Annotated in this window: 107 protein-coding genes, 4 tRNA genes and 1 pseudogene (1 of these 112 running past the window's edge); 64 read left to right on the top strand and 48 right to left on the bottom strand. The window is 73.4% G+C overall.

All coding sequences use genetic code 11. From position 1 onward, the window contains the following. Positions 1 to 62: the 5' end (the start) of a hypothetical protein gene (locus WBQ80_RS14605; protein ID WP_336572819.1), read on the bottom strand. It extends 304 nt beyond the left edge of the window; only the first 62 of its 366 coding nucleotides appear in the window; the start codon lies at positions 60 to 62; its stop codon lies off the left edge, out of view. A gap of 80 nt (positions 63 to 142) precedes the next feature. Here WBQ80_RS14605 and WBQ80_RS14600 point away from each other — a divergent pair, with 80 nt between their 5' ends. The 3 genes from WBQ80_RS14600 (at position 143) to WBQ80_RS14590 (ending at position 4907) form a co-directional block, all read left to right on the top strand. Then, a complete protein-coding gene (locus WBQ80_RS14600) occupies positions 143 to 1063 on the top strand; it encodes an AEC family transporter (protein ID WP_336572820.1) in 921 nt (306 codons plus the stop codon). Between the two features lie 178 nt (positions 1064 to 1241). Beyond that, the gene (locus tag WBQ80_RS14595) at positions 1242 to 1991 is read left to right on the top strand and encodes a DUF1353 domain-containing protein (RefSeq protein ID WP_336572821.1); all 750 of its coding nucleotides are present in this window, start codon (positions 1242 to 1244) and stop codon (positions 1989 to 1991) included. A 258-nt stretch (positions 1992 to 2249) separates the two neighbouring features. Next, complete coding sequence (locus WBQ80_RS14590; RefSeq protein WP_336572822.1) at positions 2250 to 4907, top strand: DEAD/DEAH box helicase; 2658 nt, start codon at positions 2250 to 2252, stop codon at positions 4905 to 4907. A 26-nt stretch (positions 4908 to 4933) separates the two neighbouring features. On the opposite strand, the gene WBQ80_RS14585 is transcribed toward WBQ80_RS14590, so the two are convergent. After that, positions 4934 to 5887, bottom strand: coding sequence for an EamA family transporter (locus WBQ80_RS14585; protein ID WP_336573565.1), 954 nt, complete (start codon positions 5885 to 5887; stop codon positions 4934 to 4936). Between the two features lie 241 nt (positions 5888 to 6128). Here WBQ80_RS14585 and WBQ80_RS14580 point away from each other — a divergent pair, with 241 nt between their 5' ends. The 4 genes from WBQ80_RS14580 (at position 6129) to WBQ80_RS14565 (ending at position 10389) form a co-directional block, all read left to right on the top strand. Further along, positions 6129 to 8132, top strand: a complete 2004-nt coding sequence (locus WBQ80_RS14580; protein WP_336573566.1) for a bifunctional metallophosphatase/5'-nucleotidase — start codon at positions 6129 to 6131, stop codon at positions 8130 to 8132. A 90-nt stretch (positions 8133 to 8222) separates the two neighbouring features. After that, positions 8223 to 8852: a hypothetical protein gene (locus tag WBQ80_RS14575; protein ID WP_336571810.1), complete on the top strand. Its 630-nt coding sequence runs from the start codon at positions 8223 to 8225 to the stop codon at positions 8850 to 8852. A gap of 96 nt (positions 8853 to 8948) precedes the next feature. After that, entirely contained in the window at positions 8949 to 9683 is a 735-nt protein-coding gene (locus tag WBQ80_RS14570; RefSeq protein WP_336571811.1) for a YcnI family copper-binding membrane protein, read from the top strand. 1 nt (position 9684) lies between these two features. Continuing rightward, positions 9685 to 10389, top strand: a complete 705-nt coding sequence (locus tag WBQ80_RS14565) for a copper resistance CopC family protein (protein WP_336571812.1) — start codon at positions 9685 to 9687, stop codon at positions 10387 to 10389. 25 nt (positions 10390 to 10414) lie between these two features. Here the strand turns inward: WBQ80_RS14565 and WBQ80_RS14560 are convergent, their stop codons facing one another. Continuing rightward, entirely contained in the window at positions 10415 to 11116 is a 702-nt protein-coding gene (locus tag WBQ80_RS14560) for an SDR family NAD(P)-dependent oxidoreductase (RefSeq protein ID WP_336571813.1), read from the bottom strand. 315 nt (positions 11117 to 11431) lie between these two features. Here WBQ80_RS14560 and recQ point away from each other — a divergent pair, with 315 nt between their 5' ends. The 3 genes from recQ to WBQ80_RS14545 all read left to right on the top strand — a co-directional run bounded on the left by recQ (position 11432) and on the right by WBQ80_RS14545 (position 16242). Beyond that, complete coding sequence (gene recQ / locus WBQ80_RS14555) at positions 11432 to 13306, top strand: DNA helicase RecQ (RefSeq protein ID WP_336571881.1); 1875 nt, start codon at positions 11432 to 11434, stop codon at positions 13304 to 13306. A gap of 178 nt (positions 13307 to 13484) precedes the next feature. Next, the gene (locus tag WBQ80_RS14550) at positions 13485 to 13916 is read left to right on the top strand and encodes a hypothetical protein (protein ID WP_336571814.1); all 432 of its coding nucleotides are present in this window, start codon (positions 13485 to 13487) and stop codon (positions 13914 to 13916) included. Between the two features lie 205 nt (positions 13917 to 14121). Next, positions 14122 to 16242 carry an acyl-CoA dehydrogenase family protein gene (locus WBQ80_RS14545; RefSeq protein WP_336571815.1) on the top strand — a complete coding sequence of 707 codons (2121 nt, stop codon included), beginning with the start codon at positions 14122 to 14124 and terminating at the stop codon, positions 16240 to 16242. Positions 16243 to 16302: 60 nt separating this feature from the next. On the opposite strand, the gene WBQ80_RS14540 is transcribed toward WBQ80_RS14545, so the two are convergent. From WBQ80_RS14540 to WBQ80_RS14530, 3 genes are read right to left on the bottom strand one after another with little or no spacing between them, the layout of a single operon-like run. Further along, positions 16303 to 16500: an HPP family protein gene (locus WBQ80_RS14540; protein ID WP_337282590.1), complete on the bottom strand. Its 198-nt coding sequence runs from the start codon at positions 16498 to 16500 to the stop codon at positions 16303 to 16305. Between the two features lie 42 nt (positions 16501 to 16542). After that, positions 16543 to 17556, bottom strand: coding sequence for a malate dehydrogenase (locus WBQ80_RS14535; RefSeq protein ID WP_336571816.1), 1014 nt, complete (start codon positions 17554 to 17556; stop codon positions 16543 to 16545). Between the two features lie 47 nt (positions 17557 to 17603). Beyond that, on the bottom strand, positions 17604 to 18098 hold the full coding sequence (locus tag WBQ80_RS14530) for a DUF427 domain-containing protein (protein ID WP_336571817.1): 495 nt from the start codon (positions 18096 to 18098) through the stop codon (positions 17604 to 17606). 123 nt (positions 18099 to 18221) lie between these two features. On the opposite strand from WBQ80_RS14530, the pseudogene pip reads away from it, so the two are divergent. The 3 genes and pseudogenes from pip to WBQ80_RS14515 form a co-directional block, all read left to right on the top strand. Next, positions 18222 to 19175 (top strand): annotated as a pseudogene (pip, locus tag WBQ80_RS14525) (prolyl aminopeptidase); the annotation flags it as partial. A gap of 378 nt (positions 19176 to 19553) precedes the next feature. Then, positions 19554 to 20432, top strand: coding sequence for a KPN_02809 family neutral zinc metallopeptidase (gene ypfJ, locus WBQ80_RS14520; RefSeq protein ID WP_336571818.1), 879 nt, complete (start codon positions 19554 to 19556; stop codon positions 20430 to 20432). Continuing rightward, positions 20429 to 21196, top strand: a complete 768-nt coding sequence (locus WBQ80_RS14515) for an alpha/beta hydrolase (protein ID WP_336571819.1) — start codon at positions 20429 to 20431, stop codon at positions 21194 to 21196. Before ypfJ ends, WBQ80_RS14515 begins: the two co-directional genes overlap by 4 nt. Positions 21197 to 21213: 17 nt before the next feature. Here the strand turns inward: WBQ80_RS14515 and WBQ80_RS14510 are convergent, their stop codons facing one another. Both WBQ80_RS14510 and WBQ80_RS14505 read right to left on the bottom strand, forming a co-directional pair. Continuing rightward, positions 21214 to 21912, bottom strand: coding sequence for an alpha/beta fold hydrolase (locus WBQ80_RS14510; RefSeq protein WP_336571820.1), 699 nt, complete (start codon positions 21910 to 21912; stop codon positions 21214 to 21216). Positions 21913 to 21921: 9 nt separating this feature from the next. Next, positions 21922 to 22908 carry an EamA family transporter gene (locus tag WBQ80_RS14505; protein WP_336571821.1) on the bottom strand — a complete coding sequence of 329 codons (987 nt, stop codon included), beginning with the start codon at positions 22906 to 22908 and terminating at the stop codon, positions 21922 to 21924. 251 nt (positions 22909 to 23159) lie between these two features. On the opposite strand from WBQ80_RS14505, the gene WBQ80_RS14500 reads away from it, so the two are divergent. Next, entirely contained in the window at positions 23160 to 24203 is a 1044-nt protein-coding gene (locus WBQ80_RS14500) for a zinc-dependent alcohol dehydrogenase family protein (protein WP_336571822.1), read from the top strand. 3 nt (positions 24204 to 24206) lie between these two features. On the opposite strand, the gene WBQ80_RS14495 is transcribed toward WBQ80_RS14500, so the two are convergent. Beyond that, positions 24207 to 25190, bottom strand: coding sequence for a LacI family DNA-binding transcriptional regulator (locus WBQ80_RS14495; RefSeq protein WP_336571823.1), 984 nt, complete (start codon positions 25188 to 25190; stop codon positions 24207 to 24209). A gap of 244 nt (positions 25191 to 25434) precedes the next feature. Between WBQ80_RS14495 and WBQ80_RS14490 the strand changes: the two genes are divergently transcribed. Continuing rightward, positions 25435 to 26391, top strand: coding sequence for a helix-turn-helix transcriptional regulator (locus WBQ80_RS14490; protein ID WP_336571824.1), 957 nt, complete (start codon positions 25435 to 25437; stop codon positions 26389 to 26391). A 37-nt stretch (positions 26392 to 26428) separates the two neighbouring features. Here WBQ80_RS14490 and WBQ80_RS14485 read toward each other — a convergent pair whose 3' ends face one another. From WBQ80_RS14485 to WBQ80_RS14460, 6 genes are all read right to left on the bottom strand, one after another. Then, positions 26429 to 27517: an ABC transporter ATP-binding protein gene (locus tag WBQ80_RS14485; protein WP_336571825.1), complete on the bottom strand. Its 1089-nt coding sequence runs from the start codon at positions 27515 to 27517 to the stop codon at positions 26429 to 26431. 14 nt (positions 27518 to 27531) lie between these two features. Continuing rightward, positions 27532 to 28206: a molybdate ABC transporter permease subunit gene (gene modB, locus WBQ80_RS14480; protein ID WP_336571826.1), complete on the bottom strand. Its 675-nt coding sequence runs from the start codon at positions 28204 to 28206 to the stop codon at positions 27532 to 27534. A 1-nt stretch (position 28207) separates the two neighbouring features. Continuing rightward, a complete protein-coding gene (modA, locus tag WBQ80_RS14475) occupies positions 28208 to 29029 on the bottom strand; it encodes a molybdate ABC transporter substrate-binding protein (protein ID WP_336571827.1) in 822 nt (273 codons plus the stop codon). Positions 29030 to 29040: 11 nt separating this feature from the next. After that, positions 29041 to 29445, bottom strand: a complete 405-nt coding sequence (locus WBQ80_RS14470; protein ID WP_336571828.1) for a TOBE domain-containing protein — start codon at positions 29443 to 29445, stop codon at positions 29041 to 29043. Positions 29446 to 29514: 69 nt separating this feature from the next. Continuing rightward, positions 29515 to 29811: a hypothetical protein gene (locus WBQ80_RS14465; protein WP_336571829.1), complete on the bottom strand. Its 297-nt coding sequence runs from the start codon at positions 29809 to 29811 to the stop codon at positions 29515 to 29517. 33 nt (positions 29812 to 29844) lie between these two features. Next, positions 29845 to 30249, bottom strand: coding sequence for a DUF7882 family protein (locus WBQ80_RS14460; protein WP_336571830.1), 405 nt, complete (start codon positions 30247 to 30249; stop codon positions 29845 to 29847). 161 nt (positions 30250 to 30410) lie between these two features. Between WBQ80_RS14460 and WBQ80_RS14455 the strand changes: the two genes are divergently transcribed. Beyond that, a complete protein-coding gene (locus WBQ80_RS14455; RefSeq protein WP_336571831.1) occupies positions 30411 to 30737 on the top strand; it encodes a hypothetical protein in 327 nt (108 codons plus the stop codon). A gap of 28 nt (positions 30738 to 30765) precedes the next feature. Here the strand turns inward: WBQ80_RS14455 and WBQ80_RS14450 are convergent, their stop codons facing one another. From WBQ80_RS14450 to WBQ80_RS14435, 4 genes are all read right to left on the bottom strand, one after another. Further along, positions 30766 to 31056 carry a hypothetical protein gene (locus tag WBQ80_RS14450; RefSeq protein WP_336571832.1) on the bottom strand — a complete coding sequence of 97 codons (291 nt, stop codon included), beginning with the start codon at positions 31054 to 31056 and terminating at the stop codon, positions 30766 to 30768. A 136-nt stretch (positions 31057 to 31192) separates the two neighbouring features. Continuing rightward, a tRNA-Phe gene (locus tag WBQ80_RS14445) sits at positions 31193 to 31265 on the bottom strand. A gap of 86 nt (positions 31266 to 31351) precedes the next feature. After that, a tRNA-Asp gene (locus tag WBQ80_RS14440) sits at positions 31352 to 31425 on the bottom strand. A 38-nt stretch (positions 31426 to 31463) separates the two neighbouring features. Beyond that, a tRNA-Glu gene (locus WBQ80_RS14435) sits at positions 31464 to 31536 on the bottom strand. 196 nt (positions 31537 to 31732) lie between these two features. Between WBQ80_RS14435 and WBQ80_RS14430 the strand changes: the two genes are divergently transcribed. Continuing rightward, on the top strand, positions 31733 to 33058 hold the full coding sequence (locus WBQ80_RS14430) for a M23 family metallopeptidase (protein WP_336571833.1): 1326 nt from the start codon (positions 31733 to 31735) through the stop codon (positions 33056 to 33058). A 54-nt stretch (positions 33059 to 33112) separates the two neighbouring features. On the opposite strand, the gene WBQ80_RS14425 is transcribed toward WBQ80_RS14430, so the two are convergent. The 5 genes from WBQ80_RS14425 to WBQ80_RS14405 all read right to left on the bottom strand — a co-directional run bounded on the left by WBQ80_RS14425 (position 33113) and on the right by WBQ80_RS14405 (position 37896). Next, the gene (locus WBQ80_RS14425) at positions 33113 to 33484 is read right to left on the bottom strand and encodes a cupin domain-containing protein (protein ID WP_336571834.1); all 372 of its coding nucleotides are present in this window, start codon (positions 33482 to 33484) and stop codon (positions 33113 to 33115) included. Between the two features lie 32 nt (positions 33485 to 33516). Further along, complete coding sequence (locus tag WBQ80_RS14420) at positions 33517 to 34419, bottom strand: alpha/beta fold hydrolase (RefSeq protein ID WP_336571835.1); 903 nt, start codon at positions 34417 to 34419, stop codon at positions 33517 to 33519. Between the two features lie 29 nt (positions 34420 to 34448). Further along, on the bottom strand, positions 34449 to 34817 hold the full coding sequence (locus WBQ80_RS14415; protein WP_336571836.1) for a RidA family protein: 369 nt from the start codon (positions 34815 to 34817) through the stop codon (positions 34449 to 34451). A gap of 40 nt (positions 34818 to 34857) precedes the next feature. Beyond that, the gene (locus WBQ80_RS14410; RefSeq protein WP_336571837.1) at positions 34858 to 35592 is read right to left on the bottom strand and encodes an alpha/beta fold hydrolase; all 735 of its coding nucleotides are present in this window, start codon (positions 35590 to 35592) and stop codon (positions 34858 to 34860) included. 150 nt (positions 35593 to 35742) lie between these two features. Beyond that, a complete protein-coding gene (locus WBQ80_RS14405; protein ID WP_336571838.1) occupies positions 35743 to 37896 on the bottom strand; it encodes a sensor histidine kinase in 2154 nt (717 codons plus the stop codon). A gap of 71 nt (positions 37897 to 37967) precedes the next feature. Here WBQ80_RS14405 and WBQ80_RS14400 point away from each other — a divergent pair, with 71 nt between their 5' ends. Beyond that, the gene (locus WBQ80_RS14400) at positions 37968 to 38645 is read left to right on the top strand and encodes a response regulator transcription factor (protein ID WP_336571839.1); all 678 of its coding nucleotides are present in this window, start codon (positions 37968 to 37970) and stop codon (positions 38643 to 38645) included. Between the two features lie 75 nt (positions 38646 to 38720). On the opposite strand, the gene ppa is transcribed toward WBQ80_RS14400, so the two are convergent. Next, positions 38721 to 39206, bottom strand: coding sequence for an inorganic diphosphatase (ppa, locus tag WBQ80_RS14395; RefSeq protein WP_336571840.1), 486 nt, complete (start codon positions 39204 to 39206; stop codon positions 38721 to 38723). A 63-nt stretch (positions 39207 to 39269) separates the two neighbouring features. Between ppa and tilS the strand changes: the two genes are divergently transcribed. From tilS to WBQ80_RS14290, 21 genes are all read left to right on the top strand, one after another. Then, a complete protein-coding gene (gene tilS / locus WBQ80_RS14390; protein ID WP_336571841.1) occupies positions 39270 to 40346 on the top strand; it encodes a tRNA lysidine(34) synthetase TilS in 1077 nt (358 codons plus the stop codon). Positions 40347 to 40398: 52 nt separating this feature from the next. Further along, positions 40399 to 40950, top strand: coding sequence for a hypoxanthine phosphoribosyltransferase (hpt, locus tag WBQ80_RS14385; protein WP_336571842.1), 552 nt, complete (start codon positions 40399 to 40401; stop codon positions 40948 to 40950). A 27-nt stretch (positions 40951 to 40977) separates the two neighbouring features. Beyond that, positions 40978 to 42669: an MFS transporter gene (locus WBQ80_RS14380; RefSeq protein ID WP_336571843.1), complete on the top strand. Its 1692-nt coding sequence runs from the start codon at positions 40978 to 40980 to the stop codon at positions 42667 to 42669. Between the two features lie 83 nt (positions 42670 to 42752). Beyond that, on the top strand, positions 42753 to 44768 hold the full coding sequence (ftsH, locus tag WBQ80_RS14375) for an ATP-dependent zinc metalloprotease FtsH (RefSeq protein ID WP_337282589.1): 2016 nt from the start codon (positions 42753 to 42755) through the stop codon (positions 44766 to 44768). 27 nt (positions 44769 to 44795) lie between these two features. Beyond that, positions 44796 to 45392, top strand: coding sequence for a GTP cyclohydrolase I FolE (folE, locus tag WBQ80_RS14370; protein WP_336571846.1), 597 nt, complete (start codon positions 44796 to 44798; stop codon positions 45390 to 45392). Between the two features lie 10 nt (positions 45393 to 45402). Continuing rightward, a complete protein-coding gene (gene folP, locus WBQ80_RS14365) occupies positions 45403 to 46194 on the top strand; it encodes a dihydropteroate synthase (RefSeq protein WP_336571882.1) in 792 nt (263 codons plus the stop codon). Beyond that, positions 46187 to 46558, top strand: a complete 372-nt coding sequence (gene folB / locus WBQ80_RS14360) for a dihydroneopterin aldolase (RefSeq protein ID WP_336571847.1) — start codon at positions 46187 to 46189, stop codon at positions 46556 to 46558. Before folP ends, folB begins: the two co-directional genes overlap by 8 nt. Further along, positions 46555 to 47040, top strand: a complete 486-nt coding sequence (gene folK / locus WBQ80_RS14355; RefSeq protein ID WP_336571848.1) for a 2-amino-4-hydroxy-6-hydroxymethyldihydropteridine diphosphokinase — start codon at positions 46555 to 46557, stop codon at positions 47038 to 47040. The genes folB and folK overlap by 4 nt, the downstream gene beginning before the upstream one ends. After that, a complete protein-coding gene (locus WBQ80_RS14350) occupies positions 47037 to 47504 on the top strand; it encodes a DUF3180 domain-containing protein (protein ID WP_336571849.1) in 468 nt (155 codons plus the stop codon). Before folK ends, WBQ80_RS14350 begins: the two co-directional genes overlap by 4 nt. A 139-nt stretch (positions 47505 to 47643) precedes the next feature. Continuing rightward, positions 47644 to 48129 carry a PH domain-containing protein gene (locus WBQ80_RS14345; RefSeq protein ID WP_442892692.1) on the top strand — a complete coding sequence of 162 codons (486 nt, stop codon included), beginning with the start codon at positions 47644 to 47646 and terminating at the stop codon, positions 48127 to 48129. Then, positions 48126 to 49751, top strand: coding sequence for a PH domain-containing protein (locus tag WBQ80_RS14340; protein ID WP_336571851.1), 1626 nt, complete (start codon positions 48126 to 48128; stop codon positions 49749 to 49751). The genes WBQ80_RS14345 and WBQ80_RS14340 overlap by 4 nt, the downstream gene beginning before the upstream one ends. Continuing rightward, positions 49741 to 50505, top strand: a complete 765-nt coding sequence (locus WBQ80_RS14335; protein WP_336571852.1) for a Rossmann-like and DUF2520 domain-containing protein — start codon at positions 49741 to 49743, stop codon at positions 50503 to 50505. The genes WBQ80_RS14340 and WBQ80_RS14335 overlap by 11 nt, the downstream gene beginning before the upstream one ends. Positions 50506 to 50552: 47 nt before the next feature. Further along, on the top strand, positions 50553 to 51410 hold the full coding sequence (gene panC / locus WBQ80_RS14330; RefSeq protein ID WP_336571883.1) for a pantoate--beta-alanine ligase: 858 nt from the start codon (positions 50553 to 50555) through the stop codon (positions 51408 to 51410). 118 nt (positions 51411 to 51528) lie between these two features. Next, a complete protein-coding gene (gene lysS / locus WBQ80_RS14325) occupies positions 51529 to 53037 on the top strand; it encodes a lysine--tRNA ligase (RefSeq protein ID WP_336571853.1) in 1509 nt (502 codons plus the stop codon). 22 nt (positions 53038 to 53059) lie between these two features. Beyond that, positions 53060 to 53209, top strand: a complete 150-nt coding sequence (locus WBQ80_RS14320; protein ID WP_336571854.1) for a hypothetical protein — start codon at positions 53060 to 53062, stop codon at positions 53207 to 53209. An 83-nt stretch (positions 53210 to 53292) separates the two neighbouring features. After that, the gene (locus WBQ80_RS14315; RefSeq protein WP_336571855.1) at positions 53293 to 53469 is read left to right on the top strand and encodes a hypothetical protein; all 177 of its coding nucleotides are present in this window, start codon (positions 53293 to 53295) and stop codon (positions 53467 to 53469) included. A 6-nt stretch (positions 53470 to 53475) separates the two neighbouring features. Next, the gene (gene cls, locus WBQ80_RS14310) at positions 53476 to 54942 is read left to right on the top strand and encodes a cardiolipin synthase (protein WP_336571856.1); all 1467 of its coding nucleotides are present in this window, start codon (positions 53476 to 53478) and stop codon (positions 54940 to 54942) included. A gap of 139 nt (positions 54943 to 55081) precedes the next feature. Further along, complete coding sequence (locus WBQ80_RS14305; protein ID WP_336571857.1) at positions 55082 to 57667, top strand: M14 family zinc carboxypeptidase; 2586 nt, start codon at positions 55082 to 55084, stop codon at positions 57665 to 57667. Positions 57668 to 57850: 183 nt separating this feature from the next. Then, positions 57851 to 58639: a DeoR/GlpR family DNA-binding transcription regulator gene (locus tag WBQ80_RS14300; protein ID WP_336571858.1), complete on the top strand. Its 789-nt coding sequence runs from the start codon at positions 57851 to 57853 to the stop codon at positions 58637 to 58639. Next, entirely contained in the window at positions 58636 to 59607 is a 972-nt protein-coding gene (locus WBQ80_RS14295) for a 1-phosphofructokinase family hexose kinase (protein WP_336571859.1), read from the top strand. Before WBQ80_RS14300 ends, WBQ80_RS14295 begins: the two co-directional genes overlap by 4 nt. An 11-nt stretch (positions 59608 to 59618) precedes the next feature. Next, entirely contained in the window at positions 59619 to 61691 is a 2073-nt protein-coding gene (locus tag WBQ80_RS14290) for a PTS fructose transporter subunit IIABC (protein ID WP_336571860.1), read from the top strand. A gap of 104 nt (positions 61692 to 61795) precedes the next feature. On the opposite strand, the gene WBQ80_RS14285 is transcribed toward WBQ80_RS14290, so the two are convergent. Beyond that, on the bottom strand, positions 61796 to 62824 hold the full coding sequence (locus WBQ80_RS14285; RefSeq protein ID WP_336571861.1) for a pirin family protein: 1029 nt from the start codon (positions 62822 to 62824) through the stop codon (positions 61796 to 61798). Positions 62825 to 62919: 95 nt separating this feature from the next. On the opposite strand from WBQ80_RS14285, the gene WBQ80_RS14280 reads away from it, so the two are divergent. After that, positions 62920 to 63423, top strand: a complete 504-nt coding sequence (locus WBQ80_RS14280; protein WP_336571862.1) for a hypothetical protein — start codon at positions 62920 to 62922, stop codon at positions 63421 to 63423. Positions 63424 to 63443: 20 nt separating this feature from the next. Here WBQ80_RS14280 and WBQ80_RS14275 read toward each other — a convergent pair whose 3' ends face one another. The 3 genes from WBQ80_RS14275 to WBQ80_RS14265 are packed head-to-tail and all read right to left on the bottom strand — an operon-like array spanning position 63444 to position 64899. Then, entirely contained in the window at positions 63444 to 63962 is a 519-nt protein-coding gene (locus WBQ80_RS14275) for a glycine cleavage system protein R (RefSeq protein ID WP_336571863.1), read from the bottom strand. A gap of 41 nt (positions 63963 to 64003) precedes the next feature. Further along, positions 64004 to 64282 carry a helix-turn-helix domain-containing protein gene (locus WBQ80_RS14270; protein WP_336571864.1) on the bottom strand — a complete coding sequence of 93 codons (279 nt, stop codon included), beginning with the start codon at positions 64280 to 64282 and terminating at the stop codon, positions 64004 to 64006. Next, on the bottom strand, positions 64282 to 64899 hold the full coding sequence (locus tag WBQ80_RS14265; RefSeq protein WP_336571865.1) for a hypothetical protein: 618 nt from the start codon (positions 64897 to 64899) through the stop codon (positions 64282 to 64284). The genes WBQ80_RS14270 and WBQ80_RS14265 overlap by 1 nt, the downstream gene beginning before the upstream one ends. 248 nt (positions 64900 to 65147) lie before the next feature. On the opposite strand from WBQ80_RS14265, the gene WBQ80_RS14260 reads away from it, so the two are divergent. The 3 genes from WBQ80_RS14260 (at position 65148) to WBQ80_RS14250 (ending at position 69054) form a co-directional block, all read left to right on the top strand. Then, entirely contained in the window at positions 65148 to 67670 is a 2523-nt protein-coding gene (locus tag WBQ80_RS14260) for an ATP-dependent Clp protease ATP-binding subunit (protein ID WP_067946611.1), read from the top strand. Between the two features lie 131 nt (positions 67671 to 67801). Beyond that, positions 67802 to 68311, top strand: a complete 510-nt coding sequence (locus tag WBQ80_RS14255) for an amino-acid N-acetyltransferase (RefSeq protein ID WP_336571866.1) — start codon at positions 67802 to 67804, stop codon at positions 68309 to 68311. 74 nt (positions 68312 to 68385) lie between these two features. Beyond that, positions 68386 to 69054 (top strand): hypothetical protein, encoded by a 669-nt coding sequence (locus WBQ80_RS14250; RefSeq protein WP_336571867.1) that lies wholly within the window; start codon positions 68386 to 68388, stop codon positions 69052 to 69054. Between the two features lie 60 nt (positions 69055 to 69114). Here the strand turns inward: WBQ80_RS14250 and WBQ80_RS14245 are convergent, their stop codons facing one another. Continuing rightward, positions 69115 to 69291, bottom strand: coding sequence for a YegP family protein (locus tag WBQ80_RS14245; protein WP_336571868.1), 177 nt, complete (start codon positions 69289 to 69291; stop codon positions 69115 to 69117). 154 nt (positions 69292 to 69445) lie between these two features. Here WBQ80_RS14245 and WBQ80_RS14240 point away from each other — a divergent pair, with 154 nt between their 5' ends. Then, a complete protein-coding gene (locus WBQ80_RS14240) occupies positions 69446 to 69853 on the top strand; it encodes a dehydrogenase (RefSeq protein ID WP_336571869.1) in 408 nt (135 codons plus the stop codon). A gap of 45 nt (positions 69854 to 69898) precedes the next feature. Here the strand turns inward: WBQ80_RS14240 and radA are convergent, their stop codons facing one another. Further along, positions 69899 to 71263 (bottom strand): DNA repair protein RadA, encoded by a 1365-nt coding sequence (gene radA / locus WBQ80_RS14235; protein WP_336571870.1) that lies wholly within the window; start codon positions 71261 to 71263, stop codon positions 69899 to 69901. A 9-nt stretch (positions 71264 to 71272) separates the two neighbouring features. Continuing rightward, positions 71273 to 72103, bottom strand: a complete 831-nt coding sequence (locus WBQ80_RS14230; RefSeq protein ID WP_336571871.1) for an SGNH/GDSL hydrolase family protein — start codon at positions 72101 to 72103, stop codon at positions 71273 to 71275. A gap of 140 nt (positions 72104 to 72243) precedes the next feature. Between WBQ80_RS14230 and WBQ80_RS14225 the strand changes: the two genes are divergently transcribed. Further along, positions 72244 to 72333 (top strand) — tRNA-Ser (locus WBQ80_RS14225). A gap of 44 nt (positions 72334 to 72377) precedes the next feature. Here the strand turns inward: WBQ80_RS14225 and WBQ80_RS14220 are convergent. Continuing rightward, positions 72378 to 73451, bottom strand: a complete 1074-nt coding sequence (locus WBQ80_RS14220) for a DNA polymerase IV (RefSeq protein ID WP_336571872.1) — start codon at positions 73449 to 73451, stop codon at positions 72378 to 72380. A 129-nt stretch (positions 73452 to 73580) separates the two neighbouring features. Beyond that, positions 73581 to 73868, bottom strand: coding sequence for a hypothetical protein (locus WBQ80_RS14215; protein WP_336571873.1), 288 nt, complete (start codon positions 73866 to 73868; stop codon positions 73581 to 73583). Between the two features lie 330 nt (positions 73869 to 74198). Between WBQ80_RS14215 and WBQ80_RS14210 the strand changes: the two genes are divergently transcribed. Then, positions 74199 to 74465, top strand: a complete 267-nt coding sequence (locus WBQ80_RS14210) for a GlsB/YeaQ/YmgE family stress response membrane protein (RefSeq protein WP_336571874.1) — start codon at positions 74199 to 74201, stop codon at positions 74463 to 74465. A gap of 91 nt (positions 74466 to 74556) precedes the next feature. On the opposite strand, the gene WBQ80_RS14205 is transcribed toward WBQ80_RS14210, so the two are convergent. After that, complete coding sequence (locus WBQ80_RS14205; RefSeq protein ID WP_336571875.1) at positions 74557 to 75291, bottom strand: glutamine amidotransferase; 735 nt, start codon at positions 75289 to 75291, stop codon at positions 74557 to 74559. After that, positions 75288 to 75974, bottom strand: coding sequence for a LysR family substrate-binding domain-containing protein (locus WBQ80_RS14200; protein WP_336571876.1), 687 nt, complete (start codon positions 75972 to 75974; stop codon positions 75288 to 75290). The genes WBQ80_RS14205 and WBQ80_RS14200 overlap by 4 nt, the downstream gene beginning before the upstream one ends. A gap of 117 nt (positions 75975 to 76091) precedes the next feature. On the opposite strand from WBQ80_RS14200, the gene WBQ80_RS14195 reads away from it, so the two are divergent. After that, entirely contained in the window at positions 76092 to 76487 is a 396-nt protein-coding gene (locus WBQ80_RS14195; RefSeq protein WP_336571884.1) for a DUF5997 family protein, read from the top strand. A gap of 8 nt (positions 76488 to 76495) precedes the next feature. On the opposite strand, the gene WBQ80_RS14190 is transcribed toward WBQ80_RS14195, so the two are convergent. Next, positions 76496 to 77131, bottom strand: coding sequence for an alpha/beta hydrolase (locus WBQ80_RS14190; protein WP_336571877.1), 636 nt, complete (start codon positions 77129 to 77131; stop codon positions 76496 to 76498). A gap of 164 nt (positions 77132 to 77295) precedes the next feature. On the opposite strand from WBQ80_RS14190, the gene WBQ80_RS14185 reads away from it, so the two are divergent. Next, the gene (locus WBQ80_RS14185) at positions 77296 to 77877 is read left to right on the top strand and encodes an NUDIX hydrolase family protein (RefSeq protein ID WP_336571878.1); all 582 of its coding nucleotides are present in this window, start codon (positions 77296 to 77298) and stop codon (positions 77875 to 77877) included. 51 nt (positions 77878 to 77928) lie between these two features. On the opposite strand, the gene WBQ80_RS14180 is transcribed toward WBQ80_RS14185, so the two are convergent. Further along, positions 77929 to 78432, bottom strand: a complete 504-nt coding sequence (locus WBQ80_RS14180; protein ID WP_336571879.1) for a GNAT family N-acetyltransferase — start codon at positions 78430 to 78432, stop codon at positions 77929 to 77931. 135 nt (positions 78433 to 78567) lie between these two features. Between WBQ80_RS14180 and WBQ80_RS14175 the strand changes: the two genes are divergently transcribed. After that, positions 78568 to 78909 (top strand): hypothetical protein, encoded by a 342-nt coding sequence (locus WBQ80_RS14175; RefSeq protein WP_336571880.1) that lies wholly within the window; start codon positions 78568 to 78570, stop codon positions 78907 to 78909. Positions 78910 to 78962: 53 nt separating this feature from the next. Here WBQ80_RS14175 and WBQ80_RS14170 read toward each other — a convergent pair whose 3' ends face one another. From WBQ80_RS14170 to WBQ80_RS14160, 3 genes are all read right to left on the bottom strand, one after another. Beyond that, entirely contained in the window at positions 78963 to 80507 is a 1545-nt protein-coding gene (locus WBQ80_RS14170; RefSeq protein ID WP_336573279.1) for a DEAD/DEAH box helicase, read from the bottom strand. A 273-nt stretch (positions 80508 to 80780) separates the two neighbouring features. Further along, positions 80781 to 81410 (bottom strand): DUF1684 domain-containing protein, encoded by a 630-nt coding sequence (locus WBQ80_RS14165; RefSeq protein ID WP_336573278.1) that lies wholly within the window; start codon positions 81408 to 81410, stop codon positions 80781 to 80783. Then, complete coding sequence (locus tag WBQ80_RS14160) at positions 81407 to 81943, bottom strand: hypothetical protein (protein ID WP_336573277.1); 537 nt, start codon at positions 81941 to 81943, stop codon at positions 81407 to 81409. Before WBQ80_RS14160 ends, WBQ80_RS14165 begins: the two co-directional genes overlap by 4 nt. A 122-nt stretch (positions 81944 to 82065) precedes the next feature. Here WBQ80_RS14160 and WBQ80_RS14155 point away from each other — a divergent pair, with 122 nt between their 5' ends. Further along, positions 82066 to 83328 (top strand): hypothetical protein, encoded by a 1263-nt coding sequence (locus WBQ80_RS14155; RefSeq protein ID WP_336573276.1) that lies wholly within the window; start codon positions 82066 to 82068, stop codon positions 83326 to 83328. Between the two features lie 67 nt (positions 83329 to 83395). Here the strand turns inward: WBQ80_RS14155 and WBQ80_RS14150 are convergent, their stop codons facing one another. Then, positions 83396 to 84160 (bottom strand): SDR family NAD(P)-dependent oxidoreductase, encoded by a 765-nt coding sequence (locus tag WBQ80_RS14150; protein WP_336573275.1) that lies wholly within the window; start codon positions 84158 to 84160, stop codon positions 83396 to 83398. Between the two features lie 41 nt (positions 84161 to 84201). On the opposite strand from WBQ80_RS14150, the gene WBQ80_RS14145 reads away from it, so the two are divergent. Next, positions 84202 to 84786 (top strand): hypothetical protein, encoded by a 585-nt coding sequence (locus tag WBQ80_RS14145; RefSeq protein WP_336573274.1) that lies wholly within the window; start codon positions 84202 to 84204, stop codon positions 84784 to 84786. Here the strand turns inward: WBQ80_RS14145 and WBQ80_RS14140 are convergent. From WBQ80_RS14140 to WBQ80_RS14130, 3 genes are all read right to left on the bottom strand, one after another. Then, positions 84783 to 85397: a CGNR zinc finger domain-containing protein gene (locus WBQ80_RS14140; RefSeq protein WP_336573273.1), complete on the bottom strand. Its 615-nt coding sequence runs from the start codon at positions 85395 to 85397 to the stop codon at positions 84783 to 84785. The genes WBQ80_RS14145 and WBQ80_RS14140 overlap by 4 nt on opposite strands. Before the next feature lie 106 nt (positions 85398 to 85503). Next, positions 85504 to 86001 carry a SprT-like domain-containing protein gene (locus WBQ80_RS14135; RefSeq protein WP_336573272.1) on the bottom strand — a complete coding sequence of 166 codons (498 nt, stop codon included), beginning with the start codon at positions 85999 to 86001 and terminating at the stop codon, positions 85504 to 85506. A gap of 67 nt (positions 86002 to 86068) precedes the next feature. Further along, positions 86069 to 87208 (bottom strand): PQQ-dependent sugar dehydrogenase, encoded by a 1140-nt coding sequence (locus WBQ80_RS14130; RefSeq protein WP_336573271.1) that lies wholly within the window; start codon positions 87206 to 87208, stop codon positions 86069 to 86071. Between the two features lie 47 nt (positions 87209 to 87255). Here WBQ80_RS14130 and WBQ80_RS14125 point away from each other — a divergent pair, with 47 nt between their 5' ends. The 3 genes from WBQ80_RS14125 to WBQ80_RS14115 are packed head-to-tail and all read left to right on the top strand — an operon-like array spanning position 87256 to position 89527. Further along, entirely contained in the window at positions 87256 to 88017 is a 762-nt protein-coding gene (locus WBQ80_RS14125) for a LamB/YcsF family protein (RefSeq protein WP_336573270.1), read from the top strand. Continuing rightward, the gene (locus WBQ80_RS14120; RefSeq protein ID WP_336573269.1) at positions 88014 to 88667 is read left to right on the top strand and encodes a 5-oxoprolinase subunit B family protein; all 654 of its coding nucleotides are present in this window, start codon (positions 88014 to 88016) and stop codon (positions 88665 to 88667) included. The genes WBQ80_RS14125 and WBQ80_RS14120 overlap by 4 nt, the downstream gene beginning before the upstream one ends. Next, entirely contained in the window at positions 88664 to 89527 is an 864-nt protein-coding gene (locus WBQ80_RS14115; protein WP_336573268.1) for a biotin-dependent carboxyltransferase family protein, read from the top strand. The genes WBQ80_RS14120 and WBQ80_RS14115 overlap by 4 nt, the downstream gene beginning before the upstream one ends. Positions 89528 to 89536: 9 nt before the next feature. Here the strand turns inward: WBQ80_RS14115 and WBQ80_RS14110 are convergent, their stop codons facing one another. Beyond that, positions 89537 to 90391, bottom strand: coding sequence for a spermidine synthase (locus tag WBQ80_RS14110; RefSeq protein ID WP_336573267.1), 855 nt, complete (start codon positions 90389 to 90391; stop codon positions 89537 to 89539). Between the two features lie 24 nt (positions 90392 to 90415). Continuing rightward, positions 90416 to 91174 carry a spermidine synthase gene (locus WBQ80_RS14105; RefSeq protein ID WP_336573266.1) on the bottom strand — a complete coding sequence of 253 codons (759 nt, stop codon included), beginning with the start codon at positions 91172 to 91174 and terminating at the stop codon, positions 90416 to 90418. 113 nt (positions 91175 to 91287) lie between these two features. Here WBQ80_RS14105 and WBQ80_RS14100 point away from each other — a divergent pair, with 113 nt between their 5' ends. Further along, a complete protein-coding gene (locus WBQ80_RS14100; RefSeq protein ID WP_336573265.1) occupies positions 91288 to 91644 on the top strand; it encodes a group I truncated hemoglobin in 357 nt (118 codons plus the stop codon). A 24-nt stretch (positions 91645 to 91668) separates the two neighbouring features. Here the strand turns inward: WBQ80_RS14100 and WBQ80_RS14095 are convergent, their stop codons facing one another. Next, positions 91669 to 94335, bottom strand: coding sequence for a helix-turn-helix transcriptional regulator (locus tag WBQ80_RS14095; RefSeq protein ID WP_336573264.1), 2667 nt, complete (start codon positions 94333 to 94335; stop codon positions 91669 to 91671). Between the two features lie 358 nt (positions 94336 to 94693). Here WBQ80_RS14095 and WBQ80_RS14090 point away from each other — a divergent pair, with 358 nt between their 5' ends. The 9 genes from WBQ80_RS14090 (at position 94694) to WBQ80_RS14050 (ending at position 111519) form a co-directional block, all read left to right on the top strand. Next, positions 94694 to 95074 (top strand): hypothetical protein, encoded by a 381-nt coding sequence (locus WBQ80_RS14090; RefSeq protein WP_337282588.1) that lies wholly within the window; start codon positions 94694 to 94696, stop codon positions 95072 to 95074. Position 95075: 1 nt separating this feature from the next. Then, on the top strand, positions 95076 to 95477 hold the full coding sequence (locus WBQ80_RS14085; RefSeq protein ID WP_336573262.1) for a hypothetical protein: 402 nt from the start codon (positions 95076 to 95078) through the stop codon (positions 95475 to 95477). Positions 95478 to 95833: 356 nt separating this feature from the next. After that, positions 95834 to 99325, top strand: coding sequence for a DNA-directed RNA polymerase subunit beta (gene rpoB / locus WBQ80_RS14080; protein WP_336573261.1), 3492 nt, complete (start codon positions 95834 to 95836; stop codon positions 99323 to 99325). Between the two features lie 41 nt (positions 99326 to 99366). After that, positions 99367 to 103269 carry a DNA-directed RNA polymerase subunit beta' gene (gene rpoC / locus WBQ80_RS14075; RefSeq protein WP_337282587.1) on the top strand — a complete coding sequence of 1301 codons (3903 nt, stop codon included), beginning with the start codon at positions 99367 to 99369 and terminating at the stop codon, positions 103267 to 103269. A 175-nt stretch (positions 103270 to 103444) separates the two neighbouring features. Further along, complete coding sequence (locus WBQ80_RS14070; protein WP_336573528.1) at positions 103445 to 104122, top strand: hypothetical protein; 678 nt, start codon at positions 103445 to 103447, stop codon at positions 104120 to 104122. 95 nt (positions 104123 to 104217) lie between these two features. Next, positions 104218 to 105357 (top strand): hypothetical protein, encoded by a 1140-nt coding sequence (locus tag WBQ80_RS14065; protein ID WP_336573527.1) that lies wholly within the window; start codon positions 104218 to 104220, stop codon positions 105355 to 105357. A 127-nt stretch (positions 105358 to 105484) separates the two neighbouring features. Then, on the top strand, positions 105485 to 106642 hold the full coding sequence (locus tag WBQ80_RS14060) for an RDD family protein (protein ID WP_336573526.1): 1158 nt from the start codon (positions 105485 to 105487) through the stop codon (positions 106640 to 106642). Further along, positions 106639 to 111120: an FtsK/SpoIIIE domain-containing protein gene (locus tag WBQ80_RS14055; protein WP_336573525.1), complete on the top strand. Its 4482-nt coding sequence runs from the start codon at positions 106639 to 106641 to the stop codon at positions 111118 to 111120. Before WBQ80_RS14060 ends, WBQ80_RS14055 begins: the two co-directional genes overlap by 4 nt. Positions 111121 to 111228: 108 nt before the next feature. After that, the gene (locus WBQ80_RS14050) at positions 111229 to 111519 is read left to right on the top strand and encodes a WXG100 family type VII secretion target (protein WP_336573524.1); all 291 of its coding nucleotides are present in this window, start codon (positions 111229 to 111231) and stop codon (positions 111517 to 111519) included. The last annotated feature ends 95 nt before the right edge of the window (positions 111520 to 111614 follow it).

Genomic DNA, 111614 nt, shown 5'->3' with positions numbered 1-111614 from the left:
CATCCCGCGAGGCCGAGCACGCTCGCGCACGCGATCGCGAGGACGGACCGGAGCCGGCGCATGGGAACACCGTAATGCGCCGCGCCGGCGCCGGAGGAGCCCGCCGACGGGCGGACGGGACCCGAGACCGGACGCCCGCCCCGTGATCGAGATCCTCACGGGATTCGCCGTCATCTCGCTCGCCATCCTCGTCGGCTGGATCGCGGCACGGACGGGCGTGCTGCGCCCGGAGGCCCGGACGGTGCTCGCCCGGCTGAACTTCAGCGTGCTCGCGCCGTTCCTGCTCTTCTCGGTGCTGGCGACGGCGGATGTCGGCCGCCTCTTCTCGTCGCTCCTGCCCGTGTCGGCGATCGCCGCCGTCACGATGATGCTCGCCTTCGCCGTCGTCTCCGTCGCGCTGCTGCGACGCGGCGTCGCCCGGACCACGATCGGCGCGCTCGCATCGGGGTACGTGAACAGCAACAACATCGGCATCCCGATCGCGCTCTACCTGCTCGGCGACGCCGCCTACTCCGCGCCGGTCGTGCTGCTGCAGCTGCTCGTGTTCGCGCCGATCGCGCTCGCCGTGCTCGGCGCATCGGCCGAGGGGCGCACCTCGGTGCGCGGCATCCTGCGGTCGACCACCACCAACCCGATCATCGTCGGCTCGCTGCTCGGCGTGCTCGTGGCCCTGTCGGGCATCGAGCTCCCGGCGATCGTGATGGACCCCGTGCAGCTCATCGGCCAGGCGGCCGTGCCGCTCATGCTCATCGCCTACGGGCTCTCGCTGCACGGGCAGCGCATGTTCGAGCCGGGGTCGGGCCTGCGCGACGTGCTGCTCGCCTCGGCCCTCAAGCTCCTCGCGATGCCGGCGGTGGCGTGGGCGGTCGGCGCGTTCGCCTTCGGCCTCGAGGGGCGCGAGCTGTACGCCGTCACCGTGCTGGCGGCGCTGCCGACGGCGCAGAACGTGTTCGTCTTCGCGCAGCGGTACGAGACCGCCGAGGTCATGGCGCGCGACACCGTGTTCCTCACGACGTTGGGCTCGGTCCCCGTGCTGTTCGCGGTGTCGCTGCTGCTCGGTTGAGGCCGGGGCGGCCGGCTGACGCGGGCCTCGGGCCGGGAGTTCGCAGGATGGGACGCGCGGCGCAGCCGCATGCGGGCCCCTGCCACCTCCGGTCCTGCGAACGCGACCCGCCCGGGGCCGCGGACCGCCGGCCGACGCCGGGGCACGGCAGGATGGGCGGTGACCCGAAGGAGGCCGCATGCCCTTCCTGCGCGACGACGGCGCCCCGCTCGACGAGCTGCTGCTCGCCCAGCGACCCGCCGACGGGTACCGCTTCGAGGTGCGGGACGCCGTCGTCTACGTCGATCCCGTGTCGGGACGCCGGTATCGGGCGCCGGCGGCGGGGGAGGGCCCGGCGCCCGCGGGCGTCACCGACCTCGCCTCGGTGCCGAGTCCCCTGTGGGGATTCATCGCGAGCTACGGCCGCCAGTCGGCGCCGGCCGTGCTGCACGACGCGCAGTCGCTCGCGGCCGACGCGCTCGGCGACCCCCGGCGCGCCCTGCTGCAGCGCCGCGACGACGACCTCGTCTTCCGCCGGGCCCTCCTCGAGCAGGGCGTGCCCCGAATGCGGGCGTGGCTCATGTGGGCCTGGGTCTCGGCGGATCGCGAGCGGGCGTACGCGGGTGCGGCGGGCCTGATGCTGCTCGGCCAGGTCGGCCTCGGGGTGCTCGTGGTGGCGGCATCCGTCGTGCTCGCGGTGCTGGCCGGGCCGTGGTGGCTCGCACTCGCGCTCGTGCCGGCGGTCGCCGCCCTGCCGTGGCGCGGCCTCGCGCCCCTCGTGCTCGTGCTGACGTACCCGCTCGCCGCATTCGGCCCGCTGCTCCTCGCGCACGTCGTCGCGCTCGTGCCGTTCCGGCTCGTCGAGGCCGCGGTCGAGGTGTTCACGGGGGGCGACCCGGGGTCCGTCGTGCGCCCCACCGTCGCGCGGCCCCGCACGGAACGGCCGTGATTCAGGGTTGACCCTGAGGCAACCGGAGCCCGGCATCCGTACCGTTGACCTCGGTCGCGCACCACGGACTGCAGGGGGAACTGTCACCGTGGGCCCGACCGGAGAGCCGGCCAGCGCAGGGCCGACCCGAACCGGCAGCGCCGGCCGGCTCCCCCCGTACCGGCCGGGAGCGGCGGGCGTCTTGGGGGAGGCGCCCGCCGCCCCGGCGTCTCGGGCTCCCGTTCGCCGCGCGAGGTCGCATGGGGCAGACTCGGACGGATGACCCCCACCCTGCTCGACGTCGCCCCGCGCCCGTACGACGCCGACGCCATGTACGACGCGTTCGTGACGTGGGCCGAGCGCCGCGGCTTCGCGCTGTACCCCGCGCAGGACGAGGCGGTCATCGAACTCGTGTCCGGGGCGAACGTGATCCTCTCGACCCCGACCGGGACGGGCAAGTCGCTCGTCGCGGTCGCCGCGCACGCGGCATCCGTCGCCCGCACCGCCGCCGACCGCGACGCGGGACGCCCGTGGGGCCGCACGTACTACACGGCGCCGATCAAGGCGCTCGTGAGCGAGAAGTTCTTCCAGCTCGTCGACGTCTTCGGCGCGCAGAACGTCGGCATGGTCACGGGCGACAGCTCGGTCAACCACGACGCGCCCATCATCTGCTGCACGGCCGAGATCCTCGCGAACCTCGCGTTGCGGCAGGGCGCCGACGCCCCCGTCGACCAGGTCGTCATGGACGAGTTCCACTACTACGGCGACGGCGATCGCGGCTGGGCGTGGCAGGTGCCGCTCATCACGCTGCCGCACGCGCAGTTCGTGCTCATGTCGGCCACGCTCGGCGACGTCACGGCGATCGCCGACGACCTCACGCGCCGCACCGGACGGGAGACCGCGCGGGTCACGGGAGTCGAGCGCCCGGTGCCGCTGCACTTCTCGTACGCGCGCACGCCCGTGCAGGAGACCGTCGAGGAGTTGATCGGCACTCGACAGGCGCCGGTGTACATCGTGCACTTCTCGCAGGCCGCCGCGATGGAGCGCGCGCAGGCGCTCTCGTCGATCCGCGTGGTCTCGCGCGAACAGCGCGACGAGATCGCCGACGCGATCGGCGGGTTCCGCTTCACGACCGGATTCGGCAAGACGCTGTCCCGCCTCGTGCGCGCCGGCATCGGCGTGCACCACGCGGGCATGCTGCCGCGCTATCGCCGACTCGTCGAGACGCTCGCCCAGCGCGGACTGCTCCGCGTGATCTGCGGCACCGACACGCTCGGCGTCGGCATCAACGTGCCCATCCGGTCCGTGCTCATCACGGCGCTGTCGAAGTACGACGGGCAGCGGATGCGGCAGCTGAGCGCCCGCGAGTTCCACCAGATCGCCGGCCGGGCGGGCCGCGCCGGGTACGACACCGCGGGCACCGTCGTCGTGCTCGCGCCCGACCACGAGATCGAGAACGAGACCGCGATCCGCAAGGCCGGCGACGACCCGAAGAAACTCAAGAAGGTCGTGCGCAAGAAGCCGCCGGCTGGTTTCGTCACGTGGGGCGAGGGGTCGTACGAGCGGCTCATCGCCGCCGAGCCCGAGCCGCTGCAGCCCCAGCTGAAGTTGAGCGCGGCGATGCTGATCAACGTGATCGGCCGCGGCGGCGACGTCGCCCGCGGCATCCGCTCGCTCGTCTTCGACAACCACGAGTCGCGGTCGCGCCGGTACGAGCTCGCGCGGCGCGCCCTCGACATCCTCCGCACGCTGCGCGACGCGGGCGTGGTCGAGTTGGTCTCGACGGATGGCGCGCGTTCCGCGTCGCCGAGTGATCCCGGTGCCGCCGAGGGATATCGCGGCAGCGCCAACACTCGACGGGACGGGTATCACTCGGCGCCGATCGACGGCGGTGCGCTCGGCGTCGCGCTCCGGCTCACGGTCGACCTGCAGCCGAACTTCGCGCTGAACCAGCCGCTGTCGCCGTTCGCGCTCGCCGCGATCGAGCTGCTCGACCCCGAGACGAGCGAGCAGGGCACCGGCCACTACTCGCTCGACGTGGTCTCGATCATCGAGTCGACGCTCGACGACCCGCGCCCGATCCTGTCGCAGCAGCAGTACAAGGCCCGGGGCGAGGCCGTCGCGGCGATGAAGCGCGACGGCATCGAGTACGACGAGCGGATGGCGCTGCTCGAGGAGGTCACGTGGCCGAAGCCGCTCGACGAGCTGCTCGCGCACGCGTTCGAGACCTTCGCGGCGAGCCAGCCGTGGGTGCGCGACTTCGAGCTGAGCCCCAAGTCGGTCGTGCGCGACATGTTCGAGCGGTCGATGTCGTTCGGCGAGTACGTGTCGTTCTACCAGTTGCAGCGCAGCGAGGGGCTCGTGCTGCGGTACCTCTCCGACGCGTTCCGGGCCATCCGGCAGACGGTGCCCGACGAGGCGAAGGACGAGGAGCTGCTCGACCTCATCGAGTGGCTGGGTGAGCTCGTGCGCCAGGTCGACTCGAGCCTCGTCGACGAGTGGTCGGAGCTCGTGGACCCGACCTCGCACCTGCCGGAGGACGAGGCGCCCGTCGTGCCGCCCGCGCCGCCCTCGGTCGTCACGAACCGCCGCGCGTTCACGGTGCTCGTGCGCAACGAGCTGTTCCGGCGTGTGCAGCTCGCTGCGCTCCAGCACGACGACGAGCTCGCCGAACTCGACCCCGACGTCGACTGGCCCGCCGCGCTCGACGCGTACTACGACGAGCACGACGAGATCCTCGCGGGCGGGCCCGCGCGCTCGCCGCGCCTCGTGACGATCGACGAGACGGATGCCGCGTCCGGCGTGTGGCGCGTCGAGCAGACGATCGACGATCCGGCCGGCGACCACGACTGGCGCATCCGAGGCGAGGTCGACCTCGTCGCGTCGGCGGAGGAGGGCACGGCCGTCGTGCGCATCGCGGAGGTCGTGCGGCTCTGAGCGGCGGGCCGCGGCCGCGGCGCGTGCTACGACAGTGCCAGCATCCCCGCGGCGGCGAGCGCGAGGACGAGCCCGCCCCACTGCACCGGGGCGATGCGCTCGCGCAGCACGATCGCCGCGAGGATGACCGTCCCCGCGGGGTACATGGCGCCGAGGACGGCGGCGACCGCCAGGTCGCCCGCGCGGATGCCGAGCAGCAGCAGGATGTTCGCGACGGCGTCGAGCACGCCGCACGCGAGCGCCAGCCCGAGCGCGGTCGACGGGAGCGCGCGGCGTCCCGCCCGGCCGCCGTGCGGGACGCGTCCGTCCGGCCCCGCGGCATCCGTCGCCTGCCCCGGCCCGGCCGTCGCCACCGCAGCGGGCATGCGCGCGGCGCGCGGGCGTGCGGAGAGCGCCAGGACGCCGACCGCGAGGAACAGCACGGACGCCGCCACCACGCGGTTCGCGACGAGCGGCACCACGCCCGACTCGTCGGCCGTGTGCGAGATCACGATGTAGTAGGCGCCGATCGCGAGCCCGGAGCCGACGGCCAGCAGGACGCCCTTCGCGCTCGGCCGCACGGCGCCGCGCTCCGGCACGAATCCCACCAGCACGACCGCGACGAGTGCGAGCCCGAGGCCCCAGACGCCGATCGGCCCGAACCGCTCTGCGCCCACGAGCGTGCCCCAGAGCATCGGCGTGACGGCCGACATGAGGGCGGTGAGCGGCGACAGGATGCTCATCGGGCCGATCGCGAGGCTCGCGTAGAGCAACGCGATGGCGGCTGCACCCACGAGGCCGGACAGCGCGCCCCAGGCGAGGTCGGCCGCCGACCAGTCGCCGCCGAGCACGGGGAGGGCGAGCAGCATCACGGTCAGTCCCGCCACCGCCGCGATCGCGGTGACGAGCACGGCGCTCACGCGCTTCGCCGCGAGACCGCCGAGGAAGTCGGCCGCCCCGTAGACGAGCGCGCCCGTGAGGGAGAGGACCGCGGTGAGCACCGGCTCAGCCTAGGCGGAGGGCCCTCGAGGTGCGCATCTGAGCGAACGCCACTGCTCATGTGAGCAAAATCGGCCGATTCGGTTGAACCGGAGGTGACGACTCGATCAAGAGTCTTCCCCCGCCGCGGTGCGCGACCTAGGCTGCCGAGCAGTGCCGACCGATTCACGACGGGCGGTGCGTGCGACGCCGGGGAACGCGATGCGCGGGGGCCGGCATCCGTCTTGCAGAGGAGATCACGCAATGCAGCAACGTTCCCCCGGCGCGGGCACCGCCCGCGTCACGACCCGGACGCGCGGGCGCCTTGCCGCCGGCGCCGTCGCCACGGCGACCGTCGCGGCGCTCGCCCTCGGCGGAGTCGCCTCGGCACAGGCGGCTCCATCACCGAAGGCGGATGAGGCGCAGATCGTCGACATCAACCTGGTGACGGTCAACGACTTCCACGGCCGCATCGAACAGTCGGGCACCGCCGCCGGAATCGCGCGTCTCGCCAGCGCCGTCGACTCGTTCCGGGCCGAGAACCGGAACACCGTCTTCGCCGCGGCGGGCGACATGATCGGCGCCTCGACCTTCACCTCCTTCATCCAGCAGGACGTTCCCACGATCGAGGCCCTCAATGCCGCGGGGCTCGACGTGAGCGCCGTCGGCAACCACGAGTTCGACCAGGGTTTCGCCGACCTCACCGACCGCGTCATGCCGCTGGCCGACTGGGAGTACCTCGGTGCCAACGTGTACACCAAGGGGACCCAGGATCCAGCGCTTCCCGAGTACTGGACCGCGACGTACCAGGGCGTGACCATCGGCTTCGTCGGCGCGGTCACCGATGAACTGCCCTCGCTCGTGAGCCCGTCGGGCATCGAGGAGATCGAGGTCGGCTCGCCGGTCGAAGCCGCCAACCGGGTCGCCGACCAGCTCAGCGACGGCCGGAAGAACAACGGCGAGGCCGACATCGTCGTCATGCTCGTGCACGAGGGCGCCGCCGACACCACCCTCGCCTCGGCCACCGATCCGGACTCCCGCTTCGGCCAGATCGTGCTGAACGCGAACGACAACATCGACGCGATCGTCTCCGGCCACACCCACTTGGCGTACAACCACGTGATCGACGGTCGCCCGGTCATCTCGAGCGGGCAGTACGGCGAGCGGTTCAGCAACATGGAGATCAGCTACAACCGCAAGACCGACACCCTCCTCTCCATGGAGAACACCATCTACACGATGGCGACCGCGTTCGACGCGAACAACAACGTCACCGCGTGGCTGTTCGAGCCCGACCCCGAGATCGTCCCGATCGTCGAGGAGGCCACCGCCGTCGCCGATGAGCTCGGCAACGTCGTGATCGGCGTCGCGGAGGGCGCGCTCAACCGGGCGCAGCGGCCCGGAACGGTGAACGGCCAGCCCGCTCTGGTCGAGAACCGCGGCGGGGAGTCGACGCTCGGGAACCTCGTCGCCGATGTCCAGCTCTGGGCGCTGAATCAGGACCGCCCGGCCGACGACCTCGTCGAGATCACGTTCATGAATCCCGGCGGTCTCCGTGCCGACATCGATGCCGGCGACACGACGTACCGCGAGGCCGCGAACGTGCAGTCCTTCGCGAACACGCTCGTGACGCTCGAGCTGACCGGCGCGCAGATCGAGGCGATCCTCGAGGAGCAGTGGCAGCCTTCGGGCGCGTCGCGGCCGTTCCTGAAGCTCGGCGTCAACGAGGCGCTCACGTACACCTATGACCCGACCGCCGCGCAGGGAGAGCACATCACCGAGATCCTCCTGAACGGTGCGCCGCTCGATCCGAGCGCGACCTACCTGGTCGGTGCGAACTCGTTCCTCGCCTCCGGCGGTGACAACTTCGTCACCTTCCGTCAGGGCGTGAACAAGGCCGACAGCGGGAAGATCGACCTCGCAGCCATGGTGGACTACTTCCAGACATTCGGCACCGTCACTCCCGACTACGCGCAGCGCGCGGTCGGCGTCGACGTGGTGAGCGTCGTGGGCGACACGGCGACGGTGAACCTGTCGTCGCTCGACTTCAGCACGACCGAGCCGAAGGCGGGCACGGTCACGGTCTCGCTCGACGGTGTCGAACTCGACACCGCCACGGTCGACGCGTCGTTCCCGACTCCGCCGACGTACGACGAGATCGGCCGGGCCACCGTGTCGTTCGCCGTTCCCGCGGGCGCGACCGCGGAGTCCCGCTTCGTGATCACGACGCCGACCGGCACGACGAGCTCGTTCGTCCTGCCGCTCTGAGCGCATGAAGGGCCGGGCACCTCGGTGCCCGGCCCTTCGTCGTGCGACCCTCCGGTCGACCCTCCAGGCCGCCCCGATTAGGCTGGACGCGTGAGTCCCCGAGGTGCACGCGCGGCGCGCGGCGCGGCCGTCGCCGCGTTCGCGACGCTGGCGGCTTCGGTCGCGCACACGGTCGGCGGCGGCACGCCTCCCGGCGTGATCGCGATCGCGCTGGCCCTCGCCTTCTCGACGCCCCTCGCGATGGTGCTGTCGGGCGAGCGGATGCCGGTGCTGCGGGCGTCGGTCGGGGCGATCGTCGCCCAGGCGGCCCTGCACCTGTTCTACGCGCTCGGCACGGCCGGCGGCGGCACGGCGGCATCCGTCGGCGGCCACGCCGCGCACGGTGCGCCGTCCCTCGCCACCCGGGCGGATGCGAGCCCGTCGATCCTCTTCCTCGACCACGGGCACGCCGTCGCGATGCCGGTCGCCCACGTGGCCGCCGCCGCGCTCACCGTCATCGCGCTCGCACTGCTCGGCCGGGCTGCGCGCGCGGTCGCGACCGCGTTCGACACGGCCGTCCGCGGACTGCGGCTGCTCGCCGAGGTCGTCGCCGGGCTTCCGGTCGCCGCCTCCGTCCGTCACCGGATCCCTGCCGTCCGCGGGAGTGCCCCGGCGCTCGCCCTCGTCCTCCTCTCGTCGCAGCGGCATCGCGGACCGCCGGCGTCGTCCGTCGCGGCCTGACCGGCCGCGGGACGACCCCGAACCCGCAAGCGCGGGCGCACCGAACCACTCCGCCGTCCATCGGCCCTGCGCTCGCATCCAGACGAGAGAAGATCCATGCGTTCCATCACCCGTTCCGCATCCATCGCGGCGTCCGCCCTCGGCGCCGGCGTCCTGCTCGCCCTGGCCGGCCCGACGGCCGCGCAGGCGCACGTCGTGGTGACCCCCGACGACCCGGCCGCCGGCTCGTACACCGTGCTCGAGTTCGCGTCGGGCCACGGCTGCGACGGCTCGCCGACCACGTCGTTCGCCGTCGGGATCCCCGAATCCATCCTGTCGGTCACGCCCACCCTGAAGGAGGGCTGGACCGTCGAGAAGGTCATGGTCGAACTCGACGAGCCCGCCGAGGGCGCGCACGGCACGACCGTCACCGAGCGCGTGGGCCAGGTCGTGTACACGCCCGGCGCGCCCATCGAGGACGGCTACCGCGACTCGTTCGAGATCCAGGTGCTCCTGCCGGAGGACGCCGAGGGCGAGCGGCTCGAGTTCCCCGTGCTCCAGACGTGCGTCGAGGGCGAGAACGACTGGAGCGAGTCGGCCGCAGACGGTGCCGAGCCGGAGTTCCCGGCCCCCGCGATCGAGGTGGGGCCGGCCGAGGGCGACGCGCACGGCCACGGCGCTGACGAGGAACAGGCCGACACCGCGGGCGACGGGGCGACGGATGCGACGGCGACCGCCGCGTCGGACGCGTCGGTCGACGTGCTCGCCCGGGTCGTCGGCATCGCGGGGCTGGCGGTCGGCGTCGTGGGCGTCGTCCTGGCCGTCGCCGCCCGGCGCGGGACGAGGTCCTGACATGTCGGCCGCGTCCATCCGAACGACCGCCGCGGCCGCGGCGTCCGCGCTCGCGCTCGCCTGGGCGGCCCTCGCCGCGCCGGTCCCCGCCTTCGCCCACAATTCGGTGATCGACGAGGGGCCCGAGGCTGACTCGAGGATCTCGGCCCAGCCCGGCGAGGTCTGGATCGAGACCAACGACGCGCTGCTCGACCTCGACGGGGCCACGGCGCTCGACGTCATCGGCCCCGACGGCCGGCACTACGCGACGGGGTGCCCGACCGTCGACGGCGCGATCGCGAGTGCTCCCGCCGACCTGGGGCCGGCGGGCGAGTACACGGTGGCCTGGCGGGTCGTCTCGGCCGATGGGCACCCGATCACCGGCGACTTCGCATTCGACTGGGCTCCGGCCGACGGCGAGGCCGTCGCCCAGGGCTCGGCCGAGGCGGCATGCGGCGCGGCATCCGGCGGTGACGCCGGCGTGGACGCCGGTTCCGCCGGGGGCGAGGCCGACGAGACCTCGGACGCCGCGGCATCCGGCGCCGGCGATGCCGTGTGGATCGCGGGTGCGGTCATCGCCGTGCTCGCAGCCGGCGTGGCGGCGTTCGCCCTGACCCGGCGACGCCCGGGGCCGGACGCCGCGACCGACGTTGCGCCCGAGGAGTCGTCGGCGGCCGGCGCCGCCGAAGCGTCCGCTCCCGGCGACGAGCCCCGGGACGGGCGCTGACGCCCCGCCGGGCGCGGTTCCGGGATCAGGTCCCGCGGAACGCGTCCGGCGGCAGGGCGCTCTCTCCGTCGGCGATCGCCCGCACGAGCCGGTCGGCCACGGCCGCGGGGTCGTGTCCCGCCGGGAACTTCGGCGCGGTGCCGAACATGGGCCGTCCGGCGAGGCCCGTCTCGGTGTGGCCCGGTCGTGCGTCGAGCAGGCGGATGCCGCTGCGCCGGAGCTCGCGACCGGCGGCGGTGAGGTACGCCGAGAGCGCCGCCTTGGAGGCGGAGTAGCTCGCGAGTCCCGCGGTGGGCAGCTCGGCGACGATGCCCGTGAGGGCGAGCACGACCGGCTCCCGGCCGGCCGCCGCCGAATCGCGCAGCGCCGGGAGCGCCGCGGAGACGATCCGCATGGGCGCGAGCGCGTTGACGGTGAACAGCGTCTCGAGGTCCTGCTCGGCGGTCTCGGCCACCGAGTCGAAGCCCACGACTCCGGCCGCGAGCACGATCACGTCGACTCCGCCCAGCGCCTCGACGGCGCGACCGACGATCGCCTCGGGGGCGGTCTCGTCGGTCAGGTCGACCGCGATGACGGTGTCGGCGCCGGCGCGTGCGCCGAGGCGGGCCTCGTCGCGTCCGCTCAGGGCGACGCGGGCGCCGCCCGCAGCGAGCCGTTCGGCGATCAGGTTGCCGAGCACGCCGGTCGCGCCGACGACGAGCGCGCGGGTGCCGTCGATCCGTGTCATGCAGAGAGCGTAGGTCGGGCCGATGCCGCCGCGCGCGCGTTCCCAGCACTCTCGCACCCGGCGCCCACCGTTCCTCCACACCCGCGTCGACCGCCGCCGCCCGGTGGTCGTCCGTCCGCCGGGCGCGCCGTCCGAGGCGGCGGGTAGGGTCGACGGGTGACCTGGAACGACGAGCCCGACTCGGCCCTCGCCCCCGCGTGGGACGAGGCGCCGTGGAACCCGGACGAGCTCGTCCCGCCCGACGACGAGTGGGCGCCTCCGCCGCCCTCCGAGCCGGTGTCGGGCGGCTCCGCCGCCGGGCTCGCGGGTGAGCGGATGCCGCGCGCCGGCGGCGTCCCGGCCGCCGCTCCGCCGCGGTTCGCCTCCCCGCTCGAGGCGCTCCGCACCGTCTACGGCTACGACGCGTTCCGCGGCGAGCAGGCCGCGATCATCGAGCACGTCGCGGCTGGAGGCGACGCGGTCGTCCTCATGCCCACGGGCGGGGGCAAGAGCCTGTGCTACCAGGTCCCGTCGCTCCTGCGTGAGGGCACGGGCGTCGTCGTCTCGCCGCTCATCGCCCTCATGCACGACCAGGTCGATGCGCTCGTGCGCAACGGCGTCAGCGCCGGCTACCTCAACTCCTCCCAGTCGCCCGCCGAGCGAGCGCAGGTCGAGCGCGCGTACCTCGCCGGTGAGCTCGACCTGCTCTACGTGGCCCCCGAGCGACTCGGCTCCGAGCAGACGAAGCGCTTCCTCGAGCGCGGCACGATCGCCCTCTTCGCGATCGACGAGGCGCACTGCGTCGCCCAGTGGGGCCATGACTTCCGGCCCGACTACCTCGCGCTCGCCGAGCTCGCGGAACGCTGGCCCGATGTGCCGCGCATCGCCCTCACCGCCACGGCGACCGAGGCGACGCATCGCGAGATCACCGAGCGGCTCTCGCTCGGCGAGGCGCGGCACTTCGTCTCGAGCTTCGATCGACCCAACATCCAGTACCGCATCGCCCCGAAGCTCGACGTCCGGCGGCAGTTGCTCGACTTCGTCCGCACCGAGGGGCGCGACGCCGATGGCCGTCCGGTCCCGGGCATCGTGTACGCGCTGTCTCGGGCGAGCACCGAGAAGCTCGCGTCCTTCCTCGCGTCGAACGGCGTCGACGCGATGCCGTACCACGCGGGTCTCGACGCTGGGCTCCGCCGTCGTACGCAGGAGCGCTTCCTCCGCGAGGACGGCGTGGTCGTCGTCGCCACGATCGCGTTCGGCATGGGCATCGACAAGCCCGACGTGCGGTTCGTCGCGCACGTCGACCTGCCCAAGTCGGTCGAGGGCTACTACCAGGAGACCGGTCGCGCGGGCCGCGACGGACTGCCGGCCACGGCCTGGCTCGCGTACGGCCTGCAGGACGTGGTCCAGCAGCGCCGCATGATCGACGAGAGCCCGGGCGACCTCGCGCACCGGCGCCGGCTCGCGGCGCACCTCGACGCGATGCTCGCGCTCTGCGAGACGGTGCAGTGCCGCCGGCAGAACCTGCTCGGCTACTTCGGCGAGGACAGCCGGCCCTGCGGCAACTGCGACACGTGCCTCGAGCCGCCCGAGTCGTGGGACGGCACGGTGGCATCGCAGAAGCTCATGTCGACCATCGTCCGGCTGCAGCGCGAGCGCGGCCAGCGCTTCGGCGCCGGCCACCTCGTCGACATCCTCCGGGGCAGGCGGACTCCCCGGGTCGAGCAGTACGGGCACGACCGCCTCGCGACCTGGGCGATCGGCGACGACCTCTCCGAGCAGCGCTGGCGCGGCGTCATCCGGCAATTGCTCGCCCAGGGGCTGCTGCAGACGGTCGGCGAGTACGGCGTGCTGACCCTGACGGATGCCTCGGCGGCCGTGCTCTCGGGCGATCGGTCGGTCGCGTTCCGCACCGAGGCCGAGCGCCCGGTCCGGGCCTCGCGATCCGCGCGCTCGGCGGCACCCGCCGCGGCCGACCTCGAGCCGGCCGCTGCCGAGCTGTTCGAGGCGCTGCGCGCGTGGCGGGCCGCGGAGGCCCGCGAGCAGGGCGTCCCCGCGTACATCGTGTTCGGCGATGCGACGCTGCGCGCGGTCGCGGCGGCGCGGCCCTCCGCGCTGGGCGAGCTCGACGGCGTCCCGGGCATCGGGGCGAAGAAGCGCGAGGCGTACGGCGAGGCCCTGATCCGCGTGGTCGCCGAGCACGACCGCTGACCCGCGCCGGCCGACGCGTCCGACCGGCGGCTCGAACGGGCCACGACCTCGCGACGCCTGGGCAGGGGACCTTCGGTCCGACGCCTGGGCGCGGGACCTTCGGTCCACCGCCGCCGGACCGTGCTCGCTACCCTCGCAACCACAGGCCGCGCCGACGCGAGCTGGAGGAGGAGCCGACATGTCCGAAGCCCAGGTGAACCGGCCGGTCACGATCACCGTCATCGGCGGCCTGGCCCTGCTCGCCGGAGCGATCGACCTGATCTCCGGCATCCTCCTGTTCTTCCTCCTGCCCAACGAGGAGGTCGTCGCGAACTTCGGCGGCGCCGGCGGGCTCATGACCGCGGCCATCGCCTCGATCCTGCTGGGCCTGATCACCGCGGTGCTCGCGCGCGGCCTGCTCGTGGGCAGCGCGCCGACGCGCCTCGTCGTGACGGTGCTCCAGGTGCTGTCGATCATCGGTTCGCTGTTCATGGCCGTCGCCTATATGGGCGACCCCTCCGTGGTGGGGGAGTGGTTCGGTCTCGCCGTCTCCGTCGTGCTGCTCATCCTGCTCTGGACCCCGAAGGCCACGCGGTTCTTCGAGGGCGCCACCGCCGCGTCCACCACGTGAGCCGCCTGCGGCGGGTTCGTGGGGAGCGTCACCGCCGTTGTGGATAGTCCAACGTGAGCCGACCGCCGGTTTGTATCTCTCCACAGTCCGCGTCGCATCCGTCGCGCGCCCGTTTGTAGGCCGCTGACGCACTTTTTCGGCCGTCGTCGCGCCCGCCATAGCGTGAGAGGAAGCCCAGATCCCGCGTACGAAGGACGAACCGACGATGGTCGACACGGCATCACGAACCGATACCACCCCCGCGCCGAAGGTCGAGCGCCCGGCGACCCCGGAGCGCGCCTCCCAGGCCACCCCCGCGAACACCCCGATCGACGCGCAGGCGGCGCCGGTCGTCGACGTCGCGGCCCTCGGCCGCCAGCTCCTCGGCACGTGGGCCGACATCCGCCTCGAGGCGCGGGCACGCGCGGCGCAGCCCGAGTTCCAGCGCATCGAGGGCCAGACGATGGCCGAGCATCGCGACCGCGTGCTCGGGCAGCTGAAGCTCCTCGTCGAGTCCGGCGCCATCCAGAAGGCGTTCCCGAAGGAGCTCGGCGGGGCCGACGACCACGGCGGGAACATCGCCGCGTTCGAGGAGCTCGTGCTGGCCGACCCCAGCCTCCAGATCAAGTCCGGCGTGCAGTGGGGCCTGTTCGGCGCGGCCGTGCTCCACCTCGGCACGAGCAGCCACCACGAGAAGTACCTCCCCGGCATCATGTCGCTCGAGGTGCCCGGCGCCTTCGCCATGACCGAGACGGGGCACGGGTCCGACGTCGCGTCGATCGGCACGACGGCGACCTACGACCCCGAGTCCGAGTCGTTCGTGCTGCACACCCCGTTCCGCGGCGCCTGGAAGGACTACCTGGGCAACGCGGCGCTGCACGGCATCGCCGCCGTCGTGTTCGCGCAGCTCGTCACCAAGGGCGTGAACCACGGCGTCCACGCGTTCTACGTGCCGCTCCGCGACGGGAACGGCGACTTCCTCCCCGGCATCGGCGGTGAGGACGACGGCCTCAAGGGCGGCCTCAACGGCATCGACAACGGCCGCCTCCATTTCACGAACGTCCGGGTCCCCCGCGAGAACCTGCTCAACCGCTACGGCGACGTCGCCGCCGACGGCACGTACTCGAGCCCCATCGCGAGCCCCGGGCGCCGCTTCTTCACGATGCTCGGCACGCTCGTGCAGGGCCGGGTCTCGCTCGACGGCGCCGCGACCGCGGCATCCGCCATGGCCCTCGACATCGCGATCACGTACGGCACGCAGCGCCGGCAGTTCAACGCCGGGAGCGACACCGACGAGGAGGTGCTGCTCGACTACCAGCGCCACCAGCGCCGCCTGCTGCCGAAGCTCGCGACCACGTACGCGCAGTTCTTCGCGCACGACGAGTTCCTCGTGAAGTTCGACGCGGTGTTCTCGGGCGCGGCCGACACCGACGACGACCGGCAGGACCTCGAGACCATGGCGGCGGCCCTGAAGCCCCTGTCGACGTGGCACGCGCTCGAGACCCTCCAGGAGGCCCGCGAGGCCTGCGGCGGTGCGGGCTTCCTCGCCGAGAACCGGCTCGTCGGGCTGCGCCAGGACCTCGACATCTACGTCACCTTCGAGGGCGACAACAACGTGCTGCTCCAGCTGGTCGCCAAGCGCCTGCTCACCGACTACTCCGCGCAGTTCCGCAAGGCCGGCGTGGGCGTCATGGCGCGCTACGTCGCCGCCCAGGCGGCCGACCGCGCGATGCACGGCGTGGGGCTCCGCCGTCTCGCCCAGACGGTCGCCGACTTCGGCTCGACCGCGCGGTCGGTCGTCGACCTGCGCGACGAGGAGACCCAGCGCGAGCTGCTCACCGACCGCGTCGAGGCGATGATCGCCGAGATCGCCGGTCGGCTGCGCGACGCGCGCAAGCTGTCGAAGGCCGAGGCCGCCGCGGCGTTCAACCGCAACCAGAACGAGCTCATCGAGGCGGCCCGCGCGCACGCCGAGCTCCTCCAGTGGGAGGCGTTCACCCGCGCGCTGCACCGCACCGAGCACGAGGGCACGCGCCAGGTGCTGACGTGGGTGCGCGACCTGTTCGGCCTCGGCCTCGTCGAGAGGCACCTCGCGTGGTACCTGATCCACGGCCGGCTCTCGTCGCAGCGCGCCCAGGCCGTGACGGCGTACATCGACCGCCTGATCGAGCGGCTCCGGCCGTACGCGCTCGACCTCGTGGACGCGTTCGGGTACGAGCAGGCGCACCTGCGCGCGGCGATCGCGTCGGGCGCCGAGCAGGAGCGCCAGGACGAAGCGCGCGCCTACTACGCCGCGCAGCGCGAGGCGGGCACGCTCCCCGTCCCGGAGAAGACCGTCAAGCGGTAGTCGCCGGATGCCGCATGCGGGCCGGGCGCTGGTGCGCCCGGCCCGTCGTCGTGCTCGGCTTCACCGCCGCGGCGGTGCGTCGTCCTCGCCGGGCGGCTTCATGATCGCGCCCGCCGCGAGGCCGACCGCGATCCCGGTCGCGAGCCAGAGCCAGAACCCGGTCCAGAGGCTGACGCCGAGGCCGACGAGCACGCCGACGACGAGACCGACGATCAGCTGCCGTCGGCGTGCGGGGGACATCGGTTCGCGTGCGGCCATGGGGTCCAGCGTAGGCGCGCCGCGGAGGCCTCCGTCGCCGGGTCAGAGCAGGCCGAGCGCGCGGACCGCCTCGCGCTCGTCGACGAGCTCGGCGACCGACGCGTCGATGCGCTCGCGGGCGAAGGCGTCGACGCCGAGGCCCTCGACGACCGTCCATTCGCCGCCCTCGGAGACGACGGGGAACGACGAGATCACGCCCTCGGCGACGCCGTACTCGCCGTTCGACCACAGCGCCGCGCTCGTCCAGCCGCGGTCGCCCGTGCCCAGCACCCAGTCGCGCACGTGGTCGATGGTCGCCGAGGCGGCCGAGGCCACCGATGACGACCCGCGCACCTCGATGATCTCCGCGCCGCGCCGGGCGACCCGCGGGATGAACTCGTCGACGAGCCAGGCGCGCGCCGCCTCGGTCCCGCCCGTGCGGGCGGCGAGCAGCGCGGGCACGGGGTCGCCGTCGGCCGTCGCGTGCGCCACATCCGGGAACTGGGTCGCGGAGTGGTTGCCCCAGATCGTGATGCCGCGGATGCCGCCGACCGGTGCGCCGAGCGCGCCCGCGAGCTGCCCGAGGGCGCGGTTGTGGTCGAGCCGCGTGAGCGCGGTGAAGCGGTCCCTCGGGACGTCGGGGGCGTGCGAGGCCGCGATGAGCGCATTCGTGTTCGCCGGGTTGCCCACGACGGCGACGCGCACGTCGTCGGCGGCGTGATCGTTGATCGCGCGGCCCTGGGGCCCGAAGATGCCGCCGTTCGCCTGCAGCAGGTCGCCGCGCTCCATGCCGGCGGTGCGAGGGCGTGCTCCGACGAGCAGCGCCACGTTCGCGCCCTCGAACGCCGCGGCCGCATCGTCGGTGACCTCGACGTGCGCGAGCAGGGGGAACGCGGAGTCCTGCAGCTCGAGCGCCGCGCCCTCGGCCGCCCGGATGCCCTGCGGGATCTCGAGCAGGTTGAGCCGCACCGGGGTCTCGGCCCCGAGCATCGCCCCGGAGGCGATCCGGAACAGCAGCGCGTAGCCGATCTGCCCGCCGGCGCCCGTGATCGTGATGGTGACGGGAGTGCGACTCATGAGGCGAGCCTACGCCGGGCGCCGCGACGCGACATCCGCTCGGCGCCTCACCAGCCCATGCTGCCGGGGACGCCCTTGAACGGTCCGGCGAGGTTCGAGGTGACCCAGCCGCCGTAGAACGAGCCGGGCTGCGGCGAGACGCGCTCGCCGTCGACCGTGCACGCGTCCATCGGCCCCGCGTACACGGCGACCCGGTCGCGGAGCGCCTCGAACCCGGGCGACGGCGAGGGGTAGTTCCACGCGGCCCGCTCAGCGGTGCGGCCGCCGCCGTGCACGCTGAGGTACCGGGCGGCGCCCTTGAACTCGCAGAACGACGAGCCGGCTGCCGGCGTCAGCGCACCGTCGGCGAAGGCGGCGACGGGCAGGTAGTAGACCGGCGGATGGCTCGTCTCGAGGACGCGCACGACGTCGCGCGTGTCGGCGATGCGCTCGCCGCCGAGGTCGATGGTGATCCGCACGTCCACGTGCTCGACGCGCGGCGGGCGCGGGTAGTCCCAGACGGACTCCTGCCCGGGGCGCACTGGGTCGGGAACCGGTTTCATGCGCGACACGGTATGCGGCGATACTGGGAAGGGGCCATGACGGATGCCACCGCGGCATCCGGAGCGGCGCGCCGCCGGGCGGCGGCATCCGCCGGTCGATAGCGTGACCGGCAGGGGGGAAGCATGAGGGACCTGTATCCGGAGATCGAGCCGCTCGAGACGGGCATGCTCGACGTGGGCGACGGCCAGCACATCTACTGGGAGGTGTCGGGCAACCGCGAGGGCAGGCCCGTCGTGTTCCTGCACGGCGGCCCGGGGGGCGGGACGACGCCGACCCACCGGCGACTGTTCGACCCGGCGAAGTACCGGATCGTGCTGTTCGACCAGCGCGGCTGCGGCTTCTCGATCCCCCACGCGTCCGAGCCGGGCGCCGACCTCTCCGCGAACACCACGTGGCACCTCATCGCCGACATGGAGCGGCTGCGCGGGCACCTCGGCATCGACCGCTGGCAGGTCTTCGGCGGGTCGTGGGGCAGCGCGCTCGCCCTCGCGTACGCCGAGACCCATCCGGAACGCGTCACGGAGCTCGTGCTGCGCGGCATCTTCACGCTTCGCCGCCAGGAGCTCGACTGGTTCTACGAGGGCGGCGCGTCCGCCGTCTTCCCCGACCTCTGGGAGGACTTCCTCGCGCCCGTGCCGTACGCCGAGCGCGCGCACCTGATCGAGGCGTACGGTCGCCTGCTCGCCGATCCCGATCCGGCGGTGCACCAACCGGCGGCGATCGCGTGGTCGCGCTGGGAGTCGTCGACCATCACGCTGCTCCCGCAGGCCGAGACCATCGCGCGGTTCACCTCGCCCGAGTACGCCACCGCGTTCGCCCGCATCGAGAACCACTACTTCCGGCACGGGGGATGGTGGGAGGAGGGCCAGCTCATCCGCGACGTCGGCCGGCTCCGGGGCATCCCGGCGGTCATCGTGCAGGGCCGCTACGACATGTGCACCCCGATGATGACCGCGTGGGACCTGCACCGGGCCTGGCCCGAAGCCGAGCTGCGCATCATCGACGATGCCGGTCACGCGTTCGACGAGCCGGGCATCCTGGCGGCGCTCATCGCCGCGACCGACCGGTTCGCCGAGGCGGATCGAGCAGGTCTCGACGATGATCCGGCCGCCGAGCGGCCGGCGGAGGACGCGGACGACGAGCCGGCCGATGCGGACGAGGACGAGGACGACCTCGAGGAGGAGGAGCGGGCCGATCTCGTCGATGACGACGACATCGACGACGACGACGACGAAGACGAAGACGACGAAGACGACGACCTCGACGGCGACGATGCGGGCGACGACGATGCGGACGACGACGCCGACGACGATGCTGACCGTCAGGACGACGACCGCCCGGATGACGACGACCGGCAGGACGACGACGCCCGGCAGGACGACGACGCCATATCGGATCCGCCGCACCAGCGGAAGGCGGATGCTGCCCGAAGCGCCACGGAGTAACGTCAGGGCATGACGTTCAATCCGGACTCCGACATCAGCGGAGGCAGGGCCTCGCGACGCGGACGCAACACCGGCATCGCGGTCGGCGGCGGCCTCGGAGCGATCGCGCTGTTCCTGATCTCCCAGTTCCTCGGCGTCGACCTCTCGGGTCTCGTCGGCGGCGGCGAGCAGGCGCCCGCACCGACGGGCTCCGCGCTCGAGGAGTGCCAGAGCGGAGCCGACGCGAACGAGCGCATCGACTGCCGGATGGTGGGTGCCTCCGCATCGCTCGAGGACTACTGGCAGGAGGCCGCGCCGACCGTCGGGTTGGAGTACACCCCGCCGCAGGACTTCGTCCTGTTCCAGGACGCCGTCGCGACGGGCTGCGGCAACGCGTCGTCGGCGACCGGGCCCTTCTACTGCCCGCCCGACCAGACGATCTACATCGACACGAGCTTCTACGACCAGCTCGAGCAGCGATTCGGTGCCGAGGGCGGGCCGCTCGCCGAGATGTACGTGGTCGCGCACGAGTGGGGCCACCACATCCAGAACATCGCCGGCGTGCTCGACTCCACGCGCGACGGGCAGACCGGTCCCGCCTCCAATGCGGTCCGCGTGGAGCTCCAGGCGGACTGCTTCGCGGGTTCGTGGGCGGCCGCGGCTTCCAGCACCGAGGACCCGGACGGCGACCCGTTCCTCCAGCCCATCTCGCGCGAGGAGTACCAGCAGGCGATCGATGCGGCCGCCGCGGTCGGCGACGACCGCATTCAGGAGGCGACGCAGGGCCAGGTGACGCCGCACACGTTCTCGCACGGGACGAGCGAGCAGCGGATGCGCTGGTTCGAGACCGGGTTCGAGCAGGGCGTCGGCGCATGCGACACGTTCGAGGTGAGCGGGGACCAGCTGTGACACGCCGCGTCGGCGCCGTGCTCCTCGCGGTCGTCGGCGTGGTGGTCCTGGTCGTCGTCGGGTTCCTCGTCTACGCGAGCCTCGTGTTCGAGGGCGATCGCGAGGCGTCGCTCGATGCCTGGCGCTCGAACGGCGTCGAGATCACGGGCACCGACCGGTCCATCGTGATCGAGCCCACGACGGGTGCGACCGACACCGGGCTGGTGTTCATCCCGGGCGCGAAGGTGCAACCGTCGGCGTACCTGTACAAGATGGCGGGCATCGTCGAGGCGACCGGCATGACCGTCGTCATCACGGAGCCGACCCTCAACCTCGCGTTCTTCGACACGCGGCCCCTGTCGGCGTTCACCGCCGATGCACCGGACGTCGAACGCTGGTACGTGGGCGGGCACTCGCTCGGCGGAGTGCGCGCCTGCCAACTCGCCGCCGACGCCGAAGCCGACGCCGCCGCCGAGCCGGCGGTCGAAGGGCTCATCCTGTTCGGCAGCTACTGCGTCGACGACCTGTCGGACTCGGACCTGGCCGTACTGTCGATCGTCGGCGAGAACGACGGGCTCAGCACGCCCGAGGACGTCGCCGCACGCTCGGGCAACCTGCCTGACGACGCCGTCACGGTCGTGATCGAGGGCGCGAACCACGCCGCCTTCGGCGACTACGGCGACCAGCCGGGCGACGGCACGGCGACCATCGACCGGCAGACCGCGCGCGCGGAGATCGCGGACGCCGTGGCCGAGTTCGTCGAGGCGGCGCAGCCGGCGCGCTGAGGACCGGCGGCCACGCGTCAGCCCGCGACGGCGTCGGCGAGCACCCGCCCGAGCTCGGCGGGACGGGTGAGCTGCGGCCAGTGGCCGGTCGGCAGGTCGACGTAGGTGACGTCGCGGTGCGACGCCAGCTCGCGCACGAACGGCACGCCGGCGGCGATCCACTCGCCCACCTTCGCGCTCGGGAACTCGCAGCAGACGACGGTGATCGGCACCTCGAGGCGCCGCTCGTCGCGCAGGCGGAGCGGATCGCTCGCCACGGCCGCGGGCTCGGGCACCGCCCGGGCGCGGAATCGCTCGCGCAGCTCGTCGTCGAGGTCGACCAGGTCGGCCTCCTCGAAGACCGACCAGTCGGGCAGCGGGATCTCGTCGCCGACCACCGGCAGCTCGTCGTTGATGCACTGCCCGTCGGCGATCGGGGCCGCGTCGACGTAGACCACGCGCGCCACCCGTTCGGGCCGGAGGTCGGCGACTCCCTGGGCGATCGCGCCGCCGCCGGAGTGGCCGACGAGGACGACCCGGCCCTCGAGCCCGTCGACGAGTCGCACCACCGCCTCGACGTGGTCGTCGAGCCCGATGCCCGCTCGCTGGGCGTCGGCGGATTCGAGCCCGGGGAGGGTCAGCGGGTGGACCGTGTGCCCCGCGGCCTCGAGGGCCGGCGTCACCTCGCTCCATGACCTCGCGTCGAGCCAGAATCCGGGGATGAGGATGACGTCCATCCTCCGAGGCTAGGCGCGACCTCCGACACCGAGGGCCACGGGCCGCGGCGGCATCCGTCGACCGCTCGTCACCGCGAGCAGCACGATGCCCGACGCGAGCACGAGCAGCCCCGCGACGGCGGTGCCGGGCAGCTGCTCCTGCAGCACCAGCACCCCGAGGAGCGTCGCCGTCAGGGGTTCGGCGAGCGTGAGCGTCGAGACCGTGGCCGGCGCGAGGCCCCGCAGCCCGGCGCCGAAGAGCAGGTAGGCGAGGGTCGTCGTGACGAGGCCCAGCCAGAGCGCGGTCGCGAGTCCCTCGGGTGTCGTGAGCCAGGCTGCGTCCGACGACAGCAGCACCGGCAGACTCACGGCGGCAGCGACGCCGAACATGGCGCCCATGCTCGCCGAGGGCGCCCAGCCGCGGTCGAGCAGCGCCTTGCCGGCGAGCGTGTAGACCGCGTACGAGGCGCCCGCGCCGACGGATGCGGCGACGCCGAGCGGGTCCACCGCGGCGGGGCCGGTCCCCGTCGAGGCCGCGAGGACGGCGACGCCGGAGGTCGCGAGCGCGGTGGCCGCGATCCAGGCGCGGCCCGGGAAGCGCCGTCGGAGCACCCAGTCGAGCACTCCGGTGAGCACCGGCGCGGAGCCGAGCGCGACGACCGTGCCGACCGCCACGCCGTTGGCCGCCGTGCCGGCGAAGAACGCGGGCTGGTAGGCGAGCACGCCGAGCGCCCCGAGCGCGACCGCGGCCCACGCGCCGAACCGTGCGCCCACGGCGCCGGACACTCGGGCGGGTCCGGCGTGGCCGCCGGACGTCGGGGCGACGGATGTCCCGGTCGCGTCGTCCCGGCGTCCGGCGACGTGCACGGCGAGGGCGATCGCGGCGAGCGCGCCTCCGCCGATGAGGATGCGCGCCGCGCCGAGCGAGAGCGGGTCGGCTTCGGGGCCGAGCGCCTGCGCGGTGCCCGTCGTGCCGAAGCACACGGCGGCGGCGAGCACCAGGAGGACGGAGCGCATGGGGGCATTGTTCCACAATGCTCCCGGCGTGTGAACGTGCGAGGCCACCCCGGCCCCCGCGGGCGCTGGGGAGCGCGCGACGAGCCCCGCGTGCGCGGACGTGAGGATCGCCCGTGGTCGCCGCGAGGCCCGATAGGATTCCGGAGGTCGCTTCGCCGCGGCATCCGTCACGTCATCGCCGAGGGGGCGCGCGACCCGGCGCACGGGGTGCCATCCGGTTCGCGACCGGCCACCATCCCCGAGGAGGACCTGTGCGCGCCGTCATGTACCGCGGCTTCGGCGACGAGCCCGAACTCGTCGAGGTCGACCCGCCCGCGTGCCCGCCCCGCGGCGCCCTGGTGCGCGTGCGCGCCACCGGCCTGTGCCGCAGCGACTGGCACGGCTGGATGGGCCACGACGACGCCGTCGCGCTCCCGCACGTTCCGGGCCACGAGTTCGCCGGCGAGATCGCGGAGCTCGGCGCGGAGATCGACGCGGCGAGCGGATGGCGCGTCGGCGACCGCGTCACGGCGCCCTTCATCTGCGCGTGCGGCCGGTGCGACGAGTGCCGGTCCGGCAACGAGCAGGTCTGCGACGACCAGCGCCAGCCCGGGTTCACGCACTGGGGCTCGTTCGCGGAGTACGTCGTCGTCGACGAGGCCGAGCTCAACCTGATCCGGCTGCCCGACTCGCTCGGCTTCGTCGAGGCCGCCTCGCTCGGCTGCCGGTTCGCCACCGCCTATCGCGCGATCATCGCGCGCGGCCGGCTGCACCCCGGCGAGCAGGTGGCGGTGCACGGATGCGGCGGCGTCGGCCTCTCGGCGATCATGATCGCCGTCGCCGCGGGCGTGCGCGTGTACGGGGTCGACGTCTCCGACGCCGCGCTGGCGGCCGCCGCCGACCTCGGGGCCGTCCCGATCCGGGGTGGCGAGGGCGCCGCCGACCGCGTTCGCGAGGCGAGCGGCGGGGGCGTCGACCTCTCGGTCGACGCGTTCGGCAGCCCCGAGACCTCGTTCGCGTCCGTCCGCAGCCTGCGCAAGCGCGGACGCCACGTGCAGATCGGCCTCATGCTCGCCGACGACGCGACGGCCGCGATGCCGATGGACGCGGTCATCGCGGGCGAACTCGAGATCCTGGGCAGCCACGGCATGGCCGCGCACGAGTACCCCGACATGCTCGGCGCGGTCGCCTCGGGGGCGTTCCGGCCGATCGAGCTCGTCGGCCGCACGATCGCGCTCGACGAGGTCCCCGCGGCGCTCGCCGCCATGGGTCGCGCGGGAGGCGCCGGTTCGGGCATGACCGTGGTCGAGCTCTAGCGCTCAGGCCGACTCGCGCGGCACCAGCTCGACGTCCTGTCGCGGCCTCCGCGGCTGCGGCAGCCCGTCGAGCTCCGCCGCCACGCACTCGGCGAGGTAGGCGGCCTGCCGGTCGAGCGACTGCCACACCGTCGTGAGCGGCGGCGAGGCGAGGGCGGCGACGGGGATGTCGTCGACGCCCACGACGGCGAGGTCGTCCGGCACGGCGACGCCGGCGACGCGGGCGCCCGCGAGCACGGCGAGGGCGACCTCGTCGTTGTACGCGGCGACGCCGTCGATGCCGGCCGCGCGCCATGCCCGCACGGCGTCCGCCCCGGATCCCTCGTCGAGCTCGACCGGGACCACGACCGGCGGCTCGAGGCCGAGCGATGCGCACGCCTCCCGCACCCCGCCGAGGCGGCCCTCGGCGAAGGCCGCCACGCGGGGATCCGGGGTGGCCGCGTACGCGATGCGACGGCGCCCCCCGGCCACGAGCCGCTCCGCCTGCACGAGGCCGATGCGCCGCTGCGGGTCGTCCGCCGCGGCATCCGTCGTCGCACCGGGATCGGACGCGACGTCGTCGGAGGTGCCGACCACGCCGATGCCCGCCTGCCGCATCGCACGCACGTCCGCCGGGTCGAAGGGCGCGAGCCCCACGACCGTGTGCGGCGTGACGGCGCGCAGCAGGTCGGTCAGCGGCCGCTCCCCGCGCACGTGATGCACGAGCACCGACATCCCGCGCCCGGCGAGCTCGTCGGCGAGCCGGTCGATCACGGCCTCCACCGCCGACCCGACCGGCCAGTCCGGGAGCACGCACAGCACCAGGTCGCTCCGCCCGCGCCGGAGCGTGCGAGCCGCGGCCGAGGGCGCGTAGCCGAGCCGCGTGGCCGCGTCGAGCACGCGCCGCCGTGTGGCATCCGACACCGAGACGCCGGGCGTGCGGTTCAGCACGTAGCTCACCGTCGTGCGCGAGACGCCGCTCGCACGCGCCACGTCGGCACTGGTCACCTTCGCCACCGAGCCTCCCGATCCCTCGTCTGCACCCTATTGGCAGACGGAGGGAGGAGTGAGCGGCGGGCCGGCGCCGGTGTTCCCCCGAGCCCGGCGCGGACCCGGCCGCATCACCAATGTACGCCCGTCCGCGGCGGATGGCACGCCGATACGGGGAACCGTGCCGATGTCGGATATCCGGCGAGCGACGCGTATGCTGTGCTGACCCGGCGCGGTGGGCGCGCCGGTGATAGGAACGGTATTGCCCGGACTCGACCGGACCTCGTTCGCGACCTCGGACCCGGAGGCGGCGCGCGAGGCCTTCGCACCACTCGTGCCCCGCCTGCAGTTCGGGCGGGTGGACCCCGACGCCTTCCGCGTGTGGATGCGGACGCAGTCGATACCCGGGTTCTCCGTCGTCGACTACGCCTTCGAGGCGTCCGCCGCGGTCGAGGCGGGGGCCGACCAGGTGCTGGTCGTCTCGCCGACCGGACGCGGCATCGACCTCCGGCACGGCGCCCGGCCGATCGACGTCTCGCGCCCGTACATCAACGCGACGGAAGGCGTGACGGCGCGCTGGGACCACTTCGCCGCGCGTGCCGTGGTGCTCGACCGCATCCGCCTCGAGGAGGTCGCGCGATCGGTCTCGGGCCGGCCCGACCTCCGGCTCGAACCCCTCGAGCTCGCCGCGCGGAGCCCGGTGCTCGGGCGCTACTGGGACGCGGCCGTCGCGCGCGTGGCACGCGCGATGCTGGCCGCGCCGGAGGCATTCGCCGAGCCGGTCGTGGTGGAGGCCGCCTTCCACCGGCTCGCCGTCACCTACCTCAACGCCTTCCCGCTCGCCTGGGCCGACGGCGACGGCCGACGCGTGCCGGTGGGAGCGAGGTCGTCGGTCGTCCGCGCCGCGCTCGACCACCTCCACGCCCACGCCGGCGAGCCGATCACCGTGCAGCACGTCGCCGATGCGGTGCACATCTCGACGCGGGGACTGCACGCCGCATTCGTGGGCGAGACCGGGCGCTCGCCCTCCGACCACCTGCGGGGCATCCGGCTGGCCGGCGTGCGCGACGAGCTCCGCTTCGCCGAACCGGCCGAGTCGATCGCGGGCATCGCCCGCCGCTGGGGGTTCGTCCACCTGCCCCGGTTCGCCGACGCCTACCAGCGCGCGTTCGGCGAGTTGCCGTCGGAGACGCGCGGCCGGCGGCGACGGGTCGCCTGACGCAGGCCGGAGGCCGTGAGCGCCGCGCCGTGGGGCGTCAGTCGGCGGCGGCGATCCCCGCGACGTGCACGGCGGACCTCGGGATGACGGCGTCCACCTCGCGGCCCGGCTCGAGGGGAAGCCGGCGCGCGTCATGCCGGGTCAGGAGGCACGCGAGGGGGAACCCCGCGTCGAGCCGCACGCGCAGCAGGTCCGCCTCGGCTTCGACGGCGGTCACGCGAGCCGGCACCACGTTGGTCGCCTCGTCCGCGCGTCGGCTCCCGCGTTCGGCGATGCCGAGGTCGGCGGCGCGCAGGCAGACGGCCACCTCGCCCGGCATCCCGCCCCGCGGCGTCCCCACGACGAGGCGGGTCGGGCCCACGTCGACCGCGCCCGGCGAGCCGTCGACGAGCCGCCCGGTCACGATGGTGTCCATGCCGACCGCCGCGGCGACGAGCCCGTCGCCGGGCCGGTCGAACACGACGGCGGGCGGGTCGACCTGGTGGACGCGTCCGCCGATGAGCACGACCATGCGATCGCCCAGCGCGAGCGCCTCGTCGCGGTCGTGCGTCACCACCAGCGCCGGCACCCCGGTGCGCTGCACGAGCGCCCGGAGCTCGACCCGGAGCCGTCGCCGGGTCGGCTGGTCGAGGCCGGTGAAGGGCTCGTCGAGCAGCAGCAGCCGGGGCTCCGGGGCGAGCGCGCGTGCGAGGGCGACGCGCTGGGCCTCGCCGCCGGAGAGCTCGCGCACCCTGCGGCGCTCGTAGCCCGGCACGGCGCACGCCTCGAGCACCTCGGCCACGCGTCGGTCGCGCTCCGGGCGCGGCATCCGGCGCAGCCCGTACGCGACGTTCTGCGCGACATCGAGGTGGGGGAAGAGCGCGCGGTCCTGGAAGAGGACGCCCACCCGGCGTCGTCGCGCGGGCACGTGACCCCGGCCGCCGTCGTCCCACAGCACCCCGTCGGCGCGGATCACGCCGGCATCGATGCGCTCCAGGCCGGCGAGGGCGCGGATCACGGTCGTCTTCCCGGCGCCGGACGGACCGAACAGGACGGTGACGCCGGCCTCCTCGAGCCCCATCGCGAACGCGGCGTCGACGTCGCGCAGCCGGAGGTCGACGTCGAGGACGCCGTCTCGCTGCGGCATCCGCTCGACCGTCGTCATCGGCGCACCAGGAGCCCGACGCCGTGGCGCTGGATCGCGTACGTCGCCGTCAGCACGACCAGCGAGAACGCGAGCAGCGCGAGGCTCGTGCGGCCCGCGGTCTCGTAGTCGAAGGCCTGCACGGCGTCGTACACCGCCACCGAGACCGTGCGCGTCTCGCCGGGGATGTTGCCCCCCACCATGAGCACCACGCCGAACTCGCCCACGGTGTGCGCGAACGTGAGCACCGCCGCGCTCGCGAGGCCAGCGCGCGACAGGGGCAGCACGATGCGGGCGAGCGCGTGCACGCGGGAGCGGCCGAGCACCGCCGACGCCTCGAGCAGGCGCCGGTCGACGCCCGCGAACGCCGCGAGCAGCGGCTGCACGGCGAACGGCATGCTGTAGATCACGGATGCCACGAGGAGCCCGGCGAACGAGAACGCGAGCGTCGATCCGGTCGTCTCCTGCCACCACCGGCCGAACGGCGACGAGGTGCCGAGCGCGACGAGCACGTAGTAGCCGAGCACCGTGGGCGGCAGCACGAGCGGAAGCGCGACGACGGCCTCGACCACGACCGCCCAGCGCCGGCGCGTGAAGGCGAGCCACGCCGCGAGCGGCACGGCGATCACGAGCAGGATCGCGGTCGTCGCGAGGGCCAGCCTGATGCTGACGCCGATGGCCTCCCAGTCCATGTCAGTCGCCCTCCCCCTCCGCCGGGCCGTCCGGGAGCGAGAACCCGTGACGGGAGAGGATCTCCGCGCCCTCGGGGCTGAGGAGCGCCTCGCGGACGGCGCGCGCGGCCACCGGGTCCCGCGCCGACCCGAGCACCACGCCGCCCTGGTCGAGTCGCGGGTAGGCGTCGAGCGGGAGCTCGATCCAGGCGCCCACGTCGCGCAGGGGATCGGACCGGACGAGCGAGAGCGCCACGATCCCGGCGTCGGCGTTGCCGGACTGCACGAACTCGGCGGCCTGGGCGACGTTCTCGCCGTAGACGAGCTTCGGCTCGACCGCCTCGAGCACGCCCGCGCTGCGGAGCGCCTCCACGGCGGCGACCCCGTACGGCGCGTGCTCCGGGTTCGCGATCGCGACGTGCCGCACGTCGGGCGATGCGAGCGCGGCGAGGCCCTCGGACGGGTCGAGCGGGCTGTCGTCGCCGGCCCACAGCACCAGGCGTCCGACCGCGTACGGGAAGAGGTCGCCCTCGGCGGCGAGCCCCTGCTCCACGAGTCGTCGCGGGTAGGCGAGGTCGGCCGACAGGAAGACGTCGAACGGCGCGCCGTTCGAGATCTGCGAGAGGAACGTGCCCGACGAGCCGTAGCTCGTCGTCACCTCGACCTCGGGATGCGTCACGTCGAGGAGGTCGACGACCTCGTCGAGCGCGAACTTCAGGTCGGAGGCCGCTGCGACGCGGACCTCGCCCGCAGCAGGGTCGCCGGGATCGTCCCCGCTCGGGGGTGCCGCCGTGCTCGCGCACCCGGCGAGCGCGAGGACGCCGGCGGCGAGCCCCGCGACCACCCGCCGCACCCTCACTCCGCCTCGCTCGAGGAGCGCTCGACGATGACGTTCGTCGCCTTGACGAGGGCCGTCGCGAGCACGCCGGGCTCGAGTCCGAGTTCGTCGGCCGCCTCGCGGGTCATCATCGACACGACGCGGAACGGACCCGCCTGCACCTCGACCACGGCGACGAGGCGGTCGCGCTGCACGTCCGTGACGATGCCCTCGAAGCGGTTCCGAGCCGAGCTCGGCACCGCGCCGTCATCGGCGCCCCGGCGACGGTCGGCGACGAAGCGGGCGACCGTCGCGCCGTCGACGTGCAGTCGGCCACCTGCGCCGCGTTCGGCGGGCAGGCGCCCCTGGTCGATCCAGCGGCGGACCGTGTCGTCGCTCACGCCGAGGAGGCGTGCGACCTCCGGGATCCGCAATCTCGTCATGAGGGTCCAGTGTACGCCGCGGATGCGGACGGAACGCCCGTCCGTCGCCGCGGATGCGTCAGTCGCGAATCACTGGGCCGGCGTATCCTCGGCCGGCTCCATCATCGGCCGCGCCGTGGTCGGGATGGTCGTGATCTCCGGGGCCGGCGGGTTCGCAGGCGGCTGGACCGCCTCGGGCACGAATCGACTCCAATCGGAGCGCGCCAACCTCTGGCGGACGCCGTCGACCTCGATCACCCAGTGCAGTTCGTCGCCGCCGACGTAGCGTCCGGTCCGAACCTCGCTCACCCAGTCCGCATCGGTCGGCAGCCAACGGACGAGGTGGACGCGCTTGCCGGTCGGCGGTCGATTCACATCCGTCTCCATGTCGTCGTGCCCTTCCGTGCCGAGCCCGAGGCCTCAGGGGTGCGTCTCCTGCCGGGATCGCGGCGAAGCGGTCGCGGCGACCGGCATCGGGGCTCGCGGCGCCCCGTCCATCACGGCGCGCGTCGCGCAGGGCACCACCCGCGTGTGCCGGTGCAGGTCGGCCGCAGCGATGGAGATGCCCGACACCGAGTTCGCGGCGATCATCAGGCGGTCCAGCCACCGCCGGTCGAGGTCGGGCGGATGAGGAAGGTCGTACGTGGCCAGCACCCCCGCCGACGGATGCACCCAGATCTGCTGGGCGTGCTCGCCGCCGTCCGTCCACTCGAGCAGCACCGGTTCGCCCCGCCGGAGCTTGGCGACGAGGACCGCATGGAGGTGGGCGACGAGGTCGTCGTCGAGCTCGATGACGGCGAGCCCCGCGATCGTCAGGCTTCCCATGACGCACCACCGCCCCCCGTGACTCATGTCGATTGTCCCGCCGCCGGATCGGGCGGACAAGGGCTTGACGGCCGGCCGGATGGCGCGCCGGCCCGACCGGACCCGATGTCCGGTCCAGTCAAGCCCGTGTGGATTCCCCGCGCTGCGGGTAGACAGGGAGGATGGACCGGATTCACTACTCCGGCGACTCCGTGCTCACCGGTTCGGCGATCGCCGCGGCGCTGCTCGAGTACGCCAGCGCACTGGCCGACGTGCGGGCGTCGGCGACCGTCCGGATCCCGACCCGCCTCCCGGACGGCTCGATCGGGCACTCCACGGTCCTCATCGGCCCGGCCAGCGAGCTCATCGCCGACGAGGAGCCGGGCGAGCACGACGAGGTCGTCGACGAGGAGCTCGTGGCCTACCTGGTCGCCCAGACGGGAAAGCTGCGCCACCGCGCGGTGGTGGGGGAGCTGGACGACGACGGACCGCGCGTCGACGACTACTGACGCGCGTGCATCGTCCCCTCGTGCCCCGTCAGGTCATGTCGAACGGATCGAACCACGACAGGTCGACCGGTTCCGGCTCGGGGTCCGGGCTCCGCGGTTCCGGCGCGGACAGCACCTCGACGGTGAGGCTCATGCCGGGCGACACCAGCACGTTGAGTGCGCGGTCGGGAGCGGCCGCGAGCTCCATGAAGCCGCCGCCGGCCCGGACCAGTCGGGTGATGCGCCCCATGATCGCATCGGCGTCCTGCTCACCCGGAAGGGAGTACGCCCGGCCGTCGACGACGATCCTGATCACGCGCATCGCACCCCCTGGACTCATCCCGCCAGTCTGGGGGGTCGCGTCGGAAGGCAGAACGCCCTTGACCGCGGCGCCATCTGCTGCAATCACGCGCGAGCGTCGCGCGCCGAGGGGCCCGGAGACGCGAAAACCCCCGGCGAACCGGGGGTCTCACATGTGGCTCCGACCGGCATCGATCCGGTGACCTTTCGATTTTCAGTCGAACGCTCTACCAACTGAGCTACAGAGCCTCGCGGCATCGGGCCGACGGATCGGAACGGTGCCTCGATAAGGAGAAAGCCCCTTCTCTCGAAAGGGAAAGGGCTTGTCGCCTGAGCGACCCTGACGGGACTTGAACCCGCGACCTCCGCCGTGACAGGGCGGCACGCTAACCAACTGCGCCACAGGGCCTCGTAGAGAAGCTGTTCAATTGTAAACCCATCGCAGGGTGACCCCAACGGGATTCGAACCCGTGCTGCCGCCGTGAAAGGGCGGTGTCCTAGGCCGCTAAACGATGGGGCCGGAGTGTCATGCCGGGGCATGACCGCCGAGAAGACAGCATACGCATTCGGCGGCCAGATTCCAAAACGAGGGTTCGAGGCGCGCCACGCGGGGCTGAAATCCCCGGATCCGGGACGGCGCGCGCCTACGGTGACATGGCCACTGCCCGCACGGACGCACGAGCGCGGGGCCCTCGCGGTCGCGCAGATGGGGGATCATGTCGCGAGACGCAGAGCGCCGAGCACCCGGCCGCGCCGGGTCGCGGCTGCGCGCGCTCGCCGCCGCCGTCGTCCTCGTGTTCGCCGCGACCGGAGGCGTCGCCACCGACCCCGTTCCCGCCTTCGCGGCCGACTACCCGACGTGGGCGGAACTGCAGAAGGCGAAGGCCGACACGCGCGCCGCCGCCGCGGCCGTGGACCAGATCATCGCGCTCATCGCCCAGCTCGAGGAGAACGTGGCCGTCGCCCGCGCCGAGGCCGAGCGCCGCACCGAGGAACTCCTCGTCGCGCAGCAGGAGTACGACGACGCCGTCCGACGAGCCGAGGAGATCCAGTCGCAGGCCGACGCCGCCGCCGCCGAGGCTGCGGCGGCCGAGCGCAGCGCCGGCCAGGTCGCCGCGCAGCTCTATCGCACGGGCAGCACCGACCTCGGCGTGAACATGCTCATCGACGCGGGCGACTCGCGTCGCACCGACGAGCTGCTCTCGCGCCTCGGCTCCATGGAGAAGCTCGTCGAGCGGACCGGCGACATCTACGCGCAGGCGAAGGAGGCGGGCAACACCGCCCAGTCGCTCGCCGACCAGGCCGAGGTCGCCCGTGCGGAGCGCGAGAAGCTCCGCATCGCGGCCGAGAAGGCGCTCGCCGCGGCCCAGGCCGCGCAGGCCGCGGCCGAGGCGGCCCTCGCCGAGTCCGAGTCGAAGAAGATCGAGCTCGACCAGCAGTTGAAGTTCCTCCGCGACACCGAGGCCAAGACGACCGCGGCGTACGAGGAGGGCGAGCGCAAGCGCAAGGAAGAGGAGGAGCGTCGGCGCAAGGCCGAGGAGGAGCGCCGCCGGCGCGAGGCGGCCGCCGCGGCCGCCGCCGGTGGCGGCGGTGGCGGAGGCGGCGGCGGCGGAGGCGGCGGGTCCGGCTGGGCCAAGCCCGCCTACGGCTACATCTCCGGCGTCTACGGGCCTCGGCAGGTGATCTGCAGCGGCGGATACTGCACCAATCCCTTCCACTACGCGACCGACATCGCGACGGGATGCTCGGCACCCATCTACGCCGCGACGAGCGGCCGGGTCGTCTTCTCGGGCTACTCCGGCAGCTACGGCAACTTCATCAAGATCGACCACGGCGGCGGCATCTCGACCGGCTATGCCCACATCCGCTACGGCGGGCTCTTCGTGGGGTACGGCCAGTGGGTGTCCGCGGGCCAGGTGATCGCCTCGAGCGGTAGGACGGGCGCGTCGACCGGATGCCACCTGCACTTCGAGGTCTACTCCGGGTGGAGTCGCATCGACCCGCAGCCGTTCATGGCCGCGCGCGGTGTGTACCTGGGCTGACGAGGCGGGACTGCGTCGAGGCGCAGCCGTCGCCCTGCGGCGGCATCGGCGCGATCATCCCTCGAGCGTGGCGAGCGGCTCGCCGGTCTCGACGAAGTAGGTCGAGAGCATCCGGCCCGGCGCCGGGCCGAGGTCGGTCGCGTTATGGGGGACGCCCGGCGGGATCAGGAAGCCGTCGCCGGTCTCGAGCCTCAGCGGCGGTGCGCCGCGGATGTCCATCCGCACCGTTCCGCCGAGGAGGTACCCGACCTCCTCGCCCGGATGGCGGTGCCACCCCGACGAGACGCCGACGGGGATCTCGGTCAGCACCTGGACGATCTCCCGGCCGGGGATCGAGGACGCTGCTCGCTGGATCTCGTGTCGCGTCAGTCGCCCGCGGAGATCGTCCCCGGCGCTGGCGCCGGGGGCCGGATCGTCGATGGCCATGGTGTCGTTCCCTCCTCGCCGGTCGCGCCGGCTCACGTGGTCGGATGTGTCGCGCGCATCAGCGCGGCGAGTTCGGTGGCGACGAGCTCCGGCCGGTCCTCGACGAGGAAGTGACTAGCATCCACCCCGTGGCCCTGCACCTCGGCGGCCCAGGGTCGCCAGACGTCCAGGACGTCGCCGTAGAACCGCGGGAGCGCGCCGGATCCGCTCCAGAGCAGGAGGGTGGGGCAGCCGATGCGACGCCCGGCCTCGCGATCCGCGTCGTCGTCGTCGCGGTCGGCGCCGGCGCCGGCGCGATAGTCCTCGCAGACGGCCTCCAGGAAGCCCGGGTCGTCGAGGAGCCGTCGGTAGAGGGCCATCAGGTCCGGCGGGTACCGCCCGGGTGCGCGGCCGAGCCCGAGTGCGCGGACGTGGACGTCGAAGAAGGCGTCCGGCGCCGACGCGATCATCCGCTCGGGCAGGGGAGCGGGCTGGGCGAGGAAGGCCCAGTGCCAGTAGGCCAGCGCCATGCTCGCGTCGGCGCGGGCCCACACCTCTCCGGTCGGGACCACGTCGAACGCGGCCAGCGCGACGACGCGGTCCGGGTGGTCCAGGGCCATGCGGTACGCGACCCGTCCGCCGCGATCGTGGCCGGCCACGGCGAACCGGTCGAGGCCGAGCGCGTGCATCATCTGGGCGAGGTCCTCGGCCATGGCGCGCTTGGAATGGGCCCGATGGTCGGGAGTCGGTCGCGGACGGAAGGAGGCGCCGTACCCCGGGAGGTCGGCGACGACCACGGTGCAGGCATCCACGAGCGCATCGACCACGCCATGCCACATCACGTGCGTCTGCGGGTAGCCGTGCAGGAGCAGCAGCGCCGGACCGGCGCCGCCGACGCGGGCGAACACGCGCCCGCGACCGGTCGGCACCGAGTGGGATCGGAATCCGTCGAACACCAGCGCTCCTCGGGGACGGGCCGGACGCGTCAGCGGTCCGGCAGCACGGCGATGCAGTCGATCTCGATGTCGTAGCCGGGCAGTGCGACGGCCACCGTGGTCCGTGCCGGGAGGCGCGGGCCGAAGGCCTGCACGTACGCCTGGTTGAACGCCGGGAGCTGGTCGAGGTCGGCGATGAACACGCCGCAACGGATGACGTCCTCGAGGGTGGCTCCCGCGGCGTCGAGGATGTCGGCGATGTTCTGCAGCGTCGCCCGCGTCTGCTCGGCGATCGTCCCGTCGACGAACCGTCCGTCGCGCATGGGCGTCTGCCCGGACACGAACACGAATCGACCCTCGGCGATGATGGCGGGAGCGTACGGCCGCCCCGTCGATCCGTCGAGCCGCTCGAGGCTCATCGTTCCGCGTCCACGTTCGGCGATCGCCGTGCTGCGTCGCTCACCGAGCTGCGACCGAGTCGGCCGCTTCGCGGATGAGCTCGACCACACGGGCCGCCTCCGGGATGCCGACGGTGTGCGAGCCGCCCGCGAGTTCGACGGTGCGGCGCGACCCGGCGCGGTCGGCCATGAACCGATGGCTCGCGGCGGGGATGTTGCGGTCCTCCGAGCCGAAGACGAACCACGACGGGATCTCCTTCCACGCGGGTTCGCCGGATGGCTCGTTGAGCGCCGACTCCACGATGGGCCGCTGGGTCACTGCCATGACCGCGGCGTCCTCCGGCGCGGAGTCCGCGGCGAACTGCGCGTGGTACCGGTCCTGGACGATGTAGAGATCGTTTCCGGCACCGCCGAGCGGCACCGCGGCGAGCGTCTCGCCGAGCGTCCCGCCCTCGTATCGCCCGGACAGGTCCGCGGCGCTCTCACCGGTGTCGGGTGCGAATCCGCCGACGTAGACGAGGGCTCGGACGCGGGGGTCGCCGGTGGCGGCGTTCGTGATGACCGTGCCGCCGTACGAGTGACCGACGAGCACGATGTCGCCGTCCACGCCGGCGAGCAGCGCCCGGAGGTAGCCGGCGTCGGACGCGACCCCGCGAAGGGGGTTCGCGATCGCGATCACGGGGAACCCGTCGCGCAGGAGCAGGCTGATCACGCCGTTCCAGCTACTGGATTCGGCGAACGCCCCGTGGACGAGGACGACGGTCGGATGGTCGGGAGAACTGGCGGTGATGCTCACGGGAGGCTCCTCGCTCGAAGTGGTCGCGGCCACTCTCGCGCGTCACGGCGGGATCCTCGATCCGACTGGTGCGGCAGTCGCGGCGCCGCCGACGTGACACGTCGATGCCACGCTCGCATGGCACTCCGGGAGAGCGGGGCATCGCGTCGCTCAGGCCCCGGACGGCGCTTCCGCGGGCAGGGTCGCGTGCAGCACCGTGCCGCCGCCGGGAGGACTGGAGAGCGTCAGCGAGCCGCCGAGCGCCTCGACCCGATCGACGAGACCGATCAGGCCCGAGCCGCGGGACGCATCGGCTCCGCCGTCGCCGTCATCGGCAACGTCCACGTGAAGCACGCCGTCGCGGAGCTCGATGCGGACCGTCGCGCTCGAGGCCCGGGCGTGCTTGACCGTGTTGGTGAGCGCCTCGGAGACGACGAAGTAGGTCGCGACCTCCGTGTGCTCGTCCAACCGGGGCAGGTCGGCGACCACGAGCTCCGCGGCGATGCCCGATCGGCGCGCGAGCGCCCGGAGCGCGGGGCCGAGGCCGCCCTCGGAGAGGATGGCCGGATGCACGCCTCGCGACAGCTCGCGCAGCTGGTCGAGGGTCTCGCCGAGCCGGGCGAGGGAGGACTCCAGGAGGACCTCCGCCTCATCGGCCGACACGCGAAGCAGGTCCAGCGCTCGACGAAGGCCGAGGCCCATGCCGACGAGCCGTTGCTGCACCCCGTCGTGCAGGTCGCGCTCCAGCCGGCGACGTGCCTCGTCGGCGGCGTGGACGAGCCGCGCGCGGGAGTCGAGGAGCGCACGTCGCGACTCGACGTTGCCGATGGCGGTCGCGACGAGCTCGGCGAACTGCGCGATCCGCCTCTCGGTGTCCTCGGGCATCGGCGAATCGCCCAGGCTCAGCACGACGATGACTCCCCACACCCGGTTCTCCACCGTGATCGGGCCGGCCACCGCGGTCGTGACCCCGAGCTCCCGGGCCATCGCGGCGAGCGTCCCCCGCGCGCCGTCCCATCGCTCCGTGCGCGCGGGCCGGTGCGTTCGCAGGACCTCGGCGGTGGGGTTGTCGCCCGCCACGGGCAGTCGCAGGCCCAGGAAGGCGCGCATGTCGGGTTCGCCCCACGCCGCGACGACGGTGGCCGTCTCGTCGCTCTCGTAGCGGAGCATGGCCGCCGCCTCCACATCGAGGAGCCGCGCGACCTCCTCGAGGATGGCGTCGAGGATGTCGACCCAGCCGCCCCGTGCGACCAGGGTCGCCACACGGCGAAGGGCCGCCTGCTCGTCGAGGAGCGCATGCACGGCCGTCCGGGCATCCACGTTCGACAAGGCGAGCGAGACCAGCTCGGCGAACTTGCTCATCCGCGCCTCCGTGTCCGGCGGCAGCCCGGAGTCCGCCGAGCCGACGACCATGGCGCCCCACAGCCGGCCGTCCACGTGGATCGGCGCGCCCACCGCACTCCGCATGCCGGCCGAGCGCTGCACCTCGGCGATCGGGCCCTCCGCGGAGTCGTAGTCGTCGACGCGTGCCGTGCGGCCCGTGGCGAGGATCCGTCCGGTCACGCTCGTGCCCCTGGCCGGCAGCCGCGTCCCGATCGGGAGTCCGGCCTGGAGCGGGCCCCAGCTCGCCACGAACGTCGCGGTCTCGTCCGGTTCGAACCTGAGCATCTTCGCCCCCTGCACGCCGACGAGCCGGCCGAACTCCTCCGCGACGGCCGCGAAGACGTCGTACGGCGCGGCGGACTTCGCGACCAGCTCCGCCACTCGCCGGAGCGCGGCCTGTTCCGCGACGACCGTCTCGAGCTCGCCCCGGGTCGCCGCGTTCGCGACGGCCGCGGCGATGAGCTGGGCCAGGCCCTCGAGCCGCGACTCGGCTCCGTCCGGCACCTCCGCCGCCGGGCCGTGCACGAAGAGCGCTCCCCAGGTCCGGTCGTCCAGGCGGATCGGCACGCCGATGGAGGAGCGGGCGCCGAGGCGTCCGGCGAGGGTGGGGGCGTCGGGGTCCGGGTCGGCGTCCGGACGGATGTCGCGCACCGCCTCCCCCCGCTCGAGCAGCTCCCGGGTGAGCGGATCCACCTCGAGCGGCCAGCCGTCGAGCACCACCGACGGTGCTCCGGGCGACGTCCACGCCGCCTGGACGCGGACGTCGGCCCCCGCCTCGAGCCGCAGCACGGCCACGTACCGGGCATCCATCACGCCCGCGGCGTACCGGGCGACGATCTCGAGCACGGCGCCCGGCGACGCGCCGCCCGCGATCAGTTCCGCGGCGGCGCGCAGCGCCTCGCGCTCATCGGCGACGTGGTCGACCGGCCGTTCCGCGTCCATCCCGACCTCTTTCCGCGGTTGCCGTCGCGTCGGGTCGGGGCCAGACTGGCACGGATGGCAGGGAACTGGCGGTGAACGCCGAGCCGCCGCCGCGGGTGCTGATCGCCGACGACGAGCTGCTGTTCCGTGACGGACTGGCGCTCCTGCTGGGTCGCTCCGGCTTCGAGGTGGTGGACGCGGTCGGCGACGCCGAGGCCCTCGAGCACCGGATCGCCGAGACGGCGTGCGACCTGGTCATCGTCGACATCCGCATGCCCCCGACGAACACGACCGAGGGGATCGTCGCCGCGAAGCGGATCCGGGCGGCCCGGCCGGAGGTGCCGGTGCTCGTGCTCTCCTCGCACCTCGAGGTCGAGCACGCGCTCGACCTGCTCGCGGGCGGGGTGGGCGTCGGGTACCTGCTCAAGCAGCGCGTGACGGCGCTCGAGGACTTCACCGCGTCCCTGCACCGTCTCCTCGACGGCGAGACGGTGATCGATCCTGCGCTCGTCCAGGAGCTGCTCCAGGCCCGGCGGGTCTCAGACCCGCTCGCCGCGTTGACGCCGCGCGAGCGGGACGTGCTGGAGCGGATGGCGCACGGACGGTCGAACCGCGGGGTCGCGAGGGAGCTCCACCTCACAGAGGCGAGCGTCGAGAAGTACGTCCACCGGATCCTCGGCAAGCTCGGGTTGTCGGCCGACGGCGACGGCGACCATCGTCGCGTCCTCGCGGTGCTGGCCTTCCTCGACTGGGCGGGTTCGCATCGCTGAACCCACGACGAAGGGGGCGAGCCGTGGGGCTCGCCCCCTTCGTGCGTGCAGCGGATGCCGCGGCATCCGCTCGACTCAGTGACCCGGGTAGGCCTCGATCGCCTTGGCGATGAGCGACTCGGCCTCGGCGGCGTTCGCCCAGCCCTCGGTCTTGACCCACTTGCCGGGCTCGAGGTCCTTGTAGTGCTCGAAGAAGTGCTCGATCTCCTTCCTGGTGTACTCGGGGATCGAGTCCACGTCCTGGATGTGGTCCCAGCGCGGGTCGCCGGCGGGCACCGCGATGACCTTGGCGTCGCCGCCGCCGTCGTCGGTCATGTGGAAGACGCCCACGGGCCGGACCTTCACGCCCACGCCCGGGAACAGGGCGTACTGGGTGAGCACGAGCACGTCGAGCGGGTCGCCGTCGTCGCCGAGCGTGTTCTCGAAGAAGCCGTAGTCGGTCGGGTAGACGAAGTTCGTGTAGAGCACGCGGTCGAGGAAGACCCGGCCGGTCTCGTGGTCGACCTCGTACTTGTTGCGGCTCCCCTTGGGGATCTCGATGACGGCGGCGTACTCGCCCATGCTGTTCTCCTCGTGTGGCGGATGGCGCGGCCCGCGCCCGGATGGCCGGAATAAGGTTACGTGATGGCCCCGGAGCGCCGACCACGGCTCACGCCGCCGATCGCCGACGTGCGACGCGCGGTGCGCGGGGTCCTCGTGCCCGAGGGTCGACGAGGCGACGGAGTCGCCGTCCCGAGACCCGGGAGCGAGGATCTCGAGCCGGGCTCCGCCCCCATCGATCCCCGCACGGCACCACTCGCGCTCGTCGCGCTGTCGGGCGGGGCCGACTCGCTCGCGCTCGCCGCGGCGACCGCGTTCGAGGCGCCGCGCGCCGGCTGGCGGGCGGGCGCGGTGGTCGTCGACCACGGGCTCCAGCCCGGGTCGACCGAGCAGGCGGATGCCGCGGCATCCGTCGCTCGCGACCTCGGGCTCGACCCCGTGCTGGTCCGCCGGGTCGACGCGAGCACGATGCCGGGCGGCCCCGGCCCGGAGGGCGCCGCGCGCGCCGCCCGGTACGCCGCCCTCGACGCGGCCGCGGACGCGGCCGGAGCCGCCCTCGTGCTGCTCGGCCACACTCTCGACGACCAGGCCGAGACCGTCCTGCTCGGGCTCGCGCGCGGATCGGGCGCGGCGAGCCTCGCGGGCATGGCGCCCCGATCTGGCCGCTACGCCCGCCCGCTGCTCGCGATCCGGCGCTCGGCGACGCGGCGGGCGTGCCTCGACGCGGGCCTCGCGCCCTGGGACGACCCGCACAACGCCGACCACGCCTACGCGCGGGTCCGGGTTCGCGAGCGCGTGCTGCCCCTGCTCGAGGCCGAACTCGGCCCGGGCGTCGCCGAGGCGCTCGCGCGCACCGCCGACCAGCTCCGCGAGGACGAACAGGCCTTCGCCGACCAGATCGACGAGTTCATCGAGGAGATCTGCGAGCCCGCCGAGGCCGGCATCGCGGTCAGCGTCGGCGTGCTCGCCGCGAACCCCGCCGCCCTGCGGCAGCGCATCATCCGCCACGTCGTCGCGAGCGAGTTCGGCGTCGCCCTGACGCGTCGGCAGACGCTCGAGGTCGCGCGGCTCGTCACCGACTGGCGCGGGCAGGGACCCATCGACCTGCCCGGATGCCGCGCGGCCCGGGCGGGCGGGCGCATCGAGTTCACGGCGCGCTGACGACTAGGCTCGTGGCATCCGTTTCGCCCAGATGCCACAGGAGGAGCCGGGGATGGATTCGCGCGAGATCGAGGCCGACCTGACCGAGGTGCTCGTCACCGAGCAGCAGATCCGCGAGAAGCTCGCCGAGCTCGCCCGCCGCATCGAGGCCGACTACGCCGGGCGCGACCTGCTGCTCGTGGGCGTGCTGAAGGGCGCGGTCATGGTCATGGCCGACCTGGCCCGCGAGCTCCGCTCGCACGTGACCATGGACTGGATGGCGGTGTCGTCGTACGGCGCGGGCACGCAGTCGTCGGGCGTCGTGAAGATCCTGAAGGACCTCGACAGCGACCTCTCCGGTCGCGACGTGCTCATCGTCGAGGACATCATCGACTCCGGCCTCACCCTCAGCTGGCTGCTCGGCAACCTGCACTCGCGCGGGGCCGCGTCGATCGAGATCTGCGCGCTGCTGCGCAAGCCGGATGCCGCCAAGGTCGAGGTCGACGTCAAATACCTCGGCTTCGACATCCCGAACCGGTTCGTGGTCGGGTACGGGCTCGACTACGCCGAGCGGTACCGCAACCTGCGCGACGTCGCCATCCTGGCGCCGCACGTCTACAGCTAGGCCGACGAGGCGTCCGGGAGCCGTCGCATGGGGGAGCGCGGGCGCCGGAGCCGGGTGCGCGACGCGGGCGATGCCTTCGCGAGCAACTGGCGCAACGCCGACCTGCGCCGCGCCCAGCTGAGCTTCCTCGGCGCGTGGACGGCCGAGTGGGCCTTCACCGTCGCGCTCGGCATCGTCGCGTACCGCGACGGGGGCGCCGCGGCCGTCGGGCTCGTCGGACTGCTCCGAATGATCCCGTCCGCGATCTTCGCCCCGCTCCTGTCTCCCATCGCCGACCGCGGCCGCCGCGAGCGGGTCCTCATCCTGGTGTCCGTCGTGCGCGGCGCGGCGACGGGGGCGGCGGCCGTCGTGGTCGCCGTGTCGGGTCCCACGGCCGTCGTGTACGCGCTCGCCGTCGTCTCGACGATCGCGGCGACCCTGTACCGGCCGGCGCACTCCGCCCTGCTGCCGTCGCTGAGCCGAACCGGATTCGAGCTCGCCAGTGCCAACATGGTCCGCGGGCTGCTCGACTCGGCGGCGACGATCGCCGGCCCGCTGCTCGCCGCGGTGCTCCTGCAGTTCACGGGCGTGGACGTCGTGTTCGCCGTCGCCGCGGGCGCCTCGTTCGCCGCGGCCGCCCTGCTGGTCGGACTGCGCTACGAGGCGCCGCCGCGCCCGCCGGCGCCGAGCCGGCCGCGAATCCTCGGCGAGGCGGCGGAGGGACTCCGGGCGGTCGCGCAGGACCGCGACCTCGTGCTGATCCTGGCCCTCGCAGCGGCGCAGGCGCTCACGCGCGGCGCGCTCACCGTCCTGTCCGTGGTCGTCGCGATCGAGCTCCTGGGCACCGGCGAGCCGGGGGTCGGCGCGCTCATGACGGCCGTCGGGGTCGGCGCGGTGCTGGGCTCGCTCGGCGCCTCGCTGCTCGTCGGCACCAGGCGGCTCGGCGCGTGGTTCGCCGTCGGCGTGGGGCTCTGGGGCCTGCCGCTCGCGCTCGTGGGCGTCTTCCCGCAGCAGGCGGTCGCCCTCGTGCTGCTCTCGTTCGTCGGCGTGGGCAACGCACTCGTCGACGTCGCGGGGTTCACGCTCATCGGCCGACTCGCTCCCGACGCCGTGCTCGCCCGGGTCTTCGGGGTGCTCGAGAGCATGGTCGCGGTGTTCGTCGGCCTCGGCGGCGTCGTCGCCTCAACCCTCATCGGATGGCTCGGCATCGAGCCGGCGCTCATCGCGATCGGGCTCGTGTGCCCCGTCCTCGCGGCGGCCTCGTGGTGGCGCCTGCGCCGGCTGGACCGATCCGTGGCGGTGCTCGACCTCGATATCGGCCTGCTGCGCAGCGTCGACATGCTCTGCACGCTTCCCCTCCCGTCCATCGAGCAGCTGGCGCGGGGGCTCCAGCCCGTGTCCGTGGCATCCGGGGCCACCGTCTTCGCTCAGGGCGATCCGGGCGACCGGTACTACGTGATCGAGTCGGGCGAGGTCGACGTGGTCCACGACGGGAACGTCGTCGCCTCGCTCGGACCGGGCGACGGGTTCGGCGAGATCGCGCTCCTCCGTCCGACGGGCCGGATGGCCACCGTGGTCGCGCGGAGCGACCTGCGGCTGCAGTCGCTCGCATCCGACCGGTTCCTGCCCGTCGTGCTCGGGTACACGCCGAGCGCCGTGCAGGCGTCCTCGACCGTCGACGGCATCCTCGCCCAGTACGAGCCCGAGGAGCGGTCCGGCGACGCCCCGACGGGCTCGTGAGCGCGATGGCGCCTGCCGGGGCTGCGCGCTTTCAGCGAACAGGGAGCCGACCTCCAGCGGGCAACGGGTAGCCTGCTAGCACCATGAACATGAAGAAGATCCTGCGCGGGCCGGTCATCTACATCCTGCTGGCCATCGTGGCGGTCTGGATCGGGTCGAGCCTCATCACCCAGTCGGGCTTCCGGGAGGTCTCCACCCAGCAGGGCCTGGAGCTCCTCGAGGAGGGCAAGGTCCAGGAGGTGAAGATCGTCGACGGCGAGAACCGCGTCGACCTCACCCTCGCCGAGGCCGAGGAGGACCTCGGCACGCAGGTGCAGTTCTACTACGTCACGCCGCGCGGCGTGGACGTGCTGGCCGCGGTCGACCGGGCCGACCCCGAGGGCGGGTTCGACGACGAGGTGCCCCAGCCGAGCTGGTTCCTCTCGCTCCTCGGCATCCTCCTGCCGCTCGTGCTCATCGGCCTCTTCTTCTGGATCATCCTCTCGGGCATGCAGGGCGGCGGGAACCGCGTCATGCAGTTCGGCAAGTCCAAGGCGAAGCTCGTCTCGAAGGAGAGCCCGAAGGTCACCTTCGACGACGTCGCGGGCGCCGACGAGGCCATCGAGGAACTCCATGAGATCAAGGACTTCCTGAAGGACCCGGCCAAGTTCCAGGCGGTGGGGGCGCGCATCCCCAAGGGCGTGCTGCTCTACGGCCCTCCCGGCACCGGCAAGACGCTCCTCGCGCGCGCCGTCGCGGGCGAGGCGGGCGTGCCGTTCTACTCGATCTCCGGGTCGGACTTCGTCGAGATGTTCGTCGGCGTCGGTGCGAGCCGCGTGCGCGACCTGTTCGACCAGGCCAAGCAGAACGCACCCGCGATCATCTTCGTCGACGAGATCGACGCCGTCGGCCGGCACCGCGGCGCGGGCCTCGGCGGCGGCCACGACGAGCGCGAGCAGACGCTGAACCAGCTGCTGGTCGAGATGGACGGCTTCGACCCCAAGACCAACGTCATCCTCATCGCGGCGACGAACCGTCCCGACATCCTCGACCCGGCCCTGCTGCGCCCGGGGCGCTTCGACCGCCAGATCGGCGTCGACGCCCCCGACCTCAAGGGCCGGCACCGGATCCTCGAGGTGCACTCCAAGGGCAAGCCGCTCGCCAAGGGCGTCGACCTCGAGGTGCTCGCGCGCAAGACGCCGGGGTTCACGGGTGCCGACCTCGCGAACGTGCTCAATGAGGCGGCGCTGCTGACCGCGCGCTCCAACGCGCAGCTCATCGATGATCGCGCCCTCGACGAGGCCGTCGACCGCGTGATCGCCGGGCCCCAGCGCCGCTCCCGCGTCATGAAGGACAAGGAGAAGCTCATCACGGCCTACCACGAGGGCGGACACGCGCTCGCGGCGGCGGCGATGAACTACACCGACCCCGTGACGAAGATCACGATCCTGCCGCGCGGTCGCGCCCTCGGCTACACGATGGTGCTGCCCCTGGAGGACAAGTACTCCGTCTCGCGCAATGAGCTGCTCGACCAGCTCACCTACGCGATGGGCGGCCGCGTAGCCGAGGAGATCGTGTTCCACGACCCCTCGACGGGCGCCTCGAACGACATCGAGAAGGCCACCGCCACCGCGCGGAAGATGGTGACCGAGTACGGCATGAGCGCGACGGTCGGGGCCGTGAAGCTCGGGCAGTCGCAGGGCGAGGTGTTCCTCGGCCGCGACATGGGCCACCAGCGCGACTACTCGGAGGAGATCGCCGAGCGCGTCGACGCCGAGGTGCGCACGCTCATCGAGCAGGCGCACGACGAGGCGTGGCAGGTGCTGAACGACAACCGCGACATCCTCGACCGCCTCGCGGCCGAGCTGCTCGAGCACGAGACGCTCGACCACAACCAGATCGCCGAGATCTTCGCGAACGTCAGGAAGCTCCCGCCGCGGCCGCTCTGGCTCTCGAGCGAGAAGCGTCCCGTCTCCGACCGGCCGCCCATCCGCTTCCCGCACCAGAAGGCGCCGATCGACCAGGGCGCCGTCGACGGCGGCGTCGACTCGGGCACGCCGGTCGAAGAGGCCAAGGCGTCGCGCACGCCGAGCTCGAAGCCGCGTCCCGCGACGGCCTAGCCGCCGCCGGCGCGTGAGGAGGGTGCCATGACGGGCGTCGACACGGCCCGCGTCGAGCGTGCCGTTCGCGAACTGCTCCTCGCGATCGGCGAGGATCCCGGGCGACCGGGACTCGAGCGCACGCCGCGGCGGGTCGCCGAGGCGTACGCCGAGTTCTTCAGCGGGGTCGGCGCCGACCCCCGGGTGCACCTGCTCGACTCGGTGCCGACCGGGTCGACGGATGCCGGCGAGCCGGCCGATTCCGATGTGGTGCTTCTGCGCGACGTCGGCTTCCGCTCGATGTGCGAGCACCACCTGCTGCCGTTCAGGGGCGTCGCCCACGTGGCGTACCTGCCCGGAGAGAAGATCGTGGGCCTCAGCCGGATCCCGGCCGTCGTCGAGACCGTGGCGAGTCGTCCGCAGGTGCAGGAGCGGCTCACCGAGCAGATCGCCGACGCGCTCGACGCCGGCCTCGGGCCCCGCGGCGTGCTCGTCGTGCTCGACGCCGAGCACGGCTGCGTGACGGCCCGGGGCGCCCGGCAGGAGCGCAGCTCGACGGTCACGGTCGCGAGCCGCGGTGCGCTCGCCGACCCGGCCGCGCGCGCCGAGGTCATCGCGCTCATCGGAGCCGGCCGCGGTGACTGAGCCGCTCATCATGGGGGTCGTCAACGTCACCCCCGACTCGTTCAGCGACGGCGGGCGCTGGTTCGACGCCGACGCGGCCGTCGCGCACGCGGTCGAGCTCGCCGAGGCCGGAGCGGACCTCCTCGACGTCGGCGGAGAGTCCACGAGGCCGGGCGCGGCGCGCGTCGAGCCCGAGGAGGAGCTGCGCCGCGTGATCCCCGTCATCCGGGAGCTCGCCGCTCGCGGGCTGCGGGTGAGCGTCGACACCATGCGCGCCTCGACGGCCGCCGCCGCCGTCGAGGCCGGCGCCGAGATCATCAACGACGTCTCGGCGGGGCTGGCCGACGAGGCCATGGCCCGCATCGCGGCCGAGACGGGCGCGCGGTACGTCGCGATGCACTGGCGCGGGCACTCCGATCGGATGGACGAGCTCGCGCAGTACGCCGACATCGCGGTCGAGGTGCGCGACGAGCTCGCCGTGCGCGTCGACGCCCTCGTCGCGGCGGGCGTCGCGCACGACCGCCTGATCCTCGACCCCGGGCTCGGGTTCGCCAAGCGAGGCGACCAGAACTGGCAGCTCCTGGCGCGGCTCGACGTCCTGGCGGAACTCGGACTGCCGCTGCTCGTGGGGGCGTCGCGCAAGCGATTCCTCGGTGCGCTGCTGCCCGACGGGGCGCCGGTCGAGGACCGCGACCTGCCCACGGCGGTCGTCAGCGCGCTGTCGGCGCAGGCCGGGGCGTGGGGCGTCCGCGTGCACGACGTGCGCTCGACCCGCGTCGCGCTCGACGTCGCCCGCGCATGGCAGAGTGGACGACGTGGCTGACTCGCGCGATCGGATCGCAGTGACGGGCATCCGCGTGCGCGCGCACCACGGCGTGTTCGACTTCGAGCGCGAGCAGGGGCAGGAGTTCGTCATCGACGTGTCGGTGGCGGTCGACCTCGCCGCCGCGGCATGCGGCGACGACCTCGCCCGCACCGTGCACTACGGCGAGCTCGCCGTCGCGGTCGCCCGTGCGGTGGAGCGCGACCCCGTCGACCTCATCGAGACGGTCGCCGAGCGCGTGGCGCGTGTCGCCCTCGGCTTCGACGGGGTCGAGGAGGCGACCGTCACGGTCCACAAGCCCCAGGCGCCCATCGAGGTGCCCTTCGACGACGTCGCCGTCACCATCGTGCGGAGCCGAGCATGAGCCGGGCCGTCATCGCCTTCGGCGCGAACCTCGGCGACCGCGAGGCCACGATCGGTGCCGCGGTGCGCGAGCTCGCCGACGCCCCCGGGATGCGACTGGTCGCGGTCTCGCCCGTGTACGAGACGGCCGCCGTCAAGCTCGACGGCGTCGACCGCGAGGCGCCCCGATACCTCAACGGCGTCGTCGTCGTCGAGACCGAGCTCGACCCGCACGCGCTGCTCGACCTGCTGCACCGGATCGAGCACGACCACGGGCGCACGCGCGACGAGCGCTGGGGCGATCGCACGCTCGACCTCGACCTCGTCGACGTCGACGGCCTGCGCATCTCCGACGACCGGCTCGAGCTGCCCCACCCGCGCGCGTGGGAGCGCGCGTTCGTGCTCCAGCCCTGGCTCGACGTCGAGCCCGACGCCCAGCTCGCCGGACGCGGTCGGGTCGCCGACCTCCGCGCGGCCGCGACCGACGAGGTGGTGCGGCGGTGAAGCGCACGCACGCCTCGACCCTCGTCGCGTTCGGCTTCGTCGGCCTCGCCGTGGGCTATCTCGCCGAGCTCGCGCTCGTCAGCGCCGGGCGCCAGGCCGTCGTGCCGCCCCTCTCGCTCGCGATCACCCTCGTCGGCGTCGCCGCGCTCGTGCTCGCGTTCGCCTGGCCCGTCCGGCAGGCGGTCCGCGGCACCGCGAAGCGGCGCATCGACCCGTTCCGGGCGGCGCGCACGGCGGTCCTCGCGAAGGCGACGAGCATCACGGGTGCGCTCGTGCTGGGCGCCGGCCTCGGCATCACCGCCTTCCTGCTCACGCGCAGCGTGCCGCCGGTGGCATCGACCGTCTGGACGGCCGTCGCCACCGCCGCGGGCGCCGCCCTGCTGCTGGCCGCCGGCCTCATCGCCGAGCACTTCTGCACCATCCCGCCCGACGAGCCCGACGAGGAGGGCGCCGCGCATGCCTGAGCGTGACGAGCCGATGATCGAGCCGGTGCCCGCGCCCCTGGCCGCGCCGGAGCCCGTCGTCGACGGGGGTGAGCCCGCGCCGTCCTTCGCACCGTCCGGCGCGACGGAGCCCGCCGCAGGAGCGCCCGCGCTCGCGCGCGTGCCCGCCGCGCCGCGCGAGGTCGACGCGGCGTGGCGCCGCGTGTCGCCGAAGCACGTCGTGGTCGAGGTCGTCGGCTCGGTGATCGGCTCCGGCATCACCGTCGCGGCGCTTCTCGTCGCCGCGACCTGGCTCGACTTCCCGCTGCTCGCCTGGGCGGCGGCCGCGGTGGGCGCGATGGCGCTCGTCGCGATCGCGCTCGAACCGCGCCGCGTGCGGTCGATCGGCTACCGGCTGAGGGCCGACGACCTCGTCTTCCGGCGGGGGATCATGTTCCAGCGGCAGGTCGCCGTGCCGTACGGCCGCATGCAGCTCGTCGACATCACGCGCGGGCCGGTCTCCCGTGCGCTCGGCCTCGCCGACCTCAAGTTCGTCACCGCCGCGGCAGCGACCGCGGTCACCCTCCCCGGGCTGCCGCTCGAGGAGGCGGAACGGCTGCGCGACGAGCTGGTCGCCCTCGCCGAGTCGCGCCGGGCCGGGCTGTGACCGACACCGGCCGCCGGGCCCGGGTGCGCGACCTCGCCGACGGCGAGTGGCACCGGCTGCATCCGGCGAGTCCGCTCCTGCGCGGCGGGCTCGTCTTCCTCGCGGTGCTCGGCTTCGTCCTCGCGAACCTGCGCGAACGCGTCGTCGAGGTGTTCCTCCTGCTGTTCGCGCCGGTCGCGCCCGAGGAGCGCTTCGAAGCGCCGGCGGGATGGAACGGCGACTGGGCCGAGGACCCGATCGGCGGCATCGTCGTGAACGGCCTGATCGGCTGGGCGCTCGCCGGCCTCGCCGTCGTGATCGTGCTCGTGATCGGCGGCTTCCACCTCGCGTGGCGCATGCACACCTTCCGGGTCACGTCCGAGGCGCTCGAGGTGCGCAGCGGCATCCTCTTCCGATCGCACCGGAGCGCCCGCCTCGACCGCGTGCAGGGCATCAACGTCAACCGCCCGCTCTTCGCACGGCTCTTCGGCACCGCGAAGCTCGACGTGTCGGTCGCGGGCCAGTCCGGGAACGTCGACCTCTCGTACCTCGGGTCGGCACAGGCCGACCGGCTGCGCGCCGACCTGCTGCGGCTCGCGTCGGGGGCACGCCGGGCAGCGGCATCCGACGCGGGACCGGCGACCGCACCGGACGCCGCGGGCGAGGCGGCGTCCGGCACGCTCGCCGCACGGGCCGGGCAGCTCGTCGGCCGCCGCGTCGACGAGTTCCGGGCGCCCGAGCTCGACCCCTCGCTCGCGCCGCCCGAGTCGGTCGTGCGGCTGCCGCTGCCGCGCGTGATCGCGTCGGCCCTGCTCGGCGGGTCGATGATCTGGTTCGCGGTGCTCGTCGCGGTCATCGCCACGGGCGTCGTCACGGGCGCGCCGTGGGTCCTCTTCACCTTCGTCCCCGCGGCGATCGGCCTCGTCAGCTACCTCTGGTCGCGCATCACGAAGTCGCTCCGCTACTCGATCGCGGGCACGCCCGACGGGGTCCGCATCGGATCCGGTCTGCTGTCCACGGCCAACCAGACGATCCCGCCCGGGCGCGTGCACGCGATCGAGGCCACGCAGTGGCTGCTGTGGCGGCCCTTCGGCTGGTGGACGATGCGCATCAACGTCGCCGGCCAGTCGCTCACGCCGACCAACGACGGCGTCCAGCGCACGCTCGTGCTGCCGGTCGGCACGGCCGACGACGTCCGGCGCGTGGTCGGCCTGTTCGTGCCGGACGCCGACGACGTCCTCGCCGTCCGGCTCGCCTCGGGCCTCACGGGCTCGGGCCCGTCGGCGGGGTTCACGTCGGCGCCGCGCCGCGCGGCGTGGATCCGGCCGTTCTCGTGGCGGCGGGTCGGCCTGGCGGTCCACGGCGGCCTCGCACTGCTGCGGCGCGGCTGGCTGGTCCGCAGCGCGATCCTCGTGCCGCTCGCGCGCATGCAGTCCGTGGCGATCGCCGCCGGTCCGGTCCGCCGGGCGCTCGGACTCGCGTCCCTCCGCATCCACACGGTCATGGGCCCCGTCACCGCCGAGCTCCCCGCGCTCGACCGACCGGATGCGGATGCCGCGTTCGAGTCCCTGGCCGCGGAATCCGTCGCACGGGCGCTCCGCGATCCCGGCGAGCGCTGGGGGGTGACGGCCGATGCCCGCTGACCGCAGGGCCGGGCGGCTCGGCGTCGGCACGATCGGCGCCGGACGCGTGGGCGCCGTCCTCGCGTCGGCGCTCGCCGGAGCAGGGCATGCGCTCACGGGCATCTCGGCCGTGTCCGACACGAGCCGGGAGCGCGCCGCCGCGATGCTGCCCCAGGTGCCCGTGCTCCCCGTTCCGGAGGTGATCGAGCGGAGCGAGCTCGTCCTGCTCGCCGTCCCCGGCGACGAGCTGGCCCCGCTCGTCGAGGGGCTCGCCGCGGCCGGCGCGTGGCGGCCCGGACAGCTCGTGCTGCACACCGTCGCCCGCTACGGGGTCGGCGTGCTCGAACCCGCCCGCCGGTCGGGCGCCATCCCGCTCGCCATCCACCCCGCCATGACCTTCACGGGCACGAGCATCGACCTCGGCCGGCTCGCGGGCACGTGGTTCGCGGTGACCGCGCCGGCGCCCGTGCTGCCGATCGCGCAGGCGCTCGCGGTCGAGATGGGCGGCGAGCCGTTCGTGGTCGCCGAGGAGGATCGGGGGGCGTACGCCGACGCGGTCGACACGGCCGTGTCGTTCTCGAGCGCCATCGTCGACCAGGCCGCCGGCATCCTCGAGGGCATCGGGGTCGCACGGTCCGGATCGGTGCTCGCAGCCCTCGTCCGCAGCTCGGTCGAGAACGCGCTCGCCCGACACGACCCGGGTCCGACGGTCGACGGCGGGGCGACTACGATCGACGGGGCCGATGACGCGCGGCCCCTCGGAGGTGACACGTGAGCGAGCGCTCGACGGGCGACGACGCGGTGAGCGGCGCCGCGGCATCCGTGGCCGTCGCACCGCGGGTCGTCGACACGGTCGCCGGCATCCGCGACGCGGTCGCCGGGCACCGCGCGCACGGGCGCCGCGTGGCGCTCGTGCCCACCATGGGCGCGCTGCACGACGGGCACCTCGCGCTCGTGCGACGTGCCCGCGAGGTCGCCGACGTGGTGGTCGTCTCGATCTTCGTCAACCCGCTGCAGTTCGGCGCGGGGGAGGACCTCGACCGCTACCCGCGCACCCTCGAGGCCGACCTCGCCGCGCTCGGGGCGCACGGCGTCGAGCTGGTGTTCGCGCCGTCGCCGGGCGAGATGTACCCCGACGGCGAGGTCGACACCCGCGTCACGGCGGGCCGCATCGGCACGCTCTACGAGGGCGCCTCGCGTCCCGGGCACTTCGACGGCATGCTCACCGTCGTCGCGAAGCTGTTCAACATCGTCCGCCCCGACCGGGCGGTGTTCGGCCAGAAGGACGCCCAGCAGGTGTTCCTCGTGCGCCGGATGGTGCGCGACCTCGACGTCCCGCTCGCGATCGAGGTCGTGCCGACCGTGCGCGAGCCCGACGGGCTCGCGATGTCGAGTCGCAACCGCTACCTGGCGGCCGACCAGCGCCGAGCGGCGCTGCTGCTCTCGGAGTCGCTCGCGGCTGCCGAGGCGGCCTCGGCCGAGGGGATCGGCGAGGTGCTCGCCGAGGCCGCGGCCGCGTTCGGCGACCACGACGGCGTCGAGCTCGACTACCTCGTCGTGGTCGATCCCGAGACCTTCCTCCCGGTCGGCGGCGACGCGCGCGGCGAGGCGATCGTGCTCGTCGCCGCACGGGTGGGCTCGACCCGGCTCATCGACAACGCGGTCATCTCGCTCGGCTGACGCCCGCAGCACCCGGTCGCCCGTCAGGATCGGCGCGGGACGGCGGGCTACGCTGGTCACTGGCGTCCGAGAACGGATGCCGCATCCGATGCCCCCGCCGACCGATTCCGGAGTCCCCATGGCCGACGAGACCACGCACGAGCCGACCGCCGAGGAGATCTCGGAGCAGAAGGCCGTGCGTCTGGCCAAGCGCGAGCGGCTCAACGCGGCATCCGACGACCTCGGCGCGGGCGCCTACCCGGTGGGCCTGCCGGTCACGGCGTCGATCCCCGAGGTCCGCGACCGGTTCGTCGGCCTCGGCGTCGACGAGCGCAGCGGCGAGACGGTCGGGGTCGCGGGGCGGGTCGTGCACCTCCGCAACACGGGCAAGCTCTGCTTCGCGGCGCTGCAGTCCGGCGACGGCAGCCGCATCCAGGCGATGGTCTCGCTCGGCGAGGTCGGCGAGGAGTCGCTCGCCGCATGGAAGGAGCTCGTCGACCTCGGCGACCACGTGTTCGTGTCGGGCGAGGTCATCACCAGCCGCCGCGGCGAGCTGTCGATCATGGCCACCGAGTGGCGGATGGCGGCGAAGGCCATCAACCCGCTGCCGAACCTGCACCACGAGCTCTCGGAGGAGACCCGGGTCCGCAGCCGGTACCTCGACCTCATCGCGCGCGAGCAGGCGCGCCGGAACGTGCTCGACCGCGCGGCCGTCAACGCGAGCCTGCGACGGACGTTCACCGAGCTCGGCTTCGTCGAGGTCGAGACCCCGATGCTGCAGGTCATGCACGGCGGCGCGTCGGCGCGGCCGTTCGTGACGCACTCGAACGCGTTCGACACCGAGCTCTACCTGCGCATCGCGCCCGAGCTCTACCTCAAGCGCGCGGTCGTCGGCGGCATCGAGCGGGTGTTCGAGATCAACCGCAACTTCCGCAACGAGGGGGCCGACTCCACCCACAGCCCGGAGTTCGCGATGCTCGAGGCGTACGAGGCCTACGGCGACTACCACTCGATCGCCGACCTGACGCAGAGGCTCATCCAGGACGCGGCGCTCGCGGTCTCCGGGTCGCACGTCGTGACCTGGGCAGACGGCACCGAGTACGACCTCGGCGGCCAGTGGGAGCGGCTGTCGATGTACGACTCGCTGTCGGAGGCGGTCGGCGAGGCCATCACGCCCGAGACGCCGATGTCGCGCCTGCAGGAGCTGGCCGACGCGGTCGGCATCGAGATCGACCACCCCCTGCCCGGCAAGTACGTCGAGGAGCTCTGGGAGCACCACGTGAAGTCGGGCCTCGAGCGGCCGACGTTCGTCATGGACTTCCCGCTCGACACGTCGCCGCTCGTGCGCCAGCACCGCTCGATCCCGGGCGTCGTCGAGAAGTGGGACCTGTACGTGCGCGGCTTCGAGCTCGCGACCGGCTACTCCGAGCTCGTCGACCCGGTCGTCCAGCGCGAGCGGTTCGTCGAGCAGGCGCGTCTCGCGGCAGGCGGCGACCCCGAGGCGATGCGCCTCGACGAGGAGTTCCTGCGCGCCCTCGAGTTCGGCATGCCGCCGACCGGCGGCATGGGCATGGGCATCGACCGGCTGCTCATGGCCATCACCGGCCTGGGCATCCGCGAGACCATCCTCTTCCCCCTCGTCAAGTGACCCCGAGCGAACGGATGACGCGATGAACGACTACCTGCCCAAGAAGGAGCTCGAGCCCGAGCGCGACCCGAAGCAGCCCTCGTTCGCGCGCGTGGCCGTCTGGGTCATCGTCGGCGCGATCGGACTGTACCTGCTCGGCTCGGGCGTCTGGGGCATCATCACGTCCGGCTAGGCGCGGCATCCGGTCGCGCACCCCCGAGCCGGGGCCGCACGCACCCAGCGAACCCGAGGAAACCCCCGTATTCTGGAACGGCTATGGACGAATTCTGGCTGAACGCGATCTGGTCGGTCGCGCCGACCGTGCTCATCGGACTCATGTTCTGGTTCGTGATGCGCGCCGTCATCCGCGCCGACCGCAACGAGCGCGACGCCTACGCCCGTATCGAGGCCGAGGAGCGCGCGAAGCGCACCGGCGAGCACCGGGCCGCGTAACCCCGGATGACGGCGGCCCAGGCGACGGCCCTCATCGGCGGCATCCTGCTGCTCATCGACCTCGTCATCCGGATCGTCGCCATCATCGTCGTCCCGCGCAACCGCCGTCCCACCGCCGGCATGGCGTGGCTGCTGGCGATCTTCTTCGTCCCCTACATCGGCATCCTGTTCTTCCTGCTCATCGGCAACCCCAAGCTGCCGAGGGCGCGCCGCGAGAAGCAGGAGGAGGTCGACCGGTTCATCCGCGAGAGCACCCACGGCGTCGAGCGCGTGAGCGACAGCTCGGCCTGGCCCGAGTGGTTCGAGGGCGTGGTCCGGCTGAACCGCAACCTGGGGGCGATGCCGCTGATCGGGCAGAACGGCGCCCGGCTCATCGGCGACTACGAGGCCTCGCTCGACGCCATGGCCGACGCGGTCGACCGGGCGAAGCGGTACGTGCACGCCGAGTTCTACATCTTCGCCTACGACTCGACGACCGCGCGCTTCATCGACGCGCTCGGCGATGCGGCCGCGCGCGGCGTCGAGGTGAAGGTGCTCCTCGACCATATCGCGTCGCGTCGCGTGAAGGGCTACAAGCGAACGCTGCGACGGCTCGGCGACCGGGGCATCCAGTGGCAGCTCATGCTCCCGGTACAGCCGTTCCAGGGCAGGTACCAGCGGCCCGACCTGCGCAACCACCGCAAGATCCTCGTCGTCGACGGCGAGATCGCCTACATGGGCTCGCAGAACGTCATCGACCGCAGCTACCACAAGCGCAGCAACCTGCGCCGAGGCCTGAAGTGGCAGGAGCTGGTCGCGGAGGTCGAGGGGCCCATCGTCTCGGGGCTCGACGCGATCTTCGCGACCGACTGGTACCTCGAGACCGGCGAGGCGCCCTCCCGCGACGAGCTGATCCCGTTCGAGCAGGAGTCGGAGCTGCAGGACCTCGACTGCCAGGTCGTGCCGAGCGGCCCGGGATACACGAACGAGAACAACCTCAAGCTGTTCCTCGCGCTGCTCTACGCCGCGCGCGAGCGGATCATCATCACGAGCCCGTACTTCGTGCCCGACGAGGCGATGCTGCGCGCGATCAGCGGGGCGACCCAGCGGGGCGTGCACGTCGAGCTGTTCGTGTCCGAGATCGGCGACCAGGCCCTCGTCTACCACGCGCAGCGCTCCTACTACGAGGCGCTGCTCCGCGCGGGCGTGCGGATCTACATGTACAAGGCGCCGTTCATCCTGCACGCGAAGCACTTCACGATCGACGACGACGTCGCGGTCATCGGCTCGAGCAACATGGACATCCGCTCGTTCGAGCTCAACATGGAGGTCTCGCTGCTGGTGCGCGGGGCGTCGTTCGTGCGCGAGATGCGCGCCGTCGAGGACGGCTACCGGCGCGACAGCCGCGAGCTGACCCTCGACGAGTGGATGCGCCAGCCCCTGCGATCCACCGTCCTGGACAACCTCGCGCGACTCACGTCGGCGCTGCAGTAGCGCCGAGGCGGCGACATCCGTTCGCCCCGAATCCGTCATTCCCCTGAAACGCGAGCCGCGCTAGATTTCGGAGAACGCTCTCCGCGCTGTCGCGACGCGTCCGAGCCCTCGGGTGCGGCGACCGACCCTACGGAGTCCCATGTCGTTCCATCGCACGCTCGCGGGGGTGAGCGTCTCCGCGGTCGTGGCCGCAACGCTCGTCGCCGGCTCGGCACCTGCGGTCGCCCTCGACGGCGCCCCGGCGGTGCCGATCGTCACGCCCGTCTCCTCGCTCGTCGAGCCACCGGCGAGCTACCCGTACCAGCCCGAGCTGGAGGTCGTCCCCGACGATCCGACCGACGCCTCGATCAATCGCGGCGTCATCCCCTACGACGAGATCGCCCCCAAGCTCAACGAGCTGATGGAGGTGAGCGACCGCATCTCGGTGCAGGTGGTGGGCGAGTCCGCGCTCGGACGCGACATCCACCTGGTGACGATCACGGGTGCGGAGAACCGGGGGCAGACGACGAAGCAGGCGAAGTTCCGCGAGCTGATCAAGCAGAACCCGGCGGCGGCCGCGAAGAACCGGGCCCTCATGAGCCAGTACAAGGTGCCGATCTGGTTCAACGCGAACATCCACGGCAACGAGTGGGAGGGCACCGACGCGGTGCTCGACTACATCGAGTACCTCGCGACCGCGCCCGAGGCGGAGGTCGACGAGCTCCTGGACGGATACCGCCTCTACTTCACGGTCACGAACAACCCCGACGGGCGGGCGCTCGGCCAGCGGGCGACCGCCGACGGCTTCGACGCGAACCGCGACCTGATCACCGGAGCCACCCCGGAGGCGCGGCTGATCCGCGACCTCACGGGCGTCATCCAGCCCACCTTCTACGTCGACCTGCACGGCTACACGAGCGTGCTCCAGGTCGAGCCGTGCGGACCGCCCCACGGCGAGAACTACGAGTACGACCTCTTCCTGCCCCACGCGTACTCCGCGGCGCTCGAGATCGAGCAGGCCGTGGTCGACGCCGACATCCCGGGCAACACGTACCTGGCGGCCGATGGCAGTGCGACCACGACGAACACCGGGAAGATCAAGATCCCCTACCGCGACATCCGATCGGGCTGGGACGACTGGCCCCCGATCTTCACGCCGCAGTACGTCGCCTACCAGGGCGCCGTCACGAACACGGTCGAGCTGCCGCTCGGGCGCGTCAACCCGCCCGAGGACCCGCGCAACGCGGCCAACTCGGCGGTCAACATCGAGGTGGCGAACGTCGTGGTCGAGACCTCGGTCGACTACGTGGTCGACAACCGGGCGGCGCTGCTGTCGAACCAGATCGAGATCTTCCGACGGGGCGCGGCGGGTGAGCCCATCGAGACCATCCCCGCCGACGTCGACCCGGCGTCGGTGCCGGAGCCGAACGAGTGGGCCGAGATCTGGGACGAGACCGACGTCTACCCGACCGAGGTCCCGCGCGCGTACGTGATCCCGGTGGGCGAGGGCCAGCGGTCGACGACGGATGCCGCGCGGCTGGTCGACCAGCTCATCGCGAACGGCGTCGAGGTGCACCGGGCCGAGGCCGCGTTCTCGGCCGGCGGTGCGGACCACCCCGCGGGCTCGTACGTCGTCGACATGCACCAGCCGCTGCGCGGCATGGCGAACGTGCTGCTCGCCGACGGCAGCGACATCTCCACGCGCGTGCCGGACATGTACGACATCTCCGCATGGAGCCTCGCGCTGCTGTGGGGTGCCGACGTCGTCGCGATCGGCGACACGACCGATCCGGCCCTCGAGGTGAAGCTCGAGGAGGTCGCGGCGGCCGCCCCGACGGGCTCGGTGCCGCCCGCGGGTTCGTACCTCGAGCTCGCCACGGGCGGCGTCGCCGAATACCAGGCGATCACCTCGCTGCTCGAGTCGGGCGTGGCCGTGTCGGCGTTCGAGGACGGCTCGGTCATCCTCGGGCCGGACGCCGCCAGCCATGCGGCGGCCGTCGAGGTCGCCGACCGCTACGGCGTCGCGTTCACGGCGTCGGACGGGTCTCGGCTCGCGGCCGAGGAGAGCCGTGGCCTCGATGCGATGCGCGTCGCGTACAGCGGCGGTGCCGAGGAACGGGTCACGCTCCAGCGACTCGGCTTCGACCACCTCGTCCCGGTCAGTTCGGCGGCGCTGGAGAGCGGCGCCGCGTCGATGGAGGGCGTCGACGTGCTGTGGATCGGCGGGACGCTGAACTTCGGCACGACGCAGGCCGCCGGGCGCGCGAAGATGCAGGCGTACCTCGACGGCGGCGGGGGCGTCGTCGGCGAGGGCACGGCGATCGCGTCGTTCGCGAACGCGTTCAAGCTCGTCTCCTCCACGGCGGTGTCGGGCACGAGCGGATCGAACGGCATCATCGACGTCGACCCGGTCGACGGCGGCCTGCTCGGGACGTACCCGATGGAGACGTCGTTCGGGTACCCGGCGGTGTGGTTCACGAACCTCGGGGCGAACGCGGTCGTCGAGCAGCGCTACGACGCCGACGACCCGTTCGTGTCCGGTCACTGGCGCGACTCCGCCGGCCGATCGCAGTCGGACGCAGCCGGCCAGGCATCGGCCGTCTCGGCGGAGACCGCCGCGGGCAGCCGCGTGCTCATGTTCGGCTCGTCGATGAACTTCCGCACCCACCCGGTCGGGCTGTACGGCCAGATCGCGCGCGGCCTGTTCTGGGCCGGCAGCGCGGGCGCGGAGGTCCCCGCCCCGTAGCAGGGCGAGTGCACGGACGGCGCCGGTCGGAACCCACGTTCCGGCCGGCGCCGTCGCGTCTCCGGCGCGTTCACCCAGAGCGTGATGTGGGAATTTCTTCGAAACAGTTGCTTTCTGTGGGAATCACGAGCTAAACTCACACAACCGCAGAGACGCAGACCGGAACACGGGCACGGAGGCCGCATGTACGCGATGGAGCGACACGAGCACATCCTCACCGCACTCGCGCGCACCGGCCGCGTCTCGGTCGCCGACCTGGCCGACCGGCTCGGCGTCACCCCCGAGACCATCCGCCGCGACCTCGATGCCCTCGAGCGCGCCGGCCAGGTGCGGCGCGTCCACGGCGGCGCCGTGAGCGCCTCCCGCGCGAGCATCGCCGAGACGACCGTGCTCGAGCGCTCGGGCCGGGCCACCGAGGCCAAGCGCGCCATCGCCCGCGAGGCGCTCGCGCTCGTCCCGGGGACCTTCACGGGGTCGATCCTCGTCGACGCCGGCACGACGACCGGAGCGCTCGCCGACGCCCTCGCGACCTGGCGCCCCGACCCGGGCATCGCGCCGCTCACCGTCTACACGAACTCGATCCCGATCGCCGCGACGCTGCACGGCAACCCCGACCTCGTCGTCCGGATCATCGGCGGTACGGTCCGCGGCATCACCAGCGCGGCCGTCGGCCCCGCGGCCGTCGCGCAGCTCGCCGAGATCCGCCCCGACATCGCCTTCCTCGGCGCCAACGGCGTCAGTGCCGACTTCGGCCTCTCGACGCCCGACGAGCTCGAGGCCGAGGTCAAGCGCGCCATGGTCGGCCGTGCCCGCCTCGCCGTCGTGCTCGCCGACGCGTCGAAGCACGACGACGAGGCGCTGCAGCGGTTCGCCGCCCTCGACGAGGTCGACGTGCTCATCACCGACGCGCCGCCGGCCGGCCGGCTCGCCGCGGCGCTCGCCGACGCCGAAGTGGAGGTGCGGGTCGCATGATCGTCACGCTCACCGTCAACCCGTCGCTCGACCGTACCGTCGAGCTCGACCACGAACTCCTGCGCGGCGAAGTGCAGCGCGTGGCACGGAACGTCGAGGAGCCCGGCGGCAAGGGCGTCAACGTCACGCGCGCGCTCGCGGCATCCGGCGTCGCCTCCGTCGCCGTGCTTCCCGGCCGTGCCGACGACCCGCTGGTGCTCTCGCTCCGCGCCGCCGGCGTGCCCGTTCTCACCGTGCCGATCGAGGCCCGGCTGCGCTCGAACATCACGATCACCGAGCCGGGCGGCGTCACGACCAAGCTCAACGAGCCCGGTCCCGAGCTCACGGTCGCCGAGCAGTCGGCACTCGTGGCCGCGGTCGTCGAGCAGGCGGCGGATGCCGCGTGGCTCGTGCTCGCCGGCTCGCTTCCCCCGTCGCTCGATCCGGCCTTCTACGTGCGCATCGTACGCGAGGCGCGCGCTGCGGGCATGACCGCCCGCGTCGCCGTCGACACGTCGGGCGCGCCGCTCGCGGCGCTCCTCGACTCCGGCGAGCCCGTCGACCTCATCAAGCCGAACGGGGAGGAACTCGCCGAGCTCGCCGGCGAGCCCGACCCCGACGCGCTCGAGGCCGACCCCGCTCGCGTCGCCGAGGTCGCGGCGCGGCTCGCGCCCCGCGGCATCCGCTCGTCGCTCGTCACGCTCGGCGCCGCCGGCGCGGTGTACGTGCAGGGCGAGCACGCGTGGTTCGCCCCCGCGCCACGGATCGTGCCGCGCAGCACGGTCGGCGCCGGCGACAGCTCGCTCGCCGGATTCCTGCTCGCCCTGACCGAGGGGGTGGAGCCCGACCGGGCGCTCGCCCAGGCGGTCGCCCACGGCGCGGCCGCCGCGTCGCTCCCCGGCTCGGCCGTGCCCTCGCGGGACCTCGCCGACGCCTCCGCCATCACCGTCACCCGCATCCGGGGCGCCGTCGCCCCGGTCGTCTCCTAGGAGGAACCCCGATGTCCGACGTCATCGAACCGCGGCTCGTCAGCCTCGACGCACCGCTCGGCGCCGACAAGGCCGCCGTCATCCGCGCCCTCGCCGGCGCGGTCGTGGCCACCGGCCGCGCCACCGACCCCGACGCGCTCTTCGCCGACGCCTGGGCCCGGGAGGAGAAGGACTCCACGGGCGTGCCCGGCGGCATCGCCATCCCGCACGCCAAGTCCGACGCCGTCACCGTGCCGACGCTCGCCGCGGCACGGCTGCCCGAGGGCGTCGACTTCGGCTCGTTCGACGGACCCGCCGACCTCGTCTTCCTCATCGCGGTGCCGTCGGCATCGACGCAGGAGCACCTGACGGTGCTGTCGACGCTGGCTCGATCGCTGATCCGCGACGACTTCGTCGCGTCGCTGCGTTCGGCGCCCGACGCCGACACGTTCGTCCGGCTCGTCGACGAGGCGCTCGCCCCCGAGCCCGAAGCGGCGCCCGCTCCGGTCGGCGCGAGCGCGGCGGCAGGCGCCGGCGCGGCCGGTGCCGCCGGGGCGACGGCGGCTGCGCCGACGGACGCCGCGGCGCCTGCGCACCACACCGGCAAGCCGGTGCTCCTCGCGGTCACCGCCTGCCCCACGGGCATCGCACACACGTACATGGCCGCCGACGCGCTCGTGAAGGCCGCCGACGAGGCCGGCGTCGAACTGCACGTGGAGACGCAGGGCTCCGCCGGGGCCACCCCGCTCGCCCAGTCCGTCATCGATCGTGCCGACGCGGTCATCTTCGCGGTCGACGTCGACGTGCGCGACCGGTCGCGGTTCTCGGGCAAGCCGGTCGTGGCGGGCCCGGTCAAGCGCGGCATCGACCACCCCGGCGACATGATCCGCGAGGCGGTGGCCGCGATCGACGATCCGTCGGCCCCGCGCGTCGCGGGCGAGGCCGGGGCGCAGAGCGCCGAGGCCGCCGTGGCGAACGAGCACTTCGGCCAGAAGGTCAAGCGCGTGCTGCTCACGGGCGTCAGCTACATGATCCCGTTCGTCGCCGGCGGCGGCCTGCTCATCGCGCTCGGCTTCCTGTTCGGCGGGTACGACATCACCGAGAACGCGAGCGAGATCGTGACGACGAACTCGCTGTTCAACCTGCCCGAGGGCGGAATCCTCGAGTACCTCGGTGCGGTCTTCCTGACGATCGGCGGGATCTCGATGGGCTTCCTCGTGCCCGCCCTCGCCGGGTACATCGCCTACGCGATCGCCGACCGCCCGGGCATCGCGCCGGGCTTCGTCGCGGGCTCGGTCGCGGGACTCATGGGCGCCGGCTTCATCGGCGGTCTCGTCGGCGGCATCCTCGCCGGCTGGGTCGCGCTGATGCTGGCCCGCCTGGACGTCCCCCGCTGGCTCCGGGGGCTCATGCCCGTGGTGATCATCCCGCTCGTCGCCTCGATCGTGGCATCCGGTCTCATGATCGTCGTGCTCGGCGGGCCGATCGCCGCGCTGTCGACCGCCCTCAACGACTGGCTGGCGGGCCTCTCGGGTGCCGCCGCCATCGTCCTCGGGCTCATCCTCGGCGCGATGATGGGCTTCGACCTCGGCGGACCGGTGAACAAGGTCGCGTACTCGTTCGCGGTCGCGGGGCTCGGCGCGGCGACGCTCGAGAACCAGACGCCGCTGATGGTCATGGCGGCCGTGATGGCCGCGGGCATGGTGCCGCCGCTCGCGATGGCGCTCGCCACGGTGCTCGACCGCAAGCTGTTCACTCCGGTCGAGCGCGAGAACGGCAAGGCGGCGTGGCTGCTGGGTGCCGCGTTCATCTCGGAGGGAGCGATCCCGTTCGCGGCGGCCGACCTGTTCCGCGTCATCCCCGCGATGATCCTGGGCGGCGCCGTCGCCGGCGCGATCTCCATGGGCATGGGCGTGACCTCGCAGGCGCCCCACGGCGGCATCTTCGTGTTCTTCGCGATCGGCAACCTGCTCTGGTTCGTGCTGGCGATCGTCGCCGGCTCGGTCGTCGGAGCCCTCGTGGTCATCGCACTCAAGCGCTGGGCCCACCGGCGTCCGGTGCGCGAGGAGCAGGCGGTGGATGCGCCTGAGGTGGCCGTGGCCTGACGCCGCGAGACCACCCCGGCGGCCGGTGCTCCCTCCTGGGCACCGGCCGTCGGCGCGCGCGCGGGTGCCGGGTGCGCCGACGAGGGAGTGACGGATGCCGCGGCTCAGCGCCTCGGCCGAAGTCGCACGGTCGGGAGCTCGGGTGCCGGCAGCGGTGCCCCGTCGTAGCCCGGAACGGTGCCGAACGGTCCGTCGGGATCGTTGCGATCGATCACATCGGACTGCCACCGGCGCCGGAAGTCCACGACCTCGTCATGGGACCGGCCGATGAAGTTCCACCACATGACGATCTCCTCGCCGAACGGAACGCCGCCGAGGAGTACCACGCGCACCGGGTCGGCGTCGGCGCGGAGCCGCACCCGGGCGTGGCCGGGCTCGAGGTAGGCCAGCTGCGCCCACGGCACCGCGGTCGCGGCATCCGTGCCCGGGAACTCGACCGAGACGGGGCCCGCGTCGACCAGCACGCCGTGCTCGAACGCCGGGTCGAGCGGGAGGTCGACGACGCCGCCCGCGGGCAGGTCGACCTGCGCGCCGAGCAGGGGGGTGAACACCGTGACGGGCGAGGACGCGGCCTCCGCCGTCTCGTCGGCGTCGGGCCGCCCGCTCGCGAGCTCGCCCGTGAACACCCGCACCGTCGCGTCGCCCACGCGGAACGGCGTGGTGTCGGCGTGCTCGAAGAACGGGGCGACGTGCCGGGACTGCTCGGGGAGGACCGTCCAGAGCTGGACGCCGTGCAGGCGCGTCGTGCCCGGCGTCGACACCTCGGAGTGGGAGATGCCGCGCCCCGCGGTCATGAGGTTGACGCCGCCGGGTCGCACGAGCTCGTGGCTGCCGGTCGAGTCGCGGTGCTCGACCTCCCCCTCGAAGAGCCAGCTCACGGTCTGCAGGCCCGTGTGCGGATGCGGCGGCACGACCATGCCGCCCGTCTCGGCGACCTCGTCGGGACCGTAGTGGTCGGCGAAGCACCACGCGCCGATCGTGGTGCGGCCGCGCTGCGGCAGCGTGCGGCGCACCGGCATGGCGCGCGGGCCGCCGAGGGGCACCTCACGGTACTCGAGCACCTGCACGGCCGGGCCCTCGGGCGCCTCGGGCGGGCAGAGCAGTTCGACGGGATCTCGCTCGAGGTTGCTCATGCTGCGAATCCTACGCTCGCGCACGGGGCGGGAACCCGCCGCCGTCCCGGCCCCGGTACTGCCGCCGGAGGATGGTGCGGGGCTAGCATGTGGCCATGGTCCCGCAGCCCGTACTCCGCCGCGTCCCACTCGTCGCCGCCGCGCTCGCGTCGGTCCTCGTCCTGGCCGGCTGCGCCGCCGGGTCGGGCCCCATCGAGGACTACCCGGGGCTCCCGGTGATCGAGGAGGAGACCGACGAGGGCGCCGATGTCGAGTCGGAGGACGAGTCGGGCGCCGAGGGCGAGGAGGAGCCCGAGGAGGAGATCGCCGAGCCGACCGGCGACGAGCCGTTCGTGATCTACCTCAACGACGGCGGCCGCCTGGCCATCACCCTCTGGGGTTCGTCGACCTGCCCGGTGGTGCCGACCGAGCTGCGGGTCACCGCCGAGGCCGGCGAGGGCAACGCGGTCGAGGCGATCCTGCCCGAGCCCGAGGACGGGCCGTGCACGATGGACTTCGTGCCGCACACCACGGTGTTCTCGATGCCCATGGACGTCACCACCACGGAGCCGCTCGAGGTCGCGATCGGCGATTCGGTCGTGACGGTGCCGATCAAGTAGCGGGTCGGGAGCGCCGGCGCTCAGTCGACCGTGAGGTCGACGAGCAGGCGCGCCGCGAGCTGCTCGAGCTCGTCGCGCACGGCGACCGGTTCGGTCCCGGTGGGAACGCGCGCGACGATGTGCGCCTCGAACAGCTGGCCGCCCGCCATCGGGGCATCGCGCCGCTCGGTGTGCATGGTCTCGATGCTGACGCCGTGCCGCGCGAGCGCCGCCGACACGTCGCGCACGATCCCGGGCTGGTCGCTGCCCACGAGGTCGATCCGCAGCTCGGCCCACCCGTCGGCCGGCGCTTCGGCGGGTTCCTCGACTCCGGGGTGGGCGGTGACGTCGAGGAGCCCGTCGAGTCCCGCGAGCGCCGAGCGGAGCCCGGCCTCGGCGCCGTCGGGGACCGAGACGACGACGATGCCCGCGAACTGTCCGGCGAGCTCGGCCATCTGGCTGCGCTCCCAGTTGCCGCCGTGGGCGCCGATGGTCTCGGCGAGCGCCTCGACGAGTCCGGCGCGGTCGTCTCCGATGACGGTGAGCACGAGTCTGGGCATGCGTGCATCCAACCACGGGCTCTCGGGGCGCGTCGAGCGGCTCAGCGCGCGGCGCCGGGCGACGCGTCGGCGGCCGGCCGCGCGGCATCCGCTCGCCGCAGCACGAGCAGGTCGCCGATCTCGCAGTCGAGGGCGCGGCAGATCGCCTGCAACGTCGAGAAGCGGATGGCGCGCGCGCGATCGTTCTTCAGCACGCTGAGGTTCACGACGCTCACCCCCACGAGTTCGGCGAGCCGGGTGAGGGTCAGCCCGCGTTCGGCGAGGAGCTCGTCGAGGCGGCAGTGGACGTCGTGGGCCTCGTCGACCTCGGCGGGCGCCATCAGACCAGGCCCTCGCTGTCGCGCTGCAGCCGCGCGCCGACCTGGAACGCCGCGCCCACGGCGCCGAGGGCGAGGATCGCGAAGGGGACGGCCCAGTCCGTGCTGAAGGTGATGCCCTCGTACGTGTAGTCGCTGACCGCGGACAGCGCGCCGTTGACGGTCATGGTCGTGAGGATGCTGCCGAGGAGCCAGCCGGCCGCGAGGACGCCGGCGCCCCAGAGCACGATCCGCACGTTGCCGCGCGAGAACGCCCGGCCGCGCGCGAGGTTCCAGCAGAACAGCGCGAACAGGACGACGCCGGCGACGACCGCGGCGCCGTGCACGAGCGGCTCGGCGACCAGTGCGAAGCCGGTCGCCGCGGCCGGCTCCGGCACGGTCACGACCGCCTGGTCGACGCCGACGGTCACCGGCGCGCCGGCGGGGCCGATCGGGAGCTCCGCCGGCTCGTCGAGGAACGGCACCAGCACGGGCACGTCGCGCATGGCGACCACCTCGCCGAGGCGCAGCACGACGTTCCAGACGGTGGCGACGACGGCGACGGCGGCGATCCCCACGGTCGCGTACATGCCGATCGCGTCGCTGCGGTCGAGTCGGGTGGGCGCGTCGTGGGCCGTCATGGTTCCTCCGGGTCGAGTCGGCATCCGTGTTATCGATATTCGTTGTTATCGACGATCGATATGTTACGGATGGCGCCGACCCCGGTCAAGCGCCGATGCCGGACGTCCGACTGAGGGCCGGCCGGGTCGCGCACCGGTGCGCCCACGGCGGCGCACCGGTGCGCCCACGGCGAACACGGGCCCGCTGCCGAGTCCCGGTCGTTACCGTTGTTCTATCGACGCCCGACCGCGTCGACGAGGAGATGATGATGTTCGAGAGATTCACGGACCGAGCCCGTCGTGTCGTCGTCCTGGCCCAGGAAGAGGCCAAGATGCTCAACCACAACTACATCGGCACCGAGCACATCCTGCTCGGCCTCATCCACGAGGGTGAGGGCGTTGCCGCGAAGGCGCTCGAGTCCCTGGGCATCTCGCTCGACGCGGTCCGCGAGCAGGTCCAGGACATCATCGGGCAGGGCCAGCAGCAGCCGACCGGGCACATCCCCTTCACGCCCCGCGCGAAGAAGGTGCTCGAGCTCTCGCTGCGCGAGGCGCTCCAGCTGGGCCACAACTACATCGGCACCGAGCACATCCTCCTCGGCCTCATCCGCGAGGGCGAGGGCGTCGCCGCCCAGGTGCTCGTGAAGCTCGGCGCCGACCTCAACCGCGTCCGCCAGCAGGTCATCCAGCTCCTCTCCGGATACCAGGGCAAGGAGCAGGTCCAGGTCGGGGCCAACGAGCAGCAGGCGCCGCAGGGCGGCTCGCAGATCCTCGACCAGTTCGGCCGCAACCTCACGCAGGCCGCGCGCGAGTCCAAGCTCGACCCGGTCATCGGCCGCGAGAAGGAGATCGAGCGGGTCATGCAGATCCTCTCGCGCCGCTCCAAGAACAACCCCGTGCTCATCGGCGAGCCCGGCGTCGGCAAGACCGCCGTCGTCGAGGGGCTCGCGCAGGCGATCGTCAAGGGCGAGGTGCCCGAGACGCTGAAGGACAAGCAGCTCTACTCGCTCGACCTCGGCTCGCTCATCGCCGGCTCGCGCTACCGCGGCGACTTCGAGGAGCGCCTCAAGAAGGTCACCAAGGAGATCCGCACGCGCGGCGACATCATCGTCTTCATCGACGAGATCCACACGCTCGTGGGTGCCGGTGCCGCCGAGGGTGCGATCGACGCCGCGTCGATCCTCAAGCCGCTGCTCGCCCGCGGCGAGCTGCAGACCGTCGGCGCGACCACGCTCGACGAGTACCGCAAGCACTTCGAGAAGGATGCCGCGCTCGAGCGCCGCTTCCAGCCGATCCAGGTCGCCGAGCCGAGCCTGCCCCACGCGATCAACATCCTGAAGGGCCTGCGCGACCGCTACGAGGCCCACCACAAGGTCTCGATCACGGATGGCGCGATCGTGGCCGCCGCGAACCTCGCCGACCGCTACATCAGCGACCGGTTCCTCCCCGACAAGGCCATCGACCTGATCGACGAGGCCGGCGCGCGCCTGCGCCTGTCGATCCTGTCGTCGCCGCCCGAGCTGCGCGAGTTCGACGAGAAGATCGCCGTGGTCCGCGCCGCGAAGGAGACCGCGATCGAGGAGCAGGACTTCGAGAAGGCCGCGTCGCTGCGCGACGAGGAGAAGAACCTGCTCGGCGAGCGGCTCCGCCTCGAGAAGCAGTGGAAGTCGGGCGACGTCAAGACCACCGCGGTCGTGGACGAGGGCCTGATCGCCGAGGTGCTCGCACAGGCCACCGGCATCCCCGTCTTCAAGCTCACCGAAGAGGAGTCGTCGCGCCTGGTCTTCATGGAGAAGGCCCTGCACGAGCGGGTCATCGGACAGGAGGAGGCGATCTCCGCCCTGTCGAAGACGATCCGCCGCACGCGTGCGGGCCTCAAGGACCCGAAGCGGCCCTCGGGCTCGTTCATCTTCGCCGGCCCCACGGGCGTCGGGAAGACCGAGCTCGCCAAGGCGCTCGCCGAGTTCCTCTTCGACGACGAGGCCGCCATGATCTCGCTCGACATGTCGGAGTACGGCGAGAAGCACACCGTCTCGCGACTGTTCGGCGCCCCTCCCGGGTTCGTCGGCTTCGAGGAGGGCGGCCAGCTCACCGAGAAGGTCCGCCGCAAGCCGTTCAGCGTCGTGCTCTTCGACGAGATCGAGAAGGCGCACCCCGACATCTTCAACTCGCTCCTCCAGATCCTCGAGGAGGGCCGCCTCACCGACGGCCAGGGTCGCGTCGTGGACTTCAAGAACACCGTCATCATCATGACGACGAACCTCGGCACGAAGGACATCTCGGGCGGCCCCGTCGGCTTCCAGGTCGAGGGCGACACCCGCACGGGGTACGACCTCATGCGCGCGAAGGTGAACGAGGAGCTGAAGAAGCACTTCAAGCCCGAGTTCCTGAACCGCGTCGACGAGATCATCGTCTTCCCGCAGCTGTCGAAGGAGGAGCTCCTCCAGATCGTCGACCTGTTCATCAAGCGGCTGGGCGAGCGCATGCTCGACCGCGACATGACGGTCGAGCTCACCACTGCGGCGAAGGAGCGGCTGATCGAGGTCGGGTTCGACCCGGCGCTCGGCGCCCGCCCGCTGCGCCGCGCGGTGCAGCACGAGGTCGAGGACCGCCTGTCCGAGAAGATCCTGCACGGCGAGCTCAACTCGGGCGACCACGTGCACGTCGACTTCCGCGACGGCGAGTTCGTGTTCACGACCACGCAGCGGGCCCTGCCCGTCGGCGTGGGCGTCAACACCGGCGCGGCGATCGGCACGGGTCCGGCCACGCCCGACCTGGCGGCCGGCCAGTAGACCACGGTTCGATCGAGGGGGCGGATGCTGCGGCATCCGCCCCTTCGTCATGCGCGGGGGTCCACTCCGGGAGCGCCGGCGGGCGAACGCGCGCGCACGGGGCGGCCGTCGCCGGGGAATACGATGAGCGGATGACGCAGCCGCCCTTCATCGTGCGCAAGGCGCGCACGCGCGACGTCCCGAGGATCGTGGAGCTCGTGGAGCCGCTCGTGGCCCGACGCATCCTGCTCGGCAAGGAACGCGTCGACCTGTACGGCGACGTGCAGGAGTTCCGCGTCGCGGAAGCGGCCGACGGCGCTGTGGTGGGCTGCGGCGCACTGCACGTCATGTGGGAGGACCTCGGCGAGGTCCGCACGCTCGCGGTGCGCGACGACTGGCTGGGTCGAGGCGTCGGCCACGCGCTCCTCGACGTCCTCGAGGAGGACGCCCGCGAGCTCGGCCTCAGCCGGCTGTTCTGCCTCACGTTCGAGGTCGGGTTCTTCAGCCGGCACGGATTCGAGGACATGGGCGCCGAGTCGGTGGACCCCGCCCTCTACGCCGAGCTCGTCCGCTCCCACGACGAGGGCGTCGCCGAGTTCCTCGACCTCGCGCGCGTGAAGCAGAACACCCTCGGCAACACCCGGATGCTGAAAGTCCTCTGAGCGTTCCTCGACGAGTCCCGGGCGCGCCGGGCGACCGCACGGTCGTGGCTCGCGCCCGGCCCTAACCTGTGCCCATGACCGCCGACCGCACCACGCAGGGGCGCCTGCCCGCGCGCGTCTACCGGCGACGGCGGGCGATGGTGCTGCTGGGGCTCGTCGCGGTCGTCGTCGCGGTCGCGCTCGTGATCGTCCGTCCGGGCGCGAGCCAGGGCGGGGAGGTCGCGCAGACGGTGCCGCCGTCGGCGACGCCATCCGCCCTGCCGACGGCGTCGCCACCCGCAGGCGACCCGTCCGCGACCGCGGAGCCGGAACCGACGGCCGCCGCCGCCGTCGACGGCGCCGAGTGCGTCGACGGGCAGGTCACGGTCGAGGCCGTCACGGATGCCGCCGCCTACGCCGCCGGGGAGCAGCCCCGGCTCTCGGTGACCATCACGAACACGGGTCCGAACGTCTGCGTCATGAACGTCGGCACGAAGGCGCAGGCGTTCACGGTGCGCAGCGGCAACGAGGTCTACTGGTCGTCGACCGACTGCCAGGTCGATCCGGTCGACGCGGTGGTCTCCCTCGAGCCGGGCAAGCCGGTCTCCTCGAGCGCCCCGCTCGTGTGGGACCGCACGCGCTCGAGCGTCGACACCTGCGAGGGCGAGCGTTCGCCGGCCCCCGGCGGGGGAGCGTCGTACCACCTCGGCGTGACGGTGGACGGCTTCGAGTCGGAGACGACGAAGCAGTTCCTGCTCTACTGACGTGCGCGGCGACCCCACCGGCGCTTCCGGCCGGAGGGGCGGAGCGCGTCGATGCGATCGCTACACCTCCACGACGGGAGCGTCCGGGGCGTTCCGCTTCACGGAATCGATGCCGTTCATCGCGGACGACTTCGAGTCGTACGCCTCCGAGACGGCGATGACCTGTCCGTTGGTGGCCTTGAGGCGGAATCGGTACTTTCCCGAGGCATCCGTGTACACCTCGAACTTCGCGGCCATGGTCACTCCTTCGTGGGCCGGCGACGCGGACGCCGACCTCGCCCCTCCTGATCGTGGGGCTCCGGGCCGGGACGGGAAAGGGCACAAAGCCCTGCGGCGGCATCCCGCTCTCGAACGGGACCGCCGCCTCCGAACGCCTCGGTAGGCTGGTCGGATGGCCGGATCGAAGCGTTCGAAGGGCGGCGCGCCCGTGGAGTTCCGTTCGCAGGCGCTCGCCGAGGCGCTCGAACGGCAGGACATGGCGGCGGTCGCGCTCGCGCTCCGCCACGGCAACACCGTCGTACCGCTCATCAAGCCCGGACCGCGCGACGCGCCGCTCGACGGGGGCGAGGTGTGGACGTACCGCGACCCGAGGACGGGCGAGGTGGCGCTGCTCCTGTTCAGCGACGCGCTGAACAAGCCCGCCAACCTGCCGCCCGCGGTGGGACTCCAGAGCCCGGCATGGTTGCGGACCTTCCTGAAGCGCTACGAATCGACGATCACGACGGTGTTCCTCGACATCGCCGGCCCCCACCCGATGCAGGCGTCGCCGGCCGAGCTGCTCAAGGCGCTCGAGGCGTAGGGCTCGCGCCACCGCACCGCACCGCGCCGCGTCGGCGACCGAGCCTCAGAACGCGGCGTCGAGCTCGCGCTCGCGCGGCCCGGTGGCGACCATCATGGCGCGGTCGACCGCGGCCCGGACGCTCCCGAGCTCGTCGTCGAGCAGGGCCCGGTAGCCGAGCCGGTTCGCCTCGGAGGCGCGCTGCCTGGCCGACGCGACCGGCCGGACCTCGCCCGCGAGGCTGATCTCGCCGACGGCGGCGAGGTCGTTGGGCACGGCGCGGTCGCGCATGGCGCTCGCGATGGCGACGGCGATGGCGAGGTCGGCCGCGGGCTCGATGAGTCGAACCCCGCCAACCGTGGAGACGTACACGTCGTGCTCGCCGAGCTGGCGCAGGCCCGCACGGCGCTCGAGCACGGCGATGATCATGGCGACGCGCGACGGGTCGACGCCGTTGACCACGCGCCGGGGCTGCGGCGCCTTCGTGCCGACGACGAGCGCCTGCACCTCGACCGGGAGCGCACGCCGACCCTCGAGGGCCACCGTGACGCACGTGCCGCTCACGGCGCTCCGCGAGCGGCTGAGGAACAGCGCCGAGGGATCTGGCACCTCGGCGATGCCGTCGCCCGTCATCTCGAAGCAGCCGACCTCGTCGGTCGGGCCGAACCGGTTCTTCAGGGCGCGGACGAACCGCAGTGCGGTCTGCCGGTCGCCCTCGAACTGGCACACCACGTCGACGAGATGCTCGAGGAGGCGCGGGCCGGCGATCGTGCCGTCCTTCGTGACGTGGCCGACGAGCAGGACGGGCAGCTGGCGTTCCTTCGCGACGCGGATGAGCGTCGACGCCACCTCGCGCACCTGGCTCGGCTGGCCCGGCAGCCCGTCGGAGAGCGAGCTCGACACGGTCTGCACGGAGTCGACGATGAGCAGGTCGGGCTGCACCTCGTCGACCTGGCCGAGGATCGTCGCGAGGTCGGTCTCCGCGGCGAGGTAGAGCTCGTCGTGGAGGGCGCCCGTGCGGCCGGCGCGGAGGCGGACCTGCGCCGTCGACTCCTCGGCGCTGACGTAGAGCACGCGGCGCCCGGTCGCCGCGACGCGCGCCGCGACCTCGAGCAGCAGCGTCGACTTGCCGACGCCGGGTTCGCCCGAGAGGAGGATGGCCGCCCCCGCGACGATGCCGCCGCCCAGCACGCGATCGAACTCGCCGATGCCGCTCGGGCGGTGGGCCGAGTCCTCGGCCTCGACCTCGCGGATCGGGCGCGCGGCTCGCGCCGACGACGGCGCCACGGGCTGCAGGCTCCGCGTGAGTCCGGTCCCGGTGCCGGACTCGACGACGGTGCCCCACTGCTGGCACTCGGCGCAGCGCCCGACCCACTTGACGGTGCTCCAGCCGCATTCGGTGCAACGGAACGCGGTCGTGGGCTTCGGCATGCTGCGAGCCTAGGCGCGGCCCCCGACATCCGCGGGAAGCTCCGCCGCGGCATCCGCCGTGTCGGCCGGAGCCGGGAACCGCTCGGCGAGCGACGCGAGCAGCGCACCCCGGAACGCGTCGGCCCACACCCGGTAGCCGTGGTCGTTCGGGTGGAACCAGTCGTTCGCGAAGTGCGTGAACATGCGACGGAATCCGCGGAGGCGGGTCTCGCGATGCAGCCGGACGACCGTGAGCCCGCGCTCGTCGGCGAGGCGGCGGAGGATGTCGTTCGCGACCGCGACCTTGCGCTCGTTCTGCGGGAAGTAGAAGAACGGCAGGTCGGCCACGAGCGCGTGCGGCGGGACCGCGTCGAGGATGGTCCGCAGGTTCCGCTCGAACGCCTGCGGGTCCCACTTCGCGATGTCGTTCGCGCCGATCGCGACCGTCATGACGTCGGGGCGGTACTTCGCGAGCCTCGGGAGCTGGTCCTGCACGGCGAGCGCGGAGGTCGCGCCCGACACGCTGAGGTTCACGACGCGCACCGAGCGGCCGGTCGTGTCGCGGATCAGCCGGGCGAGGACGCCGACGTAGCTGTGATCGGGCCGGCTCGCGCCGATGCCCTGCGCCGCGCTGTCGCCCATCGCGACGTAGAGGAGCTCGCCGCGGACCTTCGCGTGGTCGCGCCACCACTTCGAGTGCACCGGCAGCGTCTCGTTGAGGATCATGCTGTTCCGCGTGATGCCGGCGCGGAACCGCCGCCACGCCCCGCGCGCGGCGAGCACGGCACCGCCCAGCAGGGCGAAGGTGACGAGGGCGGATGCCACGCCGGCACCCGGCGCGCGTTCGGGACGGTCGGTCACGCCGCGACGCTACGACCCGAGGCTGGGCGGTCGCTGAAGGTTCGCCGTGCCCGCCGCGCGTGGTCGCTGGCCCTTCCTCCCGGCCCGCCGCCCGCCGCCTCGTTTTGGTACCCGACGGCGATCCGGCTATCATCGATCCCGGTACCGTGTCCGAGCGGCCTAAGGTGCAACTCTCGAAAAGTTGTGTGGGTGAAAGCCCACCGTGGGTTCAAATCCCACCGGTACCGCCATGCCGAAGCCCCTCCTCACCGAGGGGCTTCGGTCGTCTCCGGGCTCACCATCCGCTGCGGGTCGGCGTGTGCCCCTCGCGCGCGTCGGCCGGCATCGGCATCTCGGCCCGCAGTCCGAGCAGTCGGATGGCGCGGCCGGGCTCGATGCGGTCCCCGGCGAGCTGCAGCATCCGGGCCGTCACGTCGTCCCGGTCGGAGGTCTCGGGGATCCGCCGCTGGTGGGTCTTGGTGATGAACGGCGCGTAGCGCACCTTGAGGGTGAGGCCGATGACCGGCCGGCCCTCGGCCGCGACGTCGTCGAGCACGTGTGCGGCGAGCTCCCGCAGGGCGGCCTCGACCTCGGCGGGGTCGGTGAGGTCCTGCTGGAAGGTCGTCTCGCGACTGTGCCCGCGCGCGACCCAGGGAGTGTCGTCGACGACGCGCGCTCCCTCGCCCCGCCCGAGCTGCCGGTACCACGGGCCCATGCGCGGCCCGAACTCGCCGGCCAGCACGGCGGCGTCGGCGTCGGCGAGCTGCGCGACCGTGCGGATGCCGTGCGCCGCGAGCCGCCGGGAGACCTTCGTGCCGACGCCCCAGAGTTCGATCACGGCCCGGTCTCCCATGACCTCGAGCCAGTTCTCCGCCGTGAGCCGGAACATGCCGGCGGGCTTGCCGAACCCCGTCGCGACCTTCGCGCGGACGAGCGTGTCGCCGATCCCGACGCTGCAGTGCAGCCGGGTCCGGTCGAGGACGGCGTGCTGCAGGTCGCGCGCGTACGTCTCGGGATCGTCGGTCTCGACGCCGACGAAGGCCTCGTCCCAGCCGAGCACCTGCACGGTCGCGCCGGGTCGCGCCCGCAGGGTCGCCATGACCTCCTCGGATGCCGCGACGTAGGCCTCCGCGTCGACCGGCAGGATCACGGCATCCGGCACCTTCCGCGCGGCGATGCGCAGCGGCATCCCCGAGCCGACGCCGAACTCGCGGGCCTCGTACGACGCGGTCGAGACCACCGCGCGCTCGGCGGGGTCGCCGCGGCCGCCGACGATGATCGGGAGGCCGGCCAGCTCGGGTCGACGCAGCACCTCGACCGCGGCGATGAACTGGTCGAGGTCGACATGCAGGACCCATGGGGCCGTCACGCGCCTCACGCGCCCTGACTACCGGTTCCGGCGGGGGAGCGCAAGCGCAACCACCGCGCCGTCGGCCTGCTGGAGCGAGGACGGACCCCGCCTCGCGGTGGAGGCGGGGGCGGCACGGGTGAGGCTGCCTCACTCCGGGCACGTGTTCGGCCGGCCCTGGCTCGACGGCGGGTTCACCTCGCAGTCGCTCTGCAGATCCTGGGGTTCCGGGCTCGTGTTCTTGGTGTTGCCCTTCGTCTCCTGGGAGCTGTACGAGCCGACTCCGGCCTGGTTCCTGCCCGGGCCGTCGAAGGTCTCGCACGTGACCGTGCCGCGGTCCTTCGTACAGTTGTCGGGGAGCGGCGCGGCCACCGCACCCATCGCCGAAGCGCCGACCAGCATGCCGGACAGCGCGAGCGTCGCAAGGATCCTTCGCATGATTCCCCCATCGGGTTGCCGGGCGTCATCCGCCCGTGGGAAGGGGAACGTCGGGTGGCGCTCCCCGTCCGCGCCGCGCGGGGGCATCGGGTCGATCTTCGGGTGTCGGGCGGCCCTCGGGCCGCGCGGATGGCGACAGGGTACGCTCGCCCGTCGCGCGCGGCAACGATAGATGAGGAAGTATCAGTTTCAGTGTGTTCGGCGCCGCCCCGCCGCGGCCTCGCGCGCATTTCCACCCGATAGCGCGTTCCGACACGCCAGCGCAACCTCTTGCACTCAGGAGTCTCTCAGGAGGACAGTGGTGCCTACACAAGAGAAGGAGTGTGCTCAATGAGTTTCCTTGCTTTCCTCCTCCTCGGCCTCATCGCCGGGGCGATCGCCAAGCTCATCCTGCCCGGCAAGCAGGGCGGCGGATGGCTCATCACCTTGCTGCTCGGCGTCGTCGGCGCCCTGCTCGGCGGGTGGCTCGGCAGCGTGCTGTTCGGCGTCGGCCTCGAGGAGTTCTGGGACCTCAGCACCTGGCTGCTCGCCATCGGCGGCGCAATCGTCGTGCTGCTGATCTACGGCCTCATCGTGAACCGCCGTCGTACCGCCTGAGTCCAGACGAGACGAACCCGAGGGCCCGGTCGACGCGTGTCGGCCGGGCCCTCGGCCTGTTCGGCGGGCGGCGCGGCCCGGCTCGGCCGGGTCAGCCGCCGGCGAGTTCGACGAAGCGCCGCAGCATCCGCTGCGGTTCGGTGACGGATGCCGCGGCGAGGCGGGCGGCCACGGCGTGCAGCTCGCGCGCGGGGAAGTACCCGTGGTGCCGGTAGACCTCGGCGCGGGCGATGAAGTCGGCCGTCGAGACCTCGGGATGGAACTGGGTCGCGTACACGCTGCGCCCGACCCGGTACACCTGCACCGGGCACGCCGCCGAGCCGGCGAGGTGGACCGCGTCGGAGGGCAGTCGCTCCGTCGCCTCCTTGTGCCCGACGAGGGCGTCGAACCGGTCCGGCAGCACACCCACGAGCGGGTCGGCGCGGCCCTCGTCCGTCAGGGTGATCTCGACCGCGGCGGCCTCCTCGCCGTATCGCGTGCCCACCTCGCCACCGAGCACCAGGGTGAGTACGCCGATGCCGTAGCACGTGAACAGCACGGGATGATCGCGCTCGAGCGCGTGCTCGGCGAGGCGGGCCAGGTCGGCCTCCACGCGGCGCTGCACCGCGTGCTTGTGCTCGTGGGGCGTCGTGACGTTGTACGGGCTGCCGCCCACGACGACGCCCGCGAAGCGCTGCGGCACGACGTCGCGGAGCGGTTCGACGTCGATCCGGAGGTGCTCGAGGCGTCCTGCGTCGAGCCCGGTCGCGCGGCGGACGGACTCGTACTCGGGTCCGACCGCCTCGACCTCGGGACGCGCCGAGATGAAGAGGAAGGGGCGGCTCACCGTCGTCGACCGCCACGGCGATGCCGACGGCTCCCGCGCGCGCCGGCGGCCGAGCGCCCTCCGCGCGGCTGTCCGCCCGTCGATCGCCGGTTCCGCGCGTCCGGGGCGGGCGTCGCGGCCGCCGCCCCGTCCGCGCCGTCGGACTCGTCGGCGCCGCGCGAGCTCCGCGCCGTCCGGCCGCGCACGACCCCGACGAACTCCTGGATGTCGTCGTCGTCGCGTTCGACCAGCCACACCAGCGCGATGCGCGTGGGCGCGGCATCCGTCACCGGGATCGCGACGACGTCGCGGCGATGGTGCAGCCGGGCGAGGCTGTGCGGCAGGATCGCGTAGCCCGTGCCCGCGGCGACGAGCTCGAGGGTCATCGCGGGATCGTCCTGCGCGGGCGCCCGGGGCTCGTCGGCCAGGTCGCCCAGCACGAGCTCGTCGGCCTCGGCGAGCGGATGGTCCTTCGGGAGCGCCGCCACCGCGACCTCCTCCCACAGCTGGATGCGATGCAGGCCCGTCTCGTCGACGGGGAGCCGGACGAACGCGAGGTCGGCCTCGCCCGAGCGGAGCCGGTCGCACTGCGCCGCCTCGTCGACGCGCTCGGCCTCGAGCGGCAGGTCGGGGCGCCGATCGGCCCACGCGCGCACCCACTTCGCCGGGCTCACCCCCGCGACGTAGTCCAGCCGCAGCGACACGTCAGCCCCCTTCCGCCGCGCCGAGCGGCCCTCTCAGGGTAGTCGGCGCCTGCGGCGGGTGGCGAAGCCGACTACCGTGGAGTCGTGAACGAGTCGAAGCCCCGCCCCTCCCAGACGATGAAGCCCGAGACGGCGGCGAAGAAGCTCGGCATCCTGCTCGACGCCGCGCCCGAGGAGTTCCGGTCCGGCGACGTGACGCGCGACGAGCTCGCGTCGCTCCAGTCCGACCCGCCCGAGTGGCTCGCCACCCTCCGTCGCGAGGGGCCGCACCCGCGGAGCGTGGTCGCGGCCAAGCTCGGCGTCTCGAACTCTGGCCTCGCCCGCTCGGGCATCGACCAGCCGCTCACGACGGCCGAGATCAAGCAGCTGCTCGAGGCGCCGCCCGCGTGGCTCGTCGAGGAGCGCGCGCGGCAGGCTGGCGTGCGCGCCGAGAAGCGCCGCATCGCCGAGCGCGACGCGGCGCGCCGCGCGGGCGATGCCGCGGGCGGCGGAGGCGGCGGCGCGGGCGTCTGACGCGTCCGTCAGGCCGCGTAGCGCGCAGCCAGGAACGCGGTCACGTCGGCGAGCTCCCGCTCGGAGACCGAGTGGCCGAGTCCCTCGTAGACCCGCTGGTCGACCTGCGCGTGCGCGGGCAGCCAGTCCTGCGTGTGCCGGACCGCTTCGGCGGGGATCACGTCGTCGGCCGTGCCGCGGCCCCAGAACACGGGCGGCGCGAGCTGCGACATCCGTTCGTCGCCCTCGCGCTCGCCGGGGAGCGAGAACCCGGCGAGGCTGACCGCGAACGCGAACCGCTCCGGTGCCCGGCGCAGCAGCTCGATCGCCATCGCCCCGCCCTGCGAGAAGCCGAGCAGGCCGATGGATGCCGCTTCCGGTGCGACGCGATCGAGCCACTCGAGCACGGCGGTGGTCGCGGCCTCGGCGTCCTCCGTCGAGAGCTCGTCGTCGAGCCGCTCGGGCAGCGGGAACCAGGCGTGCCCGTACCCCGTCGCGAGTGGGGCGCGCAGGCTCGCGATCGCCGGTCGCAGCGGGAGGTACGGGCTCAGGCCGAACAGGTCGCCCTCGTGCGAGTTGTAGCCGTGCAGCAGCACCAGGAGGGGCCGCCCGGCCCGGTCGGCCGGCGATGCCGACCACAGCACCGCCTCGTCGTCGATCCGCATCGGGGCATCGTACCCCGGCCCACCGGGGCCGCCGCTGCTGGGCCGCCCACGCGAGGGCGCGCGACACGCCGCGCACCGCTCGCGTGAGGCGGCGTGTCGCGAGCCCTCGCGTGGCGCCCGGCGCCCTCCGCACGAGCCGGGCCGCCGTGGGGCAGAATCGAGGCATGGCCGTGCGCACACCCGACCCGGACTGGAATCCCGGCGACGAGCCCGTCGTGCAGCCGCCCGCGAACCCGGGCTGGCTGAGCGACATCGAGCTCGCGGAGGTGCGGGGCCGGCTGCCCCTGCTCTACGTCGAGGCGGTGCCCGTGCGCGTGGACGGCGTCGGGCAGGTCATCGAGGTGGGGATGCTGCTGCGCGCCAACGCGGTCGGCGAGATGACCCGCACCCTCGTCTCGGGCCGCGTGATGTACGGCGAGACGATCCGCGACGCGCTGTTCCGCCACCTCGAGAAGGACCTGGGCCCCATGGCCTTCCCGCTGCTTCCGGCCAGCCCGGTGCCGGCCGCCGTCGCCGAGTACTTCCCGCTGCCCGGGCTCTCGCCGTTCACCGACGAACGCCAGCATGCGGTGTCGCTCGCCTACGTCGTGCCCGTCACGGGAACCTGCGAGCCTCGCCAGGACGCGCTCGAGGTCACCTGGGTCACGCCCGAGGAGGCCGCGAGCGAGGCGCTGGGTGCCGAGATGGAGGGCGGGCGCGGCGTGCTCCTGCGGCGCGCGCTGGCCTCGGTCGGCGCACTGCCGTAGGCCGGCGGCGCCACGCCGGCGCCGACTGGACCGCGTCGGGCCCGCGAGCGCCTAGCGCACCATCCGGATCTCGTGGATGGTCTCGCCGAGGAACGGCTCGTCGTGCGACGCGCCGTCGGCCGCGAAGCCGTTGCGCGCGTAGAACGCCACCGCGTGCTCGTTCGCTGACGGAACCCACAGGTACACCGAGTCGTCGCCCACGGTCGCGTCGAACAGCTTCTGCCCGATGCCCTTGCCGTGGTGCGCGTCGAGCAGGTGGATGAAGAACAGCTCGCGCTCGCGCGGCGCGTCGGCATCGCGGGCGGGACCGGCACCGGCGAATCCGACGATCTCGCCGTCGACGAGCGCCGCGACGTGGGTGAACCGGTCGCCCTGGCCCATCCAATGGGACCAGAGCTCGGCCATGCGGCGGGGCGAGAGGTTCGCGAGGGTGGCCGCGTCGACGAGGCTGTCGTAGTCCTCGTGCCAGCACTGCGCGTGCACACGGCCCAACGCCTCGACATCGGAGTCTCGGACGGGACGGATGACGACTTCGGCAGCGACCTCGGTGCTCATGCGCCTCAGGCTAACCCGGGCTCCCGTCACCGGCGAAATCGGCGGATGCCGCGGCTCGGCGCACGACCGGCGCCCACCGTTCGCACGGCCGCGACGCGGCATCCGTCCAGCCCCCGGGCGTAGCCTGCGGCCATCATGAGCCCGCCGCCGCGGCCCGGCCACCATGCCGGACCACCCGCCGAGTACTGCGCGACGATCGTGCTGCGCAGCCCCGCGACGCGCATCGACGCGCTCGCGGTGATCGCGCTCGTCGCCGAGTCCCGCGTCGTCGGCGCCGGCACCGTGCGGGCGCGCGTGCCGCTCGCCCCGGGCGCGTGGGCCGAGGTCGAGCTGCCGCGCGTGGGCGAGCCGCCGCCGCTCGCGATCGACGTCTACAGCACCGTGGGCGACGACCACGCCCGCCTGACGGCGCTGGGGCTGCTGGCCCGACTCGAGGCCTCGACCGCCTGGAGCCTCCGGCCGGACTTCGCGACCTGACATGGCGACGGCCCCGCACCACGAGGTGCGGGGCCGTCCGGTCGGGCGAGGGGTCAGCCCTGCGCGCGTCGGTTGGTGCGCGTGGAGCGCGACGGCGACACGAGGCTCCCGACGCGCAGGGGCGCCTTCTGGCCGTGGCGGCCGGATGCCGCGCGCGGGGCGCTCGACGACTGCGCGGCGCGGCCCTGCCCGCCGGACTGGCCGGGCGCGTGCGCCTTGGCCTCGGCGGGACGGCCCGAGCGGTCGCGGCGGGGCGCCGCGGGCGCCACGTCGGACTGCCCGCCGCGGCCACGGCTGCGACGACCCTGGCCGGCGGGCTGCGGCTCGCCGGCGCGGGCGGCCCGCTTGCGCTGGGCGTTGGCGCCCTGCGAGCGCCCGCCGCCCTGCGGCTGGCGCACCTCGCGCGGCGCGGGCTTCACGTACGGCGCGACGTCGCCCACGAGCTTCGCGACGGCGGGGGAGTCCGACGTGACCTGCTGCGGCGTGACGCGGATGTCGGCCTTGCGGAGCAGGGTCCTGAGGTCCTGCTTCTGCGCGGGCAGGCAGATCGTCACGACGTCGCCCTCGCTGCCGGCGCGCGCGGTGCGGCCCGAGCGGTGCAGGTACGCCTTGTGCTCCATGGGCGGGTCGACGTGGATGACGAGCTCGACGTTGTCGACGTGCACGCCGCGCGCCGCGACATCCGTGGCCACGAGCACCTTGACCGAGCCGTCGCCGAACGCGGCGAGGTTGCGGTCGCGCTGCGGCTGCGACAGGTTGCCGTGCAGGTCCACCGCGGGGATGCCCTGCTCGGTGAGCTTCTTCGCGAGCTTCTTCGCGTGGTGCTTGGTGCGCATGAAGAGGATGCGGCGGCCCGTGCCCGAGGCGAGCGTGCGGACCAGCTCGTTCTTCGCGTCGACGTCGTCGATCTCGAACACGTGGTGGGTCATCGCGGCGACGGGGGAGTTCGCCTCGTCGACCGAGTGCAGCACCTCGTTCTGCAGGTAGCGCTTCACGAGCTTGTCCACGCCGTTGTCGAGCGTGGCCGAGAAGAGCATGCGCTGGCCGCCCCGGGGGGTCTTGTCCATGATGCGCGTGACGACCGGGAGGAAGCCGAGGTCGGCCATGTGGTCGGCCTCGTCGAGCACGGTGATCTCGACGGCGTCGAGCGAGAGGAAGCCCTGCTTCATGAGGTCCTCGAGGCGGCCCGGCGTGGCCACGACGATGTCGACGCCGGCACGCAGCGCGGTCACCTGGCGGGTCTGGTTGATGCCGCCGAAGATCGTGGTGACCTTCAGCCCGTACGCGGCCGCGAGGGGCTCGAACGTCTGGCTGATCTGGGTGGCGAGCTCGCGGGTGGGGGCGAGCACGAGGCCCAGCGGCCGGCCCGCGCGGCGCGTGCCGCCCGCGAGCGACGTGCCGAGGCGCGCGACCATGGGCAGCGCGAAGGCGATGGTCTTGCCCGAGCCGGTCTTGCCGCGGCCGAGCACGTCGCGTCCGGCGAGCGTGTCGGGCAGCGTGTCGGCCTGGATGGGGAAGGGGGTGGTCTTGCCGTCGGCGGCGAGGGCCGCGACGAGCGGTGCGGGCACGCCGAGCGCGCCGAAGGTGAGGTCCGTCAAAGGGGGATCCGTTCGGGATGGCACCCATGCGCGGGTCGAGGAGGCGCGCAGCGGCGCCTCGAGACCCGGCGATGGGATGAAGATGGCGAAGACGCCGGTCGGCGAATCCGTTCGCCGTATGAAGTCATCGGGCGCTGGGCCCGGGAGCGTGTCTACGACGCAGGCGGCGCGATCGTCGCGCTCGCCGACCTCCACCATAGCGGACGCGGCGGGGGTGAGCCTGTGAGCCGCCCGCGGCGGCGCGCCCGAACGTCCGCGGAGCGGGAGTGCGCGTCAGCGCGGCATCCGCTCGCCCACCGGGATCTCGTCCTGCAGCGTGTCGCCCGCCGGAGCGAGCGGGCACGACCACGACGGGTCGTAGGCGCACGACGGGTTGTAGGCGAAGTTGAAGTCGACCACGAGGCTGTCGTCGTCGGCGCCCGAGCCGAGGTCGGCGCCCTTGATCGTGTCGAGCAGGTAGCGGCCGCCCCCGTACGTGCCCCCCGGCTGCCCGGCGAGCCCGTCCTTCACGGGCAGGAACAGCCCGCCGCCGTAGGCCGTGAGTCGCCACACGTCGAGCGTGCCGAGGTACGGGATGCGGACCGTCCCGACGAGCGAGAAGGGGATGGGTCCGTCGGTCGAGCTGTCGACGACCATGCGGACCGGCTCGTCGGGCCGGCGCACCTCGAGCTCGAAGCGCCAGTCGGGGTCGTACCGCGCCACCGTGAGTCCGGTGAAGCGCGCCCGGTCGTCGGGCAGGAGCGGCGACTGCGGGTGGCCGGCGAACAGCTCGTCGCGGCCCGACCGCCAGAGTTCGTGGCCCTGCGCGGGATCGTGGGAGCTCAGGTGTCGCACGCCGGCGTAGAGGCCGAAGACGCGGCGGCGCCAGTCCGCGAGCTGCAGGGCGCCGAGGCTCGCGGTCATGCCCCGCTCCGTACGGCGGCGACGGATGCCGCGCGGTCGGCGTCGGCCGTGCCCGGCGGGTCGTACGCCCACGTGGGCGCGAGCTGCTTCAGGCGCATGCCGCGGTACTGCCAGAACGCCCAGGTCGGGTACCACAGCAGCGGCTCGAGGGCTCCCGCGCTCGCGCGGAGCTGGTCGCGGTAGAGGGTCCGCCCGTCGGGCAGCGGCGAGATCGCCATCCGGTGGTCCCAGTGCCGGAACGCGGCGAGCGGCCCGGACACGGCCCCGCCGCCGTCGCGCAGCATCTTCACGCCGGGCGGCAGCCCGCCCGGGTACGACACGTCGATGATCTCCTCGCCGGTCGGCGCGATGCCGAACGCGAGCGCGCGCAGGCGGTGCGGCCCCTCGGGCCAGGTCGCGGGGAAGCCGGCGCCCTCGAGCGACTCGAAGTCGAGCCACGGCGCGACGACCTCGCGCAGCACCGCGGGGCTGCGGATCGCTCGCCATGCGGCATCCGCATCGCAGTCGAGGGTGAGCTTCAGCAGCACTCGCATGCGTCGAGGCTAGGGGTGCCGGATGCCGCGGCCAAGGGCCCGCGCCGGATTCCCGGCCGGCGCTCGGCGGGCTCCCGGTCGGAGCCCTGTCCGCGCCGAACCCCAGTGCCTAGACTCGCGGCATGGGCGGACTGGAACTCGTGGTGCCCTCGCTCGTCGGGATCGGCGCCGCGGTGCTCGTCCTCGTCGGGGTGGTCGTGGGCCTGCGCCGTGTCGGGACGCGGCGCGAGGCCATCGAGCGCAGCTCGGTCCGGGCGCTCGAGACGCAGGCCAAGTCACGCCTGGTCCGAGCGGACGAAGCGGTCCGCGACGCGGAGCAGGAGGTCCGGTTCGCCGAGGTGCAGTTCGGGCCCGAGACCGCCCGCGAGGTCGCGGAGGCCGTGGACCGTGCCCGAGGCTGGCTGCGCGAGGCCTTCCTGCTGCAGCAGCGGCTCGACGAGGCTCCGGAGGAGTCGTCCGCTCGGCGACGCTCCTGGAACGATCGGATCGGGTCCCTGTGCGACTCCATCGAGCACACGCTCGCCGAGGCCGACCAGCGGCTCGCCGGGCGCCGCGCTGCGGAGCGGGAGGCCGTCCGCGACCTGCCCGCGCTTCGCGAGCGCCTGCAGCGGTCGGGCGCGCGGAGGGCGGATGCCGCCGAGCTGCTCGCGCGGCTCGGCACGCGCTTCGACGCGGCCTCGCTCGCGGGTGGCCAGGGCGCGACGGCGCGAGCGGACCGGAGCATCGCGGCCGCGCAGTCCGCGGTGCAGGCCGCCGAGGCGCATCTCGGCGACGCCGCGCACCCGCTCGCACCCGAGCTCCAGCGCGCCTGGCACGCGCTCGACCTCGCCGACCGCGAGCTCGCCGCCGTCGAGCGCATCGAGCTCGACCTCACGACCGCCGCCCACGAGGCGGAGGCGGAGGCCGCGGCGCTCGCCGCCGAACTCGCCGCCGCCCGCGCCGAGCGCGACGTGGCCACCGATGCCGAGGGGGCCGCGGCGCTCGCCCGGGCGATCGGCGACTGCTCGCCGCTCCTGGTCGGTCGCGAGGCGCACGCCGGCGACCCGTTCGCCGAACGCGACCGGCTGCGCGCGGCCCGCGACCGGCTCGAGGTGGCCCGTTCGGCGACCCGCCGAGCGGAGGGCCGGCTCGACGGAGCGCGGGGTGCGCTGCCCGGCGCGATCGCCATCGCGGAGAGCCAGGTCGCGGTGGCACGGTCGGCGATGGAGCGCGCCCGCGCCTTCGTCGGCGCCGACGCGCGCACGCGTCTCGCCGAGGCCGAGCGGCAGCTCGGCATCGCCCGCCGCGAGTCCGACCCGGTCGCGGCGCTCGACGCGGCCCGGCGCGCGGCCGCACGTGCGAGCGACGCCGAGGCGCTCGCGCACTACGCCGCGCTGCACCGCTGAGCGGCGGCTGCTCATGACGATCTGCGGGAGCCGTCCCAGCTTCCGCCGTCCTGAGACGGCGCTGCGGCTACTTGCCCCCCGAGATCCGGATGTCGGTCGCAGTCACGTACGACGCGTCATCCGACAGCAGGTACGCGACCGCCCCGGCGACCTCGTGCGGCTCGCCCGGCCGGCCCATCGGGATCCCGCCCGCGCGCTCGTCGGGCGCGTTCGGGCGCCCGGCCGCCGCGTGGATCTCGGTGCGCGTCGTTCCGGGCGACACGGTGTTCACGCGGACGCCCTGCCGCGCGAACTCCTTGCCGAGGCCGAGCGACATGGTGTTGAGCGCGGCCTTGCTCGCCGCGTAGGGGATGTACGTGTCGGGGGCGCCGTGCGTCGCCGCGCCCGACGAGATGTTCACGATCGACCCCCCGGGCCCGCCGCGGTCGGTCGACATGTGCGCGATCGCGGCGCGGCACAGCGCCATGGGTGCGAGCACGTTGATGCGGAGGACGAGCTCGGCCTCCTCGATCGATCCGTCGAGGAACGGGCCGATGCGCCCGGTGATGCCGGCGTTGTTCACGAGTCCCGTGACGCGGCCGAGGCGGCGCACGGCTTCGGGCACGAGCTCCGCGCACGCGTCGAGGTCGGCCTGGTCGAGCTGCAGCACTTCGACCCGTGCGCCCGCGGCGCGGCATCCGTCGGCCACGCGCTCGGCGGCGTCGCGTCGCTCGCGGTAGGTCAGCACGAGGTCGTGGCCCTCGGCCGCGAGGCGCTCGGCGATCGCGGCGCCGATCCCGCGCCCTCCGCCGGTGATGATCGTCACGGGACGTGCGTCGACATGCGAGGTCATGCACCCACCCTACGAGCGCCGCGGTCGCGTACCCTGTCGCGGTGAGCGAGACGACTCCCGCCCCCGCGGCGCAGGCGAAGTACCAGGTGCGGTTCGACCAGGGCGAGGGCGGCGCGCGTCGCATCGCCGAGGGCGTGCAGGTGGTCGTGTGGGTCGACCAGACGACGGATGCCGCGCCGGCGCCCCGCACGGCCGCGCCCCTCGTGCCGCAGGCCGTCCTCGACGCCGCACCGCCCGACGCGGCCGTGCTCGCGGCGGACCTGCGGGACGCGGCGGCGGCCGCCGCGTGGATCCTCGCCGAGCAGGAGCGCCTCGGCCGCCGCGCGTACCTCGCGGTCGTCGCCGCCGGCCGCGCCGACGAAGGGTTCGCGGCCGACGACGTGCTCGCGGCGGGGGCGGTGATCGACGCGCTCATCGAGCTCGGCATCGACGACACGTCACCCGAGGCGGCCGTGGCATCCGCCGCCTACTCGGGGCTGCGCCGCGCGGTCGCGCACCTCGCCACCGCGTCGGTCGCGGGGCGCGTGGCGACCGCTGCCGGCGCCGACCCGGCGGCGCTGCGGCGCTCGGCCGCGCGGGACGACGGCGCGACGGCGCGCGTGATGCGCGAGGGCGCCCCGGCCTAGGCGGCGGTGAGCTGCACCTTCGCCGACTTGCGGGCGCGGTGCGCGCGGACCTTGGCGCGGTTGCCGCAGCGCTGCATGGAGCACCAGCGCCGGCTCGCCGCACGCGAGGTGTCGAGGTAGACGATGCCGCAGTCGCCCGCGCAGACGCGCACCCGGCCGTCGTTCGCCGGACCGAAGCAGTCGACCGCGTCGCGTGCGATCGTCGAGAGCGCCTGCCCCACGGTCTGCACCGAGCGGCCGGCCTGGCGCGAGCCGCCGTCGAGGGTCGGCGGGATGTCGGGCGTCGCCGCGTAGAGGTTCACGACGTCGATGTCGGCTGCGCGCCTGGCCTCCCCGCGTCCGGCCGCGAGCGCGAGCCGGCTGATCGCGTCGCGAAGCGCGAGGGCGTCGAACAGGTCGCGGGAGCGCGCGGCGCCGACGGTCATGGGGAACCGCTCGCGCAGCCAGGCCGTGAGGTCGTCGGGCGCCTGGAGGCGCTCGGGGGAGACGGCGACGGGGAGACCGCCGGTGTAGGCGAAGTCGAGCGCGAGCGAACCGGAGTCGAACCACCACCTGCCGCTGTCGTCGGCGAACCACTGGCCGACGGGGATCGAGACGGTCGAGACGGGCACCGCACCAACCTACCCGTTCGCGAGTCCCCGTTTCATCGCGATCGGATGACGGATGTCGCGCGCGGCATGCGACCGCGGTGCGCCGATCGCCGTGCCGGGTCGGGGCTCACTCGGCGGCGGCGCTCGCGGCCGCGCGTCGCATGGCGCCCGTGATCTCCCGGCGTCGCCAGACGATGAGGTTCGCGCGATCGAACCCGCGCCGGCAGAGCCCGCAGCTGAGCGGCCGCGACGGTGCACGGTAGCGGTAGTGCTCGTGCCCGGACGGGCAGTGCCCGACCCACGGGGCGAGCTCGTCCGCGACGGCGCCGTCGTGCGTGCGCCGGCCGACGTAGCCGAGCGAGGCCGCCGTGCGCGCCCACTTCGGACCGTGCCCGGCGCGGGCGCCGGCCATGGCATGCGCGACCTCGTGCAGCAGGATCTGGTGGATCTCGTCGTCGTCGTAGCGCGCCGCGAGGTACCTCGAGACCGAGATGCGCTTCTCGGAGTAGTTGCAGAGCCCGGCGCGCTTCTTCGCGTTGTCGAACTCGAACGACCAGACGGAGGGGTCGAGGTGCAGGGCGATGAGCGCCTCCGCCCAGACCCGAACGCGTCCGAGATCCGCCATGCGATCGACAATAGCGCCGAGGTCCGGGATCGACACCGATTTCGCCTGTCCCGCATCCGGGGGCCGGTCAGCCGCCCTCCGCGAGCTCGATGCGCAGCAGGCGGTCGTCGCCGTCGCGCGGCGACCCTCGTCCGTCGGTGTTGTTCGTGAGCGCCCAGAGCTCCCCGTCGGGCCCGGCGATCACGTCGCGGAACCGTCCGTACTCGCCCGCGTACGTGTCGACGACCTCGCTCGGGGAACCCGTGGCAGGGGAGGCCCACCACAGCCGCTCGCCCCGCAGCGCCGCGACCACGACGGTGTCGCCCACGACCGCGATGCCGCTGGGGCTCGCCTCGCCGGTGGGCCACTGCACCGCGGGGTCGGTGAACCGCCCGTCGTCGGCCCGCCCCTCGACCTCGGGCCAGCCGTAGTTGCCGCCGGGCACGATGCGGTTGAGCTCGTCCCAGGTGTTCTGGCCGAACTCCGCGGCCCACATGCCGCCCGCGGCATCCCAGGCGATGCCCTGCACGTTGCGGTGGCCGAGCGACCACACGAGCGAGCCGAACGGGTTGTCGGGCGCCGGCTCGCCGTCGGGCGTCATCCGCAGGATCTTGCCCGCGAGCGAGTCCGGGTCCTGCGAGGCGCCGCGGTCGCCGGCGTCGCCCGTCGTGACGTAGAGGAAGCCGTCGGGGCCGATCGCGAGCCGGCCGCCGTTGTGGTTGCCCGCCCGGGGGATGCCCGTGAGGATCGGCTCGGGATCGCCGAGCCCGAGGTCGCCCGCGACCCCCGTGAGCGGCATCCGCACGACGCGGTTGTCGGCGTCTCCCGTGTGGTACGCGTACAGCGCCTCGCCGCGGCCGCCGTCGCCGGGCAGGTGCGCCAGGCCGAGCAGGCCGCCCTCGCCGCCGGCGGCGACCCCCTCGACGACCGCGACCTCGCGGAGCGTGCCGTCATCCAGGACCTCGACGATGCGGCCGGAGTCCCGCTCGCTCACGAGGACCCCGCCGTCGGGCAGTCGCACCACCGACCACGGCGCCTCGAGCCCCTCGGCGAGCACCTGCGGGGTGCCGGCCGGGGCGAGGACGGGCGGCCGGGAGGCCGGCGGCTCGGTGGCGCTGGGCACCGAGTCGGCCGAGGGCGGGTTCACCACCGGACCGGGATCGGGGCCGGCCGCGCACCCCGCGAGCAGCACGACGGACGCCGTCGCCGCGAGTACCCGTGCGCGCATGCCGCCTCCCCGGACCAGTCTGCGCGACGCGGCGGCAGAATGGGAGCATGCAGCGCGCGATCGACCTGAACGCCGACCTCGGCGAGGGATACGGCGCGTGGCGCATGGGCGACGACGACGCCATGTTCGCCCTGGTCACGAGCGCCAACGTCGCATGCGGCTTCCACGCCGGCGACCCGCTCACGATGACGCGCAGCGCGCGGCTGGCGGTCGCGCACGGGGTCGCGCTCGGGGCGCATCCGGGATATCGCGACCGCGCGGGGTTCGGCCGGCGCGAGCTCGCGGTGTCCGCCGAGGAGGTGGCCGCCGAGGTGGTCTACCAGGTCGGGGCGCTCGCCGCGGTGGCGCGCACCGCGGGCACGGCGGTCCGGTACGTCAAGGCGCACGGCGCGCTCTACCACCGGCTCGACGCCGACCGGGCCGCCGCCGCCGCCGTCGCCGAGGCGCTCGCCGCGTACGATCCGGCGATCGTGCTGCTGGGACCGCCCGCGGGCGAGCTCGAGGCCGCGGCGAGCGAGCGCGGGCTCCGCTACGCGCGGGAGGCGTTCATCGACCGCGCCTACCTCGGCGACGGTCGCCTGGTGCCCCGCGCCGAGGCGGGTGCGCTCGTCCACGAGCCGTCGGCCGCGGTCGACCGCGCGCTCGAACTCGCCGAGACCGGCGGGATCGCGGCCCACGACGGCAGCCGTGTCGACCTCGAGCCCGACTCGCTCTGCCTGCACGGCGACACCCCGGGGGCGGTGGAACTCGCGCGAGCGGTCCGGTCCGCGCTCGCCGCGGCGGGGCACGAGCTGCGGCCGTTCGCATGAGCCGGCCGGTGCGCCTGCTGCCGTCGGGACCGGCGGCGCTGCTCGTCGAGGTGGACGGGCTCGGCGACGTGATCGCCCTCCACGACGCGCTCGCCGCCGACGCGCCGACGGGGCTCGTCGAGCTGGTGCCCGCCGCGCGCACGCTGCTCGTGGCGGTCGATCCGGCCGTGCTGCCCCTCGAGACGGCGGCCGGATGGGTGCGGCGCGTCGCGTCCGAGCCGGTCGCGCGGTCGAGCGGCTCGGCGGACGGGAGGACCCCGGCACCCCGCGAGGTGCTCGTCGAGGTCGACTACCGCGGCGACGATCTCGCCGACACCGCGGACGTCCTCGGCGTCTCGCCGGAGCACCTCGTCGCCCGGCACGCGGATGCCGCGTGGCGCGTCGCCTTCATCGGATTCGCGCCCGGCTTCGCGTACCTCGTGGCCGACGACTGGCCCTTCGACGTGCCGCGGCTCGACGTCGCCCGCACGCGAGTGCCGCGGGGCGCGATCGGCCTCGCGGCGGGCTTCTCGGGTGCGTATCCGAGGGAGAGCCCCGGCGGATGGCGCCTCGTGGGCCGCACCGGCGCGGCATTGTGGGATCCCGACGCCGACCCGCCCGCACTGCTCGCCCCGGGCCGGACCGTGCGCTTCCGGGCGGTGACGCCGTGACCGGACTCCGCGTCGAGGCCGCCGGGGGATCGGTGCTCGTGCAGGACCTCGGCCGGCCCGGGCTCGCCCACCTCGGCGTCTCCGCATCCGGCGCCCTCGATCGCGGCGCGATGGCGCTCGCGAACCGGCTCGTCGGCAACCCCGACCACGCGGCCGGCCTGGAGGTCGTGCTCGGCGGCTTCCGCGCGGTCGCCGACGCCGATGTCTGGATCGCCGTCGCCGGGGCGTGGGGACCGGTCCGCGTCGCCGGTCGCGACGCGTGGCCGTACCGGGCGCACCGGGTCCCCGCCGGTGCGTCGCTCGAGCTCGGCACGGCCGTGCGCGGCCTGCGCTACGCGCTCGCGGTCCGGGGCGGCGTCGACGAGCCGCCCGTGCTCGGCTCGCGCAGCCGTGACACGCTCGCGGGGCTCGGGCCGGAGCCCGTGCGCGCGGGTCGCGTGCTGCGCGTCGGCGCCGAGCCGGCGGCATCCGTGCCCCTGCTCGACGAGGACGCGGCGTGGCCGCCGCCGACCGGGCCCGTGACGCTCAGCCTGCTCCCGGGGCCGCGTGCCGACTGGGTGACGGATGCCGCGCTGCGGGCGCTGTACGAATCGCCCTGGCGCCTGTCGGCCTCGGCCGACCGCGTCGGCGCGCGCCTCGACGGCCCGGCGCTCGGGCGGCGGATCTCGGTGGAGCTGCCGAGCGAGCCGACCGTCGTCGGCGGCATCCAGGTCACCGGGGCGGGCGTGCCCACCGTGCTGCTCGCGGACCGTCCGGTGACCGGCGGGTACCCCGTCGTCGCGATCGTCGAGCCCGCGTCGCTCGACGTGCTCGCCCAGGTGCGGCCGGGCCAGGGGATCCGCTTCCGTCACGGGCGCTGACGCGCCCGCCTACCTCTTGGCGAGGAACACCGATCGCGAGGGCGGCGGCGACGGGATCGCCGTGGCGTCCGTCACGACCGGCGCGCCGGCGATGAAGCGCGTGAGCTCGTCGCCCTCGACGAGCTTCGCCGGGGCCGGGTCGCTCGCGAGGCGACGCGGCATGGGGTCGAACGGGAGCGGGTCGTGCGAGGCGTACATGACGACGTTGCCGAATCTGCGGCCCTTCAGCATGCCCGTGTCGGCCGCGATCGCGACGTGCTCGTAGACATGCGCGAGGGTGGCCGCCTGCGACCTCGCGAACGCGAGGCCGGCGCCGTCCGCGACGTTCACCGCCACGATGCCGCCCGGGGCGAGACGGGGGGCGACCAGGCCGTGGAACTCGGCGCTCGTGACGTGCGCGGGCGTGCGCGCGCCCGAGAAGATGTCGACCACGACCACGTCGACCGTGCCCGTGAGGCCCGCGGGCAGCTTCGCGAGCACCTCGCGCGCGTCGCCGTGCCGCACGCGCAGCTGCGCGCCGCGCGGCAGCGGCAGCTGCCCGCGCACGAGGTCGACGAGGTCGGACTCGAGCTCGATCACCTGCTGGCGGGAACCGGGCCTCGTCGCGATGACGTAGCGGGGGAGCGTGAACGCGCCGCCGCCCAGGTGGACCGCCGTGATCGGGTCGCCGGGCGGCCGGACGAGGTCGATGGCGTGTCCGATGCGGCGCACGTACTCGAACCCGAGCCACTCCGGCTCGTCGAGGTCGACGTGCGACTGCGGCGTGCCGTCGACGTACAGGGTCCAGGCGCCCGGTCGCGTGCGCGACTCCTCGAGGCGCGCGACGTGGCCGCTCACGGCGAGGCGTCGTTCGAGGTCGGGCACGGATGCCACGCTACCCTCGCTCGCTCAGCACGCGCCCCACAGCGCGGCGTCGAGACGGGAGCCCTCGAGCACCTCCGCCGGGAACGGCCCCGCCCGCCGCAGCCGGTCGCGCACGCGATCGGGCACCGCGGCGCCGGCGACGATGACCGCGTTGCCCTCCTCCGCGCCGGACAGCACCGCAGGGTCGCCGGCGACGATCAGGTCGGCGGCCGGGTCCGCCCGGGCGATGGCGCGCGCCTGCGCCGCCAGTCGCGGGCCCCCGGCGGCGTCGGCGACGTTCACCACGAGCGCCCCGCCCGGCGCGAGCAACGCCAGGCAGGCGCCGAGGAATGCGGGCTCGTCCACGAACGCGGGGGCGTCGAGCCGCGTGTAGAGGTCGACGATCACGACGTCGAACCGGGCGGGGCCGGCGGCCAGGCGTGCGACCGCGTCGCGCGCGTCGGCGACGACCACCTCGATCCGCGCCTGCGCGGGCAGCGGCAGCCGCTCGCCGACGAGCTCGACCACGCGGGCGTCGGCCTCGACGACCACCTGGACCGAGTCCGGGCGGGTCGCCTCGACGTAGCGGGCGAGGCTCATCGCGCCGCCGCCGAGGTGCAGCGCGCCGATCGGAGCGCCGGGGTCCGCGATCGCGTCGACGACGTGCCCGATGCGGCGCACGTACTCGAAGAAGAGGCGCTCCGGATCGATCGCGTCGACGTGCGACTGCGCCGCGCCGTCGACGAGCAGCGTGAGCCCCGTCGCCGAGAACACGTCGCGTTCGAACTCGATGCGGCTCCCCATGCGGGCATGCTCCCACGTCGGCGGAGCCGGGGCGAGTCGCGGAATGAGCAATCGATGCTCAGTCGCCGGGACGCGGCATCCGGCACGGTGGGGACGAGCGGAACGGAGGCGCGATGACCGAGCTGTACGACGAGGTGGGCGGGCCCGACGGGGTGCGGACGGCGGTGACGGTGTTCTACCACCGGGTGGTCGCCGACCCCGAGCTCGGCCACTGGTTCGAGGGCGTCGACCTCGAGCGGCTGAAGGCCCACCAGCGCGCCTTCCTCGGGGCGGCGTTCGGCGGGCCGCAGGTCTTCTCGGGCCGGTCGCTCGGCGACGCGCACGCCGACCTCGCGATCACGGATGCCGCGTTCGACCGGATCGTGCAGACCCTGCTCACGAGCCTCGACGACCTCGGCGTCGCGCACGAGGCGGTGACGCGCGTCGCCGGTCGCCTCGAGGACGTGCGCTCGGAGATCGTCACCGCCTGAGGTCGGCGCGCCCGCGCCGCCGCGTCAGGCGCGCAGTTCGTGCCGGCCCCGGATGCCGAGCTTCGCGTAGGTGGACTGCAGGTGGTTGTTGACCGTGCGCGGCGAGAGGAACAGCCGCGCGGCGATCTCGTTCGAGCTGAGGCCCTGCGCGGCCAGGGACGCGATCTCGCGCTCGCGGGGCGTCAGGGGCTCCGTGGTCTCGCTGAAGCGCAGCAGCGGAGTCCGGGCGCCCTCGCATGCGGCGGCGAGCGTCGCCGCGCGCTGCAGGTCGGCGGTCGCCTCGCGACCGCGCCCCAGCGACCGGGCCGCCTGGCCGGCGGCCGCGTGCGCCTCGGCCGCATAGAGCAGGCTGCCGGTGCGCTCCCATCCGGCCGCCGCCCGGCGGAGTCCGGCCGGGTCCGCGTCCGCCAGCGCGCGGGCCTGCGCGAGCCGGAGCCCGGTGCCGGCGGACGGCGCCCGCTCGTGCAGCTCGGCCAGGCGCGCGGCCGCCGTCGCGAGGTGGTCGCGCGAGCCGAAGCGCCCCACGTGGTGCAGCAGGGCCGCAGCCACCATGACGGCGCCGCGCGGCACCACGACGTCGACGCGCGCGAGGACCCGTTGCGCGGCGCGGTCGGCGGCGCCCTCGGCGGCGTCGATCCACGCGTCGGCGAGCGCGGTCGCCGAGCTGTCCTCCTCGAGCCCGGACACCACCTCGCCGCGCAGTGCGCGCGCCGTCGCCGCGTCGCCCTGCTCGGCGTGGACGATCGCGAGGAAGCAGCGCGCGAACTCGCCGAGCGAGGGCGGGCCGTGGAGGGCCGCCCCGCCGATCGTGTCGCGGAACCAGCGCGCCGCCGCGTCGAGGCGGCCCGCCTGCCAGGAGATGCGGCCCATGAGGAACTCGCCGAAGCGGGCGGTGAGCTCGTCGTCGTCGCGGATCGCGTCGTGGAGCGAGTCGATCACCGTCGCGCGCGCCTCGTCGAGGCGGTCGTCGGCGACGAGCACGTCGGCGAGCACCACGCCGGCTCGGCGCCGGGGGACGGGCGAGCCGGGTCGGGCGGTCGCGTCGACGGCGCGCCGGGCCGCGGCGATCGCGTCGTCCGATCGGCCGACGAGCGAGAGCGGCATCGCCGAGGCGAGGTCGACCATCGAGCGCCCCGGCTCGCCGTCGTCGGCGGCGGACGCGCATGCCTCGACCGTCGCGAGGGCCTCGGAGCCGTGCTCCAGGTTGGTCAGCAGGACCGCCTTGCTCAGCCCGAGCGTGCTCCACTGCGACGGCAGCGCCGCCTCGAGCGCCCGCACCAGCTCGAGCCCGCGCGACTGGCCGAGCGCGTCGCCGCCGAGCACGTCGACCCGTGCGCGGCCGATGGCGGCGAGCACGTCCTCCGGGGCGCCGGTCCCGCGAGCGCGTTCCTCGGCACGGGCGAGGGCCTCGAGCGCCTCGGAGCCGCGGCCGAGCGACCACAGCGCCTCGCCGTGCAACCGCAGGATCCCCGGGTCGTCGGCGCCGGCCGCGATCGCGGCGGCCGCGAGTCGTTCGGTCGTCCGCCGATCGTGGGCGGTCCAGGCCAGGGACGCCGACCTCGACAGCAGTTCCGGATCCGACGGGCGCCCGGCGTCGAGCCGCCAGACCGCGACCCGGAGCTCGTCGCCCGGTTCCATCGGGCCCGCGGCGACGAGCGCGGCCTGCTCGAGCAGGAGCGACATCGCGCGGATGCGGGGCATGCTCTCGCGCACGGCGGCCGCGTAGTGCGGATGCGCCAGGGCGATGCGCACCCCCGGCCCCGTCTCGTCGACGCGCACGAGGCCGCGCAGCTCGAGGCGCGCGAGGGCCTCGGCCGCGCCGGGCCGAGCGAACTCGTCGAACGCGAGCGGCTCGCAGAGCGCCAGCCGCTCCACGGCGTCGCGCTCGTCGTCGTCGAGCACGCGCAGCCGCGCCCGGATGAGGTCCCGCAGCGCCGGGGTGCCGACGGGTTCGCCCACGAGCTGCCACAGGCCGTCCGTCGCCGTCAGGCTGCCGGCCTCGGCGGCCCCGATCGCGAGCTCGCGGAGGAACAACGGGTTCCCGTTCGCCGCGCGGTGCAGCTCGACCGCGTCACGGTGCGCGATGGGCCCGCCGAGCACGCGCGTGAGGAGCTCGCTGACCTGGTCGGGGTCGAGCGGTCCCACGTCGAGCCGGATCGCGTCGCCCGCCGCGGCGAGCGACTGCAGGCCCTCGGGCACGGGGTCGCCCTCGCGGATCGTGCCGGCCAGCCGGAGGCGTCCGCTCGCGACGAGCTGGGCGAGGAGGCCGATCGAGACGGGGTCGACGACCGAGACGTCGTCCACCACGAGCAGGACGGGGCGGTCGCCGGCGAGCCGGCGCAGCGCGGCATCCGCGGCGCCGAACAGGGCGAGCGGATCGCCGGCGTGCGCGACCGCGGCGCCGGCCTCGCCGGACAGGACCGGGGCGAGCGCGCCCAGCGGGACCGCCGTGAGGGCGGGGTTGCCGCTCGCGGCGAGGACGAGCCAGCCCTCGTCGGCGAGGCGCTCGCCGACGGCGTGGACGAGGCGGCTCTTGCCGATCCCGGACGCCCCGTACGCGAGGATCGTCCGGGTGCCCGCGCGCAGGGCGGTCGCGGCGCGTTCGAGCAGCGCATCGCGCCCCACGAGCGGCCAGTTCTCGTCGAGCGGGAGGGGCGGGTCCGCCGACTCCCCGTACTCCAACGCCACCATCCCGGCCCTTCGGTCTCCGGCGACGCCGGTGGTCTCACATTACGGCGGGACGCCGGAGCCGAGGCGGCCCGACGGCACCCCCGAACGGGGGGCGGTTCGGAGCGGTCCCGCGGGTCGCCTCCCGAGCTTCCGCCGCCGGGGGCGCCGATCGGCCCCACCCCGCCCCTGAGCATCGCGAGCGCCGGGCATGAGCAACGCGAGCGCCCGCCTGAGCAATCCCCCGCGCGGAACGAGCAGCGCCTGCCCATCCGCGCGGCGCTGCTGGGACGGAGTCTGGTTCCCGCAGCCACGCTGCACCGCGATCCGGCCGCAGCCCGATACCGCACCGCACACGACGCACACCCACGAGGAGCAGGACATGATGAAGATGTTCAAGCAGTTCGACGACATGACGAAGCTGGTGAAGGCCGCCCCCGGACTCATCGACCAGGCCGACGCGCTGGCCGCGCAGTCGGCCGCGTACCGTCGGCAGATGGACGTCATGGCGGTCCACGCCATGACCGCCGAGCCCGCCCCGGGCGCACTCGAGCCCATCGCCGGCGTCGACCTCGACCGCTACGCGCGCATCGTCAAGGGCATCGCCGCGTACGGCTACGACGAGGCCAAGCTGCCGGTCGTCGCCGGCATGTTCGGCGTGGACGCCGAGTCGTGGGCCGCGGCCCAGGCGGGCTGGGGCGCCCGCATCCAGGCCGACCGCGGCGTCGGCCGGAGGTTCAACGAGATCTACGCGGTGGTCTGAGATGGGCTTCCTCTCCGACCTCGCGACCCTGACCCGCCGGGCGCACGACGTGTCCGAGCGGATGGACATGGGAGCGACCCTCGCCGCTGCGCAGGAGTCGCTCCACCAGGCCGAGCGCGTGATGGCCGCCATGGTCGTCGCCGACGACGCGGCCCTCGAGGTGGCGCGCGTGCGCGCCACGGCGACCGTCGTCGACGCACGGCAGCTGCCGATGATGCTGGGCATGGACTCCGTGGTCGAGCTCGACCTCACGGTCGTGCTCGCGAGCGGCATCCCCCTCGCGATGACCCGCACCGAGCAGGTCGCGCCGTTGCAGCTGGCCCGGGTGACCCCGGGGGCGCAGCTCCCGGTCAGCCTCGTGCCCGGCCGGCCCGCGTCGCTGCGGGTGGAGTGGGGCGCCTGAGCGGCGCCTCGACCGGCGAGCGGATGCCGCGACGCACCGGAACCCGACCGGTGGCGCCGCGGCATCCACTCGTCGCCCGAGCCGCGTCGACGGCCTCCGGGAGGCGCAGGATCCGGCTCCGACCGGGTCGGAAAGCTGGGTTATACCCGAGATTCGCGGCGAGGTCAAGAATCGACTGGACAGAGCGCGTCTTGCGTTCTATGCTTGACCTTTGCGCTCCCAGACCCACTATGCCTTCATATTGCGGTCGGCTTCTGCGTGTCGGGTGTCCCGGCATCCGCACTTCGTCTGAGGGGTCAACTCCAACCACCACCGACAGTGAACCGGCCCCCGAGGGGGCCATGGAGGTCATTTCCTTGGCTGCTGCGCGCAACGCAACCACGCCCACCCCCAAGAACGGACGCGGTGCCAGCCGCCTCTCGTTCGCGAAGGTCACCGACACCCTCACCGTACCCGACCTGCTCGCCCTGCAGACCGAGAGCTTCGACTGGCTCGTCGGCAACGACGCGTGGAAGGCGCGCGTCGAGGCGGCGGTCGAGCAGGGTCGTCAGGACCTGCCCGAGACCACCGGCCTCGAGGAGATCTTCGAGGAGATCTCGCCGATCGAGGACCTCGGCGAGACGATGCAGCTCTCGTTCACGAACCCCGAGCTCGAGCCGCCGAAGTACACGATCGACGAGTGCAAGGAGAAGGGCAAGACCTACTCCGCTCCGCTGTACGTCAACGCGGAGTTCATGAACCACCTCACGGGTGAGATCAAGACCCAGACGGTCTTCATGGGCGACTTCCCGCTCATGACCCCCAAGGGCACGTTCGTCATCAACGGCACCGAGCGCGTCGTCGTCTCCCAGCTCGTCCGCTCGCCCGGCGTCTACTTCGAGCGCACGCCCGACAAGACGTCCGACAAGGACATCTACTCGGCGCGCGTCATCCCGAGCCGCGGCGCGTGGCTCGAGTTCGAGGTCGACAAGCGCGACCAGGTCGGCGTGCGCATCGACCGCAAGCGCAAGCAGTCCGTCACGGTCTTCCTGAAGGCGCTCGGGCTCACGTCCGAGGAGATCCTCGAGGAGTTCGCCGGCTACGAGTCCATCGCGCTCACCCTCGAGAAGGACAACATCCTGACGAAGGAGGAGGCGCTCAAGGACATCTACCGCAAGCTCCGTCCGGGCGAGCAGGTCGCCGCCGAGGCCGCGCGTGCGCTCCTCGACAACTTCTACTTCAACCCGAAGCGCTACGACCTCGCCAAGGTCGGCCGGTACAAGATCAACAACAAGCTCGGCCTCGAGGCCCCGCTGACCGACTCCGTCCTCACCGTGCAGGACATCGTCGCCACGATCAAGTACCTCGTCGCCCTGCACGAGGACCGCCCGACCCTGCCCGGTCGCCGCGGCGGCAAGGACGTCGAGATCCGCCTCGACGTCGACGACATCGACAACTTCGGCAACCGTCGCATCCGCGCGGTGGGCGAGCTGATCCAGAACCAGGTCCGCACCGGCCTCTCGCGCATGGAGCGCGTGGTCCGCGAGCGCATGACCACGCAGGACATCGAGGCGATCACGCCGCAGACCCTGATCAACGTGCGACCCGTCGTCGCCGCGATCAAGGAGTTCTTCGGCACCTCGCAGCTGTCGCAGTTCATGGACCAGAACAACCCGCTGGCCGGCCTGACGCACAAGCGCCGCCTCTCGGCGCTCGGCCCCGGCGGCCTCTCGCGCGACCGCGCGGGCGTCGAGGTCCGCGACGTCCACCCCTCGCACTACGGCCGCATGTGCCCGATCGAGACGCCGGAAGGTCCGAACATCGGCCTCATCGGCTCGCTCGCGTCGTTCGCGCGCATCAACTCCTTCGGCTTCATCGAGACGCCGTACCGCAAGGTCGTGAACGGCAAGGTCACCGACCAGATCGACTACCTCACGGCGATGGAGGAGGACGACTACATCGTCGCCCAGGCCAACGCGCCGCTGAAGGCCGACGGACACTTCCAGGAGGAGCGCGTCCTCGCCCGCAAGAAGGGCGGCGAGGTCGACCTGTTCCCGGCCGACGAGATCGGCTACATGGACGTCTCGCCGCGCCAGATGGTCTCGGTCGCGACCTCGCTCATCCCGTTCCTCGAGCACGACGACGCGAACCGCGCCCTCATGGGTGCGAACATGCAGCGTCAGGCGGTGCCGCTGCTGCGCAGCGACTCGCCGTTCGTCGGCACGGGCATGGAGGGCTACGCCGCGGTCGACGCCGGTGACGTGATCACCGCCGACAGGTCCGGCGTGGTCGCCGAGGTCTCGGCCGACGCCGTCACGCTGCAGCTCGACGAGGGCGGCACGCAGACCTACTACCTGCGCAAGTTCGACCGCTCGAACCAGGGCACGTCGTACAACAACCGCGTCGTGGTCTCGGCCGGCGACCGCGTGGAGGCCGGCGAGGTCATCGCCGACGGTCCCGCGACCGACAACGGCGAGCTCGCGCTCGGCAAGAACCTCCTCGTGGCGTTCATGCCGTGGGAGGGCCACAACTTCGAGGACGCGATCATCCTCAGCCAGAACCTGGTGAAGGACGACGTCCTCTCCTCGATCCACATCGAGGAGTACGAGGTCGACGCCCGCGACACCAAGCTCGGCAAGGAGGAGATCACCCGCGACCTCCCCAACGTGAGCCCCGACCTGCTCGCCGACCTCGACGAGCGCGGCATCATCCGCATCGGCGCCGAGGTCCGGCCGGGCGACATCCTCGTCGGCAAGGTCACGCCGAAGGGCGAGACCGAGCTGTCGGCCGAGGAGCGCCTGCTCCGCGCGATCTTCAACGAGAAGAGCCGCGAGGTGCGCGACACGTCGCTCAAGGTCCCCCACGGCGAGCAGGGCACCATCATCGGCGTCAAGGTGTTCGACGCGCAGGACGGCGACGACGAGCTCGGCTCGGGCGTCAACCAGCGCGTGGTCGTCTACATCGCCCAGAAGCGCAAGATCACCGAGGGCGACAAGCTCGCCGGACGCCACGGCAACAAGGGCGTCATCTCGAAGATCCTGCCGGTCGAGGACATGCCGTTCCTCGCCGACGGCACGCCGGTCGACGTCATCCTGAACCCGCTCGGCATCCCCGGTCGCATGAACTTCGGCCAGGTGCTCGAGACCCACCTCGGCTGGGTCGCCAAGCAGGGCTGGAAGGTCGAGGGCAACCCCGCGTGGGCCAAGCGCCTTCCCGAGGTCGCCCGCGAGGCCGAGCCCGGCACGAAGGTCGCCACGCCCGTCTTCGACGGCGCGCTGGAGGAGGAGATCGCGGGCCTGCTCGACTCGACCCTCCCGAATCGCGACGGCGAGCGGCTGATCGACTCCAGCGGCAAGACGCAGCTGTTCGACGGCCGTTCGGGCGAGCCCTTCCCGTACCCCGTGTCGGTGGGCTACATGTACATCCTGAAGCTGCACCACCTCGTCGACGACAAGATCCACGCGCGTTCGACGGGCCCGTACTCGATGATCACCCAGCAGCCGCTGGGTGGGAAGGCGCAGTTCGGCGGTCAGCGCTTCGGCGAGATGGAGGTGTGGGCCCTCGAGGCCTACGGCGCCGCCTACGCCCTGCAGGAGCTCCTCACGATCAAGTCCGACGACATCCTCGGCCGCGTCAAGGTGTACGAGGCCATCGTCAAGGGCGAGAACATCCAGGAGCCCGGCATCCCCGAGTCCTTCAAGGTGCTCATGAAGGAGATGCAGTCGCTCTGCCTGAACGTCGAGGTCCTCTCGGCCGACGGCACTGCGGTGAGCCTCCGAGACACCGACGACGAGGCGTTCCGCGCCGCGGAGGAGCTCGGCATCAACATCTCCGCGCGCTTCGAGTCGTCGAACATCGACGAGATCTGATCCGCCAGGTACGAGAAGACTTCAGGAATCTAGGAGAGAAATTGCTCGACGCAACCACGTTTGACGAGCTCCGTATCGGCCTGGCCACCGCCGAGGACATCCGCAAGTGGTCCTTCGGTGAGGTCAAGAAGCCCGAGACGATCAACTACCGCACACTCAAGCCCGAGAAGGACGGCCTCTTCGGCGAGCAGATCTTCGGACCCAGCCGCGACTGGGAGTGCGCCTGCGGCAAGTACAAGCGCGTGCGCTTCAAGGGCATCGTGTGCGAGCGATGCGGTGTCGAGGTCACCAAGTCCTCGGTCCGCCGCGAGCGCATGGGCCACATCGAGCTCGCCGCGCCGGTCACGCACATCTGGTACTTCAAGGGCGTGCCCAGCCGTCTCGGCTACCTGCTCGACATGGCGCCGAAGGACCTCGAGAAGGTCATCTACTTCGCCGCCTACATGGTCATCGACGTCGACGACGAGGGTCGTCACGCCGACATGCCCGGTCTCGAGAACGAGCTCCGCCTCGAGATCAAGACCATCGGCGACGCCCGCGACGCGCGCATCGCCGACCTCATGAAGCGCAAGGAGGAGGAGCTCGCGGCCCTGGAGGCCGAGGGCGCCAAGGCCGACCAGCGCAAGCGCGCCGAGGCCGCCGCCGACAAGGAGATGGCCGGCGTCCGCAAGTCCGCCGACGAGCAGATCGCGCACCTCGAGCGCGTCTGGGAGGACTTCCGCACCCTGAAGGTGGGCGACCTCAAGCCCGAGGACTCCGTCTTCCAGGAGCTGCAGGACCGCTTCGGCATGTACTTCGAGGCCTACATGGGCGCCGAGGCGATCAAGAAGCGCCTCGAGTCCTTCGACCTCCAGGCCGAGGCCGACGACCTGCACCTGCAGATCGCCGAGGGCAAGGGCCAGAAGAAGATCCGCGCGATCAAGCGGCTCAAGGTCGTGAACTCGTTCCTGCAGACCGGCAACTCGCCGGCCGCGATGGTGCTCGACGTGGTCCCCGTGATCCCGCCGGAGCTCCGTCCGATGGTGCAGCTCGACGGCGGCCGCTTCGCGACCTCCGACCTCAACGACCTGTACCGCCGCGTGATCAACCGCAACAACCGCCTCCGTCGCCTGCTCGACCTCGGCGCGCCCGAGATCATCGTGAACAACGAGAAGCGGATGCTGCAGGAGGCCGTCGACGCGCTGTTCGACAACGGCCGCCGCGGTCGCCCCGTCACCGGCACCGGCAACCGCGCCCTGAAGTCCCTGAGCGACATGCTCAAGGGCAAGCAGGGTCGATTCCGCCAGAACCTGCTCGGCAAGCGCGTCGACTACTCGGGCCGTTCGGTCATCGTGGTCGGCCCGCAGCTGAAGCTGCACCAGTGCGGCCTGCCGAAGCAGATGGCGCTCGAGCTGTTCAAGCCGTTCGTCATCAAGCGGCTCATCGACCTGAGCCACGCGCAGAACATCAAGGCCGCCAAGCGCATGGTGGAGCGTTCGCGCCCGCAGGTGTGGGACGTGCTCGAGGAGATCATCCGCGAGCGCCCCGTCCTGCTGAACCGCGCGCCCACGCTGCACCGCCTCGGCATCCAGGCGTTCGAGCCGCAGCTCGTCGAGGGCAAGGCCATCCAGCTCCACCCGCTCGTCTGCGCCGCGTTCAACGCGGACTTCGACGGCGACCAGATGGCCGTGCACCTTCCGCTGTCGGTCGAGGCCCAGGCCGAGGCCCGCATCCTGATGCTGGCGTCGAACAACATCCTCAAGCCGTCGGACGGCCGTCCGGTGACCCTGCCCTCACAGGACATGATCATCGGCCTGCACCACCTGACGACCGAGAAGCCGGGCGCCGCCGGCGAGGGCCGCGCGTTCTCGTCGATCGCCGAGGCGATCCTCGCGTTCGACCAGAACCGACCGGGCGAGATCGCGCTCGACCTCGGCGCCACCGTGAAGATCCGCCTCGAGGGGCTGCACTTCCGCGAGGGCGACGAGCCCGAGGGCTTCGAGCAGGGACAGCCGTTCCTGCTCGAGACCACCCTCGGTCGCGCGCTGTTCAACGAGGCCCTGCCCGAGGACTACCCGTACTTCAACGCTCAGGCGGGCAAGAGCCAGATCTCCGCGATCGTCAACGACCTCGCCGAGCGCTACCCGAAGACCGAGGTGGCCGCGACGCTCGACCGCATCAAGGACGCCGGCTTCCGCTGGGCGACCCGTTCGGGCGTGACCGTCGCGCTGTCCGACGTCGTCGAGCTGCCGCAGAAGCGCGAGATCGTCTCGAAGTACGAGAAGCAGGCCGCGAAGGTCCAGTCGCAGTTCGAGAAGGGCCTCACGACCGACCTCGAGCGTCGCCAGGAGCTCATCCAGATCTGGACCAAGGCCACCGACGAGGTCGCCAAGGCCATGCAGGAGGAGTTCGCGTCGAACCAGGACAACACCATCAACCGCATGGTGACGTCGGGTGCGCGCGGTAACTGGCTGCAGGTGCGCAACATCGCCGGCATGCGAGGCCTCGTGAACAACCCGAAGGGCGAGATCATCCCGCGTCCGATCATCTCCTCGTACCGCGAGGGGCTGTCGGTGGCCGAGTACTTCATCGCCACGCACGGTGCCCGCAAGGGCCTCGCCGACACCGCGCTCCGCACGGCCGACTCGGGCTACCTGACCCGTCGTCTGGTCGACGTCTCGCAGGACGTCATCATCCGCGAGGACGACTGCGGCACCGGCAAGGGCCTCGAGATGCCGATCGCGGCGACGGATGCCTCGGGCACCCTGGTCCGCGACCCCAACGTCGAGAACTCGGTGTTCGCCCGGTCGCTCGCGGCCGACGCGGTGGACGCCAAGGGCGAGGTCGTGGCCGAGGCCGGCGACGACGTGGGCGACGTGCTCATCGACAAGCTGGTCGCGGCGGGCGTCGAGTCGATCAAGGTCCGCTCGGTGCTCACGTGCGAGTCGGCGGTCGGCGTCTGCGCGAAGTGCTACGGCCGTTCGCTGGCCACCGGCAAGCTCGTCGACATCGGCGAGGCGGTCGGCATCATCGCCGCCCAGTCGATCGGCGAGCCCGGCACGCAGCTCACGATGCGCACCTTCCACACCGGTGGGTCGGCCTCGGCCGACGACATCACGCAGGGTCTGCCCCGCGTGCAGGAGCTGTTCGAGGCCCGCACCCCCAAGGGTGCGTCGCCGATCGCCGAGGCCGCCGGCCGCATCACGATCGACGAGACCGAGAAGCAGCGGAAGGTCATCCTCACGCCCGACAACGGCGACGAGCCGATCGCGTACAACGTGCTCAAGCGTTCGACGCTGCTCGTCGAGGACGGCCAGCACGTCGAGCTCGGCCAGCAGATCATCGTCGGCACGGTGGACCCGAAGGAGGTCCTCCGGGTCAAGGGCGTGCGCGAGGTGCAGAAGCACCTGGTGAACGGCGTGCAGGACGTGTACCGCTCGCAGGGCGTGCCGATCCACGACAAGCACATCGAGGTCATCGTGCGCCAGATGCTGCGCAAGGTCACCGTCGTCGACCACGGCGACACCGACCTGCTCCCGGGCGAGCTCGTCGACCGTTCGAAGTACAACGAGATCAACCGCGCGGCGCTCACCGAGGGCCGGAAGACGGCGTCGGCGCGCCAGGAGGTCATGGGCATCACCAAGGCCTCGCTCGCGACCGAGTCGTGGCTGTCGGCCGCATCCTTCCAGGAGACGACCCGCGTGCTCACGCAGGCCGCCATGGAGGGCAAGTCCGACCCGCTGGTGGGCCTCAAGGAGAACGTGATCATCGGAAAGCTGATTCCGGCGGGCACCGGCCTGAACAAGTACCGGAACGTCACCGTCGAGGCGACCGAGGAGGCGAAGGCGGAGCGCTACCCGAACCGCATCTTCTCCGACGACGCCGCGTTCACCGAGGGCGACCTCAGCTTCGTCGACTTCGACTCGTTCTCGAGCGACGACTTCACCCCCGGCAACTACAGCTGATCGCGCGGGGACGGCGCGAGCCGTCCCCGCCGCACCCCGAAGGGCCCCGGAGCGATCCGGGGCCCTTCGGCATTCCGGGGGGTCCGACCCATCCGGGCGGCTCCCAGCCCGTCTCGCTAGGATCGCCCGCGGTCGACCCTGCCGAGTCCCCCGATCCGCGACCACGGAGAGTTCCATGCACGACGTCCCCCTCCTCCGCCGACCGACGACCTGGCTCGTCGCGGCCGTCATCGCCCTCGTGCTCGCGGTCGCCGCCGTCGCGGGCGCCATGCTCCTGCCGGGCTCCCGTCCGGCAGCCGAGCCGGCGCCGACCGAGCGCCCGGTGCCCGCGGCGGCCGGCACGCCCGCGCCCGTCCTCCCGGGGACGGCCGCATCCGCGCCGGCCGGCGGCGGCCCGGCCGTGCCCGCCGACTGCGCCTCGGCCTACGCGACGGACTGGACCGGTTCGTTCGCCCCGGACTACGTCCTGAATCCCGGCTGGGCCACCGGCGAGGGCGCGCCGGTCCTGCTGGGGACCGACGACCCCGGAGCGCTGCCGACGCTCGAGCAGGCCGCGGCGCTCACATGCGCCTGGCTGCCCGCCGAGCCCTCCGACGGCCGGACGGGCATGGTCACGACGATCGCCGCGGTGGACGAGACGCAGCGCACCGCCGCGCTCGGCGCCTTCGAGGCCGGCGGCCTCGAGTGCTACGAGGAGCTCGAGGGCACGCGGTGCGTCGCCGAGTGGGAGGACGCCGCCGGGCCGGCGGGCGAGTCGCACTTCTTCCGGGAGGGGGTCTGGATCGCGACGCGCTGGTCGGGCCCCGCGGTCACCGGCTACACGCACGACATCATCGCGGCCGTCTTCGACTGAGTCGCGAAGCGCCGCGCCGCTCCACGGCGGGCGACGCGCGCGTTGCTAGAGTGGCCGCACCACGGGCAGACGGTGCTGCCCGGAAGGAGCGGACGATGAGCAGCACGACTCCCGGATCCGACCCCGACCGTCGCGACCTCGACGGCGACGGTCGCCCCGACGCCCCGGGCGAGCCGCCCGCGGACACGGCGGACGAGACCCTCGCGAGCGACGCCCGGGCCCGGCCCGACGGCGGCGTCGACGCCGTTCCGACCGCCGCCGCACAGGCCGAGGTCGACCCGACCGCGCCGGACGCGGAGCACGTCGATCGGCTCGAACCCGCGTCCGCGGCTCCGAGCGAGACGGCCGGCGCGTCGCCGATCGAGCCCGACTTCACGGGCGCCTCGGCGCGCGACGACGACCGGTCGGCGCTGGACGCCGCGGTCGAGCGGGCGCGCACCGAGCACCCGCCCGTCGCGGTCAGCTCCGACCCGGCCGACCGGACCGACACGACCGCGATGCAGCGCGACGACCTGCAGGCCGCGAGCCCGGAGCCCGTGCGCGCGCAAGAGGTGCGTCGCGAGACGGGGGTGCCGGAGATGGTCGGTGCCGGCGCAGCGGGTGCGGGCGCGACCGCCGTCTCCTCGTCGTCCGGCCCGGCCCCGGCGGCCCCGGCTCCGCCGTCGCCGCAGGCCATCTACGTGCAGGCGCCCGCCGAGCCCAAGCCGCGCGGCAACCGCGGCTTCGGCGTGCTGGTGGGTCTCATCGCGACCGTGGTGTTCGCGCTCCTCTACGCCGGCATCTCCTACCTCGTCATCCTGAGTCAGAACCCCCTGCCCGACGCGGGGCGCGTGCTCGGCCAGTTCGTCGCCCAGCCGGTGTTCTGGATCCCGGTGCTCTTCTTCTTCCTCGCCTTCGCGCTCCTCGCCCTGGCGCTGAACCGTGCGGCCTGGTGGACCTGGGCCGTCTTCGGTCTCGTGGTCGCCGTGATCGTGTACTTCTCGTACATCGGCGGTTCGCTGCTCACCGTCGGGGCGTGGCGCTTCACGCCGCAGGAGGCGGCCGACTTCCTCGGGGAGCGCTGGCTCGACCCGTACGCGATCATCGCCGCCGTCATCGCGCGCGAGCTGCCCATCTGGTTCGGCGGCTGGATCGCCGCGCGCGGCCGGACCGTCGGCGAGCGCAACCGCCAGGCGCGCGAGGAGTACGAGCGCCAGCTCGCAGCGGGACCGCAGCCGGTGTCGTCCGCCCGCTGACTCGCGGCCGGTCGGTTCCGGCGCGCTACGCTCGGATGTCGGGCGCACACGGTGAGTGCTCCCCATCGACGTGGCACGCCCAGCCTGCTTGGGTGGCTCCCTGACCCTGGACACCCGAGGAGCGCTGTTGAGCATCACCATGCACGCCGACGAGCCGGTCGCCGGCGTCGGCGCCGATGGCCGTCCCGACCCTGCCTACGCCGCCGCGCTCGGGCTGCGGCCCGCGCCGGCGGGCCGGCGGGCCGCCGCCTTCGCGATCGACGCGACGGGGTGGGCGCTCCTCGCCGTCCCGACGGCGATCGCGGTCGCGCAGCTCGTCCCCGTGGTCGCGTCGGGCGGGGTGCCGGATGCCGCCGACCTCGCCGTCCCGCTCGTGCTGGCGGCGGTCGGGCAGCTGCTCGTCACCGCGTACGGGGTCACGCAGCTCGCGTTGCACGGGCGGCGCGGCGTGACGATCGGCAAGGCCTCCCTCGGCCTGCGCTCGGTGAACGCGGCCACCTTCGCGCGGCCCGGCTTCTGGCGGGTCGCGCTCCGCGCCCTCGTCCTGTGGGCCTCGCAGGTCGTCCTGCCGCTCGTGGGGCCGGCGCTCTGCTTCGCGTCCGGGCTCTGGGACCCGGAGGGGCGGGGACGGAGCTGGCTCGACCGGGTCGGTCGCTGCCTGGTCGTCGATGCCCGGCACGGACTCGATCCGTTCGACGGCAAGGCCCTCCGCCACGCGCGCCGGACGCTCGAGGGCGAGCCGCTCGCGCAGCGTCCGACGCTGCCGTCGCTCGCCTCCGACCGTGCGATCGACGAGCGCACGTTCATCCCCGCCGCGCGGTCGAGCTCCGGCGTGGTCGCGGCGCCGCCCGCCGCGGCTCCGGACGCCGCGCCCGGGGCCTGGACCCCGCCGCCCGTCGACGCCGGCCGTCCGCCGGCGGCGCCCGCCCCGGACCCGTCCCCGGCGGCCTCGGCGACGCTCGTCTTCGGCGACGGCGCGCGCGTCGCGGCATCCGGGACCCTGCTGCTCGGCCGCGACCCGGCACGCGGGGAGGCCGACCCGCACGCCGCGGTCCTCGTGCCCCTCGTGGACCCGAGCATGGGGCTCTCCAAGACCCATGCGGCCGTCGTGGTCGACGACCGCGGCGTGCGCGTGGTGGACCGCTGGTCGAGCAACGGCACGACGATCGTCGAGCGCGACGGGCGGGCGCGTGCGCTCGAGCCCGGCGTTGCCGAGGCCGTCCCCCCGGGCGCCTCCGTGCGGCTCGGGGGCGTGGAGTTCCGCGTGGACGGGGTGCGCGCGTGAGGCTCAAGCTGGGTTACCGCCGCCAGAGCGGCCCGGCGGTCGACGTCGTGGTGACCGCCGACGCCACGGCGACCATCGGCGACGTCGCCCGGTCGATCGCCGATGCGGACCCGGCGTCGGGTCACCTGCCCCGGCACGACGGCCCACTCACCCTCGCGGTGGCGCCGCCGACCTCGACCGAGCCGGTCGTGCTCGATCCGGGCACGCTCGCGGCCGACGCGCCCATCGGCTCCGGGTTCAACGCGGCGGTCGTCTCGCCCGCCGCCCGGACCGCTGCGGCCGAGGCTCCGGTGGCGGTCATGCACGTCCACTCCGGCCCGGACGCGGGACGCGAGTTCCGGCTGCGTCGCGGGCACAGCGTGATCGGCCGCGCCGCCGACGCCGACGTGGTCCTCGGCGACGCGCTCGTGTCGAAGCGCCACGCCCGAGTCGAGGTCGACCAGGCCGTCGAGGTCGTCGACCTCAACTCGGCGAACGGGCTCCTCGTCGACGGGGGGCCCGTCGCACGCGTGCGCGCCCTGCCCGGCGTCCGCGTCACCATCGGCGACACGGTGGTGTCGTTCGGCATGCTGGCGGGCACCGACTCGGCCGCCGACCCCGTGCTCGAGCGCGGCGGCGCGCTCATGTTCAACCGCTCCCCGCGCGTCGAGGCGCGCTACCCGGGCACCGCCCACCCCGAGCCGAGGGTGCCGAGCGAGGAGAACCCCCGTCTCTTCCCGTGGCCCATGATCGTCTCGCCCGTGCTCATGGGGTTGGGGATCTTCGCCATCACCGGCCGGCCGGCGTCGCTGCTCATCGTCGCGCTCACGCCCGTCATGCTCGTGGCGAACTACCTGGGCTCGCGGATGGGCAGCGGCAAGAAGCTGCAGCGCGAGATCGAGACCTTCGAGGTCCAGATCGAGGACCTCGAGGAGACCCTCGAGCGCGAGCGGCACGTCGAACGCGCTCGGCGACACGACGAGACGCCGCCGGTCGCGACCGTCTACGAGCAGGCCATGCGGCTCGGCCCGCTGCTGTGGACGCGCCGCCCCGAGCACTGGAACTTCCTCGCGGTCCGCCTCGGCGTCGGCCGGGCGGCGTCGCGCAACTCGGTGCGCGAGTCGCAGGGCTCGATGCCCGGCATCCCGAAGTACGCCAGGCAGGTCGACGTCCTGCGGGAGCGGTACCGCGAGATCGACGACGTGCCCGTGATGGAGCTCCTCTCGAGTTCGGGCGCCCTCGGCGTCGCCGGACCGGCGAATCTCGCCGCCGACGCGCTGCGCGGGATCGCCGTGCAGCTGTTCGGACTGCACGCGCCGAACGACGTGGTGGCCGCGGCCATCGTCGATCCCGCCTGGAGCCGCGAGCTCGACTGGCTGAAGTGGCTTCCGCACACCTCCGGGGAGCGCAACCCCGTCGGCGGCGCCGCCCTCGCCGACAGCGCCTCCGCCGGTGCGGCGCTCCTCAGCTCGCTCGAGGAGCTCATCCTCGCGAGGCTGCACTCGGCGCCCGTGCGCCGCGGTCCGCTGGCCGACGACGACACCTCGATGGCGCGCGGCTCGAAGATCGGCACGCCGGGCGGGGTCCGCGAGGAGCCCCGCCCCGATTCCGCGCTCGTGCTCATCGTGTCGGCCGACGCGCCCGTCGACCGGCCGCGCCTCGTGCAGCTCATCGAGCGCGGCGCGGAGGTGGGCATCCACGCCGTCTTCGTCGCGCCCACGGTGGCCTCGCTCCCCGCGGCCTGCCGCACGTTCCTCGACGTCACCGACGGGCTCGACCGAGCGCGCGTCGGCGTCGTGCGCTCGGGCGCCGAGTACGCGCCCGTCGCGGTCGAGGGCGTGTCGATGCGGTACGCGGAGGTGTTCGCCCGGCGACTCGCGCCCGTGGTCGACGCGAGCACCGTGGTCGAGGACTCCAGCGACCTGCCGAGGAGCGTCTCGATGCTCTCCCTCCTCGGCGACGAGATCGCGCGCGACCCGGAGTCGGTCGTCGAGCGGTGGCGCCAGAACGCGTCGATCCTCGACCGCTCGGGTGCCAAGCTGCCGCGGCTCAAGCGCGCCGGCACGCTGAAGGCGTTCGTCGGCCAGGGCAGTCCCGACGCGATGACCCTCGACCTCCGCACCCAGGGACCGCACGCGCTCGTGGGCGGCACGACCGGTGCGGGCAAGTCCGAGTTCCTCCAGGCCTGGGTGCTCGGCATGGCGGCCGAGTACAGCCCCGACCGCGTCACGTTCCTCTTCGTGGACTACAAGGGCGGCTCCGCCTTCGCCGACTGCGTCGAGCTGCCCCACTGCGTCGGGCTCGTGACCGACCTCAGTCCCCACCTCGTCCGGCGAGCCCTGACGAGCCTGCGCGCCGAGCTGCACCACCGCGAGCACCTCTTCAACCGCAAGAAGGCGAAGGACCTGCTCGAGCTCGAGAAGCGGCAGGACCCGGAGACGCCCCCCGCGCTCGTCATCGTGATCGACGAGTTCGCGGCGCTCGCGGGCGACGTGCCCGAGTTCGTCGACGGCGTCGTCGACATCGCCCAGCGCGGCCGCTCGCTCGGCATCCACCTGATCATGGCGACGCAGCGGCCGGCCGGGGTCATCAAGGACAACCTCCGCGCGAACACCAATCTGCGCGTGGCGCTCCGGATGGCCGACGAGTCGGACTCGCGCGACGTGGTGGGCGAGCCCGTCGCCGCCGGGTTCGACCCGTCCATCCCGGGCCGCGGCATCGCCAAGACCGGGCCCGGCCGCCTCGTCCCGTTCCAGTCCGCCTACGCCGGGGGATGGACGAGCCGTGAACCCGAGGCCGCCGACGTCCGGCTCGCGGAGCTCCGGTTCGGCTCCACGATCGTGTGGGAGCGCGGCGCCCCGGAGGACGACGCGCACGTCGTCGGGGATCCCGGGCCCAACGACCAGAAGCGGATGGTCGCGGCGTTCATCCGCGCGGCGACCGCGGCCGGCATCCCCGCGCCCCGCCGCCCGTGGCTCGACGACCTCGCGTCCACCGTGGCCGTCGAGGACCTGCCCATGCGCGGCGACGGCGAGATCGTCTTCGGCCTCGCCGACGTGCCCGAGCGCCAGCTCCAGGCGCCCATGGCGTTCGCGCCCGACCGCGACGGCGCCATGCTCGTCTACGGCACGAGCGGCGCCGGCAAGTCGACGATCCTGCGCACGCTGGCGGTCGCGATCGGCATGCGGCCCGAGCTCGGTCCCGCCGAGGTGTACGGCCTCGACTTCGGCTCGGGCGCCCTGCGCTCGCTCGAGGCGCTCCCGCACGTCGGCTCGGTGATCGCGGGCGACGACCCCGAGCGGGTTCAGCGCCTCCTCCGCACGCTCGACGACCTGCTCGATCGACGCGGTCGTTCATTCAGCGCCGCCAACGCGGCGAGCCTGACCGAGTACCGCCAGCTCACCGGCATCCGCGAGCCCCGCGTGCTGCTCGTCATCGACGGGTTCGCGCAGTTCAAGGCCGACTGGGACTCGACGACCGTGCGGATGCCCTTCTACAGCGTCGTCATGCGGGTCCTCGCCGAGGGCCGGCCGCTCGGCGTCCACGTCGTGGCGACCGCCGACCGCTCGGGCGCCGTGCCCACGGCGGTGAGCGCCAACGTGACCAAGCGCATCGTCCTGCGCCTGTCCGACGAGAGCGGCTACCAGGTGCTGGGCGTCCCCAAGGACGTGCTCGACGACCGGTCGGCGCCGGGCCGCGCGATCGTCGACGGCCTCGAGACGCAGGTCGCGGTGCTGGGCGGCACCGCCAACGTCGCCGAGCAGACCCGGGCCCTCGAGGCGCTCGCCGATCGCCTGCGTGCGGCGGGCGCGGCCGAGGCGGCCCCGATCCGCGCCCTGCCGGCCGCATTCGCCGCCGCCGAGCTGCCGCCGTCGGTCGGCGGCGAGCCGGCGCTCGGCCTCGCCGACGACACCCTCGCGCCGATCGGCTTCGAGCCCGTGGGCACCTTCGCGATCACGGGACCGCCGCAGAGCGGCAAGACCACCGCGATGCGCGCCGTCATCGACGCCGTCCGCCGGCACGACCCCGACGTGCGCCTGTTCCACCTGGCCGGGCGGCGCGCGGCACTCACGGACCACGCCGACTGGATGCGGAGCGCCACCAGCGTCGACGAGGTCAAGGCGCTCGCTCGGGAGCTCGCCGAGGTGATCGCCGATCCCTCCGTGCCCGGCCGGTACCTCATCGCGGTCGAGAACGTCACGCAGTTCGCCGACTCCGAGGCGGAGCGTCCGCTGAAGGAGCTGTTCCAGGCGGTCAACCGCAGCGACCACTTCCTCGTCGGCGATGCGGATGTCGCGAACCTCTCGAGCGGCTTCGGCTTCGTCGGCGACTTCAAGGCGGGCCGGCGCGGGGTCGCCCTGCGGCCCGACGCGTACGACGGCGACTCGGTGTTCAAGACGCCGTTCCCGAAGGTGAAGCGGTCCGACTTCCCCGAGGGGCGGGGCTTCTTCGTGCAGGACGGTCGTGTCGCGCTCGTGCAGCTGCCCTACGTCGGCTGACCCACCGTGGGGAGTGCTCCCCATGGGCACCCGCACGCGGCATCCGTAGGCTGGTTCCACCGGCTCGCAGTCGCGGGCATGATCCCGAACGAAGGAAGAGGTTCCACCATGGCCGCAGATTTCGGCGCCTCCTATGGCGAGATGGAAGCGATGGCGAGCAAGCTGTCCGACGCGCGCGACGACATCCAGTCCCAGCTCGACCAGCTGAAGAGCTCCGTCGACAACCTGCTCGGCAGCGACTTCAAGACGCAGCACGCGTCGGGCAAGTTCGGCCAGGGCTACGAGGAGCTCACGACCGGCCTGAAGTCGGCCGTCGACGGCATCGGCGAGATGGGCGAGGCCCTGCGCGGCATGATGCAGGCCATCCAGGACCTCGACCAGCAGCTGGCCGGACGCTGACCCTCGCGGGGGGGGGGGGGGGGGGGAAAAAAAAAAAACAACAAAACACCCCCCCCCCCACCAAAAAAAAAAACAGGAACCAACAAAGGCGGAAG

It is taken from the genome of Agromyces sp. CCNWLW213 (assembly GCF_037199545.1).
Taxonomy (GTDB): Bacteria; Actinomycetota; Actinomycetes; order Actinomycetales; family Microbacteriaceae; genus Agromyces.
This window is presented reverse-complemented; position numbering and strand designations above follow the sequence as displayed.

Bases quoted from the DNA above. Each gene is read 5' to 3' on its own strand.
- WBQ80_RS14090 (WP_337282588.1), top strand. From the start codon at position 94,694: ATGATGAAGATGTTCAAGCAGTTCGACGACATGACGAAGCTGGTGAAG.
- ypfJ (WP_336571818.1), top strand. From the start codon at position 19,554: ATGACGTTCAATCCGGACTCCGACATCAGCGGAGGCAGGGCCTCGCGA.
- WBQ80_RS14285 (WP_336571861.1), bottom strand. From the start codon at position 62,824: ATGAGCAACCTCGAGCGAGATCCCGTCGAACTGCTCTGCCCGCCCGAG.
- WBQ80_RS14560 (WP_336571813.1), bottom strand. From the start codon at position 11,116: ATGACACGGATCGACGGCACCCGCGCGCTCGTCGTCGGCGCGACCGGC.
- WBQ80_RS14240 (WP_336571869.1), top strand. From the start codon at position 69,446: ATGGCCGGATCGAAGCGTTCGAAGGGCGGCGCGCCCGTGGAGTTCCGT.
- WBQ80_RS14300 (WP_336571858.1), top strand. From the start codon at position 57,851: ATGTACGCGATGGAGCGACACGAGCACATCCTCACCGCACTCGCGCGC.
- WBQ80_RS14530 (WP_336571817.1), bottom strand. From the start codon at position 18,098: ATGAAACCGGTTCCCGACCCAGTGCGCCCCGGGCAGGAGTCCGTCTGG.
- WBQ80_RS14190 (WP_336571877.1), bottom strand. From the start codon at position 77,131: ATGCGGATCGACGACGAGGCGGTGCTGTGGTCGGCATCGCCGGCCGAC.
- WBQ80_RS14165 (WP_336573278.1), bottom strand. From the start codon at position 81,410: ATGACCGCGAGCCTCGGCGCCCTGCAGCTCGCGGACTGGCGCCGCCGC.
- WBQ80_RS14415 (WP_336571836.1), bottom strand. From the start codon at position 34,817: ATGAGCCTCGAGCGGCTCGACGGATCGACGGGGCGGCCGTACGCTCCC.
- WBQ80_RS14455 (WP_336571831.1), top strand. From the start codon at position 30,411: ATGGACCGGATTCACTACTCCGGCGACTCCGTGCTCACCGGTTCGGCG.
- WBQ80_RS14430 (WP_336571833.1), top strand. From the start codon at position 31,733: ATGTCGCGAGACGCAGAGCGCCGAGCACCCGGCCGCGCCGGGTCGCGG.
- WBQ80_RS14135 (WP_336573272.1), bottom strand. From the start codon at position 86,001: ATGGCGGATCTCGGACGCGTTCGGGTCTGGGCGGAGGCGCTCATCGCC.
- WBQ80_RS14450 (WP_336571832.1), bottom strand. From the start codon at position 31,056: ATGAGTCCAGGGGGTGCGATGCGCGTGATCAGGATCGTCGTCGACGGC.
- WBQ80_RS14470 (WP_336571828.1), bottom strand. From the start codon at position 29,445: ATGACGAGATTGCGGATCCCGGAGGTCGCACGCCTCCTCGGCGTGAGC.
- WBQ80_RS14545 (WP_336571815.1), top strand. From the start codon at position 14,122: ATGGTCGACACGGCATCACGAACCGATACCACCCCCGCGCCGAAGGTC.
- WBQ80_RS14245 (WP_336571868.1), bottom strand. From the start codon at position 69,291: ATGGCCGCGAAGTTCGAGGTGTACACGGATGCCTCGGGAAAGTACCGA.
- WBQ80_RS14290 (WP_336571860.1), top strand. From the start codon at position 59,619: ATGTCCGACGTCATCGAACCGCGGCTCGTCAGCCTCGACGCACCGCTC.
- WBQ80_RS14550 (WP_336571814.1), top strand. From the start codon at position 13,485: ATGTCCGAAGCCCAGGTGAACCGGCCGGTCACGATCACCGTCATCGGC.
- WBQ80_RS14335 (WP_336571852.1), top strand. From the start codon at position 49,741: ATGCCCGCTGACCGCAGGGCCGGGCGGCTCGGCGTCGGCACGATCGGC.
- WBQ80_RS14280 (WP_336571862.1), top strand. From the start codon at position 62,920: ATGGTCCCGCAGCCCGTACTCCGCCGCGTCCCACTCGTCGCCGCCGCG.
- ppa (WP_336571840.1), bottom strand. From the start codon at position 39,206: ATGGGCGAGTACGCCGCCGTCATCGAGATCCCCAAGGGGAGCCGCAAC.
- lysS (WP_336571853.1), top strand. From the start codon at position 51,529: ATGGCCGACGAGACCACGCACGAGCCGACCGCCGAGGAGATCTCGGAG.
- WBQ80_RS14465 (WP_336571829.1), bottom strand. From the start codon at position 29,811: ATGGAGACGGATGTGAATCGACCGCCGACCGGCAAGCGCGTCCACCTC.
- WBQ80_RS14210 (WP_336571874.1), top strand. From the start codon at position 74,199: ATGAGTTTCCTTGCTTTCCTCCTCCTCGGCCTCATCGCCGGGGCGATC.
- WBQ80_RS14215 (WP_336571873.1), bottom strand. From the start codon at position 73,868: ATGCGAAGGATCCTTGCGACGCTCGCGCTGTCCGGCATGCTGGTCGGC.
- WBQ80_RS14405 (WP_336571838.1), bottom strand. From the start codon at position 37,896: ATGGACGCGGAACGGCCGGTCGACCACGTCGCCGATGAGCGCGAGGCG.
- WBQ80_RS14590 (WP_336572822.1), top strand. From the start codon at position 2,250: ATGACCCCCACCCTGCTCGACGTCGCCCCGCGCCCGTACGACGCCGAC.
- WBQ80_RS14580 (WP_336573566.1), top strand. From the start codon at position 6,129: ATGCAGCAACGTTCCCCCGGCGCGGGCACCGCCCGCGTCACGACCCGG.
- WBQ80_RS14595 (WP_336572821.1), top strand. From the start codon at position 1,242: ATGCCCTTCCTGCGCGACGACGGCGCCCCGCTCGACGAGCTGCTGCTC.
- WBQ80_RS14425 (WP_336571834.1), bottom strand. From the start codon at position 33,484: ATGGCCATCGACGATCCGGCCCCCGGCGCCAGCGCCGGGGACGATCTC.
- cls (WP_336571856.1), top strand. From the start codon at position 53,476: ATGACGGCGGCCCAGGCGACGGCCCTCATCGGCGGCATCCTGCTGCTC.
- tilS (WP_336571841.1), top strand. From the start codon at position 39,270: ATGGCCCCGGAGCGCCGACCACGGCTCACGCCGCCGATCGCCGACGTG.
- WBQ80_RS14125 (WP_336573270.1), top strand. From the start codon at position 87,256: ATGCAGCGCGCGATCGACCTGAACGCCGACCTCGGCGAGGGATACGGC.
- WBQ80_RS14270 (WP_336571864.1), bottom strand. From the start codon at position 64,282: ATGGCGCCCGCCGAGGTCGACGAGGCCCACGACGTCCACTGCCGCCTC.
- WBQ80_RS14260 (WP_067946611.1), top strand. From the start codon at position 65,148: ATGTTCGAGAGATTCACGGACCGAGCCCGTCGTGTCGTCGTCCTGGCC.
- WBQ80_RS14185 (WP_336571878.1), top strand. From the start codon at position 77,296: ATGGCCGTGCGCACACCCGACCCGGACTGGAATCCCGGCGACGAGCCC.
- WBQ80_RS14150 (WP_336573275.1), bottom strand. From the start codon at position 84,160: ATGACCTCGCATGTCGACGCACGTCCCGTGACGATCATCACCGGCGGA.
- hpt (WP_336571842.1), top strand. From the start codon at position 40,399: ATGGATTCGCGCGAGATCGAGGCCGACCTGACCGAGGTGCTCGTCACC.
- radA (WP_336571870.1), bottom strand. From the start codon at position 71,263: ATGCCGAAGCCCACGACCGCGTTCCGTTGCACCGAATGCGGCTGGAGC.
- folE (WP_336571846.1), top strand. From the start codon at position 44,796: ATGACGGGCGTCGACACGGCCCGCGTCGAGCGTGCCGTTCGCGAACTG.
- WBQ80_RS14505 (WP_336571821.1), bottom strand. From the start codon at position 22,908: ATGCGCTCCGTCCTCCTGGTGCTCGCCGCCGCCGTGTGCTTCGGCACG.
- WBQ80_RS14485 (WP_336571825.1), bottom strand. From the start codon at position 27,517: ATGCCGCAGCGAGACGGCGTCCTCGACGTCGACCTCCGGCTGCGCGAC.
- WBQ80_RS14195 (WP_336571884.1), top strand. From the start codon at position 76,092: ATGAAGCCCGAGACGGCGGCGAAGAAGCTCGGCATCCTGCTCGACGCC.
- WBQ80_RS14120 (WP_336573269.1), top strand. From the start codon at position 88,014: ATGAGCCGGCCGGTGCGCCTGCTGCCGTCGGGACCGGCGGCGCTGCTC.
- WBQ80_RS14085 (WP_336573262.1), top strand. From the start codon at position 95,076: ATGGGCTTCCTCTCCGACCTCGCGACCCTGACCCGCCGGGCGCACGAC.
- WBQ80_RS14295 (WP_336571859.1), top strand. From the start codon at position 58,636: ATGATCGTCACGCTCACCGTCAACCCGTCGCTCGACCGTACCGTCGAG.
- WBQ80_RS14155 (WP_336573276.1), top strand. From the start codon at position 82,066: ATGGGCGGACTGGAACTCGTGGTGCCCTCGCTCGTCGGGATCGGCGCC.
- WBQ80_RS14565 (WP_336571812.1), top strand. From the start codon at position 9,685: ATGTCGGCCGCGTCCATCCGAACGACCGCCGCGGCCGCGGCGTCCGCG.
- folP (WP_336571882.1), top strand. From the start codon at position 45,403: ATGGGGGTCGTCAACGTCACCCCCGACTCGTTCAGCGACGGCGGGCGC.
- WBQ80_RS14510 (WP_336571820.1), bottom strand. From the start codon at position 21,912: ATGGACGTCATCCTCATCCCCGGATTCTGGCTCGACGCGAGGTCATGG.
- WBQ80_RS14105 (WP_336573266.1), bottom strand. From the start codon at position 91,174: ATGGGGAGCCGCATCGAGTTCGAACGCGACGTGTTCTCGGCGACGGGG.
- WBQ80_RS14265 (WP_336571865.1), bottom strand. From the start codon at position 64,899: ATGACGGCCCACGACGCGCCCACCCGACTCGACCGCAGCGACGCGATC.
- WBQ80_RS14540 (WP_337282590.1), bottom strand. From the start codon at position 16,500: ATGGCCGCACGCGAACCGATGTCCCCCGCACGCCGACGGCAGCTGATC.
- recQ (WP_336571881.1), top strand. From the start codon at position 11,432: ATGCCGCGCGCCGGCGGCGTCCCGGCCGCCGCTCCGCCGCGGTTCGCC.
- WBQ80_RS14315 (WP_336571855.1), top strand. From the start codon at position 53,293: ATGGACGAATTCTGGCTGAACGCGATCTGGTCGGTCGCGCCGACCGTG.
- WBQ80_RS14320 (WP_336571854.1), top strand. From the start codon at position 53,060: ATGAACGACTACCTGCCCAAGAAGGAGCTCGAGCCCGAGCGCGACCCG.
- WBQ80_RS14380 (WP_336571843.1), top strand. From the start codon at position 40,978: ATGGGGGAGCGCGGGCGCCGGAGCCGGGTGCGCGACGCGGGCGATGCC.
- WBQ80_RS14570 (WP_336571811.1), top strand. From the start codon at position 8,949: ATGCGTTCCATCACCCGTTCCGCATCCATCGCGGCGTCCGCCCTCGGC.
- modB (WP_336571826.1), bottom strand. From the start codon at position 28,206: ATGGACTGGGAGGCCATCGGCGTCAGCATCAGGCTGGCCCTCGCGACG.
- WBQ80_RS14275 (WP_336571863.1), bottom strand. From the start codon at position 63,962: ATGCCCAGACTCGTGCTCACCGTCATCGGAGACGACCGCGCCGGACTC.
- WBQ80_RS14100 (WP_336573265.1), top strand. From the start codon at position 91,288: ATGACCGAGCTGTACGACGAGGTGGGCGGGCCCGACGGGGTGCGGACG.
- WBQ80_RS14460 (WP_336571830.1), bottom strand. From the start codon at position 30,249: ATGGGAAGCCTGACGATCGCGGGGCTCGCCGTCATCGAGCTCGACGAC.
- WBQ80_RS14095 (WP_336573264.1), bottom strand. From the start codon at position 94,335: ATGGTGGCGTTGGAGTACGGGGAGTCGGCGGACCCGCCCCTCCCGCTC.
- WBQ80_RS14130 (WP_336573271.1), bottom strand. From the start codon at position 87,208: ATGCGCGCACGGGTACTCGCGGCGACGGCGTCCGTCGTGCTGCTCGCG.
- WBQ80_RS14535 (WP_336571816.1), bottom strand. From the start codon at position 17,556: ATGAGTCGCACTCCCGTCACCATCACGATCACGGGCGCCGGCGGGCAG.
- WBQ80_RS14050 (WP_336573524.1), top strand. From the start codon at position 111,229: ATGGCCGCAGATTTCGGCGCCTCCTATGGCGAGATGGAAGCGATGGCG.
- WBQ80_RS14070 (WP_336573528.1), top strand. From the start codon at position 103,445: ATGCACGACGTCCCCCTCCTCCGCCGACCGACGACCTGGCTCGTCGCG.
- folK (WP_336571848.1), top strand. From the start codon at position 46,555: ATGAGCCGGGCCGTCATCGCCTTCGGCGCGAACCTCGGCGACCGCGAG.
- WBQ80_RS14180 (WP_336571879.1), bottom strand. From the start codon at position 78,432: ATGAGCACCGAGGTCGCTGCCGAAGTCGTCATCCGTCCCGTCCGAGAC.
- WBQ80_RS14065 (WP_336573527.1), top strand. From the start codon at position 104,218: ATGAGCAGCACGACTCCCGGATCCGACCCCGACCGTCGCGACCTCGAC.
- WBQ80_RS14175 (WP_336571880.1), top strand. From the start codon at position 78,568: ATGAGCCCGCCGCCGCGGCCCGGCCACCATGCCGGACCACCCGCCGAG.
- ftsH (WP_337282589.1), top strand. From the start codon at position 42,753: ATGAACATGAAGAAGATCCTGCGCGGGCCGGTCATCTACATCCTGCTG.
- WBQ80_RS14250 (WP_336571867.1), top strand. From the start codon at position 68,386: ATGACCGCCGACCGCACCACGCAGGGGCGCCTGCCCGCGCGCGTCTAC.
- WBQ80_RS14160 (WP_336573277.1), bottom strand. From the start codon at position 81,943: ATGCGAGTGCTGCTGAAGCTCACCCTCGACTGCGATGCGGATGCCGCA.
- WBQ80_RS14255 (WP_336571866.1), top strand. From the start codon at position 67,802: ATGACGCAGCCGCCCTTCATCGTGCGCAAGGCGCGCACGCGCGACGTC.
- WBQ80_RS14305 (WP_336571857.1), top strand. From the start codon at position 55,082: ATGTCGTTCCATCGCACGCTCGCGGGGGTGAGCGTCTCCGCGGTCGTG.